Origin of the sequence: Gallibacterium melopsittaci (assembly GCF_042433085.1) — a bacterium.
GTDB lineage: Bacteria > Pseudomonadota > Gammaproteobacteria > Enterobacterales > Pasteurellaceae > Gallibacterium > Gallibacterium melopsittaci.
The window spans coordinates 57672-163455 of sequence record NZ_JBHLWA010000004.1; the positions used below are offsets into that span (position 1 = coordinate 57672).

Sequence of the window (105784 nt, forward strand, 5' to 3'; positions counted from 1 at the left end):
TTCGTCAATAGTAACTCAATAAAACAAATAAGGATTTTTGTAAAGTAACGCAAACTTAGCTTCATGAAGAGGGGGGGGGATTTATGTTAAATCAAATTTTCAAAGTCATTTTTAACCAATCTTTAGGCAGATTAGTCGTTGTTTCTGAACTCGCTAAAAATAAATGTAAAGTAAGCCAAACTAACTCAACTAATCCAAAACAAAGTCATAACAAACATCTCTTTAAATTAACTGCAATAGCCTTATTCTTGGTCGATTTGGTTAGTGTTCCGGCATGGGCACATGTGACGGATGTATCGGGTGATTATAGTGTCAATCAACCCACAAAGAGTATTAGCTTTCAAGACGAACGGGTAGCACCACCAACACTAACAGATCCTACGCCTGCATCTATTGAAGTGGGTACAAAAACCGTTAATGGTATTACAACCATCACCAAAAAGACAGATACTAGTGGTAATACTACTACCTACACAGTAATAGGTAAAAACAGTAGTGATACTATTGTTTCTGACAAAACAGTACAAGTAACAACCACCACACAAAATGAGGATACAAACACCACAACTACCACCACAACAGTAGTCACTACAGACAATACGGCCAATCCTAAAACTGTCACCACACAAACAATAAAGGTGACTAAAGACGCTAATAACAAAATCCTCGCTACCTCTACCACAGAGCGTCTAGACAAGCTAACGACTGCAGCTGATGATGCCACTACCACTACCCCTGTCAGCGAAACAACGGTAGAAAAAGCGCTAACCAATACTGGTGGCATCACCACTACCACCACAGAAAAAGAAGCAAAAACCACTACCAATAATAATGGCGCATCCACAACGGCACTTGCCACTACCCAAACCACGGTCGTCTCAGAAGAACAAGACACCAACGGCAACATCATCACGACGACCACCGTTACTGTACCCCCAGCGTCCAACACAGACCCCACTGTAACAACTGAAACACAGGTTGCCTCAGGACACTCGCGCACAGAGACCTCACAATCTGTGGAGATGGCGGATAACAGATCTACCACCACAACAACGACCACCTCCACTCCTGTTGTGGGCGCTACTTCCCCTGAAGTCGTCGAAGTAAAAGAAACGACCAGCACGAATAAAACTCGCACAGATACAGCACAATCTTTGGTAATGAAAAGTCTAACCACTGAAAAAACCACTGTAACTCGATCAACAAAGAGTGACACTAACAGCTATACCTCCCGCCTTTCTTACTCAGGTGATAAACTAGAGCTCTCTCTAGACAAAGGTTTAGAGCTAGGGGAATATGCCACAACAGGTGGACGTGATGTTGCTAGCCATAAGGAAGTCTACAACCCTATAATTTCACTCTCCAAATCTGGGTTACAGTTCTACGATCAAACTGTACAAGATCTCCCCTACACATCAGCAGGCTTATTATCTGCATCAGCTAATGGTGAAACACTCCAATGGAACGGTACAGGCGGATTGACATTAACAAGTGGTCGCAGTGGCAGTAGATCCACCCCACCGAGCGGCACATTATCCGTCGCTTATGCTTCAATCAGCAGACCTCCATCAGACCCATCAGGCGCTCCAAACAACACCGGATCAATCCTTTCTTGGAGCGACTTTACCGGCGGTATGGGCTTTTTGGGAAGTACTGCTACATCCGCTGCTACGCCATTTACCAAATACATGGGCGGTTCGTTAGCGACTGTTGGTGCGCCTTGGGCGAATACGCGGTCTACTATCCCGCGAACAACTAACAATCCAGATGGTATTGTTTCTCCCACCTATGGTTGGGGCGATAGTGACTATTATGTAGATATACCAAACACGCCGATGAGTACTATCGTCAATGCCAACGGTTTGCACTTGGGGTATGGTGATACGGAAAAAGCGACGGTTACGCTCATCAACCCGGCGGCCAGTTTGCGTAATGTGCTGTATAGGGTTACCATCAAAGGTAATAAATTTGATTCCTCTACTGAAGATAATAATGGTTACTACTCTTCTATCTTTGCCACTGCCGGCAATGGTGGTACCGGTACGGTAGGTGTTCCCAAAGACGGAAGTAATAATAAGAAAGGTCAGAACGGCGATATTTTCATAACTAGTGATGCATCTGTGAAAGGTTTGGGCTTGTTAGTCGGTAGCATGGCGGCAGGCAGTGAAACTAAAAACTGGAGGAGTTACGGCGGGTTTGGCATCGGTGTCTTTATGGGGCTGAATAACGGCTTGGTACCGCGCGAAATTTCTCAGCCTTCCATTTTTAAAGACCTTGGCACACCCATAAGTTCCGGTCCGGAAGCAGAGCGTGCCGGTGCTGTCGTGTATGGTGCGTATAACACCGTAAACGGCAACGGCGCTTTGGCGCTGGGTATGTTGAACCGTATTTACGGTAACGGTGGTATCGCCATCGGTAATGCTTCGCTCGCCGATGCGTATACGTCAGCCGGTCGTTTTGGTATCAGTATGGGCTTTAACGTCAAAGCCGGTGAATGGGCAAACCAACAAACGGTCATCGGTGCCAATATTCAAGCCGTAGGTACGGGCAATATTATTCTCGGTGGCGGGAATAATAAGTACTATGGATATAGTTCATATACCGGTTGGAAAGATGATCAGGTCGATACGATGACGGGTATCTATAGCAATGTAGGTAATGTCTTTACGGTTACTACCCCTGTCAAGTCTGGTAAGTCAGATGGTATAGAAACGTTAAATACAAGCGGTATGCGTTTTTGGGGGGACCGCAATATCGTGCTCGGTGCGCAAAACCGCACGGAAGGGTTTAACCCTAATGTAGGTGATACTAATAGTGGTTATACCGGTAGTTTTGGTACTGGTGGGTATAAGCGTATTGCAGATAACGCTGTTGTCGGCGCGAAAAACACGATTCGTGATTTGTCGTTCCGCAACACCGTTTCCGGCGCAGAGAACATTGTCACCAGCGGTAATGACAACATGATTCTTGGTTCGAGCAACGAGATTCAGGCAGCCTTGGGTGTGGATAGTAATAGTAATTACACCAACGGCACAGTAAACGCCTATAAACCGATTGAGGGCATAGTTAAAGCTGGTGAGAATAATAAAGGTGAACTCATTTATGAAGTTATCCATACTACAGAGACCGCTGAGAAAGCGAGAGCGAACTTAATCAGCCAGTTGTACAAAGTAGCAGTGAGTGGTGATAAACAGCAAAATAAAACCAATTTGCTGACTTCCGACCAAACCACTATCGTTGGTTCTAACAACAAAGTGCAGTACGGCACAAATAATAACTTCATCGCCGGCTCAAGCAACGTCGTTAACTTCAAAACAATCGGTAACTTCGTCGCTGGTGCGAATAACCAAGTCAGCTATCAAACATCTGGCTCTTTCATCTCTGGTAGTAACAATAAGATTGGGTATAACGTCACAGATCAGAATGGTACCGTAACGATTACAGATCCAACTCAGCTCAGTGCTAATGATATTGTTACTTTGTTTACCCCGGTTGATAACTATAAAAAGGATGCTGGCGGAAAAATCCTGAAGACAAAAACCCCCGAAGAAATAGCTGCCGAAGAAGCCGCTAGATATGTCACACAGGGCAACACCTTGATGGGCTCAAACATCACTATCGGTGTAGGGGCTCAGAACAACATGCTTCTCGGTAACAGAATCAACGTATTGAATGACGTCAAAGGCTCCTACGTATTGGGTTCTAACGTTGATGTAAAAGCCAACAACTCTGTATACTTCGGTTCGAAGTCGGTAGCCATACTTAATTCAACCACCGTGTCAGGAACTACCCTTGAGTCAGGCCAAAAAGTCGACGATTTGTCTCTAAAAGCGTTGAATGAGTACATCACTGCAGGTGAGATGGGTCAAACTTCCATCACGATTAACGGCAAGAAATACGACTTTGCTGGTCTCGGCGAAATTGGCGGTGGGGTAATCACTGTCGGCAGGATTGTAAACGAGGGCTCTGCAAGTAACCCTGATTACGTCTCCTATGGTCGTATTATCCAAAACGTCGCCCCAGGTCTAATCGGTGCGAAGTCCACCGATGCGGTAAACGGCTCACAACTCTATGCGATTCGTGACTCTATCGAAGCGACTGTGAACCAAATCGTCTCCGGTGAGCAGGGTCCTGTAGTCTATACCGATGCAGCGGGTAATAGGCTCATCAAGGAGAATAATGTACTATATCAATCAGCACTTGTTAATGGATATCGCCAAGCTGTGGATGGTTTATGGTATAAAGATGACGACTTTATAACGAACAGAGATGGCACTTATTCGCTCAGAAATGCTAAGAATCCTAATGGTAAAACACTCGCCACATTAGACTACTCTAAAGGCTATGTCAAAATTGGTGATTTATGGTATGAAGACAACCCAGAGGTTGTTAAATACGATAGAGATGGTGTGCCTAGTTTAGTTAATGAACAAACAGAAGGTTTATCAGAGGATAACTTAAAGTCAACGGTAAAAAGTTCTGTCTTCGACCCTGCCAATGCTGTGCTTTCTCTTGTCAATGCCGAAAAACAAGCCTCAGGAGATGCTACGGTTCAAAAAGCATCGACAAAAACCACAACGGTTTTACAAAACCTCACTGCTGCTTTAAAAGTAGATTCGGCAAGTTCTGACCCCGTAGCACGCCAAAACTCAGTAGCCACACTCATTGGTCTAAAAACAGACACAGATGAACGCAAGCTCACCCAAGCCGCTACAGTGAAAGACCTCCAAACCCTCGCCATAGCAGGTATGGATTTTGCGGGTAATGATGACAGTGCCAAAAACCTCGTCCATCGCAACCTCGGTGAAAAGCTCACCATCAAAGGCGATGCACCTGAAGCAGGCTTTGCAAGCGATTTTGCCAGCGCTCAGGGTAATATCCGTGTTGTCAAAGACACTACCACAGATGCAAACGGTCTTGTGATTCAGTTAGCGAAAAAACTCACTAACCTCACCAGCGCAACATTTACAGATGAGTCAAATAACACAACAACTATTAACAGTGCTGGTGTCACTATCACCCCAGCAGGTAATGATGCCAATCCTGTTAGCATCACCAACACTGGCATCAGCGCTGGCGGCAACAGCATCACCAATGTCGCTGATAACCCACAACAAGGCACTGATGCAGCAAACAAAAACTATGTAGATTCCAAAGTAGGTAATGCCAGCTGGTCTATCGCTTCACAAACAGGCTCTGCAACAACACCTACCTCAGAAGGTGCTGTCAATGCTGGTGATACTGTGAACTTCAAAGATGGCACAGGTAGCACAGTGAAAGTGGAAGCGAAAACAGAACAAAACAAGCCAGATGCCTTTACGGTCAGCTATGATGTCAATCAGTCTACTCTCAGTGTGAGCAACGGTGAGATTACTAATGATGCTACAGTGGGTACAACCACCTTTGCAACGGCAGAAAATGTGAAATCAACCATCACTACCGCCGTGACTGGCGCGAAAACCAAGGTTTCCCTGGACGAAACAGATGACAGTGGTATTCTTGAACTCGCCAAGACAGAATCTACGACGAATTTAAACGCCAATACCTATGCTCTTAAAGTCAATCAGACTAAGCTTGTAGACGCGTTAAGCGATGATTTCGCTGCGAAGTCGTTGGAATCAAACACTATTAAATTGACTGGCAATAACACTACCTCTACACATGCAGGTATAGCATTAAATAACGCAAATGGTATCTCTTTTGCAATTACAGGGGATGGTACGGATTTAAGCACCACAGCATCTGCTACAGGGGTAAGTATTGCACTTAACAAATCCACCGAGGTCAAAAAAGATGACAATCAGGTCATCACCTCTGATGCGGTGAATACAGCGATTACTAATTTAAATACGGTATACACTCCTCTCACTCGTGCGATTACCCTAACAGATAGTGCTAACAACAAAACCACTAGCCAAACCCTTGCGAATGATATTAACTTCACCCTTACTGGTGATACGGATGGCACAGGTTCTCAAGGTACCATTGAGACCACAGCTAATGGCACTTCTATCAAGATGAAGGTCAAAGCAGGCTCTATTGGTACAACACAACTTGATACAGATGTGAATACCGCTATCAGCAATGCAAATTCTGCAGTGCAATCCTTTACTGTTGGGGCAGGTAGTGAAACAGCTGGCATCACTGTGGATAAAACCAATAGCCGCTTTGACATCGTGGGTGACGCCAATATCACTACTGGCGTAAGCGGTCGCAATATTTCTGTGGTATTGAATAAGACCATTGATTTAACCAGTGAAGGCTCTATCACCGTGGGTGGCACTGTCATTACAGATAAGAGTGTCCAAGCAGGTGATAATACCTTTACCGATGACGGTTTAACCATTAAAGATGGTCCAAGTGTTACCACTACAGGCATTGATGCAGGCAACAAAGCCATCACTAATGTAGCGACCGTTTTAAGCAATAATGCTCTTGATAGCACTAAGAAAACCAATGCCATCAATGCAGGCGATGCTGAAACTTTGGTGAACAACAGCGCGTGGAATATTAAGCTCAACACGGGTACCGCAGGTGACAAAGACATAGGAACCGTGAATAACAAAGACTCAGTCGTCTTTAAAGATGGTACTGGTACTACCGCATCGGTAACTAAAGACGGCACTGACTCTGAGACTTATAGTGTAGTGTTTAATGTCAACAAAGGTACTATTGGTAAAACCACAGGTGGCGACTATGAAGTCACAACTGGCGACACTGCTAATTCCTTTGTGTCTTCTGGTGATCTAGTCACTGTATTAAATGAGCTTAAAACCTCTATTGCTACAACAGATGCTAAGACTTTTGGCCTAGCCCCTGCGACTGGCACCGCTGTGACAGCAAATCTAGGCAATACCATTAGCGTGATTGGTGCAGATACTAATATCACTACCCTTTCTGGTAACAGCGCATTAAAAATCAAGCTTAATTCTGCCGTTGTCCTAGGTGACGGTACAGCAAATGGTAGTTTAGAGGTCAAAAACGCTGGTACATCTGGCAGTATAGCAGGTGTCAAACTCGCTGGAGGTCAAATCACCTTTACCAGCAATGAAGGCGGCTCTGCTTATCAATCCCTTGTGCTTAAATCTATCCTAAACGGTGATAAGTTACTTGATAGCAAACAGAACAACGACCCTCGCCTCAGCTTTAATGGCAATCAGCTCGCTACTATGAAGGACGGCATGAGTTTTCATGGTGATATGAATAGCTCAGGTGCTAGTAATGGCGATGGCTCTGCATTCAACCTCGCCCTAAACAAGCAGTTAAAGCTTTATGGTAACTACAACGACACACTCACTAATTTAACAACAGGTAATATCGCTGTCGTATCCAATGGCTCAGATACACTTACCCTAAAATTAGCGAAGAATCTTCGTGATATGAATTCTATTGGGTTTGGTACTACAACCATTGGAAGTGGTTCAAGTCCTACTGTTTTGATGAAATTACAAGCTGCTCCAGCGAGTACTTCGTCACCTATCCTAAATCTTGTAGGAGCGAATAACACTGCAGTTCGTATCAATGGGGTGGCGACAGATACCTTGAAGTATGGATACAAACAACAAGGCCAGGATCAGGTTCAGTATTTTGACAAGACTCTCTCCCCTGAAGAGATTAAAACAGAATTTAGTGATCCTAATTTGGTATCATTCGTCGGTAAGAAATTCGCCACCAAAGCGGATGACGATGCGGCAAGTATCGGTGATTTGAAAGCTTACTCAGATGAAGCAACGCGCGTGATAGATGGCAATATCAACAATCTTCGTTATGGTCTACGAACTCGGAATGACACAAGTAGCTTTGACTATGCTTATAGCCCATTAGGTAGTACAGCTGGTGAAGGTAATACCATCCTCGTCACTGGTACGAATATTACCGCCAAAGCCTCAGGTAATGAGTCAAATCCTACACTAGATCTCAGTCTAAATAAAGATATTGTGCTAGGGGATAATAATGGTAACGGAGCCACTATCACCTTGAATGGCGATCAGGCGCATGAGCAAATTCTCTTAGATGCGAACAATAGCAAGATTGATATCAAAAATGGCGATAGGGAACGCATTACCTTAGATGGTGTTGATGGTACGATTAAATTTACAGACAAAGATGGCGCCACAACCAACAGTATCGGTCTAAGCAACGACAAGACTGCTGATCTTGAGGGCAATCAGACTAATCGTCTCACCACAGGGGATACACCTGTCGCCACCATGAAAGATGGTCTCAAGTTTGCTGGTAACAGTACTGATTCGGCAGACATCATCAAGCGCAAGCTTAATGAACAGCTCCAAGTCAAAGGCGGTATGATTGTTGACAAAACAAACATCGCAAAAGACACAACAGATGCAAACACCTATGTCGATGTAGATACATTAAGTAAGGCCCTAATCGTGAAGCTCGCACGTGATTTAACAGGCTTGCGTAGTGCGACATTTGAGACTATTAAAGACGATGGCACAGTGGACACTAGCAAACCACAAACCACCATTAATGGCGACGGCATCACCATCACTAAATCCGCTGCTGATACCAACAAATCTGTCAGCCTCACTGAGGAAGGTCTAGATAACGGTGGTAACACTATCAAAGGCATTACCAGCGTGATGAATGATACTACCACAGGTGGGGGGGGGGTCGAGTGGTACGCAAAATGGTAGCACTGATAGCGACAAACCAAATAGTGATGAGAACACCTTCCTGACTACCTTGCGTGGTTTCAATAGTAGTGATGCCACAGCAGGAGGTGGTGCTGAGAAACTTAATAGCGCAGCTACTGTAAGCGATTTACAAAAACTCGCAAACTCTCCCCTCTTCTTTAGTGCAGATAACTATGCCACTGGTACTGCAGACACTTATATTAAACGCCTGCTCGGTGAGCGTGTGGCGATAAAGACTGCTGAATTTGGCTGGGATGGCAGCACATTGGGCAATTACCCGGGCACTATAGGGGCGAACTCTTATAGTGGCACCAACCTCGCTGCTGTAGTAAGAAATGGCGAGATAGTATTAGGCTTTAAAGATCAGCCACTCTTTAATACCGTGGCTATCGGCACCACTGGCAGTGGTAATAGCATCACCATCAGCAAGGTCACTGGTACAAAACCTGAGGGCAGTAGTGACAATGCACCACCTGCTATCCAATTGGGTGATACAAATAACAACCCAGTTCAAGTCAAGAATATCGCCACACCAGCTGACGCTAACGATGCGGTGAATAAATCCTATGTGGATGGCAAGCTCAGCGATGCAGCATGGACGATTGGCGCTACGGTCAACAGCGCTACTGGTGTCACAACCCCTAGCACGTCTGTGAACAAAGGTGACGTGGTTAACTTCAACAATGGCACAGGTACCACCGCTGCTGTCTCTGTCACCACAGATAGTAAAGACACCTTTAGCGTGGCCTTTAATGTGAATGAGGCGAAGTTAAAGAAAGATGAAAAAACAGGTGCAATCGAAATCGACATAACGAATGGTAATCCAGATACTCATAGCTATGCCACTGCGCAAAATGTGGCTGATATGATTAACAATCTGGGTACGACTGTTAGCACATCAACTTTCGGTCTCAAAGCAGGCGATGGTAACACGGTCACCAATACACTTGGCAATACCGTAACCGTCAAAGGAGCAGATAGCAATATCTCTACCAAAGTTGTCAAGAAAACAGGGGATATGAAATCTGATGAACTCCAAATTGAGTTGAATAAAACATTAAATTTAGGTAATGACGGTAGCATCACCACTGGCGCCACCACAGTCGATAATTCTGGTGTTGCTGTGGGTAATAATGTCAAACTCGGCAATACTGGCTTAACCATCACCAATGGTCCTAGTGTAACCTCAACAGGCATTGATGCAGGCAGCAAAACCATCACTAATGTCGCCGCAGGTAGCCTAGAAAGCAGCTCTACACAAGCGGTAAATGGCGCTCAAATCGGTAATCTGGCAACCACTCTCGGCCTCACATTAGATACTGCGAAAACTGGCTTTACTACACCAAGTTTTACTGCCGTAACTGCTTCTGCTGATAGTGGTAAGACAGCCGCAGCACCGACCTCTTACAAAGGAGCGATTGATGACCTCACCAAGGCCGTTAATAAGGGACTCGTCTTCAAAGGCGAAAGTGCATCATCAGCAATCACCAAACAACTCGGTGAGACACTTGAGTTTAGTTCTGATGATAGTACTGACAAAGCTTGGAAAGGTAGCAATATCCAAGTCACTAGTACAACTGGTGGCAAGGTGAATATCAATCTCAAAGAGCTCAGTGCAATTAGTGATGAGAACAATGCAGATAACTCTGCGCTCACCACAGGAACTGTCGTCAAGAACTACGTAGAAAGCAAGCTCGCCGCTTCTGCCCAACAGTACCAAGGCGATAATAAAGAGTCAGGCAAACAAACTCTTGTCACCATCAAACGCACACCTAGTGACATCCTCGGTATCAAGGGTGGTGCTACAGGCAATTTAACAGACGGCAATATCGGTACAGTTGCTGATGCAGCCACTGGTGCAATTACCATTAAGCTCGCTGAGAAGGTGAATCTCGGTGCGAATGGTAGCCTCACTATCGATGGCTCTGTCTTAGACAATACGGGCCTCACAGCCACAAAAGTCATCGTCGGTGGCACAGGTGGTGTAGAAATCACCAAAGTTGAGGGTAATCAGGGCTCTGCTAATGTCGCACCGCCTGCTATCCAATTAGGTGCAACAGGTACACCTGTACAAGTGAAGAATATCGCTAACCCTGTCGATGATAATGATGCGGTAAATAAGAAATTCCTCACCGATCAAATCGCTGCTTCTGCTCAACAATACCAAGGCGATAACACTATCGGTGGAAATGGCGACGACAAGAATAACCTCGTCACTATCTCTCGCACACCAGCCAATCCTTTAGGTATCAAAGGTGGTGCGACAGATTACAGTGAGGAAAATAACCTTGCCGTTATTGCAGATAGTAAAGTAGGTACGCTAACTCTACGTTTAGCTAAAGCGCTCAAAGGACTCACTAGTGCCACCTATACCAAAGCAGCAACAACCTCTGACCCTGCCGTCACTACCGTGGTAGATGGTAGCGGTATTACCATCACACCTAACAAAGGTGTTGGCAATACTAAGCCTGACACGAATAAGACAGTCAGCCTCACTAAGGATGGCCTTAATAATGGTGACAACACTATTCAAAACGTGAAGAGCGTCTTGGATGGCAAGGAAGTTGCAGGTGGATCTACCGAGGATTCAAAAACAGTACCTAATGCCACTAATCCAAATACGTTCCTTACTACGTTGCGTGGATTTACCACTGAGAGTAACGCTGATAAGCTTAATAGTGGTGCAACCGTGGGAGATTTACAAAAACTTGCGAATTCTCCACTCTTCTTTAGCGCAGATAACTACGTCAACACGGAGAACAACACTTATGTAGCGAAAAAACTCGGTGAACGTTTATCTATTAATGCAGGTTCGTTTAATTACAATTCTAAAGATGTGACTGCTCACAGTGTAGGCTCAACCTCTTATAGTAATTCCAACCTCGCTGTGGTGGTAAATGATGGTAATTTACTCATCGGCTTTAAAGACCAACCACTCTTTAACACAATTGCAGTGGGTACTACTGGTACAGGAAACAGTGTGGTGATTCAGAAAGTCGATGGAAAAGCACCAGAGGGAGAAAAAAACACACCTCCTGCTATCCAATTGGGTGATACAAATAATAACCCAGTTCAAGTGAAGAACGTCGCCACACCTGCAGACGGTAACGATGCAGTGAACAAATCTTATGCGGATAAGCTCGCTGCAGCCGCAACCACCAAAGTGACTGGTGACGGCGCCTCTGTTGTCAGCTCAACAAAAGCAAACGATGGCTCAACAACTTACAATGTCCATGTCGACAAGGTTATCCAGTTCACAGATACCAGTGGTAATGCGCTTGTCGAGAAAGGCGGTAAGTTCTATGTGGCAAATAAGGACGGTCAAGTGCCTTTAACCGAGGAAGGTAAGCCAGACAGCAAGAAAGAGGTTGCTGCTAGCGATGTTCGCATCAAGCTGGTTAATCCTGTGACAGGAGCAGGTGCTGCTGCCCCTGTATTGGGTAATGTCGGTGCGGGTAGCGTGACAGAGGACTCTACCGATGCAATTAATGGCGGACAACTCTATAGTATCCAAAAAGATGTTTTAGGCTATACAGAAGAAACTAAAAACGGGAAAAAAACAGGCAACTTAGTTGCACCTACCTTTACCGCAGTAACAGCTGGTGGTACTGGCACTGATCCAAATACCGAAGCACCGACAACATTTGCTGGTGCGATTAATCAACTCACTACCGCAGCGAATAAAGGTCGTGTGTATGCAGGGGATGTATTGGTGAAAGACTCTGATGATACGGATACTGGCCGTAAGAACGAGTTTACTCGCCAGCTTGGTGAAACACTCAATATTAAGGGCGGTGTGACTGACGCAACTAAACTCAGTGATGATAATATCGGCGTAGTCTCAAATGGTAAAGACACCTTGACGGTGAAACTTGCCAAAGAGTTAACAGGTCTCACCAGTGCAGAGTTCACCGATGCTGATGGTAACACCTCTACAGTAGAAGGCGGTCAAACCACTTATACTTCTAAGGCTACGACAACTGCTGATGGTGCTACTAAACAAACCACCACAACAGTAGGCAAAGATGGTATCACCATCACCTCAACCACCACACCTAAAGAAGGCAGTGATAATGCCACTAAAACAACCGTTAGCCTTACTGAAGACGGCCTCAATAACGGTGGTAATGCCATTACAGGTGTGAAGAGTGCTGTTGAAGACATGAAAGTCACAGCACCTGACGGTACAGATGATAGTGAGAAAAACGGCGATAATTTGAAAAATCCGACTTTCGCACAACGTCTTGAAGCAGCAGCAAAAGATGACACTGCAAAAGGCAGTGCAGTGAATGTGGAAGACTTGTACAATGCCTCTCAAGAAGCGTCTAAAGCTGCAGCCGCTGCCAAGACTGTTGTGAAAGGCGCAGGTGCCGCCGTTGTTAGCAAAACCACAGGCGCTCAAGACCAAGATATTTACGAAGTGAAGGTTGAGCAAGCGGTGACTTATACAGATGCACAAGGTAACAAACTGGTCAAAGGCGCTGACGGCGAATGGTACAAAGAAGACGACCTTAAAGGTAAGGCGTATATTCCTAGTGCTGATCCTACCGAGAAAGGCACTTGGATGGAAGTGGGTGAGGATGGCTCATTAAAAACAACAACTGCCCCTACCAAAGCCACACCTGTATCGATGAAACTCGTCAATGCAGATGGTACAACCACAACCGCTACACAATTAGGCAATGTTGCCAGTGCGATTGGTGGTGTAACAGCTGACAAAGATGGCAACAACACCTTTATGGATAACTTGAAGAAAGTCGGTTCCAAAGGCGATGATGCGATTGATGCCAATAGCGCTGTAACCACCCAAGACCTCAAAAACTTGGCAGATACTGGCTTTAAACTCATGACTAGCGGTCAGGGTGAAAATCCAGCGCAAACCGTGAAGATGGGCGATACTATCAACGTGGTGAACGGTGCGAATACCAAGGTTTCTGCGATTACAAGTGCTAACGGTGTTCATACCTATAGCATCAATGTAGATGGATTGCCTATGGCATTTAAGGACGCTGAGGGTAACCCACTCGTGAAAGTCGGTGATAAGTTCTATAAAGCCTCTGATATTGGCACGGATGGTAAACTAAAAACCGATGCCGAACCAGCAACACCTGCTGCGGTGACTTTGTTGGATAAAGATGGCAGCGTTCCTGCTGATGGTCAAAAATTGGCGGGTATTCAGTCTTCTGTGAAGGATGTGACTGTATTAAACGACCCATCAAAACCTGGTAGTGGACCAAAAGCTAATGCAACTTTTGCGGATAAACTGGCTACAGCCGCCGCCGATGACAAGCTCAAAAACGCTGCCGTCAATGTCAGCGATTTGAACGAGGTCTCTAAACGTGCAGAAAAAGCTAATAAAGCTGCGGAGAATGCACAAGCAACAGCGAGCAAAGGCTTTAACGTCAAAGTCAGCGCAGATGGTGGTAACTCGAGTACAACTTTCTCTGGCACTGATGGCGACAATATCGCTCCGGGAGAATCGATTGAGTTTGTTGCTGGCAAGAATGTCACTCTTGATCAAAGCGAAGGCAAGATTAAGATTTCGACTAATGACCAAGCGATTGTGAACAATACCGTTCTACCTGTGGATTATGTGGTTGAAACTAAAGATGATAAAGGCAACGTGACCGCTCGTGAGAAAGTCTACAAAGGGGCTGATGGCTTCTTCTACAAAGACGCTATCCTTGCGCAAAATGTAGATAAAGATGGTAACTATATCAAAGATGGTGAGACTGTCTCTGCCCAAAACTCTCGCGTAGACATGAAGAACATCACCACCGCTGTCCAAAACCCTGATGGTACATTCACTAATGCGACTAAGCTTACCAATATAGCTGATGGTTTGATTACAGAAAACTCCACTGACGCAATTAATGGTAGTCAACTTTACAAACTCAAAGCAGAACTTGGGGCAACGGAAGAAATCACCAAAAACTTCCATACGGTTGAAATGAAGGAATTTACAACAACCATTGTTCGAGACGGAAAAGTCGAAAATATTACGGTTAAAGTCCCTGTTGATGAGAACGGTAAACCTTATCTCAAAACATACAATGTCCAAGGACAGCAAGAGTACATTACCAATAGTGTATATAGTGCTATCCACAATATGAATGAACAAGGTATTAAATACTTCCATACCAATGATGGACAAACACCTGTAGATCAGGCTGAAAATACCGAGGATTCCAGTGCAAATGCGAAATATGCTACTGCAGTAGGTTATCAAGCATCCGTTGAAAAAGGTGCAGATAATGCAATTGCCTTTGGTCAAAATAGTACCGTATTAAAAGACTCCACTAATGCTTTAGCCATTGGTTCTGGCGGTACTGTAATTGGTGATAATGCGATTAGTATTGGTACTGGTCATACTGTTGCTGGTGAAGCATCTGGTGCTATTGGTGACCCAACAGTAATTAATGCAAAATCAAGTTATTCTGTAGGTAATAACAATAGCATTGGTGATGCAGAACAAATGAAAGAAATTGCTGATTTAATTAAGCAACGGAAAGAATTGAAGCGTCCAGATATACCAAAACCAGATGCAACAGATGAAGAGCTAAAAATTTATCAAGAGAAGTTAGCAAACTATCTCAAAGATAAAGAAACGCTTACTAACAAAATTATTACATTGACTGAACAAGTCACAACCGAAGATGTAATGGTTATGGGTAATAATGTAAAAGTTGGTGGTAATGCAAATGGTGCTGTTGCGGTTGGTAGCAAGATTAATATCGCTGAAAATGCTACTAATGCGGTAGCAATGGGTACTTCTGCAAATGTGAAAGCTGCTAATGGCGTTGCATTAGGGGCAAACACTATTGTTGATGCGAAGAATGGTGTCGCTATTGGTTATAATGCAAAAGTAACTGCTGAAAATAGCGTAGCACTTGGTGCCAACGCACAAGCAACGCAAACCCTTGAACAATTACAAAAAGCGACTCCTTGGGGAGATCCTGCGTACGTTCGTGGTTATGGTAAAGAGGTTGTGGGTGAAGTTTCTGTAGGTAGTGTGAATGCAGAAACAGGAGAACAAGAAGTTCGCCGTATCACCAATGTTGCGGCTGGTTCTGCACCAACTGATGCAGTGAATGTTAGTCAAATTCAAAATTTAGGTCGTGATTTTACTAAACAAATCAATAACCTAAATAATCGTGTGAATAATCTTTCTCGCGATATTGATGGCGTAGCTGCAACTGCAGGTGCAATGGCAAGTTTACCGCAAGCCTATATACCAGGTAAGAGTCTTGTCGCTGTTGGTGCTGGTGCACATAAATCGCAACAAGCCATTGCGGTTGGTATCTCAAGAATTTCAGATAATGGCAAGATTATCTTGAAGTTAAATGCAGCACATAGTACTACTGGAGATTCAACTGTAGGTGTGGGTGCTGGATTCCAGTTCTAACTAAATTTCCTCCCTTTGCTCAAGTAAAGGGAGGAAATCCATACCAGCTGGGAGGGGTTACCCTCTCATTTTTTATTCTTGCAATAAATCCACTTTTCTTACTAAATCAGCTAAATTTTTTGCCTTCATTTTGTCCATAATATGTGAACGGTGGACTTCTACTGTGCGAACGGCAATATTCAATGTTTCGGCAATTTGTTTATTAATTTGTCCATCTAACACCAGAGTTAGCACTTCTTTCTCTTTTTCACTTAATTGTTGATAGCATTGTTCAATTTGATACTGCAGATAACGTTTCTCACTGCGAGCAATGGCATTATCTAGTGCAATTTTTAATTGATCCAGTGCTACTGGTTTTTGTAAAAAATCAACTGCACCTTCTTTTAATTCATTCACTGCCATTTGCACATCTGCAAAAGCAGTCATAATAATAACTTGTAGTAGGCTATTTTGTTGTTTCAATAGACGATGAACTTGACGACCATCTAAGTGCGGCATTTTCATATCCAATAGGACCACACCAGGCTCAAAAGGATTAATTTGTTCCAGAAATAATCTACTATCCGACCAGCTAATCACTTCATATCCTGCTTGTGTCAACATAAAGGTTGCTGCATCTAAAATTGTTGAATCATCATCCACCACATGAATTTTCATGGCTATTTCTCCAATGGTAATTCCAACACAACGACTGCCCATTTTTTATCTTGGCGATTATGAAGCTGAATATCGCCAGACATTGAATGCATCAAACGTTGGCAGAGGGTTAGTCCTAAACCTAATCCCTCTTTTTTTCGACTTCTAAATGGTACAAATGGAAAAGCTAACTCTTCTTCTGAAAAGCCAATACCATTATCAATTAAAGTAATCTGTAATTGTGTCTGTTGTTCAGTAACCTTAACAATTATTGTATCTGCTTGTGCCTGTAAAGCATTTAATAAACAGTTACAAATCACTTGTTCTAACATTGTTTTTTTCATTTTAACTTGCCATTTTTGATGACAAATTAATTTAATTTCTGCCTGTGAAGTGTAATGTTTTTTTATAAAATCAATCGCTTTCTCTAAATGTGGTTTTACTTCTAGTAATTGTATTTCTTCATCTTCTTTACCTTTCACCCAACCAGTTAGATTACGCATAATCTGCCGACTACGATCAATTTGCGTCTGAATTTTATCTAAAATTGCTAGTTCTGTTGTTGAGTCAGATCGTTGTTTTAGTTGATGTTTTAACCCTTCACTATACATACCAATCGCAGTCAATGGTTGGTTTATTTCATGAGCAATTCCAGCACTCATTTCGCCTAAAATACTTAAACGATCAGCTTTTATTAATTGTCGCTCATATAGTCGCATTTCGTGATGAGCTTGGGTCAATGCTTTACTTTTACGGTGTACTTGATAACTGATCCAAAGATAATTCAATAAAATAAATAACAATCCTGCCAATACTTGCCATTTATGCTGTGAAATCCAATAACGTACATCCGCCCATAAACTTTGTTGTTGAGGATGACGATATAGATTACGCAGAATGTTATCTGCTTGCTGATCAGAATAAGGGGGATTCCATTGAGGTAATGTTTCTGGAATAACATCACTAAGTAGGATTGTCATTAATTTTTTCACTAAACTATCAGGTACTTGTGGCATTGCCGCTAATGACCAATTTGGCAATAACATTGTACTAGACCAACAACCAATATCATTGGATTGTGCAGCAAGTATTCGAAAATCTTGCTGTTTAACCTTACCTTCCGCAGCTAAGTCCTCTAACATACAAACAGGTACTATCGCCCCATCCACTTTCCCTTGTTGTAGCCACAACACAGTATTGTCCGCAGGAAATCCGCTAAAACGGAAAAATATGTCTTCCCCTTCTTCTAAACCAGCTCGGTACAAGACGTTATAGCCTAATAAAAAACCACCAAAAGCATTTTGTCCAACTGCAGCTAAAGTTTTTCCTTTTAAATCCGTTAATTGATGAAATGGACTATTTGCTTTTACTAAAATTGCACTACCAACCTTACCGCTATCTGAATGTTTTTGGCGTGGTGATTGTAAGGTAGCTAACCAACGTACTGTGCTGTCATTTAAATAGAAAAATTGCGATTGATTGGTTAAGACAAAATCAACATTTTTTGCCTTATCTTTGGAGAGTTCATCAAGTTGTAAAGGGATTAATTGAAAATGTTGTTGTGGAACTTGTTGATTTAACCAGTCAATCCAAGGTTGCCAATGTTGGAAAACATAACTTTCTCCTCGTTGTGCTAACACCCCCACTTTCCATGTTTGTGCCATCACATTGGGAATTGCCATTAAGAACATCAAGCAATAGCCACAAAGTATGCCTAACTTGCGCAAAATTCCCTCCTATTTCTTTGACTCAGATCAATACCCATACTATTTATGTGGTAAACCACAATAGTTACCAAATTTTAGTTAAATAACAATACGCTAGAACAATAACATAAAACGATGATTGTGGGGAACATTATGGATAGTTGTAAACGAACAACACTCAAAACACTCACTGCACTGACTTTTGGTGCAAGTTTAGTACCACTGCAAAGTGTTGCTTTTCAGCCACCAAGACGAGGTGGCGATCAAAAACATCGCTATGCAATGATTATTGATTTACGCCGTTGTATTGGTTGTCAATCTTGTACCGTAAGTTGCAACATTGAGAACCAAACACCGATTGGTGAATTTCGCACTACTGTACGTCAATATGAAATTACGGATGGCAAGCAAACGGTAAATAATGTTTTATTACCTCGTTTGTGCAACCATTGTGATAATCCACCTTGTGTGCCAGTTTGCCCTGTTCAGGCAACTTATCAACAAAAAGATGGCATTGTCGTCATTGATAACGAACGCTGTGTTGGTTGTGCTTATTGTGTACAAGCGTGTCCTTATGATGCACGTTTCATTAATGAAGAAACTAAAACAGCAGATAAATGTACATTCTGTTCACATCGTTTAGAAGTAGGTCTATTACCAGCTTGTGTTGAAAGCTGCGTTGGTGGAGCAAGAATTATTGGTGATCTCGCCGACCCAAACAGTCAAATCAGAAAACTATTTGATAGTCATGTCAATGAACTCAAAGTATTAAAACCTGAGGCAGGTACTCAACCACACGTCTTCTACTTGGGTTTAGATGAAGCCTTTGTCAGTCGTGTTAACGGCCAACCTATGCTTTGGCAAGGAATGGAGGAAAAATTATGATCCGTGAAGTTTTAGTTGAACCGCAAGCTATTGCTTGGTTACCTTGGGCTGTTAGTTATTTCTTTTTTATCGGCATTGCATTATGTGCCATTTTAACAGCAATTTGCCTACATTTTTTTGTTAAGCCTTATAACATTCGAGCTGAATTAATCGCTTTATTGGTTGCATTAAGTTTTGCCATTGTGGCACCAATTGCATTAACTGCAGATCTCCACCAGCCTGGCCGAGTTTGGCATTTCTATGCTTATCTTGCAAATTGGTCTTGGATGGCTTGGGGTTCAATTTTCTTACCAATTTTTCTGCTAAGTTTGATTGGGTATGTACTCTTCTTAGTACGCCAACTTCCTGAACGAGCAACTCAAACATGGCTTTCTTGGATCTATCTTGGTAACGTAAATAACGTCGTATGGTGTCAAATTTTCCGTGTATTAACCATTATCAGCAGTATTTTGATCCTCCTTTATACCTCAATGGAAGTCTATAATGTTGCAGCTCGTCCTTTATGGAATCAACCTTGGTTAATCCCTTTAATTATTTTTAGTGCATTACCAAGTGCTTTAATGTTAATCCATTTCGCTATTCGTCTTGCAACTGGTGAAACAACATCTATCTTAATGAAGCCTTTAATGTTAGTTAGCCTAGTTTTATTAGCGGCAACGGTGTTTGCCATCGACTTCCACTCAAGTGCAACACATTATGATTTATCGCTTCTCTGGCAACATCGTCCTACTGTCAACATCACATTAGTTATTTGGGTTATCACATTAATACTTGCACTAATTAGTGGGCGTAATTTGATAATACAGCTATGTTTATTGATTGCCTCTCTTATTCTTACCGCTATGGTACGTTGGGTATTGCTACTTGAGGTACAAACCGTAGCGAAATATAACGCTTTAATAAATCCATACCATTTTAGTTGGGGCGTTGATGGCGCACTAGGTATGTTATCTGTCTTTGGTTTATGGGTCGCTGTGAGTGTGATCTTATGGCAAATTTTCACTTTTATTAATAAGGAGTACCATCATGGATAATAAACGTCGTAATTTAATTAAAGGTGGTTTAGTCGTTGGTGGTGCTGCAACCTTTGCCGCTGGTTATTCACCAAAAGTGAAAGAGATTGCCCATGGTGTGTTTAATGGCACCTCTGGCGAAAAAACACAACATCACTTACATGGTAATTCTCTTGCACCTGAATATCAGATAGCACAAGGGAAAGTGATCCCTAATTCAGAACAAATTGTTTGCAATACACAATGTATGGGATGCTGGACACTATGTGGTTTACGTGCAAGAGTCGATCTTAAACAAAATCGAGTCATTCGTATTAGTGGTAACCCTTATCATCCGCTTTCTGCTGATGAATACCTTAGTTATAACAGTTCGTTACAACAAGCAGAACTTAGTGTTGCAGGAGAATCTGGTTTAGAAAATCGTTCTACTGCTTGTGCACGTGGTGCCGCATTTATGGAAGGTGTTAATAGTCCTTATCGCCTTACCCAACCATTAAAACGTGTTGGAAAACGTGGGGAAGGGAAATGGAAAACCATCAGTTTTGAACAACTTATTGAGGAAGTCGTAAATGGTGGAGACCTCTTTGGTGAAGGTCATGTTGATGGATTAAAAGCCATTCGTGATTTATCTACTCCAGTTGATAAAGAAAATCCTGACTTTGGTCCAAAAGCTAATCAATTATTTGTTACTTTTGCTGGTCCAGAAGGTCGTCAACCATTACTGCAACGTTTTGCAAATGGTAGCTTTGGTACTATTAATTTCGCCTCTCATGGTTCTTATTGTGGTCTTTCATATCGTGCTGGATCTGGTGCAGTAATGAACGACCTTAATAACAATGCTCATGCAAAACCAGACTGGGATAATTGTGAATTTATCTTATTTATGGGAACATCACCTGCCCAATCAGGTAATCCATTTAAACGACAAGCACGTCAACTTGCGAAAAAACGTGCTGAGTCAGATTTTGATTATGTTGTCGTTTCCCCACGTTTAGAGTTAACTTCAACTCATGCGACACAAAATAATCGTTGGGTGCCTGTTTTACCAGGTGGTGACCTCGCTTTATCACTGGCTATGTTACGTTGGATTATTGAAAACGAACGTTATAACGCTGATTATCTTGCTTTACCAAGCCAATTTGCCATGGAACAAGCTGGTGCAGCAAGTTACTGCAATGCTACTCATTTGATTATTAGTGATGAGAAACACCCTCGTTTTGGGCAACCATTGGTTGAGCAAGATCTGTTTGATATTGCACCAAATCCAGATGATAAGGTCGTGGAAAATTACAATATCGTCAAAAATGTAGAAGATAATCAATTTGTTGCAGCAAAATCTTCTACAAAAGCCCAATTATGGGTAGATGAAACGATTACCTTAAAAGATGGTTCTACTGTTGCAGTTAAATCAGCGTTAACCTTACTAAAAGAATCTTGTTTAGAACATACCTTAGAAGAGTATGCGACTTTATCTGGTGTACCAGTCAATACCATTACTGCACTCGCTGACAAATTTACTTCTCATGGCCATAAAGCAGCAGCAATTACACATGGTGGCACTATGCAAAGTAATGGTTTCTATACCGCATGGGCTATCCTTTTGTTGAATGTTATGATCGGGAATATGAATAAGAAAGGCGGTATGAGTGTTGGTGGAGGCAAATTCAAAGATTTTGCACCTGGTCCTCGTTATAACCTTGCTTCTTTCCCAAATATGGTAAAACCAAAAGGAACTAACCTCGCTCGTAGTAAAAAAGCGTATGAAAACTCTAGCGAGTTTAAACGCCGTGCTGCACAAGGATCTCCTTATCCTGCACGCGCTGCATGGTATCCATTTGTTGGCGGTCAAATGTCAGAAATGATTACATCTGCTTTGCAGGGCTATCCGTATTCTTTAAAAGCGTGGATCAGCCATATGACCAATCCATTATATGGTATGACTGGTATCCACCATATCACAGAGGAAAAATTACGCGATCCTAAAGTGTTGCCACTCTTTATTGCAATCGATGCTTTTATGAATGAAACCACCGCATTAGCGGATTATATCGTGCCAGATACCCATAACTTTGAAAGTTGGGGATTTAGTACGCCTTGGGCAGGTGTTCCAACCAAAACTACAACTGCTCGTTGGCCAATTATACAATCCGCTAATGCTAAAAATGCTCAAGGTGAAACTATTTGTATGGAAACATTCATTATTCATATTGCTAAAGCAATGGGCTTACCAGGCTTTGGTGAAAATGCGATTAGTGATAACCAACAGCAAACTTATCCTTTAAATTGTAGTGAAGATTATTTCTTGCGGGCTGCTGCAAATGTTGCTTTTGATGGTAAACAGCCAGTAAATGATGCGACTCAAGAAGATCGCTTACTTTCTGGAGTAGAACGTATTATGCCGTTACTTAGCAAAACATTAAAAGAAGAAGAGGTCTTAAAAGCAGCCACTATCTTCTGTAAGGGAGGACGTTTTGCACCATACAATAGTGGCTGGGAAGATGACAATATGACAGGGAAATGGAAAGAGTGTTTGCAAATTTGGAATCCTACAGTAGCAAAAGCTCGCCATCATCATGATGGTAAACATTACCACGGTTGTCCAAAATATTTTGCACCACAATTTGCGGATAATAGTACAGTTGAAAGCCGTTATCCGAAAAAAGAGTGGCCATTTGAATTAATTTCTTTTAAATCTAATTTAATGAGTAGTATTACTGCACCATTACTACGTTTACATAGTATTAAACCAAGCGGTATTGTGGCAATGAATAGTCAAGATGCAACGAAATTTGGTTTTGCACATGGCGACTTAGTTGAATTAGCTACACCTGGTGGTAAAGCAAATGTACAAGTAATGGTACTTGATGGCGTCATACCAGGTACGATTGCAATCGAGCATGGCTATGGTCATAAACAATTAGGTGCGACTAGCTATGAAATTGATGGCAAAGTTATTGCTGGTAATAACATTATCAAACAAGGGGTAAATATTAATGATCTTGGATTATTGGATGATACCAAGGAAATTAAATCCCCTTGGTTGGATTGGGTTTGCGGTTCTGCGGTAAGACAAGGATTGCCTGCCAAATTACGCAAAATTTAGTTTCATACCCCCACATAAAATCAATAAGGTGCAAGGAAGCACCTTATTTTTTTGTTTACAAATTTTTCTGAAATTGGTCAACTTTTGAGAAATATCACAAATATAAAATAAAGTGATATGGCAATAATGATTTCATACTATAAATTATGTAATCTATTTAAAGATTAATTAAATTTTATCTTACATATCTATTTTTTGATACTACATACAGGAGAAGTGCTATGAACAAAATTTATAAAATAAAATGGAGCCAAACTACGCATTCTTGGGTTGTTTGTTCCGAACTTAGTTCAACAAAAGTAAAATCCTCTATGGGGGGGGATAATTGGCCACACTATCAACAAAGCAACTTATCGTAAAAAATTTTTCTATAAAACCTTTCTTGCATTAGCATTATTCAATTTTTCCTCCTTTAGTTTTGCCGAAACGTGTAAATTCAGTCCTAAGTATGGTGAATATATTTATTCTACAGGGTATTCTGAAAAAGCATGCGAAATTCCTGACACTACAGCAACCTACGATAGAACAAACAGCTTTACTTTCAGTAATGTAATACAAATTGGACCTAATTCTGTTGGACTAACTATCGGTAATCTTGATATCGGAGTTACATACTCACTCGGATATCATAATGGGTTTCCTCGCTTTCTTAACGCCATCTCCTTAGTTGATTACCAACCACACCAGAATTCAATATTTACCATTAATGCTAAAAATTTAAAATTTGATCTTACTCAAGATAAATTTTTCAACAGTTCAGACAGTTATAGTCCTGCACGACCATTATTCACCCATCTATATGGTATTCAACTCACTAACCTAATTAATCTTAAGGCGCAAGATGTAACGTTAAACTTAACTGGGAAACAAATTGCCTCTGCAACCTCTGAAGATGAGAACATAGTAGGTATTTTTGCAACAGATCGATTAAATGAGATTTTCAATACAGACCCTGTAAATAAACTTGTACGCAGTGGTAGAACAGTGATTGAAGTCAATAATCTGACGCAAACACAAACATTAACCGAGGATCCTTTAATCGTCACCGATCATACTCCTCAAAAGATGTTTAGGTTCCTAAGCCATAATGAAAACTATCGTCCCGCTTTTACAGGACTAAATGTTGGGATTAGAGCTTCACAAGCAAGACATTGGAATTATCCTGGTTATACCTATAATGGAGACTCAAATCCTTTTGCCAAATATATTGATGCACTAGACACAGGATTAGTTAAAGTTAATGGCAATCTTGATCTGCGTTTAATTGGGCAGCGTAATATTGGGATTTATGCTTCAGGAAGTACAAATCAAGACGCTTTAAAACCAACAATTTCAACATACGCTAACGATATTGCGGAAGTACTATTAAACGGTAAAACCAATCGGATTGTGTTACAAAACAAACCAATTGAGTTACCAGATAAACCAATTGAATTACCAATCAATAAAAAAGATCCGCTTTTATTGAAATTAGAGAACGATGAGATAAAACAAAACACCTCTCCTTGGTTTAAATTGGATAGCTATGGAGTGAAATTAGGCAAAGTAGCCGATATTCCAGAACATATTCTCTATCCTAATCAAGAAGAAGCAGAAATAAGCACAACAAACCGTAGAAAAAGAGTTGTAGGGCCTAGTAAATATACATCAACCAGTGGTACTGGCGCAGGGATTTTACGTTCTCAAGGTGAATTAATCATTGATACTACTGATATGCCTTATAGTAATGGAATTAAAATGGTACATAATTCCTTACTTGATGCTAGTGCTTCCAGCAGTTCAACAACGATTAAAACTAATGGTTATGCACTGCAAATTGGTGGCTTTGATGAAGTACTTGGTTTTTATAAACAAAATACTGAACAACCTAGCGCTGATTTTCTTGGTGATTACCGCTTTTCACCATTTTCTGATTACACACCTTATCCACAAAAGGATAGATTCATAATTGATGGTAATCCTGTAATTGCTATGAAACAAGCTCAAGCCGAATCACATAATTTGACAGCTAATTTTCATAATGCCATCTTTACTACAACAGGTACTAGCACTAATCCAATTATTGATTTTATTAATCAAAATAAAAATGATTCTTTCAATAATGACTATATCCAGAGTGAACCCCCTATTTTAGAATTGGAAGATAAAAAAAATGATCTAGCACTTCTAGAAAGCGATAACACACCTCTTACCGCCATTAAACGTTCCGATCTTATCTTTATCGATCAAGGGCAAAATAATGTTCAACTTAATTTCTCTGGTGATAAAACCGATCTCACCGCCAATAATAACGGCTACATTATTAATGTGAGTGGTAATTATACGACCGATCCTAATTCTTTCGGTCCAAATGTAGAAACGCTCTATATTCGTGATACGTCCCAAGATAACGAAAACGTGCTTTCTTTTATTGATCCAAGAGATTATCGATCATTTATGTTTGACAAGACTAGCGTTACCTTTACTGGAACAGATAAAGGTAGTATGACAGGATTGGTGTATAAAGGATCGGTTAAAACCTCTGAAGGACAAATCGCACTCAGTCCAGAAGAGGAACAACAACAAATTGCAGACTTACTTGCCAATATTGAGAACAAAAAAGCACAAATCCGTCAAAATATAGAAAATCCACCTTCTACTGAAACAGAGAATTTAATTGATAATGAAGAGGATGTTTTTGAAAAGCCTGAACGAAATCTACTTTATGATCCGTTTAATCCACAAACAGAATTAGCTCGTTTAGATCAGTTAAAGAACTTATTAAACAACGTTAAACTAAGATCTGCACCAACGCTAAATATCAATCTAAGTAATGGTTTTACTTGGAATTTAAAGAAAAACGATTCGGCTATCGATAATAATGTGGCTTATTTTGATACCTTAACGCTTTCCTCTGGTGCAATAGTCAATGTGGCTTATGCTGAACCTAGTAATAATCATTACATTTTGCGAGGTAATGTCATCAATCAAGGTGGAATTATCAATTTAGATAATCGTCCATATCGAGCAAGTTACAGTGATATCCTTACTATTGATGGTAATTATGAGGGCAGTAATAATGCAAGTTTGCGTATGAATACTCTTTGGAATGCGCCAGGTTCACCCGAAAATTCTCTTTCCGATCAGCTCATTATTACAGGTAGTGCCAAAGGTCAAACACAAATTATTCCAATGGCGAAAAATGATGATGAAAATGTGATTGATGGTAATGTGCAAGTGATAGCAAATAAATTACAAAACACGATACCTGTTGTGAAAGTAAATACAGCGAGCCCAGAAGTTGCTTTTGTGGGGACAGCGAAATCATCAGGTGTAAGCGAAATTCAATTAGCAAAACGTACTGTTGATAATGTGGATGAATATTATTGGACAGTATATGCTGAAGAACCACAAAAACCCGATCCAGAACCAAAACCTGACCCTAAACCCGATCCACAACCTAACCCAGAACCGAAACCAGACCCTAAACCTGATCCGAAACCTATTTATACACCATCAACTTCTGGATATGTAAATATGCCTCGTGTGAATTTAGAGCAAGGTTTCGATTCGATTAGCTCATTACACGAAAGACGCGGTGAAAACCAAATTATCGCTTGGGATAATTGCGTTGAATGCGCAAAAGCCAATGGACAAAGTTGGGGACGTATTTATGGAAAAAATCTGCATCAGAATGGTAAACAACGTTTAAATTCAGAAATGGATGTTTATGGCGTTCAACTTGGACACGATTTTAGTATAAGAAAAGGTGAAGATGACAGCCACCAACTCACGGGCATTTATGTAGCCTATAACCGTGCGAATACAGATTTCTTTGATTTATATCGATCTGAAAATGGTGTTATTAGCAATGATAAATTTGTCGGTAAAGGTAAAGCTGAAATGACCAGTTTAGGCATTACCAATACTTATTACGCTAAAAATGGTGGATATGTCGATCTTGTCGCTCAAGCTTCTTTGTTACATAACAGATATCAATTATCGAATGGTAATAAACTGGCTAGTCAAGATGGTTGGGGAGTTGCATTTTCATCTGAAGTAGGCTTACCATTTTTACTTAGTCAAAAAACAACTAACAACAATGGTTGGCTAATTGAACCTCAAGCACAATTGATCTATCAATATCTTGATTTAGAAAATATTAATGATGGTGAAAGAAAGGTAAATCAACATCAACAAGATAGTTTACGTGGTCGGGTAGGTATTCGCTTTGCTTATAATGGAGAAGATAAAAATCTAAATACACATACGCTCTATGCATTGGCCAATGTATGGCATGATTTCTTGCAACCAAATGCTGTTTCAATTGGAACAGATAAAGTGAAAGAAAAGTATGTTTCAACTTGGGCAGAAATTGGGCTAGGTGTTCAGATTCCTTTACTAAAAGATTGTTATTTCTATGGTGATGTGCGTTATGAACATTCTTTGAATAATTCAAAACGTTATGGCTATCGTGGTAATATTGGTATGAAATTTACTTGGAAATAATGTTTTAATCTAAATGAATAGGCAGTTAAAGTTAACTGCCTATTAAATAATTCTCCAATCGAATAGCCTGCATAAAACAACTTACTTTACATTCACCACAACCATTACAACGTTCAGCATCCACCATCAAAGATTCTGTTTCTTGAACAAAATGAATTGCTTGTGTTGGGCATCGTTGTTCACAAGTTGTACAAACTTGTTTTTGTTGTCGTATACAAGAAGATAAAAATTGTGGACGTAATTCTGTGTCTGCCTTAAAAGCAGGGTGTAGCGCGTGCGTTGGACAAACTTCCGCACAAGCCTTACAGAAATCACAAGCAGAATACTGTAAATCTAATACTGGATAATTTTTTTGTATTTCAATTAACCCATAAGGACATACTTTTACACACTCACCACATCCAGTACAAACAGACAAAAAAAGGCTCTCCTTTGCAGCAAAAGGAGGTCTATTTGCCCTTCTTTTTTCTTCAATATATTGTGACTGTGGAACAGTAAAAAGACTACGTAATAAACTGCGACGTGAAATTTGGTTATGCGCCAAATAAGCTGAATAATAACGTTCGTCTTTGTCCATACTTAGAAATATAGAGGTGCTTCAATTAAATCAAGTTGAAGTTCTTCTCGCCAATAAGCTAAGGTCTGTTGTGTTACTAAAGCTAATCCTCGATAGAAAGGCGATTCTTCTTGAGAAGCTAATAATTCTAAATAACGCCAAACCCAAGTAAAGAGATGTTCCGATAAATATTCTTTTAATACATCTGGTTTAGCATCTGCGATATAGGAAGCTAACATTAACATTAAACCAATATGATCTTCAGGAACATTTCCTTCAATTTGCGTTTTAAGCCCATTTCTTGTCATAAACTCACGCAACGCAATTAAGGAATTTCCATAAATTACTGCTTCAGGATCTAGATAAACAGATGCCCATGGTGGAGCTGGCATTGCATTAGGGCCAATAAATTGGCGTTGAAATTGTTCAGAAATATTTTCTGTCTGACGAAGAAGTTTTTTAATTTTATTTGAATCATTGATAAGAGGAGGAACCCAGTTAGTTTTCCAATTAATCTCATTGATTGCTTTAACTAATCCTGTTGCTTTCGGATGGCTTGGCTCAAAATAAAATAGTGCACCTAAAAAACTACCACTCATTGAGATCCAAGCTAAAAATCCATCCTGCTGTTGTTCCATATGTTCCTCCTCTCTATATCTATGATTAAACCGCCATACCAACAGTCATATGTAAACCGTAGAATAAGATTCTTCCTAATATTTCACTACCGAATACTAACACCACTGCTAAAAATAAGCCAGCTTGATTATTACTTTTGCATAATAAAATATTTGCTAATACAAGGCAAAATAATCGAATAATACTTACCCACACATAATCAGGGACGAGAGCAACAGCTTGTTGAACCGAACTATGAATAGCTGCTAAAGAGAAACTTTGATAAATCACGACTGCTACGGATGCAACTAAAGCCAACCCAAAAAGCCAACGTAATAAACACAAAGATTGCACTTGATGCAACAAAGCATACCCCAAAGCACAACCACCTAATACAACAGTTAAATAGAATTGCCACGAAGTAATAGCACTATTCCATGTTGGGACAGTATCAATATGATAAACATTATTCATCATATACATAAATAATGCACCACAAAGTACCATCACAACTAACCACAAACGTCCTAATGCGGTAGGCATTTTCCCTATAATAGCAATTAACCAATAAAGCCCTGCCACGATAAAGAATAATGCTCCGGAAGCAATTTCATTACTTAACATAGATTCACCGACACGATTTAAAGAATTAAAGGCGCGCATTGGTGAACCTAAATGTAAAATAGAAGCGATAAAACCTATGCCTAATAAAACTAATGGTAAAAACATTAATTTATAAAGGTAATTTTTATGTGTTTCTGACTCTTTGTGCGATAACACATAAGCAAATACCCATAGAGTTCCAACAGAAATTTGTGCTAATACTGTAAAAAAGACCAATGGTAATTCATGTAATCCCGCATTCATCTTACACCTCCCTTGGATTCGCTAGAAAACCTGTTGTATCGCCACTTGGACGAGCATTTTTATTTGGTTTTACCACTAAATTTGGTTTGGTAAATTCCGCTGGTGGTAAAGGTGCAATGGAAGCTTCCTCACCATATTTTTCTCGCAACTCTTTAATTGGTGCAAAATCTAAAGCACGTAATGGGCACGCCTCAACACAAATTGGTTTATGTCCTTCCTTAATACGTGAATAACAGCCATCACATTTTGTCATATGCCCTTTCTTCGCATCATATTGCGGTGCGTCATATGGACAAGCCATATGGCAATAACGGCAACCAATACAAATATCCTCATTAACAATGACAAAACCATCTTCATTTTTATGCATTGCACCTGTTGGACAAACTTTAGTACAGGCTGGATTTTCGCAATGGTTACAAGAGATAGATAAATAATAAGCAAATACATCTTGTTGGTATGTGCCATCTGGTTGTACTTGCCAATTACCGCCAGCATACTCATAAATACGACGGAAATTAACGTCAGTATCAAGATCTTTATAGTCTTTACAGGCTAATTCACAAGTTTTACAGCCTGTACAACGTTCTGAATCAAAATAAAATCCATATTGTTCCATAAATTACTCCTTAGGCTTTCTCAACTTGTACTAAATTAGAATGTTGTGGATTTCCTTTTGCCAATGGTGATGGTCTTTGTGTGGTCAACACATTGATACAACCAGCATGATCGACTCGATTACTATCTGGTGCATACCAAGCTCCTTCCCCTAAAGCCACTACTCCTGGAATAATTCTTGGCGTTACTTTGGCATTAATTTGGATTTCACCACGATCATTAAAAATACGAATTAAATCACCATTTTTAATTCCTCGTGCTTCAGCATCAATCGGATTGATCCAAACTTCTTGTGGATTAGCCGCTTTCAATACATCAACATTGCCATAAGTTGAGTGGGTACGAGCTTTATAATGGAAACCACTCAGTTGTAATGGATATTTTTCCATTAAAGGATCACCATAATGTTCAAAACTATCTACATGAATTGGTAATGGATGGATAACTTCATCTTTTGCTAATTTCCATGTTTTTGCAATTTCTGCTAAACGGCTAGAATAGATTTCTATTTTTCCTGATGGTGTTTCTAATGGATGCTTTTCTGGATCTTCTCGGAAATCTTTATATGCAACATAGAATCCTTTTGGATCCACCTTTTTATATATACCTTGTTTTCTGAACTCTTCAAAAGTTGGTAACTCTGGTAGATTTGCTCTTGATTGTTCATATAAATGACGAAGCCATTCTTCTTGAGTATGACCTTCGGTAAATTGTTGTGCTACACCCAATTTTTCGGCTAATGCACTCATCATGTCATAAATATTTTTACATTCAAAAGGTGGTTTTACTGCTTGGTCTGCAAAAATGACATAAGCCATATTAGAAACAAATGCATCTAAACAGAAATCCATTTGTTCTGAAGTTGTACAATCTGGAAGCAAAATATCACTATATTTTGCAGTTGGTGTCATATGATTATCTATAGTAACGATCATTTCGCATTTGGACTCATCCTGCAAAATATCGTGTGTACGATTAACTTGTGCATGCTGATTAATCAAACAATTACTCGCATAGTTCCAAATAAATTTTATTGGAGCAGACAATTTTTCTACACCACGAATACCATCCGTTGTTGCAGTCATTTCTGGTCCACGAACAATCGCATCAGTCCATAAAAACATTGGTATGCTTGCTTGAACTGGATTAGTAAGAGTTGGCATACGTACAAAAGGAATGCTATATGCACTTTCTCTTGCACCAGTATTACCACCATTAATACCAACATTTCCTGTTAAGATTGCAAGCATTGCAATAGCACGCGAAATCAATTCACCATTACTACGACGTTGTGGTCCCCAACCTTGAGAAATAAAAGCAGGTTTCGTACCAGCAATTTCTCTTGCTAATTTAATAATTCTCGCTGCTGGAATACCTGTAATTTTTGCCGCCCATTCTGGAGTTTTCGCTATGCCATCCTCTCCCTGACCTAAAATGTAGGCTTTGTAGTGTCCATTCTTTGGTGCAGATTCAGGTAAGGTTTTTTCATCATAACCAACACAATATTTATCTAAAAAGGCTTGATCAACGAGATCTTCTGTAATCATCACATAAGCCAAAGCAGAAACTAAAGCTGCATCGGTACCTGGTCGGATAGGAATCCATTCATCTTCTCGTCCAGCAGCGGTATCACAATAACGAGGATCAATTACAATAAGTTTAGCATTTGATTTCTTTCTTGCTTGTTCAATACAGTAAGTTAAACCACCACCGCTCATTCTTGTTTCAGCTGGATTATTTCCAAATAAAACAACTAACTTACTATTTTCAATATCAGCCATACCATTACCGTATGCCCAACCACCACCATAGGTATAATCTAATCCTACGGTTATTTGTGCTGTACTGTAATCACCATAATGATTTAAATAACCACCAATACAGTTCATCAAACGTGCTATTAATGTTGATCCAGGTGGCCAAGATTTTGTAATTGTTCCGCCTAATGTCCCTGTACCATAATTAAGATAAATTGATTCATTACCGTATTTTTCGATATTTTTTCTTAATGATTGTGCAATTTCTGTTAAAGCTTCATCCCAACTAATACGTTTAAATTTTCCTTCTCCACGTTTACCTACACGCTTCATCGGATATTTCAAACGATCAGGATTATAAATTCGACGACGCATTGAACGACCACGTAAACAAGCTCTTACTTGATGATCAACATTATAGGTTTCTGTACCTGTATTATCTGTTTCAACATAAGTAATTTGATCATTCTTTACATGCATTCTTAATGCACAACGACTACCACAGTTAACGGTACAAGCACTCCAAACAACTTTTTCTTCATTCGATTTAATATCTTTTGATTCTGCTGCTACTGTTTTAAAAGGAATGGTTAATTCTGCTGCAGCTAATGCAGCCGCAACACCAGAAGAGGCTTTAATAAAACTCCGTCTGTTCACAGTTGGATTAATAATTGATTTCTCCATATGTACTCCATTTATAATTAAAATAAACTTAATAAAATTAAGCCTATTCTCATACTTAAAACGGGGTAATTATATAGAGTTAGACGATAGGTAATAAAAAATATGTCTTACAAATATGATATAAATCAATACGTTATATTAATGAGAATTATTCTAAACTTGTTTATGAATTAAATTTATACAAAATGAATAATAAAAAACCAGTTATGCAAATACATAACTGGTTTATTCATTATTAAAAGTTAAAAATTAGCGTTTATTTTTCACCGCTTTTTCAGTAAGTTCATAAGCACGTAATTTCGCAAGCTCTCTCGATAATTTAGATGCCAGAAGCTCATAATTACCGTCTTTGTGTGCACTACGAATATTTTCTTCTGCACGGCGTTTCGCAGCAAGGATACGTTCTTTATCAAGATCCTCACCTCGAATCGCTGTATCAGCTAAAACAATCACATTTCCAGGTTGTACTTCAAGAAATCCACCAGACACATAAATAACGTCTTCTTTGCCATTTTGCATAATTTTTACAAAACCTGGCTTAATGGATGTTAACAATGGAGTATGCCCAGCAAGAATACCTAATTCCCCTTCGCTCCCTGTTACTTGAATACTTTCAACTACACCTGAAAATATTTTTTGTTCCGCACTTACAACAGTTAAATTAAAAGTTGCCATTATTTATCTCCTTAGCGAGTGATTTGCCTTAGGAGCAATTACATTTTCTTCGCTTTTTCTAATACTTCATCGATTGAACCAACCATATAGAACGCTTGTTCTGGAATATGGTCATATTCACCGCTTAAAATACCTTTAAAGCCACGAATTGTTTCTTTTAATGGCACATATTTACCTGGCGATCCAGTAAAGACTTCAGCAACGAAGAATGGTTGTGATAAGAAACGTTCGATCTTACGAGCACGTGCTACCACTAATTTATCTTCTTCTGAAAGTTCGTCCATACCAAGAATTGCAATAATATCTTTCAATTCTTTATAACGTTGTAAAATTGATTGCACACCACGAGCTACTTCATAGTGTTCTTGTCCAACAACTTGTGGATCTAATTGACGAGAAGTTGAATCTAATGGGTCAACCGCAGGATAAATCCCTAATGATGCAATTTGACGGCTTAATACGACTGTCGCATCCAAGTGAGCAAAGGTTGTTGCTGGAGATGGGTCAGTTAAGTCATCCGCAGGCACATATACTGCTTGGATAGAAGTGATAGAACCAGTCTTAGTTGAGGTAATACGTTCTTGAAGTACACCCATTTCTTCTGCTAGGGTTGGTTGATAACCTACCGCAGATGGCATACGACCAAGTAACGCAGATACTTCCGTACCCGCAAGGGTATAACGATAAATATTATCAACGAAGAAAAGGACATCACGACCTTCATCACGGAATTTTTCCGCCATAGTCAAACCAGTCAATGCAACACGTAAACGGTTACCTGGTGGCTCATTCATTTGACCATAAACTAATGATACTTTATCTAATACGTTAGATTCTTGCATTTCATGGTAGAAGTCATTCCCTTCACGAGTACGTTCACCTACCCCTGCAAATACAGAATAACCAGAGTGCTCAATTGCGATATTACGGATAAGTTCCATCATATTAACGGTTTTACCTACACCCGCACCACCGAATAGACCAACTTTACCCCCTTTCGCAAATGGGCAAACTAAGTCGATAACTTTGATACCTGTTTCTAATAATTCTGTACTATTTGATTGTTCTTCATAACTTGGTGCTGCACGGTGAATAGACCAACGCTCTTTTTCACCAATTGGACCTCTTTCATCAATAGGTTCACCAAGTACATTCATAATACGTCCTAAAGTTTCTGTTCCGACTGGTACAGAAATTGGATTACCTGTTGTTGTTACAGTTAATCCACGTTTTAATCCGTCTGAAGATCCCATTGCAATACAACGTACAACACCACCACCTAATTGTTGTTGTACTTCAAGTACAAGCCCAGTTTCAACGTTTAAGGCTTCATATACTTTTGGCACTGCATCTTGTGGAAACTCAACGTCAATGACGGCACCGATGATTTGTACAATTTTTCCAGTTGCCATTACCATTCCTCTAATCTACTTTAAATTGCAGCCGCACCAGCGACAATTTCATTTAATTCATTTGTGATGCTTGCTTGACGAGCTTTGTTATAGATAAGTTGTAACTCTTTAATTAAGTTACCAGCATTATCTGTAGCAGCTTTCATTGCCACCATTCTCGCCGCTTGCTCAGATGCTAAGTTTTCTACTGCTGCTTGATAAACTTGAGATTCAATATAACGAATCAATAAACTATCAAGTAATACTTTTGGCTCTGGTTCATAGATATAATCCCAAATACCACTTTGTAAACGATCGTTTTCCAATGATGGTAATGGAAGTAATCTTTCTAAGGTTGGTTTTTGTGACATCGTATTAATGAATTTATTAAATACGAGATAAACCTCATCAACCTCACCTTTTCGATAAGCCTCTACCATAGTATTTACAGTACCGATAAGTTCTTCTACTGATGGGGTATCGCCAATCCCTGATGTTTGAGAAACAACTTTTGCAACCCCCATTGATTGGAAGAAATTAACACCTTTAGCACCGATCAAACTTAGCTGAACACCGACACCCTTATCACTAAACGTTTTCATTTCATTCATAACGCGTTTAAATAAGTTGATATTTAAACCGCCACATAATCCACGATCCGTTGAAACAATAATGTAACCAACATTCTTTACTTCTCTTTCGACTAAGAAAGGGTGTTTATATCCAATGCTACCTTTTGATACATGGCTAATTACGTAACGTATTGTGTCAGAATACGGACGTGAAGAAGACATGCGTTCTTGCGTTTTACGCATTTTGGAGGCAGCAACCATTTCCATCGCCTTAGTAATTTTTTGTGTACTTTGTACACTGGCGATTTTGGTTCTTATCTCTTTCGCACCTGCCATTTCATCTCTCCGTTACGTCTTTGGTAATTACCATGCACCGTTTTGTTTAAATGAGTCTAAAATTGCCTTTAAGGTATCTTTTACAGCATCATCATAGTTACCAGTTTTTGTTAACTCTTGCATGAATTCACTGTAATTATTTTCTGCATATTCCAATAATGCAGCTTCAAAAGAACCGATACGGTTTAGCTCTACATCATCTAAATAGCCGAACTCAACTGCAAATAACACTAAAGACTGTTGAGCAACGGTCATCGGTGAATATTGTTTTTGTTTCAATAATTCAGTTACTTTTTGACCATGAGAAAGCTGTTTACGAGTTGCATCATCTAAGTCTGAGGCAAATTGTGCAAACGCAGCTAATTCACGATATTGAGCAAGGGCAGTACGAATACCACCTGACAATTTTTTCATTGCTTTAGTTTGTGCTGCACCACCTACCCGTGAAACAGAAATACCAGGGTTAACCGCAGGACGAATACCTGAGTTAAAGAGGTTTGTTTCAAGGAAGATCTGACCATCTGTAATTGAAATTACGTTAGTTGGTACGAATGCTGAAACGTCACCTGCTTGGGTTTCAATAATTGGTAATGCAGTTAATGAACCTGTTTTACCTTTTACTTCACCTTTGGTGAAACGTTCAACGAAATCCGCGTTTACACGTGCAGCACGTTCTAGTAAACGTGAATGTAAATAGAATACATCCCCTGGGAATGCTTCACGTCCAGGTGGACGACGTAATAATAATGAAATTTGACGGTAAGCTACTGCTTGTTTTGATAAATCATCATAAACAATTAATGCATCTTCACCACGATTACGGAAATATTCTCCCATTGCACAACCAGCATATGGCGCAAGATATTGTAATGCGGCTGATTCTGCTGCTGAAGCTACAACAACAATAGTATTCGCCAATGCACCGTGTTCTTCTAATTTACGCACTACGTTAGCAATAGTTGACGCTTTTTGTCCAATTGCAACATAGACACATTTAATTCCTGAATCACGTTGATTAATGATTGCATCAATAGCAAGTGCAGTTTTACCAGTTTGACGGTCACCGATAATTAACTCACGTTGACCACGACCAATTGGGATCATTGAGTCAACAGCTTTATATCCAGTTTGTACTGGTTGATCAACCGATTTACGATCGATTACACCTGGAGCAATTACTTCTACTGGTGAGAAACCATCATGTTCAATTTCACCTTTACCATCAATTGGTTGACCTAAAGTATTTACCACACGACCTAATAAACCACGACCAACTGGAACTTCTAAAATACGACCTGTACATTGAACTTCCATCCCTTCTGCTAAATCAGCATAAGGTCCCATTACTACCGCACCAACAGAATCTCTTTCTAAGTTTAATGCGATTGCATAACGGTTATCTGGTAATGCAATCATTTCACCTTGCATTACTTCAGTTAAACCATGAATACGGATAATTCCATCATTCACGGAAACGATTGTGCCAGTATTGCGTGCTTCGCTAACGACTTCAAACTGGGCAATACGTTTTTTAATCAGTTCACTAATTTCTGTAGAATTTAGTTGCATCTTTTTTTCCTCTTACAATTGCAACTCATTAGCTAAACGAGCAATTTGACCACGACTACTTCCATCAATGACAAACTCATCGGTACGAATAACTGCACCTGCAATTAATGTACTGTCCACATTGCAATTTAATTTAACTTTACGAGCAAGCCTTTTTTCCATTGCTGCAATAATGTCTTGTTGTTGCTTATCGCTTAATGGAAAAGCGGAGGTAACATTAACTTCTGTAGTTGATTGATAATCATCCACATACTCTTTAAATTGTGCAAAAACGGCTGGTAATACACTTAAACGCTTATTTTCAGCCATAATACGGATAAAATTCTCACCGTATTGATTTAACTGATCACCACAAATTTTAATGATCACATCGGCAATTTTTGTTGCTGATAAATCGCTGACTAATAAATTTTGCATTCTGTCATCAGTCACTACAGCTGCAGCAAAACCTAACATAGTTTGCCACTGCGCTAATTGATCATGTTCAATTGCAAAATCAAAAGCCGCTTTCGCATAAGGACGAGCTACTGTAGTAAATTCTGACATAGCTTACCTTCCTTATAACTCAGCTACTAATTTATCAATGATGTCATTATTAGCTGCTTCATCAATATTGCGAGCAACAATTTTTTCTGCACCAGCAACCGCTAATGAAGCTACTTTCACACGTAATTCTTCTTGAACACGTTTACGTTCTGCCTCAATTTGAGCATAACCTTGTTCAACAATTTTTGCTTTTAGCGCTTCGGCTTCAGTTTGAACTTCCGCTAAAATTTCATTACGGCGACGATTTGCAGCATCGATAATTGATTGAGCTTGCGTTTTTGCTGCATTGACTTCTTTTTCGATCAATGCTTTTGTATCCGCTTGTTCTTTTTTCGCTACTTCAGCAGCTGCTAACGCATTAGCAATTTGCGTTTGACGCTCTTCGATAGCTTTAATAATTGGTGGCCAAACATATTTCACGCAAAACCATACAAAGATGATAAAAGCTATTGTTTGTCCAATTAATGTTGCGTTGATATTCACAACGGACCTCCTATTGAAGTTGGTTGATTTACTCTACAACAGAGTAACCCGTTATGTATTAACCTAACAATGAAACGAATGGGTTTGCGAACGCAAAGTATAAACCGATACCTACTGCAATCATCGCAATCGCATCAAGTAAACCAGCAACAATAAACATTTTGGTCAATAAAGAGTTTGCTAACTCTGGTTGACGAGCTGCTGATTCTAAGTATTTACCCCCTAAGATACCGAAGCCAATAGCGGTACCTAAAGCAGCAAAAGCGAACATGATAGATGCAGCGATAATTGTTGCACTAATTACAGTTTCCATATTTTTCTCCAGTTTGGTTAAAGATAACAGCAAAAATGCTGAGGTTAAAAAAACAATTAATGTTCAGATTTATTGTAAGCGATACTTAAATAAACCACAGTTAACATCATGAATATGAATGCTTGTAATGTAACCACTAAAATGTGGAAAATTGCCCAGATAATTTGTAATGGAATACCCATTGTGGCAACAAACATATTCGCTGAATACATTACAGCAATCAAAATAAAGATTAATTCACCAGCATACATATTTCCGAAAAGACGTAGTGATAAAGACACTGGTTTAGAAAGTAATGTTACTGATTCGAGAATAAGGTTTACAGGAATTAAAGCCCAGTGATTAAATGGATGCATTGTGTATTCTTTAACAAATCCACCTACACCTTTAGATTTGATGGTATAGAAAATAATAAGAACAAATACACCTAATGCCATTGCAAAAGTCATATTCATATCAGTTGTTGGTACAGCTCTTAAATGAATATGATCATCACCAGATAGAATTGCAGCCAATTTAGGCAAATAGTCGACAGGCACTAAGTCAATCGTGTTCATTAAGAATACCCAAACAAAAATACTTAATGCTAATGGCGCAACCACATTGCGACTACCATGAAAGTTTTCGGTCACAATGCCATTAATCCATTCAACAAGAATTTCAACAGCAGCTTGTAATTTGGTTGGTTTGCCTGTGGTTACTTTTTGTGCCACACGATAGAACACATATAAAAATACCACACCACAAATAACAGAAAATAAAAGAGTATCGAAATGGAATGACCAAAAACCTTCACCTGCTTGTAAATTTCCAAGGTGGTGGTTTATATATTCCATAGAAGTAAGAGTTGAACCTTCTGCAGACATATTTATTCCTACTGATTTGGTTAAGATGCTAGTTATTTACATTGCTACTGTTTTCGCAAACTAAATAGCAATAGGTTATTCAATATGATTACACTAAAATAACCACCGAATAAGCCTAAAGGTGAGATTGTTTGATCTATAACAAACAACATCACAAAAAACAAAATTGTTATACAAAGTTTAAAAATTTCTGCTTGATATAACACTTTCACTTTATTTGCTTGAGGCACGTTCAATCCTCTAAAAAGCAAAAATCCAACAAACAATATTTGTGGAATAAAGCCAATTAGAGCACCAATAAGAAAAGCCCAAGCATAAATAGGTTGAAATGGATACAATCCAACAAAAATAATGGCAATTAAAACTGCCATTATTATGAATATCTTTTTATATAGCGTTTTAGTATGACTAAACCAGATTGACATATTTTAGATACTTACTACTAAATACAAGGGTTGCAGCCCTTCAAACCCTCTCAATTATACGGTGAGTTCTATTTTATGCAATCAATTTCATACTATAAAAGTGTTACAAAGTTAACATTTTTAAGAAAAATTTTAACTTTTTCCCTTTTATGTACTTTTTTGTTAAATTTTTGCTACAGATTTAAGACAAATTAGGTGACGTTCCCCGACTAGTTCAGGTACAGTTAATTTAATAACATCAACAATTTGAAAATCTTGATTTAACATTTTGACTTCATCTTCTTGATATTGTCCTTTTAAAGCATAAAAAATACCTTTTTTATGTGGTAAATGTTGACACCAATTTGTCATATCTTGTAGAGAAGCAAATGCTCGACTTAACACACCATCAAACTGTTGTTCTGGCTGATAATCCTCAACCCGACTTAGTATAGGCTCAACATTTGTTAGTCCTAATTCACGTACCGCATTACGGATAAAGCTAATTCTTTTGCCTAAACTATCTAATAAATAAAATTTTTTATCAGGATTAATGATCGCTAATGGTAATCCAGGTAATCCTGGACCTGTTCCCACATCAATAAAGCGTTCTCCCTTTAAATAAGGGCTAACCACTAAACTATCTAAAATATGTTTTACCAACATCTCTTGTGGATCACGTACTGAAGTCAGGTTATATGCCTTATTCCATTTATGTAAAAGCTCAACTAGCTTCACTAGTTGAGCTTTTTGCTGATCAGACAGAGAAATATTGGCTTGCACTAATAATTGCGTTAATTTGCCAAGTAACATCTTATTCTCCACGCTTAAGCATACCTTGCTTTTTCAAATAAACTAATAAAATTGAAATTGCCGCTGGTGTAATACCCGAAATACGCGAAGCCTGTCCAATAGATACAGGTCGATGTTGTTCTAATTTCGTTCTAACTTCATTTGATAATCCAATAACTGCAGAATAATCAAACTGTGCAGGAATTAAGGTATTCTCATGACGCTTATGACGTTCAATTTCCTCATTTTGATGTTCAATATAACCTTGATATTTAATGGAAATTTCAACTTGTTCAACAGCTTCTTTATCTTCCATTGCAGGTTGGAATGGCGTTAATTGACACAATTTGTCATAACTCATTTCTGGGCGACGTAATAGATCTTCACCACTAGCTTCACGCATTAAAGGTGAATTCAATGCCGCATTCACTTCTGCTAAATGTTCAGAACGAGGATGAATCCATATCTGTCTTAAACGTTGACGTTCTAATTCAATATTTTCTAATTTTTGATTAAAACGAGCCCAACGTGCATCATCAACCAAGCCTAATTTGCGTCCAATTTCTGTTAGACGAATATCAGCATTATCTTCACGCAGTAACAAACGATATTCTGCACGAGAAGTAAACACCCGGTAAGGTTCTTTTGTACCTAATGTACAAAGATCATCAACTAACACACCAATATAAGCCTGATCACGACGTGGATACCATGCTTCTTTATCTTGTACATGTAATCCAGCATTTAATCCAGCTAAGATCCCTTGTGCAGCAGCTTCTTCGTAACCTGTTGTTCCATTGATCTGTCCTGCAAAGAATAAACCATCGATCGATTTCGTTTCTAATGAAGGTTTAAGATCTCTCGGATCGAAATAATCATACTCAATCGCATAGCCTGGTTTGACGATCCTTGCCTTTTCTAATCCTTGCATTGAATTAACGATCCCCATTTGCACATCAAATGGCAAACTGGTTGAGATTCCATTTGGATAGATCTCATTACTTGTTAATCCTTCTGGTTCTAAGAAGATCTGATGACCGTTACGATCACCAAATCGCATTACTTTATCTTCGATCGATGGACAATAACGAGGTCCTACCCCTTCAATGATCCCTGTGTACATTGGGCTACGATCCAAATTAGATCGGATGAGCTCATGTGTCTGCAAATTAGTATGTGTAATATAGCAAGGCACTTGACGTGGATGTTCATCAACACTTCCCATATATGAAAATACAGGAAGAATTTCATCACCATGTTGTTGTTTTAACACAGAAAAATCAATAGTACGTGCATCTAATCGAGGTGGTGTTCCTGTTTTTAAACGTGCAACACGTAAATTAAGATCACGCAAGCGTTCAGCTAAACGAACAGAAGCAGGATCACCTGCACGACCACCTTCATAATTATCTAAACCGATATGAATCTTACCTGCTAAAAAGGTTCCAGCTGTTAATACTACTGCTTTAGCTCTAAACGTTAACCCCATTTTAGTCGTAACACCTGTTACATGACCATTTTCAATTAAAATATCAGTAACTTCTTGTTGGAAAAGATCTAAATTTGGTTGTTGCTCTAATGCAGTTCTCACTGCTTGGCGATATAAGACACGATCTGCTTGAGCACGAGTAGCTCGCACTGCAGGCCCTTTACTACTATTTAAAGTTCTAAATTGGATCCCTGCTTTATCTGTAGCATGTGCCATCAAACCACCTAAAGCATCGATCTCTTTAACTAAATGCCCTTTGCCAATTCCACCAATAGCAGGATTGCAAGACATTTGTCCTAGTGTATCTATATTATGTGTAATAAGTAATGTACGAAGACCCATTCTTGCTGGAGCTAATGCGGCTTCTGTACCCGCGTGTCCTCCTCCAACAACAATGACATCATAGTTATTTGGATAAAACATAAAAAACCTAAAAAATGAAAATTATAGAATGGTAAGAAAATTTTGCTATTTTAACTGAAAATTTAGGATCTGTTAAAAATTAATTTTTGTCATGATCTCAAGGAAGGATCACTATAAGTAATATAAGATCTTTATATAGAGATCTTTTTATTATTGTTATTATTAGATCGCAAGATCCTTGTGGAGAATAAGAAAAAAATAAGAGATCTTAAAGAGATAGGATCTTTTTTATTTTGTTAAGATCATCATAAACAATATGATCTTTCTTGTGGATAAACTTCTGAGTTATCCACAGATTAAAAAAGATCCAGATTTATATTCAAGAAAAAAACAGTTTTTATAACGGAAAATAAGCAAGTTATCCACAGATGATCTTGTTGTAAGTTTAATCAATTTTTAATTGATCTAACATAGTAGGTAACCAATTTTCTGCATCAGCATCGGGATCTTCAGTAGATAAAACATCAATTCTAAGAGAGTCACAAATACATTTAGCATTTAAATTTTGTAGATTTTGTTCAACACGATCTACCGCAAAGCAAAAAGTATCATAATCACTATTACCCAAACCAACGACAGCAAAACGTAAGTCAGACAGATCTGGTTGTGTTTCAGCAAGTTGTTCAAATAGAGGCTGTAAATTGTAAGGTAATTCACCTGCCTCATGAGTAGATGTAACAACTAACCAAATTTTATCCTCGATCACCTGATTTAATTCAGGTCCATGAAATATTTTTGTTGTAAAACCTTTTTGTTGTAAGCAATCATCAAGATGTTCAGCAACATATTCAGCACCACCAAGCGTACTGCCAGTAATAATACAAATTGAGGTCATGATAACTCCTTTATTTTTTAATAAGATACGTAAATCTTATGGTATAGGAAAAGAAAGTAAAAAAGAATTTTAGCAAATAAAAAAACGGCATCTTTAAATTAAAAATGCCGTTTTCTCCATTAAGAATAAAATTTAGTTTCTTGGGAGGTAAGTTGTTGGGTTGACAGATTTACCTTTATAACGAATTTCAAAGTGTAATTTCACACTATTGGTACCTGAACTACCCATTTTAGCAATTTGTTGTCCAGCTGTTACTTGTTGCTGGTCTTTTACAAGGATTGTTTCATTGTGAGCATAAGCACTGAGGTAATCATCATTATGTTTAATAATAATTAAGTTACCATAGCCTCTTAACGCATTACCAGCATATACAACTCTTCCTGGAGCTGCTGCATAAACAGCTTGACCACGAGATCCACCAATATCGATCCCTTTATTACCACCATCACTATTTGAGAATCCTTGGATCACATTTCCTTTAGTTGGCCAGATCCATGTGATATTACTGTTATTTGTCGCTGGTTCTGACATAACCGTTGTGGTATTTGACGGTGTTACAGTGGTGGTTGGTTGTGCTGTAACTGGAACAGTGTTTACAGAATTATTAGTTGTTGGAGGTACAGTACCTGCGGTAGATTTAATTGGCCCTACGATAGTGCCATCTGAACCATACGCTGTACCATTAGGACCTGGAGTGTAAGTTACTGCTGGTTGTTGTGGCTGTGCTGCAGGAGTTGAAGTTGCTGCAGTAGCTGGTGCTTGAGCCGTTGAGGCTGCATTACTATTGTTAACTTTTAATGTTTGGCCAACACTGAGTTTATATGGTTCTGGAATATTATTTAATGCAGCGAGTTCACGTACATCCATTCCTGAAATATAAGCGATCAAGAACATAGTATCGCCTTTACGAACGGTATAAGTTGAACCTTTGTAAAAACCTTTATCAATTTTGCTGTAATCAGGTGCATTAGTTTGCGGATTTCTTGGAATAGTAAAATCTTGTGATACAGCTTGTTGTTTTGCAGCAGGTGTTTGAACAGGAGTTGCTGCTGGTTTTGGTGTAGTTGTTGTTACTGGTGCAGGTTGCTGATATGTTGGTTGTGGCTGTGATTTTACTGGCTGTGGTGTTGTTTCAGCAGCTGGAGTCGGTGTTGTTGCCATCATATCAGTTGGCATCTGTTGTTGTTGAACTTGTGGCTCCCAAGTAGAGTTACTATCATTACCAACAGATTGCATAATGCCTGGCGTTAATGTTCCATCTGCATCTTCAACTGGTGCAGAATTATTATTACTACAACCCGCAAGGATCGCAGCAAGCACAGGGACAAGTAAAAAAGATTGTTTCATAAATATTCCTATTAAATGGTTATTTCAAGAGGAAGTAGGCACAGACTGTTAATACTACAACGGCCCAACCAATGATTTCAATATAATTGCGTAATTGTGCAGCAAAACGTTCCCCACCCCAAGCAGATAATTTAGCAACTAAAACAAAGCGAGCAGTACGAGAAACAAAAGCTGTAATAACAAAAGGAAGGAATGCCATATTCATTACGCCAGCACAAATCGTGAATACCTTATAAGGAATAGGCGAAAAACCAGCAACGAATACAACTAAAATACCCCAACGTTCAAACCAAGATACGGCGGTATCCCAATGTGATTGATAGCCAAGAGTAACAATATAATCTTTAATTAAATCGAAAGCATAATGTCCAATAGCATAACCAATCATTCCGCCAATAGTAGAAGCTAAACCGCAATAAAATGCATAATGTAATGCTTTGTTAGGTTTTGACATTGACATTGGAACTAACATTACATCGGGAGGAATTGGGAAAAAGATCGCTTCAATAAAGCTAACAAATAACAACCAATAAAATGCAAATTGGTGTTTTGACCATTTCATTGTTTTGTCATATAAACGACCAAACAAATTCATAGAGTATCTCCTTTAATTAAGGGCACGAATTTAACCTCCTCTATATTTTCGACTTTATATTTGTCTTTAATACGAGTAATACGTTGTAATATTTGGTAATTTTCATCACCAACAGGTAAAACCAAGCGACCTCCATCAGCTAATTGTTCTAATAAAGCAGTTGGAATTTGTGAAGGAGCAGCAGTAACAATAATTGCATCAAAAGGAGAATGTCCTTTTAAACCTTCCCAACCATCACCGTGTTTTAGGCGAATATTATGTAATTCTAGTTTTTTAAAACGGTGCATGGCTCGCCATTGTAATTTTTTGATTCTTTCAATACTAAAAACTTGTTGCACTAATTTTGCTAAAATAGCAGTTTGATAACCACTACCAGTACCAATTTCAAGTACTTTGTCCGTTGATTTTAATTCTAGTAAAGAGGTCATTTTAGCAACAACATAGGGTTGAGAAATCGTTTGTCCCTCACCAATTGGTAAAGGCATATCTTCATAACTATGTTTACTAAAAACCTCTTCAACAAAAAAAGGACGAGGAATTTCATAAATCGCTTTTAATACCGATTCATCAGTAATTCCTCTCTGGTAAAGATCTTTTACCAAACGTTGTTGTTCAACGGACATTGATTCTTATCCTAAGTTTAACCAATCTTCTACTGCTTTTAAGGAGTGGTGTGCAGTCATATCAGCTTGGATAGGCGTAATTGAAACATATCCATTCGCAACCGCATGGAAATCTGTTCCGTCACCAGCATGTTCTGGAAGGCTTGATAAACCTAGCCAATAAATGGACTCGCCTCGAGGATCGGTTTGTTTAATGATTTCGCCTTCGCTTGATCTGTATCCTAATGTGGTTACTTTAATGCCTTTCAGTTGATCGTAAGGAATATCTGGCACATTGATATTTAAGATCTCTCTTTTGGACAGAATGTTTGAATGAAGTTTTGGAATTAACTCACACACAATTTGTGCGGCTGTTTCATAATGTTGTCTGCCATCTAAAGATACTGCAATAGCAGGTAATCCAAGATGTCTTCCTTCAAAAGCAGCAGCGACAGTACCAGAATATAAAATGTCATCACCTAAATTCACACCAGCATTGATACCTGAAACAACAAGATCAATCTTGCCTGAAAGTAAATGATTCATTGCTAAATAAACACAATCAGCTGGTGTACCATTAACACAATAATCTCCATTATCTAATAATCTTGGACGTAATGGTTCAATTAATGTGAGAGAAGAAGAGGCTGCACTGCGGTTACGATCAGGAGCCACAACAATGACATTAGCGATTTTTCGTAGATATGTTGCTAAAGTTTGAATGCCTTCAGCATGAATTCCATCGTCATTACTTAATAAAATATTCATTATTTCAGCTCCTATTATTTCTGTAGATAGAAAAATTTATTGCTTAATGATTAAGGCAACCGCTTCACAAGCAATCCCTTCACCTCGACCAGTAAAACCAAGTTTTTCAGTTGTGGTTGCTTTAACATTGACCTGTTCAATATCACATTGTAGATCTTCTGCAATATTAGCTCGCATTTGGTCAATATAAGGACGCATTTTTGGTGCTTGTGCAATAATGGTTACATCAACATTACCTATTTTATAGCCTTTTTGTTGAATCTGACGAAAGGCTTCTATTAATAAATGGCGGCTATTTGCACCTTTATAAGCCATATCAGTATCAGGAAATAGTTTACCAATATCGCCTAACGCGGCTGCACCTAATAGTGCATCTGTTAAAGCATGCAATGCGACATCACCATCAGAATGAGCAAGTAAACTTTTTGGATAAGGAATTTTTACCCCACCAATAATCACAAAACCTGAACCTTCTTCAGTAAAAGCGTGAACGTCAAAACCATGTCCAATTCTTATCATTTTTGCCACTCTTTTTGTTGTTGAAGTAAATAAAATTCGGCTAAAGCTAAATCTTCTGGGCGAGTAATTTTGATATTATCGCTACGACCTGCAACTAATAGAGGATGTTTCCCTATTAATTCAAAAGCAGAAGCCTCATCTGTTACGGTAAATCCTTGATTTTTAGCCTGTATTAAAGCCTGTTTTAACGCAACTGCTGGAAAAAATTGTGGCGTTAACGCATGCCATAACAATGAACGATCTTCAGTTTTTTCTATTTCACTGGTAGTTACATAAGATTTTTTTATCGTATCCACCACTGGTTTTGCCAAAATAGCTCCTTGAGGATCGGTAATTGCTAATAGTTTGTCTAAATCTTGAGAGGTAATACAAGGTCTGGCAGCATCATGTACCATTACCCATACATCATTATCATCTATTTCATTTAACGCATTTAATACGGATTGATCTCGGGTTTCACCGCCAATAACCCATTGAATTTTTTTATGATTTTTCAATGGAAAATGAAGTAAATAGGGATCATCTTTTGCGATGGCGACAATAATTTTTTCAAAAATAGGGTAACTTAATAATTTTTCTAAAGTATGTTGTAGGATTGTTTTTCCCAATAAAGATAAATATTGCTTTGGGCGATCAGCTTGCATTCTTGAACCAATCCCAGCAGCAGGCACTATCGCAATAATATGGCGTGTTATGTTTGAAGTTAAAGTCGTATTCATTATTTTTCTGATTTTAAAATTCGGTAAAAGGTTTCGTTAGGTTTAACCATTTCATAATTACGTCTTGCTCGTTCTTCAACAGCCGAAAAACCTTCTTTTAAATCTTGTGTTTCTGCTTTTGCTTCTTGGTTTAATTGGCTTTGTTTTTCATTTTTTGCTTTTTGTTCAGCAATTTCTATTTGAGTTTGTTGATAGGTTTGGTAACCAGAATCACCAAACCAGAAGTTGTATAGAGCAATTAATAATAAACAAAATAAACTAATAACTAATAAACGCATGAAAAAGAATAATCTGAATAAATTTTAGTGGCACATAGTTTACCTTGAAATAGCGGAAAAGATAACAATCAAATTTAGCTATATAGTGATTATGTAGAATCAGAAAAGGAGTACAACTATTGTTTTCTTTCCTTTAAAACAGCCCTAAGGTAAGATAATTAGCTTGTTTAGAATTGAATTTTTGATTTTTTTGTTGCGAATTTATGAAACCGTTAAAGATTATTTTTGCTGGTACGCCAGATTTTGCCGCACAACATTTGCAAGCATTGTTATCTTCAGAACATCAAGTCGTTGCTGTTTATACTCAACCAGATAAACCAGCTGGTAGAGGGAAAAAATTACAACCAAGCCCAGTCAAACAATTAGCATTAACGCATAATTTACCCGTTTACCAGCCGAAATCTTTGCGGAAAGCAGAAGCTCAACAAGAATTACAACAAATTGAAGCCGATGTGATGGTAGTGGTAGCGTATGGGTTAATTTTACCGAAAGCCGTATTAGAAACACCTCGTTTAGGTTGTTTAAATGTTCATGGTTCTTTATTACCTCGTTGGCGTGGAGCAGCACCAATTCAACGTGCTATTTGGGCTGGAGATCAAGAAAGTGGTGTAACCATTATGCAAATGAATGAAGGTTTAGATACTGGAGATATGTTGTATAAAGTAGTTTGTTCGATAGATCCAATGGAAACTTCCGCATCATTGTATGAAAAATTAGCACAATTAGGCCCAACAGCCTTAATTGAAGTATTAGATAATTTGGAATCAGGTAAATATCCGCCAGAAGTACAACAAGATCAATTCAGTAATTATGCTGAGAAATTGAGCAAAGAAGAAGCGAAATTAGATTGGTCATTATCTGCAGAACAGCTAGAACGTTGTATTCGAGCGTTTAATCCATGGCCAATTAGTTGGTTTGAGGTAATAGATCATCAACAACAGAAACAAACACTGAAAGTTTATCAGGCTACTGTTTTACCTCATATAGATGCTGTACCTGGAACAATTTTGCAGGCAAATAAGCAAGGTATTCAAATTGCTACCAAACAAGGCGTGTTAAATTTAACTTTATTACAACCAGCAGGTAAGAAACCAATGTCGGCACAAGATTTATTAAATGGACGAAGTGATTGGTTTGTTGTTGGAAAAACAGTGAGCGAATAACAGATGAATCAGCAAAAGAAAAAAACATTGCGAGCTGTGATGGCGGAAGTGATTTTACAAGTATTGGATCAAGGTAAATCACTTTCAACATTATTACCCACTGCTCAACAACAAGTAAAAGCACAAGATGTTGCCTTATTACAAGAAGTCTGTTTTGGTGTTTGCCGTGTATTACCTCGTTTAGAGCAGATTATTGAAAAATTAGTAACAAAACCATTAAAAGGGAAAACCAGAATCGTACATTGCCTATTGTTGGTAGGCTTGTATCAACTGTTATATACGCGTATTCCTGCACACGCTGCAGTTGCAGAAGTGGTAAATGCGACCAGAGATGTTAAAGCTGATTCTTTTCGTGGGCTAGTCAATGGTGTAATGCGACGTTTTTTGCGTGAGCAAGAGGCGATTTTAGCGGTTGTTGATAAGCATTGGCAGACACTACATCCTGAATGGTTAGTTAATTTATTGAAAAAACATTATCCAGAACAATGGCGACAAATTGTGGATGAAAATAACCTAAAACCACCAATGTGGTTACGGGTAAATCAACAACATACAACACAAACTGCGTATCAAGCATTGTTAGCAGCACAACAAATAGAAAGTGAATGTTATTCACCAAATACGGCACTTTATTTGCACAAACCGATTAGCGTAGAACAGTTACCGCATTTTGCCGAGGGTTGGGTAAGTGTTCAGGATCGTCATGCACAATGGGCAGGAGAATTACTTGAGCCACAGAATGGACAATTAATTTTAGATGCGTGTGCAGCACCAGGTGGAAAAACAACACATATTTTAGAAATTGCCCCACAAGCAAAGGTGATGGCATTAGATGTTGAACAAAGTCGTTTAAAGCGTGTAGAGGAAAACTTACAACGATTAAATCAAAAAGCTGAGGTTATTTGTGGTGATGCTAGCCAACCAGATCAATGGTTAGCTTCAGGGGTAATGTTTGATCGAATTTTATTAGATGCACCTTGTTCAGCAACAGGTGTGATTCGTCGTCATCCTGATATTAAATGGTTGCGACAAGCAACAGATATCGCACAGTTGGTTGAATTACAACAAGCAATCTTGACAGCTTTGTGGCAACGATTAAAAACAAATGGCATTTTGTTATATGCAACTTGTTCAATTTTGCCAGAAGAGAATAGCCAACAAATAGAACGTTTTTTAGCAACACATTCAGATGCAAAATTAATGCCAATCCAATTAGATACGACAGGGATTGATACAGGTTTTGGTTATCAATGTGTTCCTGCACAGAAAAGTGGCGATGGTTTCTTTTACGCGAAACTATTTAAACAAAGTTAAGGGTAAAAATCGTGAAAATTATCATTTTAGGTGCTGGCCAAGTTGGTGGCACATTAGCTGAAAATCTCGTTAGTGAAGATAACGAAATTACCTTAGTTGATAGTGATGCTGATCGTTTAAATCAATTACAAGATAAACATGATTTGCGAGTTGTGCATGGTAATGCCTCTTCACCAAGAACATTGCGTGAAGCAGGTGCTACTGATGCAGATATGTTAGTTGCAGTGACAAGTTCAGATGAAGTAAATATGGTTGCTTGTCAGGTAGCTTATACTTTATTTAAGATTCCGACTAAAATTGCTCGTATTCGTAATTCTGAATATATTCGAGAAAAAGAGAAGCTATTTAAAAGTGATATTATTCCTATCGATCACATTATTTCACCAGAACAACTCGTGATTGAGGATATTGCTCGTTTAGTTAATTATCCTGGAACATTACAAGTTGCGAATTTTGCTGATGATTTAGTTAGTTTAGCGGTAGTAAAAGCCTATTATGGTGGACCATTAGTTGGTTATTCAATAGCGACATTGCAGGATCATTTGCCACATATTGATGCTCGAATTGTTTCTATTTGGCGACAAGATAAAGTTATTCGTCCTCAAGGTTCAACGATTATTGAAGCTGGTGATGAAGTGACGTTTATTTGTGCTAGCCAACATTTAAGAGCGGTAATGAGTGAGTTACAACGACTAGAAAAGAATTATCGCCGAATTATGATTGTGGGGGGTGGTAATGTTGGTTCTGGATTAGCAAAAACATTAGAAAATGATTACAGTGTTAAATTAGTGGAACGTAATCAAAAACGAGCCGAATTATTAGCAGAAAAACTCTCAAAAACAATCGTATTTTGTGCAGATGCTTCCGATCAGTCATTTTTATTTGAAGAACATATCGAAAATATTGATGCCTTTATTGCGTTAACCAGTGATGATGAAGCCAATATTATGGCGTCTCTATTAGCAAAACGCTTAGGGACAAAAAAAGCCTTTTCATTAATTCAACGTATTGCCTATTTACATTTGGTTCAGGGGGGAACAATCGATATTGCGATTTCACCTCAACAAGCCACCATTTCAGCATTATTAAGTTATGTGCGTAAAGGCGATATTGTGAATGTAGCTGTATTGCGTCGAGGTGTAGCAGAAGCAATAGAGATTATTGCCCATGGTAATGAGCAAACTTCACAAGTGATTGGACGACCATTAAATAAATTAAAATTACCACAGGGGGTAATTATTGGTGCTATTTGTCGTCAAGGAGAAGTGTTAATTGCAAAACATGATTTAACAATCCAAGAAGATGATCATGTAATTGTATTTTTACAAGATAAGAAAAATATTGCGGAAATTGAAAAATTATTCCAACCAAGTCCATTCTTTATTTAAGGTAGGAAGCCATTTATGTTTAATCGTCCGTTCATATTATATATTTTGGGTTCAGTGCTTTCTAAAATCGCATGGTTAATGCTTATCCCGTTAATTGTGACTTTTTTTCATAATGGTGAGGGATTAGTTGGATTTTTAATTTGTATTGGTATTACCCATTTTGTTTCCTTTATTTTGACTCGAAAAAAACCACAAGATATGCGGTTACGAGTAAAGGATATGCTATTACTAACCACTTTAATCTGGTTAATTAGTTGTGTGTTTAGTGCATTGCCTTTTATCGTCATTAGTGATTTTAGTTTTACAGATGCTTACTTTGAAACCGTATCAGGATTAACCACGACAGGATCGAGTATTATTGTCGATGTTAGTGACACTTCGCCTGCATTATTAATGTGGCGTTCGACTTTACAATGGATGGGTGGTTTGGGATTTATTGTTATGGCGGTAGCCATTTTACCGTTTTTAAATGTGGGTGGAATGACACTGTTCCGTACAGAATCATCTGATAAATCTGACAAAATTCTGCCGCAAGCACGAGATGTTGCAAAAAGTATTATCCAAATTTATCTCTTTTTAACGGTTGTTTGCCTCTTTGCTTATATGTGGTCAGAAATGGATTTCTTTGATGCCATTAATCATGCTTTTACTACTATCTCTACTGGTGGTTTTTCGACTCGCAGTGGTTCGATGGCAGAATTTAATAGTACTACACAATGGATTTGTACCTTATTTATGTTTTTGGGGTCTTTACCATTTTTATTAATGGTACAAGCTATTCACCGCAAGAATATTTTTGTGTTATTTCGTGATCAGCAATTAATGGGATTCTCATTATTTGTTTTAATTATTGGTTTATTTTCTGCTGCTTGGTTAAATTATGAGGGTGTATTTAATTGGCAAGATAGTCTGCGTTATGCGTTTTTTAATTTAGTCAATATTATGTCCACTTGTGGATTTAGTTTAGGTAATTTTGATACTTGGACAGCAACGACAACAATGGTATTTGCCGTTGCTTTTATTTTAGGTGGGTGTTCAGGATCAACGACTGGTGGAATTAAAATTTTCCGTTTTCAAATTATGTTCCAAGTATTAAAGCATCAAATATTACGTTTAATCCATCCAAATAGTATTTCGGCAGTGCATTACAATCGACATATTGTTTCAAGTGAAACTGTTTTCGGGATTGTTGGCTTTATTTTTAGTTATTTTGTCATTATAGCTATTTTGACGATCTTAATGGGAATGTCGGGAATGGATTTCCAAAGTGCATGGAGTTCTGCGGCAACAGCAATTGGCAACGTAGGACCAGGATTTGGTAATCAAGTAGGAGCTTCAGGGAATTTTTCAACGATTCCTACTATTTCTAAGTGGTTGATGATTTTAGGAATGTTATTAGGGCGTTTAGAAATTATGACAATTTTAGTTTTATTGTTTCCACATTTCTGGAAAAAGTAAGGTGTTAAAAAATTTTTTGTAAAAAAATTGTAAGATTCTAATAATAAAAATATAATTAGCGCCTCTTTTTTCAACAATAATATTTAGGAGAATTAAAAATGAGTTTTTTAAAAGAATTTCGTGAATTTGCAATGCGCGGTAATGTAGTTGATATGGCTGTCGGGGTTATTATCGGCGGAGCATTTGGTAAAATCGTAAGTTCATTAGTGGCAGATATTGCAATGCCTATTATTGGTTTATTAGTAGGTGGTGTGGACTTTAAAGATCTTAAAATTGTATTACGTGGTGCAGTAGGCGATATTCCAGCAGTAACATTAAACTATGGAATGTTTATTCAAACTGTATTTGATTTTATTATTATTGCGTTTGCAATTTTCGTAGCAATTAAAGCAATGAATAAATTAAAACGTGAAAAACCAGCTGAAGAACCAAAACCAGTTGAACCATCAGCAGAAGAAAAATTATTAACAGAAATTCGTGATTTATTAAAAAATAAATAATTAAGGATTTTATGCAAAATAATCAAACACCAACACAACCACAACCACAACCTAACTTTATCGCTAAAATCATTTTTGCGAGCCGTTGGGTACAATTACCAATTTATTTAGGCTTAATTATTGTCCAAATTGTTTATGCCTATAAATTTTTAAAATCATTATGGCATTTAGTTGTAAATCTTAATCAAATGGATGAAAACACTATTATGTTAGCAGTGTTAAATCTTATTGATGTTGTAATGATTGCGAATTTATTAGTGATGGTGTTAGTCGGTGGCTATGAAACTTTTGTCTCAAAATTAAATACGGATAATCACCCTGATCAGCCAGAATGGTTAGATCACGTTAATGCCTCAGTATTAAAAATTAAATTATCGATGGCGATTATTAGTATTTCATCTATTCATATGCTACAAACATTTATTAATGCAGGAAATTTACCTGAAAAACAAATTATGTGGCAATTATTCTTGCATTTGGGCTTTTTAGCTTCTGCGATAGCAGTTGCTTATACCGATAAAATTTTATATAGCACCACGCATAAAAGTCATTAAGAAGGAATATCCTCCATACTAATTTTTAGTTGGAGGATTTTTTATTTATAAATTGCATTTTCCTGTATTATATTTAGGTTCTTGGTAACCGCATTGAGCTGGTGGTAAGAATATATATCCTTTTTCAAGCATACAATCGTCAAACTCTTTGTAGAATTTACCATTTATAGTGTAATTTTCAGGATAATAACGAATTTGTTGATCCCCCATTTTCCCACCACAAGCAACAAAATCTTTCCATCTTTTAGCTGAATTAGTTTTTCCTAAAGTTTCAGGTTTTTGATAACCTGCGATAAGAGGGAATAATGTTCCTGTTTCTCCACATTGTGTAGCTACTGTTTCTATTAATGGCCTAAAACAACCACGATCATATATACATCCAGCTAGAATAAAAACACAAATAAGGATTAAAAATTTTTTCATATTTAATTACCTCCTAATTTAAATAAGGTTTCCACAAAATCTGATGACATAAGATCTGCCATTGCAAAAGGTGTTGCAACAGGAATTCCGATAGCGGTAGTAATATTACTTGAGATATCTTGTATAAAATTTTTTTCAGACGTATTACCTTGTTGATCATACCAACCCCAGATTTGCCCACCGAGTAAATCATGGGTTCCTGCATAGGATTCCACTAAATTATCCGAAATATCGCCAATGTTATAGATGAATAATGGCTTACCACTAAAATACCAACCACCATGAATAGATTGAAATCCACCTGTTGGACCATATAGATTTTTAGCATTTTTATTTTGATTTGGATCTATTGCATCTAGAATAGTAGTATTCTTATTTCCATCAAAAGTAACCGAACCATCACTATTTTGTGTACAAGTTCCCATTCCGCTATTACAGATAATATTTAGATCAATCCTTACCCCACCTAATTTAATGCCATCAAAATAACCACTATCGTAAGAATCATTGCGTAATATTTGACCTGTTTTAGCGTCAATAATCCCCTTAAATTTTCGTGAATTTGCTAAGGTCTCTTCACGCATTTTGGTGGCGGCAAGTTGTAATGTTCCTTGAGTGATAGCCAGATCTGGTGAACCAGAAACAAGACCAACAACCGTTTCAAGTAGGCGTTTTTGGTATTGTAATTTATAAATTTCTTTATAAAGTTCGGTCTTTTCCTCTTCTGTTTGGGCTTGCTTAATCTGTTTTCTTAATTCAGCTTGTTTAGGCAAAACATAGTTATCAATGGTCTTAAAGGCATTTTTGCGGAAATCTTGAGTAACTTTCACCTGAATATTTAACTCTTTTAAGACCTTTTCTTTATCAAAATGATTGACCAATGAACCATTATTTTTCTTTGCATTCTCTGTAGTGAGCGTAGTTTTTACATTTTCTTTTATTTGTTCAATGGATAAACCTGTTTTTTCTTGTTGTGTATCAGGATCATTAATAACAATATGATTGGTGCCAATTCCAGCTTTTGTTATTGCAGTTTGTGTTGATTTATCTGAGCCAATACCAACAGAAGTAGAACCTGTCAATGAACTCAGTCCTGTTGCTAATTTTCTTTGGTTAGCTTGTCCTTGTTCTGTATGACTGGCAGTGGTTTCATTACCTTGTGAGTCAATATATAAAGGCTGTTCTTGTTTATTGGTTGCTTGTTTATGACTTTGAGCTTGACCTTTTTCTGTCAGAGATGAGGCAAAGTTCATCGCAATAGATCCACCGATACCAAATGCAGAACCTTTATAGTTGCTGTGATTTTGGATATCTTCTGCATTGAGTGTTCCCGTTATAAATCGATTTTTACCTTGCTGTTCGGCAAGTTCAGTTGAGGTAACTAATCCACCTTGTAAATCGGTGTGTTGATGAACGTGAACATTAAAACCCTCATCATTTGCAAAAATCCCTGATTGCTGGTTAACACTGGCATAATCCGCATTAAGTTTAGACTGAGTATAGTTGCCAGAAAGGGAAGCACCATAACCTACTGTTGCTTGAGTGGAAGTTTGTTTGTGTTTACCTTGATAAGTGGTGGTATCTTGCAGGCTGGTAATCGTTAAATTATTTGCTTGAACGCTGACACCTTGACCAATAACTTGTCCGCCTTGAATCGTGAGATCTTTTCCTGAAATAAGGGTTGTTTGGCTATGTTGATTACCAATAAGACTATTTTCCCATATGGTTTCATCGCCATTTCCATAGCCTTTGCCACTATTTCCTCCAGCGGTAATACCAAAGGCAACACCATTACTACTATAATTAATGGCAACACCAGCATTCCAACCACTTGATTGGTTATGACTTTGTTCTTGATGCGTTTGCTGTTGCGCTTCGATTATTAAATCGCCTGTGGTAGCAAGCGTTGTTCCTTGTTGTCCTACAATCTCTGAACCTTTAACTACAATATGGGAAGTATCTTTATCTGCTGTCGTGTGAAGCATGACATTCCCTGTCGCATTGACTTTACTTGGGCGTGCTGTTGTCGTTTCCGTATGTACAGTTTGTTCATTTTTCTGCTTACCATAGCCTATGCTAATACCGATATTTTGTGTTAAACCTTGTATGCCTTGATTTGCAAGGGTGTCTGCAACATTACCTACAACATCAGCTGTATTCGCTAAATCAAATGCTGCATTGATTGCTGTTAGTGCATTAATTCGATTATCTTTTGCATCACCCACTTGTTTTACTGTTTTGATTGTTTGTTGAACTTGTTGTGCGGCTTGTACAACAGGAATATTCACGCCTAAAGTTAATCCACTTTGTTTAAATGAATGTTGATGATCTGTCGTTGCTTTATCTTCTACCGCAGTAATATCAATTTTCTTGGCTACAATCGTAACATCACCATTACCTACCGTGACTCGACTACCTTGTTGCCGATAATTTTCGTGGGCGATCAACTGGATATCTCCTTGTAATGATCCAATCTGACTACCTTGTGCTATTTGTTGGCGATTAGTAGTATCTGTTGCTTCTTTCCGAGTACCTAAGGTGATAGAGATTCCACTACTCATTACACCTGATTTCTTTTCTGCGTAAAAATCATGTTCTTTTCGGGTATTTTTCGCTGCAGTGATCTCAATGTCTTGAGCTTGTAAGTTCACATTTTTATCGGCAACAATCGTGCTGCCTGTGACACGGAGATCACCTTGTTCAGAAACAAGGGTAATCTGTTGTCCATCAAGTTGGCTTCCTTTCTGTTCTGTTGTTTCGTGAGTATGTTTTTTGAGCGTTGTGATTTTATTGAATAACCCAGAAGAAACCTCTTTTCGGCTTGAGTTTATCTGTTCTTGATGTTGACCTGTCGTCAATGTGATATCACCTTGTGAACCAATAAAAATATTACCTTGCGTACTTTGAATAGTCGCCTGACGTAATTCGGCTTGTTGTTTGCCAATAATCGTGATGTTCTCTTTTGCGGTAAGTGTACTCCCTTCCTCACCTTGTTGATCGAGGCGGTAATAGTTATTCGCATCGGCATGATAGTGTTCTTTATTACTCACCTGATGAGTGTTAATGGCTAATGCCTCGCCTGCTATGGCAGTGAGTGTACCTTGGCTAGCAATCTGAGCCGCTTTAATCGTGAGATTGCCATCACTATATAAAGCGAGTGTTCCATTTTTTCCAGTGACTTTTACTACACCTAATTGGTCTTGTGTTTGGTGAGCAAAGCGTCCTTGATCACTTTCACTTTGAGTTAATGTACTACTTACTTCAAGTTGTTTTCCTGCGGAAAGTAGTAGTCGTTCTACCGCTTCAATTCTGCCACCTAAATTCACAAGTTGTTGTTTTGCAGATAAATTAACACTTTGCCCAAGAATAACACCACGATTTTTTAGCTGTGTCGTGTCTAGTTGGGTAAGATCTCTTCCTGCAATGACACCACTATTTTCTAAATTGTCTGTCTGCCCAATAATGGTATTTGCCGAGATTAATCCCCCTTGTGTGGTAACATCACTATGTCGAGCGATGAGATAAACTTGTGGTACTAAGACGGTCAATTTTCGTCCATCGGCTAAACTCACTTCTTTATTAACAAACCAGATCATATCGGTGGTCAATTCTGACATCTGTTGTGCGGTTAAACCTACCCCAATGGAGAAGTTAAATTGTTTAGCATATTTCACGCCATTATCCATTAGGGCTTTATATTGCTCTAAATCGTTAGTATAACCAGGTAAATAACGTTGTCCTGTCAACTGGTTAATTTGTTCATTAATCAGACGTTGTTCATAAAAACCATCACCGAGGCGTTTTAACATATGTTGTGGATCTGCACGCAGTGCGTTAAACATATAATCGCCACCGATCCATTGGTTGCGATCAATAAATTTAGGATCGGTTTCTATCAAATAACCATGAGGAGCTTCTGGATTAATTTGGTATAAACTGGCGGTCGGTAATTGGATCGTGGTTAAGTGTGTTTTTACAAGTGGTAATGCGAGTGGACGCACAACTTCACCTGAGGTCACAATTTGGTTTTTTAACGCATTATCCATTTCTGGCGTGATCGCAATCTGCTGTGAATTCAATTTAGGCAAGGCTGTTTCTGTTAAATGATTGGTTATCTCTCCATCCGTAATAGCGATAGTGGATAAATGTACGTTTTTGACTGCGGTTGGCTGGGTAATTGTATTGCTGAGAACCGTTGTTTCTGTGCTATTTTCGACATAATCCCAAAGATCGAAAGTTTTTGTTTGCTGTTTTTCATCTTGATAAGCAACGGTATTGCTTTTTGTTGTTCGATAATAATCGATACATTTACCCAAAATCTTTTTCGCACAAGCTCTACCATTATAAAAAGAGGTCAGTTTCCCTTTATCGGTCGTAATGATCACACCTTGTGTCGCATGATTATCAATACTTGTACCTTGATGAAATTCAATACCTGTATGGGCAATCATTTTACTGTCGTAATTTTTGATATGGCTTTGGTAAACATTTATTTTGTCGCCACTTAAAATTTTCGCTTCAGCATAAGGTGAAGACAGTAACATAGACTCATTGATCGTGCGAATATAGTTGTACTCTCGCCAGGATTCACTCTCTCTGCCATCAGGTAAACGTAAGGCATATAAGTTTTCCACTTTCTTATTAAAACTGCCTTTATCATCCCGTTTGACTTTGGTTAACCCAGGGGTGTTTTTACTATAACGAGGTGCTTCATTGGCAAACCCATATTCAAAAATAGGCGTTCTTGATGTTTCTTGTATCTCCATTTTGACAAACTGATGTAAATTCTCGATGGAATTGACATTAAAAGTTATCTGACCAAGTGCCTCAATCACAGCGTTATGGTTTTGTACGATATTAGCTTGCCCAGTGGCGTGTTGTTGTGCATCTAGTGTTTTTCCAAAATGGATTGAACCTAAGCTAATAATAGTGCTGCCATAACGATTAAGTAAGCGATCAACACCGAAATCTAGGCGTGTTCTTGCACCAATGGTGGCAGCAGAATGATTTTCTTCTAGATTACTGAGATGGCTTGCTTGTAACGCTAAATGATCACCATAAATGCGTCCTGTGCCTATATTTGTGATAGTGTTACTCTTAATGGTTGTGGTACGACCATCAATTAAACCTCGGTTGGTTAAAGTGCGGCTAATGAGGTGTGTATTCTGTGCAGAAAGTTCTGCTGTTGGTTGGTTGATGATATTCGCTGCTGAAATCATCAGATGATGGTTAATATTTTGTGCCACATTATTGGTAAAGTTACCCGCTGTGGTTAAGGTGAGATTTTGTCCGACCACAAAGGCATTATTTAGCGTAAAATCATCTTGTAGTGTCAGCGTAAGATCTTTTCCTGCTTTTATATTACCTTCATCAATAAGGCGTTTAGCAGCCAACTGAATGGCATTATTTCCCTGAATTAGCCCCGCTTGATTATTCACCATAAGATTACCGCGATGTTGGAGCGTGATGCTATCTAATGCAAGTAACTCACCTTGCTGATTATCTAGCATATCGTTAGCGGTAATAGAAAGCGTATGCGTACTATAAATGCCACCTTGTTGGTTATTTAGTGCTTGGGCATTTAGGATGATATCTCTCCCTTGAATACCTTGTGTTGGAATGTAGCTGGTTGCTTTGGTGCCGTTATTATTCAGTGTCTGTGTTGTTAGAGTTAATAAGTCGCCTATGATGAGAGATTGATGATTCGGAAGAGCAGCATTATGAATTGTTTGTGCAGTAATATTTCCTTGGCTTTTCGCTTTGATTGTCCCTGTTTGATTTTGCAGGGTAGTGGCTGTTAAAACCATCGCCCCATCAGATTGGATAATCCCTTGTTGATTATGTATATCCGTTTGAATTGCCATCGTGAGGGCATTACCTGCATAGAGTTTACCTTGTTGGTTGGATAAACCAAATGTCGTTAAATTGACTTGATCGGCTGCATTGAGTAAGCCCTGTTGGTTATTTAAGGTAGTTTGTGTTGTGATGTTTAGGGCAGCATTAAGTGAGACCAATTTTCCAGCTTGGTTGTTTAGGGACTGAGTGTTAATTTGTCCCGTTTGAGCAAATAACATTTCCCCAACGGTATTTTGTAGATCTTCAGTGTGTAATGTTGCTGTATTAAAGGCAGTAATTCGCCCAGATTGATTATCGAAATGCTTTGTTTCTACTATTAGATCAGTGGCAATAATACCTTTAATAGGCTGTGTGAGGGTATTGCGATTATCTATTGTTTGTTGAGCATGAATATCGGCTGTTTTTGCAAGGAGAAGCCCTTGTTTATTGTCCAATATGTTTGTTTGTAAAGTGAGCGTTCCATTTTGTACGGCAAGCGTGCCTGCCGTATTGTTCAGTTCAGATTGATGGGTGTTAAGTGTAAGAACATCCCCTAAGCTGGCAATCGTCCCTTGTTGATTTTGAATGCCTTGTTGTACATCAATAAATACCTTTTGTTGTGCGAGTAGCGTGCTGTTTTGATTCGCAAATGTATCTGCCGTGAGAGAAAGTTGTTTAGCAACAATATTACTTTGTTGGTTTGATACTAATGTATTTGCGACAAGGCGAAGATCGTTGGCTGAAAGTAAGCCTGCTTGCTGGGATAAATCTGTTACCTTAAGATGAAGTTGATTGCTACTTTGCAATATACCGTTATGGTTGGTAAAGGTCGTGGCGGTGATTGCCCCTTGATCCTGAGAGAAAATATTGCCTTGATTATTGTTGATTTCCTTGCTCTTTATCGTTAGTGTGCTTTCCGCCAAAATCTTACCTTTTTCATTATTAAGCGTTTGACTATTCAGTGATAAATGCTGTTGTGATGAAATGCTGCCTTGTTGATTATTAATGGTATGAGTGTCAAGTTGTTGCTGACGATGACTTACTATCCGTCCTTGTTGGTTAAATAACTGACCTGATGTAATTGTTAAGGTATCTAATGCGATGATACCTTTTTCTGGTGTCGTGGTAAGTGTTTGTTGATTAGATAATCTTTGCCCTTGGGTATTGATAGTGATGCGTTGGTTAGATTGAATTAACCCTTTATCATTGATTAGTTCACCTGAAACAATGGAAAGTGACTGATGAGATAAGAGTGTCCCTGCTGTTGTATCCAGTTTACCTTTACCTATGTCTAAGTTTAACAGACCATTCGTTAATAAACGCCCTTGTCGATTATCTAATCCTTCCGCATTAATGAAAAAATCCCCTTGTGTTTTAAATGTTCCACCTTGATTGTATAGGGTATCAGCGACATCAAGACGAAAATCTTCCTTTCCTAGTTGTTCCCACACTGCGTGTTGGGTATTTAACGAATGTTGTGTTGTCGTTATCTTTTTTGCAGTCAAAGAACTTGCTTGGGTTGACAATAAACGTGGTGTGTTTAACGTTAAATCTTGTTGTGCAACAAAATTCGCTTGGTTCGCGTGAATGTTGCCTTGTGTGGCATTGATATTGATTGTGTATGCCTCTGTATGGCTGTGATCGAAATTGGTTGTTGTACTATTTACCTGAATTTTCCCTGAAGCAATATTTTTTCCCTGTAAACTCGTTTTACCTGTGGTCGTGATAAGGAGGGTTTTACCTTGTGCAGAATAAGGTTCAAGTGTGCGTTTTTCTTCTGTTGGTGATTCTTGAGTATCAGCACCTGCTACGATAAGGGAAGAGGTTGAGGCAGAAACTGTTGGGGCTTGATAAGTGATATTGCCTTTTGCAATAGATTCTCCATGTTGGCGAATATCTTGTTGAGCAACCTGATGGATATTGCCTTTTCGGGCAACAATGGAACCATCTTGCTGAATATCTGAGGCGGTGTGTAAAGTAATATCCTTTTGCAGATTGACAATCTTACCGTGATTTTCAATGCCATTTTTGGATGTTAGGTTGATAGCCATAGGAGCTAAGATTTTCCCTGTATTCACAATCCGTCCTTGACTATCTATTTTCACTTCACCCGCTGCTGCACCAATATGTCCTGCATTACGAACGCCTAAGCCATTTTCGGTACCAATCAGATGAATTTGATTGGCATACATTCCACCTAATTTGGCGACATCGACGGCATAACCAACAGGTTGGCTCGCTTCGCCAGCACGAATCACTTGGATAGTGTCATTGTTGGCAGAAACCTGATTTTGTCCCGTTGTTACCTTGAGATTATTCGCCCAAATACCCGCATTGACTTTGACTTCTTTCGCAATAATATCGGTGTAATCTTGACGGCTGCTATCGAATCCACGACCTGAAACGGTGACGGCACCTTTCTCAACACGATAACCTTTCACTTGCCCATTTTCAATTTGGACTTCGCCAGTGGTAAAGGTACTGCGTCCTGCATTAATAATGCCGCAACCTTCGCAATGAATCCCACTTGGATTGGCGATAATCACGTCTGCCTTACCGCCAGCGACTTTAATATAGCCTTTTAATTGACTTGGTTTAGTGGCATTGACCTCATTTAAAATGACTTTAGCTTCGCCACCGACTAAATACGGGTTTGCCTGTACCCAGCCACCTTGTTCTGTTTGGACATTTTTACGGCTGTTATTGAGAATCGCCCCTTTTGGTGCCACATCAAACTGTTGGTATTTGTTATGTGATAACCCTTTGTCATTTGGTGTTTGAATATTAACTTGTGGCAAGCCATTCGCCGTTTGTAAAACGATCGGTTGTTGGTTTTTCGGTGCAGTGCTATCAGCTAGGATTTGTAATTCGTCAGCTTGTGCAGAGGCAAGATAGAAAAAGCCTAACAGTGAATATAAGCCGACAGTTAAAGGTTTTAATCGCCAGTGAGGACGTTGACTAAGCGAAGTGGAATGACAATGTTGACCTTCATGTTTGGCTTTCCCTTCGCGCATTGCAATTTCAGAAACCACGACGAAACGTTGTAAGGTTTTACTAAAGATAATGCGATAAAGATGTTTATTCATAATTTATTCCCCAACGCTTCGCTTAGAATTGATAACTTAAGTTGAACCCAGTCGTGACGTGCGAGGTACGAAAACCCTCAGGTTTGTGTAGTGGTATGCCGACAAAATAGTCATAAGTAAGCCCCCATAAAGTGCCACGTAAACCAATCGCCCCACCCATTAAATTTTTACCCAGTAATTCCTTAGTATAGTTGCCACTGACATGACCACCGTCTAATGCGAGATAAAGCTCATGTCCTTTATTGGCGATATTCCAGCCTAATTCATTACGCCATACCCAACCTCGTTCACCAGTCAATGTAAGTTCACCATCAAACCCACGCACGGTATAACGCCCACCGATACTAAACATATCTTGTAAAATCAGTGGACTTTTATTCCATTGAGCTTGCCATGATGTGTTGAACTGGAAAGGCTGTTGTCCAAGCGTAAATGGCTGTTTAACACTCAAAGACGCGGTGATAATGGTTGGTCGAGATGTTCCTTCACCAAATTGTTCTTCTGGTGCAGGTAGAGAATGATAGGCACCCGTGCCCTGTTTATAATTGAAATTGATGTCTAAGGTCGCACTGCCGAAATACTCGCGGTGTGATAACCCCGCTGTCCATCCAGCCATACGGCGACGTTGAATGTCAATTTCTGCGTTATCTACAAAGTTATGGCTTTCTCGATGCCAAATGCCTACGTTGAGGGTAGTTTTTCTCGCATTGCTGCGATACAACACCCGTGAAAGACCAATATTGGTGGTTTCACTGCGTCCTGCATATTCATAATTAGTAAAGGCACCGAAAACGGTTTGATGATAACGATTTTGGGTAGAAGAGAAGTGTAATAACCACGCTTTCCAAGGAATAGCATAATATAAACTGGTGCTACGACTACCATGTCTGCCAGGATCATCACTGCCACGCGAGATACTTTGTGTGAATGAGCCATAGAAAATATCATTCAGTGAAAGGAGATTCTCAATGGATACAGTTGCCCCTGCTTGAAGACGACCAGTAGCTTTGCTACCACTATCATCTAAAGACAAGGCTAAGCGATAAGGAAAGGCTTGTTTAAAATCAATCTGTAAATCACTTTCACCTGGCAATGCTTGGGTATCTTCGGTGGGTACAATCTGAATGTTGGAATCCACATGCGGTGGACGTTTTAAATTTTCTAACCCTTGTTCAATGTCCCGAATATTCAATAAATCGCCTTGCCCTAATGGTAAGGCAAACCAAACTGTGCCTTTATGGGCTTTTAACGTTTCACTATGGTCACGTAACAGAATATGACGCACTTTGCCTGGTATCACGGTTAAGACTAAACGACCTTGGCGTAAATCTTGCGGTTGTGCTAAGACACGTGTAGTGACAAAGCCTTTTTCAATAATTGCATTTTGCACACGTTTAATGATTTCGCTAATACCTTGCCCACCTAAACAGTGCGGTAACGTGAAATCTTTAGGTGCATATACTGCCCGTAATGCCCAAGCAAAATCGGTGCGTAAATCCTTAGTAGTGAGAGTATCAATAGAGGTTTTATCTGGTGAAAATTCGGTTAAATAAATATGAGAAATAGGGAAACAAGGTGATTCTACTGGAAAGGCTTGTGGTGTTTCGCCTGTTGTCGTAACGTGAACCTCACGATGTTGCATAAAGGTTTGTTGACGAGCTTTTTGTTGTTCTTGCTGACGTTGTTGCTGTTGTACATCTCGTTGTTGATCTTGAATAGAAATAGCCCAAGCTGGAGTAGAGCTGATCATTGCACAAATGATTCCAAGGCGTATTGGTGGCAACATAAAACCCCACTTAGTTGATGAAATAGGAAGTGGGGTGATTGTAGAAAATGCGAGTTAGGAACGAAGCGTTGTTGAATTAAAATGTGAACTACATAGAAGAATTAAAAATATTATTTATGTTCTAGTTTGTTGACAAAGTCATCTTAATTTAATTTTTAGTTTATTTTTCACCTAAATTGATATTTAAGTTTCGCCCTAAAGGGCGACTTCCTTTTCTTTGTGCGTGCAAAGAAAAGGAAGCAAAAGACAAAAAGCCTTGCTTTTTGAGCGTTGCTTGCAGCGACCCGAAGGGTGAGCAAGTGAGCTGAGCGAACTTGCGAATAATGCACGCCCTAGCTCCTTGCTATTCCTCATTCCGTCAAGATTTTCCGAGCGGCAAAAAACTGATATTTTTCTGCGAAAAATTAGACATTTTTTGCCTGAAAATCTTTCCTACATTCGGGCAAGTCACAAGGGAACCTATTGAGCGTTTTTATAAAGATCTTTCTTAAAACTAGGTTTAAATACAGTCTGTGATAAATAATAATATTTATCTGTATATTCAAAAACAACTTAGCAATGTTTTAACCATTCTCGGCTTGCGAGTAACTGCCCAATATTCGGCATCACATTTTCCCAAAGTAAAAAAGCATGAGCAGCTTGAGCAACTAACATCCCTAACCCATCGCTACATGCTGGAATGGCTAATTGACGGCAATGTTGAAGGAAAGGTGTTTCTCCGTTTGGAGTGTATTGCATATCGTAAGCACGTTGGCATTGTTGTAAAACAACATCAGAAACGGGGGCAACTTGTCCGTGTAAGCCGCTGGAAGTCGCATTAATCACTACATCAAATGATTGTTGTGGAATCTCGTCTAATGTGGTGGCTTGAATCTCACCATATGCGGAAAACTTTGTTGCTAAGGCTTGAGCTTTTTCTAAAGTGCGGTTCGCAAGGGTTATTTTTTGTTTTGCTTGCAATAATGGATATAACACTCCCTTTGTCGCTCCGCCTGCACCAAGCAATAAAATGTGCTGATTTGGTGCTAACCAACCGAGTCGTTGTAAATCTGTTACTAAACCTGCTCCATCGGTATTGTCTGCATAAAGAGAACCATCTTCTAGACGTTTTAAAGTATTGCACGCTTGTGCTAATTGACAGCGTTCACTATGTTGATCAGCAAGTTGAAATGCACGTTCTTTAAATGGTGCAGTAATATTACAGCCATTGGCACCTTGTTGAAAAAATTGTGTTAATTGTTGCTCAAAGTCGTTTAAATCACCTAATTTAGCCACATAAGTCAGTTGTTTGCTTGTTTGTTGAGCAAAAAGTTGATGAATTAAGGGGGATTTACTTTGTGCAATAGGATTTCCCCAAACAGCATAATGATGTTGTTGCATAACTCTATTTATCCTTGTCTAACAATTTGATTAGTAAAGAGATCTCTTATTTCAGAGGGATTTTTTGCCTTACCTACTTCAGCTTGTAATACAGGAAAATTTTTACCAAATTGGGTAAGAACTTCCTGATAATGGCGGCAAGGAGGTTGACCAGTTAAATTTGCACTCGTTGAGGTGATTGGCATATTTGCTTGTTGGCAAAGTGCAACCACTGCAGGATGTTGGCACAAGCGAACAGCGATACTATTAAATTTTCCAGTTAATAATGGTGAAACCGTTGTCTGTACTGGCACAATCCAAGTAGTCGGTCTTGCATAGACTTGTTGGATACGTTGTAAGTGTTCAGGAGATAATTGGTCAAACGCAATAATCTGCTGAAAAAAATCTAAAGTAGGTGCAATTAAAATTAAGCCTTTTTCTACTGGGCGTTGTTTTAGATCTAATAATTTTTGTATCGCTTGATCATTAAAAGGATTACACCCTAAACCAAAAACGGCTTCGGTGGGATAGGCAATGACATCACCTTGTAATAGAGAGGTGACAATATTTTCTAAGTTATTCATTTGATTCATAAAAAATATGTTTACAACTTTTATTTAAACATTGATAACTAATTTGTTGATCGGTCACTTTTTTTTGATAAACCAATGGGAAATGGCATTGTGGACACGCTTTTTCAACTGGTTGTTGGGCAACATTAAAGCGACAATGTGGATAATGATCGCAAGCAAAAAAAACTTTACCTTTTGCACCACGTTTAGCCGTTAATTTTCCTTGCCGACAAGCAGGACAAGTTACGGGGTGGTAATCATGCTTCTCTGGTTCGTTATTCACAATAAAATGGCATTGCGGATAGTTACTACAACCAATGAACATCCCAAATTGTCCACGCCGTAAAACCAAAGAGTGGTTACATTCAGGACAATGTTCAGGTAGGACTTTAAGAATTTCGCCAAGCGTTTGTGAATGTAGTGGCTTGAGATAATCACATACAGGATATTGACTACAACCTAGAAACAGCCCTTTTTTCCCTCGTTTTAACTGTAAAAAATGCCCACATTGCGGGCATTTTTCAACGGATTTTTGTGCTGTAAAAAGAGTATCACGCATAAATTAGTCTTCATCATCAAAAAATTCGCCGTCTTCACCATATTCATCTTCATCATCGTCAGGATCTTCAAAATAGGTTCCCCAACCATCATAAGTCCCTTGATGTTTTTTAATTAAAGGGAGTAATTCCGTTTGTTGGGCATCAATTAATTCGGCTTTTAATTCAATTTCACTAATAATATCAAAACAATAGACTTCAACACCATCTTCCGTTTCTAACTCTTCTGCTTCAGATACTTCATAGCCAAGTTTAAAGGCATCAAGAGCAATTTTTTCCAGCTTATCGAAATCATGATGAGAAATATGGTGTTCAATAATATATAACGCATCAGGATCACTGCCATCATTTAAAAGCTGATCAATAATTTCTCTGGTTTCTTGCTGTAGAGCGGTAAGTGCTGACATAGTTAAAGCCTCATCTTGCGTGATAAAAACTGTATTCTAGAGTCTAATCCCTTGATTCACAAGCAAGCAGATCAAAATAACCACGTTTTTTCATTGAAGATAAGCATTTCTTTATGTACCGCTCGTAAGCCCTTAATTGAACGTACAACAAACCAAATAAAGGTGAAGAGTAATACAAAATAACCGATAAAAATCAAAGAAAGAACAACCCCAATCGCACTATATAACAAACCAATCCAGAAAGTTCTAATTTGATAAGTAAAATGGCTTTCAAGGTATGAACTACGAGCATCATCACGGAAAATATAGGCAATGATAATGCCGATAATACTTAATGAGCCACCAAAAAATACAGAAACAATATAAAGCCAATAAGTAATCATTGCCCATTTTTTCGTGTTTTCAAGTTGAGAAGTTGCAGGTTCCATATCATTTTCCTTTTCAATTTGCCGATGAAAATTTTCTCTACTATAGAACGAAAAAAGGCAAAGATCACATAAAAAATCTGGATTGATCAAGAATTAAAAACGAGCTTTCAACAGAACTTCAACGACTATAACAAACGCATAACACGGAAATTGAGCTAGATCAGATAATGGTTAAATACCCCAAAAAGATAAACTTCAAATAGATATAATTTTATTAGTTAAAATAATTTTTAATTTTTGGAGAAATCATTATGAATAAGACAACTGAAGTTGCTGTCAGTCCAGCTCAAGCAGAAGTGGATCAACTTGTTGCCAACGGTTTAGTGGCGTTAGAAGAGTTTCGTCAACTTAACCAACAACAAGTGGATTATATTGTAGCTAAGGCTTCTGTTGCTGCACTTGATCAACATGGTGTGTTGGCAATGCACGCTTATGAAGAAACAGGTCGTGGCGTATTTGAAGATAAAGCGACCAAAAACTTATTTGCGTGTGAATATGTCGTCAATAATATGCGTCATTTAAAAACAGTGGGCGTAATTAAAGAAGATGATGTAACTGGCATTACTGAAATTGCCGATCCAGTAGGAGTAGTTTGCGGTATTACCCCAACAACCAACCCAACATCAACCACCATTTTTAAATCATTGATTGCCTTAAAAACACGTAACCCAATCGTATTTGCCTTCCACCCTTCCGCACAACAAAGTTCTGCACATGCTGCTCGTGTGGTTTATGAAGCCGCAGTACAAGCAGGTGCACCAAAAAATTGTATCCAATGGATTGAACACCCATCTATGGAAGGTACACAAGCATTAATGAAACATCCAGGTATTGCAACGATTCTTGCGACTGGCGGAAATGCGATGGTTGAAGCTGCTTATTCTTGTGGTAAACCAGCGTTAGGTGTTGGGGCAGGTAATGTACCAGCATATGTGGAAAAAAGTGCAAATTTAAAACAAGCTGTACACGATATCGTGATGTCCAAATCATTCGATAACGGTATGATTTGTGCCAGTGAACAAGCGGCTATCGTAGATAAAGAAATCTATGAAGATTTCATCAAAGAGATGCAGTCTTATGGCGTGTATTTAGTCAATAAGAAAGAGAAAGCGTTACTTGAAGAATATATCTTTGGTGCAAAAGCAAATAGCACCAACTGTGCTTCGGCAAAATTAAATGCTGCAGTGGTGGGTAAACCAGCAGCATGGATTGCTGAACAAGCTGGTTTTAGTGTACCTGCTAATACCAATATTCTTCTTGCAGAATGTAAAGAAGTTGGCGTAAAAGAGCCTCTTACTCGTGAAAAATTATCACCAGTATTGGCATTATTAAAAGCAGAAAGTGTTGAAGATGGCTTAAATAAAGCAGAACAAATGGTGGAATTCCACGGTTTAGGACACTCTGCGGCAATTCATACTTCTGATGCGGAATTAGCAAAAACCTTTGGTGAGCGAGTCAAAGCAATTCGTGTGATTTGGAATTCACCTTCAACATTTGGTGGTATTGGTGATGTGTATAACTCTTTCCTACCATCCTTAACTTTAGGTTGTGGTTCTTACGGTAAAAACTCCGTTGGTAACAATGTTAGTGCGGTGAATTTATTAAATATCAAACGAGTTGGCAGACGGAGAAATAATATGCAATGGTTCAAAGTGCCTTCAAAAATCTATTTTGAACGTGATTCAATTCAATATCTACAATCAATGAAAGGCGTTGAACGTGTTGTGATTGTAACAGACCGTGTGATGGTGGATTTAGGGTTTGTTGAGAAAATTGCAAAACAACTCACTATGCGTGGCGATCATGTTACTTACCAATTATTTGCTGACGTTGAACCAGATCCAAGTATTGCGACAGTTCGCCGTGGGGTTGAATTATTGCGTAACTTCCAACCAGATACCATTATCGCCTTAGGTGGTGGTTCTGCGATGGATGCTGCGAAAGTAATGTGGTTATTCTATGAACAACCAGAAGTAGATTTCCGCGATCTTGTACAAAAATTTATGGATATTCGTAAACGTGCATTTAAATTCCCACAATTAGGCCGTAAAGCGAAATTTATTGGTATCCCAACAACCTCTGGTACAGGTTCAGAAGTGACCCCATTTGCGGTAATTAGTGAAGGAGATAAAAAATATCCTATCGCTGACTACTCATTAACCCCAACGATTGCGATTGTTGACCCAGCATTAACGATGACTGTACCAGCACATGTGGCAGCAGATTCTGGCTATGATGTGTTAGTTCATGCAACTGAAGCCTATGTGTCAACTTTAGCTAATGACTTTACCGATGGTTTAGCATTACAAGCGATTAAATTGGTATTTGAATTCTTAGAACGTTCTGTGAAGAACGGAGCAAGTGATCCAGAAGCAAGAGAGAGAATGCACAATGCATCAACGATTGCAGGGATGGCATTTGCAAATGCGTTCTTGGGTATGACGCACTCATTAGCACATAAAGTTGGTGGTCGTTTCCATACACCACACGGTAGAACCAATGCAATTTTAATGCCATATGTGATTCGTTATAACGGTACTCGCCCAACCAAAACAGCGACTTGGCCGAAATACAATTACTATAAAGCAGATATTAAATATCAAGAAATTGCTAGAATGCTTGGTTTGCCATGCTCAACCCCAGAAGAAGCGGTACAAGCCTATGCACAAGCGTGTAAAGAATTGGGACAACGCATTGGTATTAAGATGTCTTTCAAAGAACAAGGTATTAATGAACAAGAGTTTATGGAAGCTCGCCGTGATTTAGCATTGCTTGCCTTTGAAGATCAATGTTCACCAGCGAACCCACGTTTACCAATGGTTGAAGATATGATGGAAATCTTAACCAAAGCGTATTACGGTGAATAAAAACTATAAATATAATAAGATAATCCTCCCCATTGATCCCCGCATACAGCGGGGATTTTTTCGTTTGTATAATCTAACATTGCGAGGTATTAATGTTTATTAATAAAATGACAACTATTCCTCCGCAAAGAACAAGAGATGCTATGAAAAAATATTCTGTATTAACTCGTGTAGCTAAGTACTTAATTGGCATTATTTTATTAGCTAGTTGTTGTATTGCTTTAGTATTTTCAATTTTAGTAAGTAGTCAAAATGATGCTGAAGCAATTAATTTGGCTGGTTCATTACGCATGCAATCATATCGCTTAATTTATCAAATGGAGCATAATCCTAATTCACTAGCCCATAATATTGATCAATATAACCAAACTTTGGATTCAGATATTCTTGAACAAATTCAAACTAGCTTTTTTGTCCCAGATAGTGTTAAAGCGGCTTATCAGGAGGTTTTAAATAATTGGCAGGTAATGGAGGAGTATGTTAGGGAAAATCGAGTCGAAAAATACCAACAACAAGTAGATAAATATGTGCAAAAAGTTGATCAATTTGTAGTGGTGTTACAACATTTTTCAGAACGGAAAATTATCTTAGCAATACTCACGAGTATTTTCTCAATTATTACAATTTTAGGTATTGGATTTTACTTGATTAGTTTTATGAAACGAGAAGTGATGGATCCAGTAGAAAAGTTAGTGCAAGCTAGTACACAAGTCCAATCTGGTCATTTTAAACATATTCAACTTGATACGAATAAACCAAATGAGCTAGGGACTTTATCAGAAACTTTTACCACGATGTCAAATGAGTTACAGAAATTGTATTGGTTTCTTGAAGATAAAGTTCGAGAAAAAACACAAAAATTGAGTCAATTAAATCGAACTTTATCGATGCTCTTTCATACATCACAAAAAATTACCCATACCGACTTGGATTACCATAAATTAACGGAAGTATTAGCAGATATTCGTGTCAGTGAACATCTACGTTATATTGAATTAGTTGTGTATGGTGCAGAACATCTGGATCTTTCTGTGGGTAAAATCGAAGAAAATTACCCTTGGCAACAACAAAAAATTTCAGTACATGGGCAAGAATTATCTTGTTTACGCTGGCAGGCAGGGTTGCCTTGTCCTGATTTACGTTTAATGCAGAGTTTGGCACAAATGCTTGGTCGTGCGATTTATTTTATTCAAACGCAACGTCAACAACAGCAGTTAGTCTTAATGGAAGAACGGTCTATTATTGCAAGGGAGTTGCACGACTCATTAGCCCAAGTATTAGCATTTTTACAAATTCAACTCACATTATTAAAACATACCTTAAAAAATAGTGATCCTGCTGCACGGGAGAAAAGTTTTAAAATTATTGCGGATTTTGAACAAGCTTTAAATGATGGTTATGTTCAGTTGCGTGAGTTGCTTTCCACATTCCGCTTAACCATTCAAGAGGCTAATTTGAAAGTGGCGTTAGAACAGGTCATTGAATCATTACAGAATCAGACCGAAGCACAAATTACTTTAGAATGTTCGTTACCATCGCAAATTTTTACTGCACAACAGTTAGTTCATGCTTTGCAAGTGATTCGAGAGGCTTTATTGAATGCGATTAAACACTCACAAGCCACATTAATTGAAGTAATTGCCCATACTAACCAAGATGGTGAAAATGAAATTATTATTGCCGATAATGGTATTGGTATTCCGTCATTAGAAGAACCAGAAGGGCATTATGGTTTAAATATTATGCAGGAACGAACCGCACAGTTAAACGCAAAATTACAGATTCAATTACGCCCAAAAGGTGGCACGGAAGTGAAAATTTTATTATCTGATCCGTTTATGGGTAAGGAAAGAGTGTAAAGTTGTCGGATACAAAGTATCCGACATTTTTTATCTTTATAATTTCACTTCCCAAAAATCTACTGCAGCATTGGTAACAGGTTTAACAATACCTGTACGAATCGCAAAATCCCCAATTCCTTCATTGTGTTGGCGATTTTTAGCCCAATCCCCAATCCAACCATCAAGAATTTGTAGAATTTCTGCTTCTTCGATATTTTCTTTGAATAAACGAGGAATACGACTACCTTCACGATTACCGCCGATATAAAGGTTATAGCGACCAATGGCACGACCCACTAACCCAATTTCAGCTAGCATTGCACGTCCGCAACCATTAGGACAACCGGTAACACGCAACACAATTCCCTCTTGAGAAATACCATGTTTTGCCATTAACAAATCCACTTTATCAATAAATTGTGGTAGAAAACGTTCTGCTTCGGCCATTGCTAATGGACAGGTTGGTAAGGCAACACATGACATACTTTGTTGACGTAAAGGTGTCACGCTATCATCAATCAACTTATATTCACGAGCCAGTTTCTCAATTTTGGCTTTATCTTTTGCTGCAACACCAGCAACAATCAAGTTTTGGTTCGCAGTTAAACGAAAATCCCCTTTATGAATTTTGGCAATTTCACGCAAACCACTTTTTAATGGACGATCTGGGTAATCAAGTAAACGTCCATTTTCAATAAAGAGTGTGAGATGCCATTTTTTGTCTTCTCCTTTTACCCAACCAATACGATCGCCTCGTTCGGTAAAGTGATAAGGACGAATTGGTTTTAACTGGATTCCAGTACGTTTTTCGACTTCTGCTTTAAATAGATCTAACCCAACACGTTCTAAGGTATAACGTAATTTTGCATTTTTACGGTCACTGCGATTACCCCAATCACGTTGGGTAGTAACAACAGCTTCAGCACACAGTAAAACCTCATCTAAAGTGACAAAGCCTAATTCTTTTGCAACATTTGGATAGGTGTTGTGGTTGGTAAAATCCATTGATAAACCACCACCAATTAAGACATTAAATCCAATTAGTTCGCCTTGTTCTGCAATCGCAATAAAGTTGAGATCATTCGCATGTAAATCAACATCATTTAATGGTGGTACTACAACAGTTGTTTTAAATTTACGGGGTAAATAGGCTTTTCCTAGAATAGGTTCAACTGGATCATTGGATTCTTTTAATAACGGTTTAGTGGTTTCACTTTCAAACACTTTTTCACCGTCTAGCCAGACATCGGCATACGCTGTTGTGCGTGGTAATAAATGTTCAGAAATTTTCTTTGCCCATTCATAGGCTTGTTGATGTAATTCGCTTTCTACTGGGTTAGGAGTACAGAGTACATTCCGATTAACATCGCCAGCTGTGGCAATCGAATCTAAACCGAGTTGATGTAGCCATTGATGCATTGGTTTAATATCACGTTTTAATACGCCGTGAAATTGAAATGTTTGGCGGTTAGTTAGACGAATGCTGCCATAGTAAGTATGTTCGCTGGCAAATTGATCAATGCCAAGCCACTGTTTTGGAGTAATAATTCCGCCAGGCAAACGGCAACGTAACATCACATTTTTATTCGGTTCGAGTTTTTGTGCCTGACGTTCTGCACGAATATCACGATCATCTTGTTCATACATGCCATGGAAACGGATTAATTGGAAGTTGTCTTTATTGAATCCGCCAGTTAACTGCTCATTTAGATCTTCGGCAATCGTCCCGTGCAAATAGTTACTTTCGCTTTTTAAACGTTCATTATCGGCTAAGGGAAATTTTTTCCATTCGGTTGCTTTATCACTCATTTGTTCACTCCTGTTTTAATAGACATCACGCTGATAACGTTTTTGTTCTCTTAATTCAGCTAGATAATCTTCTGCTTGTTCTATATCTAATTGACCTTGTTGGCTAATGACATCAAGTAAGGCTTTTTCCACATCTTTTGCCATTTTATTGGCATCCCCACACACATAGATGTAAGCCCCAGCTTGTAACCATTGCCAAATTTCACTTGCTTGTTCACGAATGCGGTCTTGTACATAAATTTTTTGTTGTTGATCCCGTGACCAAGCAAAATGATAACGATGTAATAAGCCTTCTTTAGCAAAGGTTTGCCATTCTTGTTGATAAAGGAAATCTTCAGTAAAGGTTTGATTACCAAAGAATAACCAGTTTTTACCACTCGCTTCTTCTAAGGCACGTTGTTGCATAAATGCACGGAATGGTGCAATACCTGTTCCAGCACCAATCATAATAATGTCGGCTTGACTATTTGTTGGTAAGCGGAAATGAGGGTTACTTTCCACAAAGACTTTCACTTCTCCATCTTCTGGTAAACGTTCGCCTAAGAAGCCAGAAGCACCACCAGTATAGGTTTGGTCGTTATATTGATAACGAACGACACCAACGGTTAAATGAACCTCTTCGCCGACCTCATCTTGTGCTGAGGCAATGGAATATAGACGTGGCGTTAATGGACGCAGTAATTCTACGAGTTGTTCGGCCGTTAATTGGGTTGGATAAGTTTGCAATACGCCAACTAATGGGGTTTGTTGTACATATTGTTGTAACTGTTGCCGATCTTGAACTAATGCTTGTAATTCAGGTTGTGGGTTAATTGCCGCATAGTTTTGCACAAATTTTGCTGTATTTTGCGTGAGTTCAAATTGTTCTGTTAAGGCGGTGCGTAAACTGATTTGTTGCTGATGCAGGGTAATCGGTTCTTCGCCAGTTAAACCGACAGTTTGCAATATTTCATCAACTAATTGGTTATCATTGGTGAACCATACTCCTAAGGCATCACCAACTTGATAGCGTAAACCTGAACCCGATAAATCAATTTCGATATGTTCTACATCTTTGTTTGAGTGACGACCTGTAATTTTTTGGCGGACACTTAATGTTGCTGGAAAAGGATTTTCTCGGTGATATTGATTAGTGGCTGTTGGTACAGCTTGGGCAACGGTTGTTGCTGTTACTGTATGTGAACCACTATTATGTTGTGCTAAATATTGTGCGAGTTGTTCAATCCACTGTGTTGCAGTTGTCTGAAAATCTAAATCACATTCACCTAATGGTTGTAAACGTGTTGCACCTAATTCGGCGAAGCGTTGATCAAAATCTTTTCCTGCTTGGCAGAAATTAGGATAAGAACTATCCCCTAAGCCTAATACGGCAAATTCGACTCCAGTAAGGGAAGGGGCTTTTTTGCCAAATAAAAAGCGATGTAAATTTAAGGCTTCTTCAGGTGGCTCACCATCGCCTTGTGTAGAAGTCACTAATAGTAGAATCTGCTCTTGAGCCAGTTGTTTGGTTTTATATTCACTGGCACTAATGAGCTTCACTTGTTGTGTTGTACTAAGTTTTGCTTGTAACTGTTCTGCAATTTTACGTGCATTACCGGTTTGGGAAGCAGAAATAATGGTAATTGATCGAGCAGTGGATACTGAGCTGTCATTCACATTCTCTACTTGTGGAATCTGTTCTACGGCGGTTTGCTCCGCCGTTTTCCCCCAACAATAACCTGAAAGCCAGGCAAGTTGTAATGGTGTTAATTCTGTTAATTTCTCTGCAAGTTCGGCGGAGATGGGTAATTTTACTTGATTTTGCATACTACTTTCTCATTATGCTGCCGATAAAATCATACCTGCTGCTACAGTATGATAAGTGGCTTCATCAATCAGAATAAATGCACCTGTTCCAATGTTTTGTTGATAAGTGGTAGCACAAATTGGCTTTTGTAAACTGATTTGTACTTGCCCTAAGTCATTTAATTGGAATGTATCGGCAGAGTGTTGTTTACTTAAGGTTTTCACATCAAGTAAATGATCAATATGTTTGATACGAGCAAACACATTTTGGGTGGTATGTTTTAATAGATACTTACGCGCTGTATTTAGAGGACGTTGATCAAACCAGCAAAGTGTTGCTGTGATATGTTGTTGGGATTGAATTGGATTATTTGCTGCGACAAAGGTATCTCCGCGAGAAATATCAATATCATCAGTTAAGCAGAGGGTAACTTGTTCACCTGCATTCGCTTGTTGTACTTTACCTGCTACAGAATAAATCTCACGAATAGTTGAAGTATAACCAGCGGGTTCAATTCTAATTTGATCGCCTACTGTAATGCTGCCTGCTTCGATTCGTCCTTGATAACCACGAAAATCATCTTGTTTATCACTATCTAAACGGAGAACTAATTGCACAGGAAAATGGAATTGCTCTTTTGCTAAAGAGATATTTTTCTGATTTGGTAAGGACTCTAATAGGCTTAGCAATGGTTCACCTTGATACCATGGCATTTTGTCGCTGTGGTAAACAATATTATCGCCATTCAATGCAGAAATGGGTACAAATTGTACTGAAGCCAAACCAAGTTGTGTGGCTAGGTGACGATAAGATTCACAAATTGCCGCAAATTTTGTCTGATCAAAATCGAGTAAATCCATTTTATTCACAGCTACGATAATTTGTGGGCAAGCTAATTGCTGCAAGATAGCCGAATGGCGTTTAGTTTGTGGTAAAAGCTGAACAGGTTGCTGACTAAAGTCTAATTGACTTGCATCAACTAACACCACAGCAGCATCGGCAGTAGAGGCACCCGTTACCATATTGCGTGTATATTGTTCGTGCCCTGGTGTATCGGCAATAATGAATTTACGTTTTGCCGTAGCGAAATAACGATAAGCCACATCAATGGTAATGCCTTGTTCTCGTTCTGCTGCCAAACCATCAGTTAAAATCGAAAAATCAATGCCAGTTGCACTATTTTTGGCACGATCTAGATGTTGTAGTTGATCGCTTAATAACGCTTTGCTGTCATATAATAAACGACCGATTAAGGTGCTTTTCCCATCATCAACACTACCAGCAGTAATAAAGCGTAACGGGGCATTTTGATTAATATTCATCTCACATTCCTTTTTTATTGTTATTAATTAGAAGTAACCTTGTTTTTTACGTTGTTCCATTGCCGCTTCGCTGACTTGATCATCTAAACGAGTCGCACTACGTTCAGAAATATCAACAACGGCCGTTTCTGCAATGATGGCTTGTGGGGTGGCAGCAGTACTTGCAACTGGGCAGGTACAGCTAATATCACCTACCGTACGGAAACGTACTGATAACACTTCGCTCTCTTCATTAGCTGCTTTTGGTGTTAAATACGTTACTGGGACGAGTAAGCCTTTACGGCGAACAACTTCACGAGGATGGGCATAATAGATACTTGGTAATTCAAGATTTTCTCGAGCGATATATTGCCAAATATCCAATTCAGTCCAGTTAGAAATTGGGAAGACACGCATATTTTCGCCTTGGTGCATTTTGGCGTTGTATAGTGACCAAAGTTCAGGGCGTTGTGCTTTAGGATCCCACTGACCAAATTCATCACGGAATGAGAAAATCCGTTCTTTGGCACGGGCTTTTTCTTCATCACGTCTTGCACCACCCATCAAGGCATCAAAACCATGTTTTTCAATCGTTTCTAATAAGGTAACAGCTTGGGCTGCATTGCGTGAATCTGTTTCTTTGCGTAATACGACAGTACCATTGGCGATAGATTCTTCCACAGAACCAACGACTAGCCGAGCATTCAATTTTTCTACTTGTTGGTCACGGAAATCGATCACCTCTGGGTAATTATGCCCAGTATCAATATGAACAAGAGGAAAGGGTAATGGTGAATTACGTCCTTCTAATTGGAAGGCTTTACGAGCTAGAGCCAATAATACAACAGAATCTTTTCCACCAGAGAAAAGTAAAGCTGGATTACGGCATTCTGCGACCACTTCACGAATAATATAAATAGATTCTGCTTCTAACCAATCTAAATGGTTATTCTCTAATAAATGTTGTTGCATATTCACTCCTATGATTGATGTAAACCGCATTCTTTGCTTGCTTGATTTTCCCACCACCAACGACCAGCACGGATCGTTTCACCTTGTTTCACTGGGCGAGTGCAAGGTTCACAACCAATACTTGGGTATCCTTGTTGATAAAGTGCATTAAACGGTAAGTTAAACTGTAAAACGTAAGTCCAAACATCTTGTTCAGACCAATCGAAAATTGGATTGTATTTGGCGATTTGACGAGCGTGATCCCACTCAGAAAATTCGAGTGATTGACGAGTAATAGATTGTGACTGGCGTTGTCCAGTTAACCAAGCATCAGCATCTTGTAGAGCCTGATTTAATGGCTCAACTTTACGGATATAGCAACACTGTTTGCGTGCGGTCACACTATCGTAAAAACCATTTTCACCATATTGTTGAATATAGTTGGCAACTTGCTGTTGCGTAGGTTGATAACGTATCACTGGTAAATTTGGATAGACTTGTGTTAATGAAGTCAAAAATGCCAATGTTTCCTGATTTAAACGACCAGTATCGAGAGTAAAAATAGTAACATTCGCATTAAGTTTGCTCAGTACATCCATAATCACCATATCTTCTACGGCTAAACTATGGGCAAATTTGACCTGTTGATGTTGGGTCGTAATTTGTTGTAAACGTTGTTGTAATACGTCAATTTTATCTGCCAATGCAGGTTGATGTGCTTGAGTAAGTTGTGGAATTTGCCAAAGTGCAGGGCGTTGTAAACTCATTTCCTTGTTCCTTATGATGACGTTAAGCAACTTGTTGTTGAAATGTGTTTGGTGCCGAATAAATAGCGGGTTGTCCAAACCATTGTAATTGTTGTTGTAAAGTAACCACTTCTCCGATCACCAATAAAGCTGGTTTCTCTGTTTGTTCAGCAAGGTCGATTAGATTAGTTAAAGTGCCAATTTGAACTTGCTGTTGAACTAAGGTACCTTGGCTAATGACGGCAACGGGTGTGGTCGGATGACGGCCATGTGCTAAGAGTTGTGTTTGAATTTCACTGGCTTTAATCGTGCCCATATAGACAACTAAAGTTGTATTGGCTTGTGCCAAACTTTTCCAAGCTAGTGCATTACCATTCGCTTGGCGATGACCAGTAATAAAGATGACGCTTTGTGCATAGTCACGGTGTGTCAAAGGAATACCAGCATAAGCGGTAGCACCAACAGCTGCAGTGACACCAGGCACAACACTAAAAGGAATATTTTCTTGTTGTAGAGCTTGTAATTCTTCGCCACCACGTCCGAATACAAAAGGATCACCGCCTTTCAGACGAACAACACGTTTTCCTTGTTTTGCATAATTGATTAATAAATTATTGATTTGTGTTTGGCTAATACTTGGTTTGCCAGCACGTTTACCAACAAGAATACGATCCGCATCACGGCGAATAAGCGATAGGATTTGTTCTGAAATCAATGCATCGTATAACACAATATCGGCTTGTTGAATTGCTTGCAAACCTTTTAAGGTTAGTAGTCCAGCATCACCAGGGCCAGCTCCCACTAAAGTGACCTCACCTAATGGTGTTGGGCGTTGTTGAAGTTGCTCAGCAATAAATTGTTCTGCTTGTTCTATCTGTTGATTCTGAGTTAAGCGTTGAAATTGGCTGTGATTAAACAATGTTTCCCAAAAATAACGGCGTTGTTTTAGTTGACTAAGGGTAGCTTTCACTTTACCACGCCAACGACCAGCAATTTCTGCCATAGTGGAGAGATGCTGTGGCAATAACGCTTCCAATTTCTCGCGCAATAAACGAGTTAAAACAGGAGCAGTACCAGCACTAGAAATAGCAATTTGTACTGGGCTACGGTCAATAATGGATGGAAAAATAAATGAACAATGTGTTTGATCATCTACGGTATTTACCAAGCGATTTTGTTGTTGTGCTAATTGGTAAACCTGTTGATTTAACGCTGTATCATTAGTAGCGACAACAACTAAGCTAGCCGCTTCTAGTTGATCTGCAGAGAATTGTTTGCTCAACCAGTTAATTTGACCTGCTTGCCATAGTGCGTGTAGTGATGAACAGAGTTGTTCTGCTACGACTTGGATTTTTGCGTGTGCTTGCCGTAGTAAATCAATTTTGCGTTTTGCAATATGACCGCCACCTACGACTAATACATTTTTGTCTTTTAAATCAATAAAAATTGGTAGATATTGCATTGTCACTCCCTCTCTCAATGCGTTTTTATTTTTTTATACGGCAAAATTAATATGACGAAAAATAGTAAAAAATTATCTGTTATAACTTTTTATGATATAGCGTGCGGTATAACTTAAGGCGTTGAACGCAAATAGAGTTGATCAAATTGCCCACCATCAGAAAAATAACGTTGATTGATTTGTTGCCATGAACCAAATTGTTGATTGACATCGAATAGGTTAATTGCTGGAAATTTAGTCTGATATTGAGCAAAAATGGCAGAAACATTTGGACGAAAACCACTCTTGGCAGCAATATGTTGTGCAGGTTCTTGCCATAAAGATTGAATAAAACGTTGGGCTAATTGTTGTGTATGGTGACGTTCGCTATTTTGCTTCACTTCTGCTACTAAAACGGGAACATTGGCACTGATACTTGGATAAACCAAAGTAAATTTCTCGTTCCCGATCGTAGATTGTGCCAAGAGAGTGGCTTCATTCTCTGCGGTAATTAACACATCACCAATCGCTCGCTGGCTAAAAGTAATACTAGCGGCTCTTGCACCTGTATCAAATACAGGGATATTTTTTAAGAATTTCTGGATAAATTGGTTGATTTGGTGCTGATCTTTGAGCTGTTTTTCCGCATAACCGAGAGCAGACAAGTAAGCATAACGACCATTTCCAGATGTTTTTGGGTTAGCAAACACCACTTTCACATCTGGACGCGTTAAATCTTGCCAATCATGAATATTTTTAGGATTTCCCTCGCGTACTAAGAACACCATCACGGTATGAAAAGGGGTTGCTTGATCGGGATATTGTTGTTTCCAGTCGGCTGCTACTAAGCCCTTGTTGACTAAACCATCAATGTCATTCTGTTGATTGAGCGTCACAACATCTGCAGGTAAGCCATTTTGTACGGCAATCGCTTGTTTACTTGCACTGGCATAAGATTGAGCAATCGTTGGCTTAACTTGATACTGCTGTTGGTATTCTGCTTGAAAAACAGGTAAATATTGTTTGTAGTAATCACGGATTACATCATAACCTGCCAACATTAACGTGTCGTTGGCGGAGGCAAAAACAGTAATACCACTAAATAAAAAGCTATAAAAAATAGATCTGAACTGCATACTTCATTTCCTTGAATAATCAGAGGCTGAATAGGATGAAGTTATACGAGAAATGCCAACCAACGAAAAATAGTAAAAAATTATAATTTATAGCGATTTACACTAAATCTATTTTGTACACTTTGATAGAACAGGTAGGGTAAAGATTACGCCCAAATGACCATTACAGCTGAAATCATTACCAAAATTAAACCAATGTGGTCTGCCTTGTTTAATTTCTCACTAAACCAGAATAAAGAAATCAAGATACTGAAAAAGATTTCAATTTGACCTAATGTTTTAACAATTGCTACTGATTGCATACTCATTGCACTAAACCAACCTAATGAAGCGAGAAAACTACATAAGCTAACAGTTGCAGTAAGCCGTTTACGTTGCCACATTGCTCGTAGTGTTTGTGGTTTCAAAATGGCTAATACCAGTAACATCAATATACATTGAAAACTAATAATACTGCATAATACCCAAGCAGCACGATGTAAAAAAGGTAACATATCGAGTTGTAAACTTGCTTGGCGAACTAATAACGAGGTAATCGCAAAACAGAGACCACTACCTATGCCAATAAATAAGGTTGTGTAAGATAACTGGATATTTTTACCGCCTTTACTTAATAAAAAAACGGCAATAGCACCAATAAAAACACCAATCCAGCCCCAAACCGATAAGTAATCTTGTAAAAACATTACGCCAATCAAAGCCGCTAAAATGGCCTCACTTTTTGCTAAGCCTACACCAACGGCATAATTTTTTTGTTTAAATAACGCCACCATTAATGCGGTAGCAATAATTTGACTGAGTCCCGCAATAACAATATCGATTAGATATTGATTAGAGAAATGTACGGGCTGTGACGGTGACTGAGCAAAATATAATATGCCCAAATAAGCTATTGCTAATGGTACTGCACAAATAAAGCGAGCAAGCGTCACTCCATAGACATCGACAGTAGTACTTAATTGTTTCTGAAAAGCATTACGCCACGCCTGCATAAAGGCAGCTAATAGAGTGAAGAAAATCCAAAACATATTAATTGACAACAAATTTATTGGTTGATGGGATTTGATAGTCTATACCCTTAGTCGTTGTTCACCAAGAAGGTTTAGTCAGGAGAGGAATGGGTAAAATAGATTTGATATACCACTAAAGCTCTTTCTATTTCTGAGCAACAAATTCTACTTATTGCCAAATCGCATATTAATTAATTTTTTATTCTTTGCTAATCATTTTGTGCTAGTCCATATTGATTTTACGGATAGTTATTCAATTCGATTTTAATAAAAGTGGACGTTAGCAAGTTATGAACATTCTTAATTCACCGCCAGTATTGGCAGGCTTTAAAACCAGCTTTACGGTAAGTCTATTTTGGATTGGCAGTATGATTGTATTACCGTTGGTTATGTTATTAACGACTGTATTGCAATTAGAATGGCATACTTTTTGGCAAATTATTGTGAATGATCGCGTCTTATCCTCAATTATGCTGTCCTTTAAAACGGCATTTTTCGCTACGTTAATAAATCTTTTCTTTGGCACTTTAATTGCTTGGGTATTAGTACGTTATCAATTTCCTGGAAAAGCGTTGCTTAATGCCTTAATTGATTTACCTTTTGCTTTGCCAACGGCAGTCGCTGGAATTGTATTAGCGACACTGTATGCACCGAATGGTTTGATTGGTCAATTCTTTGCACAAATTGGATTACAGATAGCCTTTACCCAGTTAGGCATTGTTGTAGCGTTAGTATTTGTCAGTTTCCCATTCATTGTTCGTGCGATTCAACCTGTATTAGCGAATCAAGAGGCTGCATTGGAAGAAGCCGCACATATTCTAGGTGCAACACGTTGGCAGACTTTTAGCAAAGTTCTTTTACCAACACTTTATCCTGCTATGGTAAGTGGTGCAGGGATGGGGTTTGCACGTTCACTTGGTGAATATGGTTCAGTTATTTTTATTGCTGGTAATGTGCCATTGGTGTCTGAAATTGCACCATTAATGATTATGTCCAAGTTAGATATTTATGATGTTCAAGGGGCAGCTGCAGTGGCATTTGTGATGTTAGTGTTTTCATTTTTAGTATTGCTGTTATTCAATGCAGTACAAAATTATTTAAACCGTCATTTTGTCAGCAAGTAGGGAGAGTTATATGCAGTACTCATTTCAATGGCAACGTTACCTTTGTATTTCAATCAGTTTATTTTTTCTGTTAGTAGTATTGATTATTCCGCTTTGTACTATTTTTTATTCAGGTTTGCAGGCTGGTTGGCAAGTATTTCTTGAGTCGTTACAGCAGGTTGAAGCACGTAATGCCATTTTATTAAGCCTGACTGTGATTGCGATTGTATTACCGATCAACTTATTTTTTGGTTTGATGATGGCTTGGTTATTAGCTAATTTTGATTTTAAAGGTAAAGCTTTATTAAGCTCGTTGATTGATTTACCTTTAGCGATTTCTCCTGTGGTAGCTGGTTTGATGTTTGTCTTATTATTTGGAGTGCATGGACTGTTTGGTGGGTGGTTAGCAGCACATAATATTGAAGTGATTTTTGCATTACCAAGTATCATTTTAACGACCTTATTTGTGACATTTCCATTGGTAGTGAAATCACTGTTACCAACATTAAAAACTTTAGGGAATCAAGAAGAGCAAGCTGGATTAACGTTAGGTGCTTCAGGTTGGACTATTTTTTTTCGTATCACCTTACCAAAGATTAAATGGGCGTTGTTATATGGCGTAGTCTTAGCCAATGCAAGAGCTTTAGGGGAGTTTGGGGCAGTGAGTGTTGTTTCTGGCAATATTCGTAATTTAACCAATACTATTCCACTACATATTGAGATTCTTTATAACGAGTACCAATTTACTGCCGCTTTTGCTTGTGCCTCATTATTAGCCGCAATGGCAATTTTTACCTTACTGGCTCAGCATGGCATCGCCTATTGGCAAAAACATAAAACCACAACAGTAGCTCAAGGATAGAGGTTGCTATGACAATTCATATTGAAAATCTAAATAAGAAATTCGGTCAATTTACCGCTTTATCACAGATTAATTTAGACTTTCCACAAGGTGAGTTTACGGCACTATTAGGGCCAAGTGGTTGCGGTAAAACGACCTTATTACGCATTATTGCTGGATTAGATTTTGCAGATAGTGGAAATATCTGTTTTTCAGGACGAGAAGTTAGTCACCTCAGTGCAAAAGAACGCAAGGTTGGCTTTGTTTTTCAACACTATGCGTTATTTCGTCATTTAACTATTTTTGAGAATGTGGCGTTTGGTTTGCGCATTCAGCCAAGAAAACAACGCTTATCTGAGGCAGAAATTGAGCAACGTGTAATGGAGTTATTACATCTTGTTCAATTAGAAAAATTTGCACAAAGTTATCCTGATCGTTTATCTGGTGGACAACGGCAACGTGTAGCGTTAGCTCGTGCATTGGCGATTAAGCCTGAAGTCTTATTATTAGATGAACCTTTTTCAGCATTAGATGCACAAGTGCGTAAAACATTACGTCGCTGGTTAGTACAGTTACAAAAAGAATTGAATATCACCAGTATTTTTGTGACGCATGATCAAGATGAGGCTTTAGAGGTAGCGGATCGCATTGTGGTGATGAATCAAGGCAAAGTAGAACAAGTCGGACAACCGAGTAATATTTATCATGCACCACAAAGCCAGTTTGTGAATGCTTTCGTTGGTGATAGTAATGTTTTTCATGGGGTATTAGATGATGAAAGCTTTATTGTAGGGGAATTTGCACATCGCTTAACTAAACCAACTGCCGTAGCTCAATCAGGTAATACAGTGGCCTATGTACGCCCGTATGAATTAACGATTACGCGCCAAGCAGAAAATGCTTTAGCGAAAGGAGAAATAGTACACATCTATTCCATTGGATTTTTGGCTCGGATTGAGATAGTGAGTCCACAAAGTGAACAACCGATAGAAGTATTGTTAACAAAAGATAAATTATATGCAGAACAATTTAAGGTGGGTGAAACCGTCTTTTTAATTCCTGATAATTTGAGTCTATTCCAGAATATGAATATTTAGAACAGATAAAAACGGCTCAATCTTCACTGTACTGAGCCGTTACACAATAGTTTAAAACGAATTAATTGTTTTTGTTTGCTCGCTCTACTTGTTTCTTATATTTTTCTAATTTTTCTTTAATTCGGTTACGTTTTAATGGAGATAAGTAATCGACAAAGACTTTACCATTCAAATGATCAATTTCATGTTGAATACAAATGGCTAATAAACCATCGGCTTCTAAGGTAAATTTTTCGCCTTGGCGATTTAATGCTGTGACAGTAACCTTTTCTTTTCTTGGTACTAAACCACGAAATCCTGGTACGGATAAACAACCCTCTTCAATTCCTGCTTCACCACAACTTTCAATAATTTCTGGATTAATTAACACTAATTGATTGGTTTTATCACTTTCAAGATCAATGGTAATGATACGTTGATGACGATTAACTTGAGTTGCTGCCAAACCAATACCTTCTTGCTGGTACATAGTTTCAAACATATTATCAATGAACTCACGAATTTCATCATCGACAGTTTCGACTGGTTTTGCGATTGTTCTTAAGCGTTCGTCAGGGAAACATAACACTTCTAAAATAGCCATTTTTTCTCCTCTTTTTCAAAATCACGCATTTTACTGATTTTTGTCTGAATTAATAGGGTAATTTTGTTTGATTTATCTTCACTTTTCGATCTTGTTCACGTTTCTAGGTAAATTGAAAGCGATTAATCTTTTATCACGATACAGTGACGCAATTTGTTGCAAATATCTGTTTTCTATTTATGCAAACTTTATTGACACTGTTACGTTTAATACTATTACCGCAATTTGGTGTGAATCGAGTTCACCAGTTGTTAGAACAAATATCTATCGAAAACTTATTACAATATGATGCCAAACAGCTACATCATATTGGTTGGACAACTGCACAAATCAAGGCGTGGTTTGCATCAAGTTCTGTTATGCTCGAACAGCTCATAGAATGGCATCACAACGAGAACCAGCAGATTATCACGTTTTTAGATCCCGAATATCCATTATTACTCAAACAGATTCATTCACCCCCACCGATTTTGTTTGTTAAAGGTAACATCAATTCGCTTTCGACTCCACAAATCGCTCTCGTAGGCAGTCGCTATTGTTCTGCGTATGGTGAGTATTGTGCAGAAACAATAAGTGCTGGTTTGGTCCAAGCGGGATTAACAATTACTAGCGGTTTAGCTTTAGGAATAGATGGCATTTGTCATCAAGCAGCGGTTACTCATCAAGGACAAACCGTAGCTGTATTAGGTTGTGGCTTAGCAACAATCTATCCATCACGGCATAAGAAATTAGCACAGCAGATTCTGGCACAAGGTGGGGCATTAATTTCAGAACATTTACCCGATATTCCTCCGATTGCAGGTAATTTTCCCCGTCGAAATCGCATTATTAGTGGATTATCTTTTGGTACAGTCGTTGTAGAGGCTTCAATCAAAAGTGGTTCATTAATTACAGCTCGTTATGCTTTAGAGCAAAATCGAGAGGTATTTGCTGTACCTGGTGCATTAACGAATCCCTTAACCGAAGGGTGTCATCAGTTAATTAAACAAGGTGCTTGGCTAGTGGAACGTGCCGAAGATATTTTAGACGTTATCGCACCGCAAATTAATACGATAATGCCATTTGATTTCCATTCTAAGAAATCCTCTCCAGCAACAAAACCCCAGATCGCTATTCAGCCAGAGATTCCTACACAACATCAAGCCTTATATCAACAGTTGGATCATTCCATGATTAAGTCGATAGATGAATTAGCAACAGCATTACAAATACCAGTGGAACAGCTACTCACCGATATTTTAGAGTTAGAAATGTTAGGTGTCATTCAAGCCACGCAAGGTGGCTATGTCAAATGTTAGTTATTATGGAAAATTTCTTTGAAGAAGAAGTTCTTATAAATTGATTTATCTCAAGGAATTTTACTAAAGAAAGGAATATACCTCATAACAGGTACTGACTTAACTGGTAGTTACTTTAGAATACTTGGCGAATAAGTAATCTTTAACCAATACTTGCACGAAGTATGCAAAATCTAGATTTATCCCGTCGAAAATTTCTTTCAGGAAAGTTTCGTGAAGCAGCGACAGTAGATGCTTCACGGGCAATTTTGCCGCCTTGGGCAGACGTAGATATTTTTTGGGAAAAATGCACACAATGCGGCGATTGTATTCAACAGTGTGAAACGCAAGTATTAATCAAAGGTGAACGCGGTTATCCAGAAGTTTGTTTCGCACAAGCAGAATGTACTTTTTGTGGAAAATGTGCCGAAATTTGTCAGCAACCGATCTTTAAACCAATAACCAGTGAAGCGTGGCAGCATAAAATAGCGATAAATAATGCTTGTTTAACGCAGCGGCAAGTGGAGTGTCGGAGTTGTCAGGATAATTGTCAATGGCGAGCGATTTCTTTTAAACCAATGCTTGGACAGGTCGCTCAACCGCAACTCAATCTTGAGTTGTGTAATGGTTGTGGGGCGTGTGTAGCCGCTTGCCCAGTACAAGCAATTTCAATGTTAATCACTCAAACAGCATGATGACAGATCAAATTACGATGGAAAATGCCGAAGAATGGCATGTTTGCGGAGTGGTTGTTCAAGGACGACCAGAAAAACTGACGCAAATTTCAGAGAAGTTACTGGAAGTTCCACATACGGAAATACATGGTTCAGATCCAGTTTTAGGGAAGTTGGTTGTGGTTATGCAGTCTCATAACCAACGGATTTTGTTAGAAAATATGGAAAATGCACGCAATATTGATGGCGTTATCAATGTTTCATTGGTGTATCACCAGCAAGACTTAGCAGACTGATTTTTTTGTGGGGAGATGAAGATGAATTTAAGTCGACGCGATTTTATGAAAGCTAATGCTGCTACTGCAGCAGCGGCAGCTATCGGGATGACAATTCCAATCAAAAATGTTGAAGCTGCAGATACTTCAATTAAATGGGAAAAAGGAGTTTGTCGTTTCTGTGGTACAGGTTGTGGGGTATTAGTTGGTACACAAGATGGCCGAGTAGTAGCCTCTCAAGGTGACCCAGATGCAGAAGTAAACCGTGGTTTAAACTGTATTAAAGGGTATTTCTTACCGAAAATTATGTATGGTAAAGACCGTCTTACTCAGCCGATGTTACGGATGAAAGATGGTAAGTATGACAAAAACGGTGATTTCCAACCAGTAAGTTGGGAAGTAGCGTTCAGTACGATGGCAGAAAAATTTAAAGCGGCTATGGCGAAGAATGGTAAAAATGCCGTAGGGTGTTTTACATCTGGTCAATCTACCATTTGGGAAGGCTATGCGTTGAATAAATTATTCAAAGCAGGTTTACGTTCTAATAACGTGGATCCTAACGCTCGTCACTGTATGGCATCTGCAGCAGTTGCTTTTGCTCGTACTTTCGGTATTGATGAACCAATGGGCTGTTACAACGATATTGAACATGCGGATGTGATGGTACTTTGGGGTTCAAATATGGCAGAAATGCACCCAATTTTATGGTCGCGTATTTCTGATCGTCGTTTATCTCACCCAGACTGTAAGATTGCCGTACTTTCTACGTTTGAACATCGTAGTTTTGAACTGGCAGACTATGGTTTAATTTTCAAACCGCAATCTGATTTAGCGATTTTAAATTATATTGCTAACTACATTATTCAAAACAATGCCGTTAACCAAGATTTCGTTAATAAACATACTGTATTCAAAAAAGCAGATACTGATATTGGTTATGGTTTACGCCCGACTCATGAGCTTGAAAAAGCAGCGAAGAATGCGGGCAGCGGTAAGATGACCGATTGTACATTTGAAGAATATAAAGCCTTAGTGGCGGAATATACTTTAGATAAAGCACACGAAATCAGTGGTGTCGATAAAAACTTATTGGAAGAGTTAGCGAAGATTTACGCGGATCCAAATAAGAAAGTTGTGTCATTCTGGACCATGGGCTTTAACCAACATACTCGTGGCGTGTGGGTGAACCAATTAATGTATAACGTTCACTTATTAACAGGTAAGATTTCACAACCTGGTTGTGGTCCATTCTCGTTAACAGGTCAACCATCTGCTTGTGGTACCGCGCGTGAAGTAGGTACATTCGCACACCGTTTACCAGCTGATTTAGTGGTAACCAATCCAAAACATCGTGAAACAGCAGAAAAAATCTGGAAAATTCCAGCAGGTATTATTTCAGATAAAATTGGTTTACATGCGATTGCTCAAGACCGAGCATTAAAAGATCGTAAGCTCAATGTGTTATGGGTAATGTGTAATAACAATATGCAAGCTGGTCCGAATATTAACCAAGAACGTTTACCTGGTTGGCGTGATCCTGAAAACTTCATTATTGTTTCTGATCCATATCCAACATTAAGTGCGGTATCTGCTGACTTAATGCTACCGACTGCAATGTGGGTAGAAAAAGAGGGGGCTTATGGTAATGCAGAACGTCGTACCCAATTCTGGCATCAAATGGTGAAAGCACCAGGTGAAGCAAAATCTGACTTATGGCAATTAGTTGAATTCTCTAAATACTTCAAAACTGATGAAGTATGGCCAGCCGATATTTTAGATAAAAACCCAGAATATAAAGGTAAAACTTTATACGAAGTGTTATTCACCAACGGTCAAGTGAATAAATATCCATTAAGTGATATTGGCGATCATCCAAATGATGAGTCAGAACATTTTGGTTATTACATTCATAAAGGACTATTTGAAGAGTATGCGACTTTTGGTCGTGGACATGGACACGATCTGGCTGATTTCGATATGTACCATAAAGCACGCGGTTTACGTTGGCCTGTGGTAGATGGTAAAGAAACCTTATGGCGTTATCGTGAAGGTTATGACCCATATGTGAAAGCAGGTGAAGATATTAGCTTCTATGGTCAACCAACTAAACGTGCTGTAATTTTAGCTGCACCATATGAACCACCTGCAGAAGCACCAGATCAAGAATTTGATTTATGGTTATCAACAGGTCGTGTGCTTGAACATTGGCATACAGGTACGATGACACGTCGTGTACCTGAATTACACCGTTCATTCCCGAACAATGTGTTGTGGATGCACCCATTAGATGCGAAAGATCGTGGCTTACGTCATGGTGATAAAGCAATTATTGCTTCTCGTCGCGGACAAATGGAAACTGTTATCGATACTCGTGGACGTAACAAACCGCCTAGAGGTTTGGTATTTACCACTTTCTTCGATGCAGGACAGTTGGCAAATATGTTAACACTGGATGCAACGGATCCAATTTCTAAAGAAACAGACTTTAAGAAATGTGCCGTTAAGGTAACTAAAATTTAAGCAAAGGTAACTGTGCTTGAGAGAAATATGCTCAAGCACAGATTTTCATAAACGTACCAATACAGAATACGAGCAAGATGGAACGCAATACACGAAATGACAATACCTCACGTGAATCAGGCTTTACGCCTGAACGTCGTCGTTTCTTAAAAGATGCAACTCGTACGGCAGGTGGCTTGGCGGGACTAGGCATTTTGCTCAGTTTGCCACAAAAGCAAAGTTTAGCTCGTGAGGGTGTGGCATTACGTCCACCTTTTGCATTGGAGCATGAACAAGCCTTTGCCGATGCGTGTATCCGTTGTGGTCAATGTGTACAGGCTTGTCCTTATGATATGTTGTATTTGGCTTCGTGGATATCGCCATTGCAAGCAGGGACGCCTTATTTTGTCGCACGCAAAAAGCCTTGTGAAATGTGTGAAGACATTCCTTGTGCAAAAGCCTGCCCAAGTGGAGCGTTAGATGCGAATGCAGAGGATATTAACCAAGCTCGTATGGGGTTAGCCGTATTATTGGATCATGAAACCTGTTTAAACTGGCAAGGTTTACGTTGTGATGTCTGTTATCGTGTTTGCCCATTGATAGATAAAGCGATTACGTTAGAGAATCAACACAATGAACGTACAGGTAAACACGCTTTAATGATTCCAACAGTACATTCTGAGGCTTGTACAGGTTGTGGTAAATGTGAAGAAGCCTGTGTATTGGAAGAGGCTGCAATTAAAGTATTACCGCTTGAATTGGCAAAAGGTATGTTAGGTAAACATTACCGTTTTGGCTGGCAGGAAAAAGCGAAAGCAGGAAAATCGCTACTGTCAGAAGAAACTATTAGCTTACCTGTGCGGATGCCGGAGGTGAAATAATGGCGAATGCACCTAAAGTTGCAGGACGTGAAGCGAGAGAAAAACTTGGTTGGTGGTATGCGAATCGCTTTTTATTTTGGCGGCGTTTATCACAACTAGCTGTGTTAGCGATGTTTCTGTCTGGACCAATATTTGGTGTTTGGATTTTACGGGGCAATTATAGTGGTAGTTTATTATTAGATACCATACCGTTAAGTGATCCATTAATTACCGCCGAAAGTTTGGTTACTGGGCATCTTCCAAGTGTTACGACTTTGCTTGGTGCGGGCATTATTATTGCCTTTTATGCGTTGGTCGGTAGTAAGGTATTTTGTGGCTGGTGTTGCCCGTTAAATGTGGTCACTGATAGTGCAGCGTGGTTACGCCGTAAACTCGGTTTACGCCAAACGGCAAAACTTCCTCGTTCATTACGCTATTGGTTATTGCTGGTTATTTTGATCGGTAGTGCTGCAAGTGGAACGTTATTATGGGAATGGATTAATCCTGTTGCTACCTTAGGTCGAGAATTGATCTTTGGTTTTGGTGCAGGACTTTGGTTAATTTTAGCAATTTTCTTATTTGATCTGTTTATTGTTGAGCATGGCTGGTGTGGGCATCTTTGTCCAATTGGTGCAACGCATGGTGTTATTGGGGCGAAAGGTATTTTTCGCATCAAAGTGATTGATCGAGCACGTTGTGATAATTGTATGGATTGTTATAACGTTTGCCCTGAAGCACAAGTATTGCGTGCACCCTTACATGGTAAAAAAGACGAGAGCCTGCTCGTACTATCAAAAGATTGTATCAGCTGTGGACGTTGTGTTGATGTCTGTGCTGAAAAAGTATTTAAATTTTCAACAAGATTTGATCATTCTGGGGAGTGAGAAAGATGGTAAAGAATAGAACTGTTTGGACAATGGCGGCTGCCTTATTTGCAAGTATTATGGCAACCTCTGTAATGGCTGCAACGGAAGCAAATCCAAATAATGAAGGATTAGCAAAAGAAGGTGTAAAACTAGAACATGCAGCAGAAAATATTGCACCTAGTGCATTTAATGTACCAAAAGAAGGTGGTCAACAAGCATTAAATTATGTGAATCAACCACCATTGATTCCACATAGTGTGACAGGTATGCAAGTTACAAAGAATGTTAACCAATGCTTGAATTGTCATAGTGCAGAAAATGCACGTGTAACAGGTGCGACTCGTATTAGCCCAACCCACTTTATGGATCGTGATGGCAAGATTAGTGCGAATGCTTCACCTCGCCGTTATTTCTGTTTGCAATGTCATGTACCACAAACAGATGCAAAAGCGATTGTGCCAAATGAATTCAAACCATTGCCAGGTTATGGCCAATAAACTAAGGGAGAAACGTGATGACCACAGAAAAACCAAAAAAATCTGGTTTGTTTGGCTTAATCAAGCGTTTTTGGACTTGGTTTAGAAGCCCAAGCAAAATTGCTGTTGGAACACTGATTGTTGTGGCTTTTATTGCTGGGATTGTGTCCTGGGTAGGATTTAACTATGGTTTAGAACAAACTAATACAGAAGAATTCTGTGCAAGTTGCCATAGTAATGATGTTTATCCTGAATATTTGCACACAGCCCATTATCAAAACCGTAGCGGTGTGAGTGCAAGTTGTCCAGATTGCCATGTACCACATGAATTTATTCCAAAAATGGTGCGTAAAATTAAAGCCGCTCGAGAAGTATATGCTTACTATATGGGCTATACCGATACTTTAGAGAAATTTAATGCTCGCCGTTTACATATGGCAGAACGTGAATGGGAACGTATGAAGGCGAATAATTCACAAGAGTGTCGTAACTGTCATAAATTTGATCGTATGGATTTCTCACAACAAAAAACGGTGGCAGCAAAAATGCACGAATTGGCAATCAAAGAGAACAAAACTTGTATCGATTGTCATAAAGGTATTGCACACCAACTTCCAGATATGACAGGTCTTCCACCAACATTTAGTAATGCGAAACCTGAACAATCTGAAAGCAAATAAATTATTCAGTCAGACAAAAAATGCGGTGTTTTAGCACCGCATTTTCTTAAAATTTAGTATTTATATACTACCATATTAACATTAAAACGGCATATCATCATCAAATGCAATATCTGGGTTTGCTGCTGGAGCGGTTGGTTGAGGAGCTGGTTTTGCAGCAGCAGGTTGAGCATTAAATTGTGGTGCTTGTTGGAAATTATTTGCTGGTGCAAATTGGTTTTGTTGTCCCATATCTGCACCCATTCTGTCGTTACGGCTATCTAGCATTTGCATTGTATCTGCATGAATTTCAGTGGAGTAACGATCTTGCCCATTTTGATCTTGCCATTTACGGGTACGGATTTTGCCTTCAATATAAACTTTTGAACCTTTGTGTAAATATTGACCTGCGACTTCTGCTAAACGGCGGAATAAAACAATACGATGCCATTCAGTAATTTCACGCCACTCTCCAGATTGTTTATCTTGCCAGCGATCACTGGTCGCAACACTAATATTGGCAACAGCATCACCGTTAGCGAATGTTCTTAATTCAGGCTCATTACCTAAATTACCAACAATAATGACTTTATTAACTCCTGCCATAAATTTTACCTCTTTTCTTTTGGTTAAAAACTTAAAACGTCGGCTATCTTACCGTAAATCCCTAGTGAAAAAAATAAAATATACTGGATATTTGCACAGTTTTTTTGATTTTGCGATAATCATCGAGTTTTTCAAATTTTTTATCGCAGTATATGGACAATATCGAAATTAGGGGCGCAAGAACCCATAATCTAAAGAATATTAATCTGACTATTCCTCGTAATAAATTAGTGGTGATTACTGGCTTATCTGGTTCTGGTAAATCGTCATTAGCCTTTGATACTTTATATGCGGAAGGGCAACGTCGGTATGTAGAGTCGCTCTCTGCTTATGCTCGTCAGTTTTTATCTTTGATGGAAAAACCTGATGTTGATCATATTGAAGGTTTGTCGCCAGCAATCTCGATTGAACAGAAATCAACTTCACACAATCCACGTTCAACGGTTGGGACAATTACGGAAATCTATGATTATCTCCGTTTGTTATTTGCACGTGTTGGTGAGCCACGTTGTCCAACACATGGCACACCATTAACCGCGCAAACCATTAGCCAAATTGTTGATCAGGTGTTGGCGTTGCCAGAAGGTAATCGCATGATGTTGCTTGCCCCAGTTGTAAAAGGGCGCAAGGGTGAACATACCAAATTGTTAGATAGTATTGCCGCACAAGGCTATATCCGTGCCAGAATTGACGGGGAAATTTGTGATTTATCAGATCCACCAAAACTAGAGTTACAGAAAAAACATACCATTGAAGTTGTTGTGGATCGTTTTAAGGTTCGTGCCGATTTAGCACCGCGTTTAGCCGAATCACTAGAAACTGCATTAGAGTTATCTGGCGGTATTGTGGTGGTTGCGAATATGGATGATAGTAGTGCAGAAGAGTTAGTCTTTTCGGCAAATTTTGCTTGTCCGCATTGTGGTTATTCTGTCCCTGAGCTTGAACCAAGAATGTTCTCATTCAATAATCCAGCGGGTGCGTGCCCAACGTGTGATGGATTAGGAATTCAGCAATATTTTGATGAAAAGCGGGTGGTACAAAATCCAAGTTTATCTTTAGCAGGTGGGGCAATTCGTGGTTGGGATCGCCGTAATTTTTATTATTATCAAATGCTTACCTCATTAGCTCGTCATTATCATTTTGATATTGAAAGTCCATTTGAAGAATTACCACGCAAGATCCAAGAATTAGTATTAAACGGTTCGGGACGAGAAGAAATTGAGTTTCAATATGTAAATGACCGTGGTGATGTAGTGGTACGTCATCATCCATTTGAAGGCGTATTGAATAATATGGCTCGCCGTTATAAAGAAACAGAATCAATGTCTGTGCGAGATGAGTTGGCGAAATATATTAGTGATCGTCCTTGCCAAGATTGTCACGGTTCACGCTTAAAAGAAGAAGCTCGCCATGTTTTCATCGGTGAAACAACTTTACCGCAAATCTCAGAAATGAGTATTGGCGAAGCATTACATTATTTTGAGCAATTACAATTCGATGGGCAGAAAGCCAAAATTGCCGAAAAAATCTTGAAAGAAATTAAAGAACGTTTGCAATTTCTAGTGAATGTTGGCTTGGAATATCTTTCACTTTCTCGTTCTGCGGAAACGTTGTCTGGTGGTGAAGCCCAGCGGATTCGTTTAGCTAGCCAAATTGGTGCTGGCTTAGTGGGCGTGATGTATGTGTTAGATGAACCCTCTATTGGCTTACATCAACGTGATAATGAGCGTTTATTGAATACCTTGTTACATTTGCGGAATTTAGGTAATACCGTGATTGTTGTGGAACATGACGAAGATGCCATTTTAACTGCCGATCATATTATTGATATTGGGCCAGGAGCTGGTGTGCATGGTGGTTCAGTGGTTTCACAAGGCACAGCACAACAAATTATGCAGGATCCGAATTCGTTAACGGGGCGTTTCTTATCAGGTAAAGAAAAAATTGAAATTCCTGCACAAAGAACAGCAATGGATCCAGAGCGTGTATTGAAATTATTTGGGGCAACTGGCAATAACTTAAAATCAGTGAATTTAGAGATTCCTGTTGGCTTATTTACTTGTATTACGGGGGTATCAGGTTCAGGAAAATCTACCTTAATCAATGATACGTTATTCCCTATAGCACAAAATGCGTTGAATCGTGCGGAAAATCAACAGCACGCACCTTTTGAACGGATTGAAGGCTTAGAATTTTTTGATAAAGTTATCGATATTGACCAAAGCCCAATCGGGAGAACGCCTCGTTCTAACCCAGCAACCTATACTGGCGTATTTACGCCAATTCGTGAGTTATTTGCAGGAGTGCCTGAAGCTCGAGCAAGAGGTTATAACCCAGGTAGATTTAGTTTTAATGTGCGTGGTGGACGTTGTGAAGCCTGTCAGGGTGATGGAGTAATTAAGGTTGAAATGCACTTCTTACCAGATATTTATGTACCTTGTGATCACTGTAAAGGTAAACGCTATAACCGTGAAACATTGGAAATTCGTTATAAAGGAAAAACTATCCATCAAGTACTGGAAATGACAGTAGAAGAGGCCCGAGAGTTTTTTGATGCGATTCCAATGATATCACGTAAATTGCAAACATTGATTGATGTTGGATTATCTTATATTCGCTTAGGTCAAGCCTCTACAACCCTATCAGGCGGTGAAGCACAGCGTGTTAAATTAGCGGCCGAACTGTCAAAACGAGATACAGGTAAGACGTTATATATCCTTGATGAGCCAACGACGGGATTACATTTTGCGGATATTAAACAATTACTTGAAGTTTTACATCGTTTGCGTGATCAAGGGAATACGATTGTCGTGATTGAGCATAATCTTGATGTTATCAAAACAGCTGACTGGATTGTCGATCTAGGCCCAGAAGGAGGCAGCGGTGGCGGACAAATTATCGCAACAGGTACGCCTGAACAGGTCGCAGAGATTGAGGGATCACATACTGCTAGATTCTTAAAGCCAATGTTGGCAAGGAAGTAATTTAGGCAAGTTTCTTGTTTACTTGAAGTAAGGAAGAAACTTGCTTTTGTTTAATTAGCAGTAGCTTACTATTTTTACTTGTGTTCTAATAAACACCCTAACAACATTCGTATTAAGGTTTAATCTTATGTTTAGCGGTTTAGTCGTCGGGATACTTTTCGGCTTTTTATTACAACGTGGACAATTCTGTTTTGTTTCTGGTTTTAGAAACCTTCTTTGGCAAAAGAATTTTGCTTTTCTGAGTGCATTATTTATTGCTATCACACTTCAATCTATCGGTTTATTTACGTTAGATGAGCTCCAATTAATTACTATTCCTATTACACAGTTACCTTTATTAGCAACTTTACTAGGTGGTTTTATTTTTGGTTTTGGAATGGTTGTTGCGAATTGTTGTGCGACAGGGAGTTGGTTTCGAAGTGCGGAAGGTAAATTAAGCAGTGTAATTGTATTAATTACCTTTATGTTGACAATGGCGGCAGGTCAAACAGGTGTGTTAAAAGATAGTTTAAATCAATTCTTACAGTCGCCATTAGAATTAGATAATTTTTATTTAACATTAGGTATCTCACCTTGGTATTTAGTTGGGGTACTTATCTGCATAACCTGTTTTTTGTGTTATTACAGTGCTACTCATCAATCGAATAAATCAAGTTCTTCTTCCTCCACATTACTTCATTGGCGTTTATTTTCCACTCACTTACCTCTATGGTTCACGGCGATTTTAATTGGGATTTTAGGTGTTATAGCGTGGTGGTTAAGTGCTCAAACAGGGCGTAATTATGGCTTTGGTATTGCCGTTCCATCAGCCAATATTTTGCAATATATCGTGACTGGTCAACAACGCTATTTAAACTGGGGAAGCTGTTTTGTACTGGGTATTCTGATCGGTTCATTTATCTCTGCGAAGAGCAGTGGCGAATTTAATTGGCGACCATTATCGGGCTATGATTTTATTCGACGGGTGATTGGTGGATTTTTGATGGGAATCGGAGCAACGTTAGCAGGTGGTTGTACGGTAACGAATGCATTAGTTGCTACTGCCTATTTTTCGTGGCAAGGCTGGTTAGCCATGATAATGATGATCCTTGGCTGTTGGTCTGCCACTTACTTTTTTAAACCTACACAATCTCAACATTAAGGAATTTATGATGAAATTATCTACTTTAGCCATTGCATTAGCTATTAGTGTGAGTGTACTTGGCTGTGATGATCGTACGGTAGCAAAAACTATTGATACAGAAGAACTTTTAAAGAATTTGGATAATCCAGAATATGTTATTGTGGATACACGCAATGATAGCTTATATAACGGCTTTAAAGATAAAAATGCCTTGCGTGGTGGACATATTAAAGGAGCAATCCAATTCAGTACAACCTGGTTGGACTATCTATCATCAGAGAAGTTTGAGCAATTTGCTGCGGAAAAAGGCATTACGAAAGATAAAACAATCGTGTTATATGATAGTAATCCAGATAATTTAGAACGTGTTAGTGCAGAATTCACAGCACGAGGCTATAAAGTAAGAACTTTTTCCGATTTTGTTAATTATGCCAATGTAGAAAGTTATCCATTAGAAGCACTACCCAATTTCCAATACAGTGTATCGCCTGAATGGGTAAATGCTGTAATGAAAGGTGAAAAGCCAGAAACCTATCAGAATGATCAATATATGATATTTGAAGTTTCTTGGGGACCTTTAGCAAATGCGAAAGCCTATACTCAACATATTGTTGGTGCTTATCATTTTGATACAGACTGGATTGAAAATGATCCTGTTTGGAATTTATCTGATCCCAAAGTGATAGAACAGAATTTAATAAAAAATGGGATTAATAAGGATAAAACGATTATTTTATATTCAGATAATCAGTTAGCCGCTTATCGTGTTTTTTGGGCTTTAAAATGGGCTGGTGTTCAAGATGTGCGAGTATTAAATGGTAACTTAGCAACTTGGATGGATGCAGGTTTTCCAACAGAAACGCAAGTAAATATTCCAACACCAGTGTCGGCGTTTGGTGTAACTATTCCAGTGCATCCTGAAATTGATATTGCCCTGCCAGAACAAGCCTTAGCAGAACAACAACAAGGTTTAAAACTTATCAGTAATCGTTCTTGGGATGAATATATTGGTAAAATGAGTGGTTATGACTATATACCAGGTAAAGGAGAACCTAAAGGTGCGATTTGGGGATTTGCCGGAACAGATTCATCGAATATGGCGGATTATTATGATCCAGATGGTACTTTACGAAATCCATTGGAGATTTTTGCGTTATGGAAAGCGCAAGGAATTCAATCTTCTGATAAAGTTGCATTTTATTGTGGAACAGGTTGGCGAGCTGGTGTTTCGTGGTTTATGACACAACTAGCTGGTTGGAAAGATGCGAAGGTATATGATGGTGGTTGGAATGCTTGGCAAATGGATTCAAAATTCCCAATTCAGAAAGGAGCACCAAATAATATGGGCAAACCTAATGCACATAATGATTTTGGTAAAATTATGAAGAAAGGGAATTCTTGTAAAAGTTAAAAAATGCGGCGAGTGCCGCATTTTTTATTGAATCTTCTTATAACCACCCTTTCCGTTTAAAGTAAAGGAATGGGAATAGGGCAGCTAGTACCATTAATCCTAATGCAAATGGATAGCCAAATTTCCACGTTAACTCAGGCATATTGGCGAAGTTCATACCGTAGGTCGAAGATACCAATGTTGGTGGTAAAAAAATCAATGAAGCCACTGAGAAAATCTTCATAATACGGTTCTGCTCGATATTCATAAAACCCATTGCTGCTTGCATCAAGAAGTTCACTTTTTGGAACAATGATTCATTATGGGGTTGTAATGATTCAATATCGCGTAATACTTCTCTAGCTTGTTCTAACTGGCTAGTTGGCAAACGTGTTTTACGCACTAAAAAACTTAATGCACGTTGGGTATCCATCAAACATAAGCGGACTTTAGAACTCACATCTTCTTGTTCGGTCAATGTTGCTAATGCTTGATCAAAGGCTTCACCTTGTTTCCCTTCTAAGATAATTCGACTTAATTTTTCTAAATCTGCATAAACTGTTTCGATCACATCCGCTAATTGCTCAATTTTGGTTTCAAAGAGATCAAGCAATAGTTCATAGGCATTACATTCCAAGAGTTTTTGGGTACGAGAACGCATCCGATATAAGCGGAATGCAGGTAATTCACGATCTCGTAATGAAAATAAACGACCATCTCTTAATGTGAACGCAACAGTAGCAATATCGGCATAATCATCTTCATCTTCGCAATAGAAGAAAGAGTGTAAATGAAGTCCATCTTCATCTTCAAAGAAACGTGCAGACGCTTCGATGTCTTCTAATTCAAGGTAGGAAGCTAAACTTTGTCCTAATCCTTCTTGTAACATTTCTCGTTCTTCAACAGTCGGTTCTAAGAGATCGATCCAAATTGCATCATTCAATGCTTCACTATTTTCGTCAATACGCACTAAGCGTGCGTCATCTAAAGCAAAAGCTCCGATCATGTTCGTACTCCCTAGGTTGGGTGAACAACGCAATGAACAAAATAAAAAAGATTCTAGTTTAAATATGGAAAGTAGAGATACTTACCGACTTTTCGCCGATAAGCATAGGCTATGAGGGCGAAAAGATTAGCTGAAAAAATAAAACCAGTATCGACTGTGACTGTCCAAAGTGTTTGTCCTCATAGAAAAAATATCGGGCGGAATGTTACTCTTGTCAGGCAGGATAGTCAAGTTCCACCACAGGGTGAAACTTGACTTTTAGGATTAATTTTTCTTTTCAAAATCATTGATGTGCTTGTTCGCTGAAATCCATGCAGCAGCATAGCCAATAGCGGAACAAATAATGATCATAAAGAGAATTTCTGGGATCGCTAAACCGTGTAATTCAAATTTAAGAGCAAAGATATTAGCAACATAACTTACCGCGGTTGAAAAGTAACCGATTAAGAGAAAACTAAATAATGTTGCTAAAACACTACCTAATACGCCGTAAATAATGCCAGTGCAGAGGAATGGGCGTAAGATAAAATTATTCGTTGCACCAAGTAACTTCATTACTTCAATGTTGGCACGACTACTATATACATCGGAACGTACACTATTACCAATGACTAAAAAGACAGCGAGGCTCATTAAAATACTGCAAATAATGGCAATCTGTGCAATGAGATAAGATACCGCACCCAGTTTTTCCATCCAATCATCATCTAAACGGACTTCCTGTACACCTTTAATTTTGCTTAATGCGGTCCGTAATGACATAAGTTCATTGGTATTTTGATATTCTTTAGTAGGTTTAATCATCACGACAGCAGGTAAAGGATTATCATCCAATAAAGAGAGTTCCTCACCAAATCCTGACCATTGACGAAAATCTTCTAGGCTTTTTTGGCGGGAAATATAATTTAGTGATGCAACACCTTCTTGTGCACGTAATTTTTCTACAACATCAGTAGTATCTTGTTCACTAAGATTCTTATTCAGATAAACGGCTAATTCAGATTCTGGATAAAAATTGTCCACTGCATATTGCACATTTTTCCATAACAGATATGTAGTAACAGGGACTGTTAATGAAACAGCAATAACTAATACAGTGAGTAAAGTGCCTAATTTTCTTTTATATAATTCACGTATCACCATTTGGAAAACGATTTTAAGTTGTAGCCAAAGTGGCGCATTCACATGACGTTGACTCATAATAATCCTATTAACGAATAAATTGTTTCAAATGTCCTTGTTCAAGCACGATTGTTGGTTTTGGGTTTTGCGAAATGATATTGATATCGTGAGTGGCAATAATCACCGTTACGCCCATTTGATTTAATTGCTCAAAAAGTCGGAAAATATCTAATGATAACTCTTTATCTAAATTGCCTGTTGGCTCATCTGCTAATAAAAGTTGTGGTTTATTAACAATCGCTCGAGCAATATCAATACGTTGTTGTTCACCACCAGAAAGCTGTTGTGGATAATAATCTGCTCGATGAAATAATCCTACTCGATCGAGTGCTGCAGATGCACGGCGTTTAACTTCGGAAGGGTGCATACCATTAATAACCAGTGGCAAACCGACATTGTCTAGGACAGTATAGCTGGTTAGTAAACGGTAATCTTGATGAACCATACCAATTTGACGGCGTAGATAAGGCATTTCTGACGTAGAAAGACGAGTAATATCATGTCCGTTGAACCAAATATTTCCCCCATTAGCACGTTCAATGCCTAAAATAAGTTTGAGTAAGGTACTTTTACCCGCTCCTGAATGCCCTGTAATATAAGTCATACTACCTGCAGGCAAATGAAAATTTAATCCTTGTAATGCGGGTTTTGTTCCACCGCTATAAACTTTACTTACATCGGAAAATCGAATCATAGTTTTTCCTTAAATCTCTTTATCTGATACAAACAGCGCTTCGATAAATTCTTCACTCTTGAATGGACGTAAATCATCAATTTTTTCACCTACTCCAATGTAGCGAATTGGTACATTGAATTGATCAGCTAAGGCAAAAATCACCCCGCCTTTTGCGGTACCATCTAATTTTGTTAGCGTAATGCCTGTAATTCCGACCGCCTCGTTAAACAGTTTCATCTGACTAATTGCATTTTGTCCTGTTCCCGCATCAAGGGTAAGCATAATTTCATGTGGTGCAGTTTCATCATATTTCTTCATTACACGCACAATTTTGCGTAATTCGTCCATAAGATTATTTTTATTTTGTAATCGACCAGCGGTATCAGCAATGAGGATATCGATTCCTTTTGCGGTAGCAGATTGCATTGCATCATAGAGAACTGAGGCAGAATCAGCACCAGTGGCTTGAGCAATAACAGGAATATGATTGCGTTCACCCCAAACTTGTAACTGTTCAACAGCGGCTGCTCGGAAGGTATCGCCTGCTGCCAACATCACAGATTTTCCTTGTTGTTGGAATTGTTTGGCTAATTTACCAATGGTGGTGGTTTTACCCACGCCATTTACCCCAACCATTAAAATCACAAATGGTTTTTTGTCAGTAAGGATTAATGGTTGCTCATTTGGTTTTAAAATTGCTCCTAATTCCACTTTTAATTGTTGGTAAAGTAATTCAGCATCTTTTAACTGTTTGCGTGTCGCATGTTCGGTTAAGTTGTTAATAATTTTACTAGTTGTAGGAACGCCTACATCAGCAATTAATAACTGTTCTTCCAACTCTTCAAATAAGTCATCATCAATTTTTTTGCCAGTAAAGAAGTTGAGAAAACCTGCTCCAATATTCTGTTTCGTTTTGACTAAACCTTGCACTAAACGACTAAAGAAGCCTTGTTTAGTTGGTTTTTCTTGTGTTTCCATTTTAGCAGGCTCAGGCTCAGGCTCAGGCTCAGGCTCAGGCTCAGGCTCAGGCTCAGGCTCAGGCTCAGGCTCAGGCTCAGGCTCATCTTGTATTGGCGTTGTAACCTGTTCTTGATTATTTTCAAGATTTGATGTTGTTAATATTTCTTCAGATTGTTCCAATGATTCTTGTGTTTCTGAAATAGACTCAACAACAGGTATTTCTGTTGTTGCTATTGTTGTATCGGCTTTTTCTTCTGATTCTGTGACTGGGGTAGAAGTGATCTTCTGTGAGTCATTGGTTGTTTGATCTGCTGGTTTGTTACGTCCAAATAATGAAGCCCAAAATCCTTTTTTCTGTTTATTTTCTGACATAGATTAAAATACCAAGTTAAATCACTAAAAATTAACGCAAAA

Annotated in this window: 77 protein-coding genes; 29 read left to right on the forward strand and 48 right to left on the reverse strand. The window is 38.7% G+C overall.

The features are described 5' to 3' along the window. Positions 1 to 83: 83 nt before the first annotated feature. Positions 84 to 8657: an ESPR-type extended signal peptide-containing protein gene (locus ACFFHT_RS01035; RefSeq protein WP_382372637.1), complete on the forward strand. Its 8574-nt coding sequence runs from the start codon at positions 84 to 86 to the stop codon at positions 8655 to 8657. Further along, positions 8608 to 16062 (forward strand): YadA-like family protein, encoded by a 7455-nt coding sequence (locus ACFFHT_RS01040; RefSeq protein WP_382372639.1) that lies wholly within the window; start codon positions 8608 to 8610, stop codon positions 16060 to 16062. Before ACFFHT_RS01035 ends, ACFFHT_RS01040 begins: the two co-directional genes overlap by 50 nt. Before the next feature lie 72 nt (positions 16063 to 16134). On the opposite strand, the gene ACFFHT_RS01045 is transcribed toward ACFFHT_RS01040, so the two are convergent. After that, on the reverse strand, positions 16135 to 16719 hold the full coding sequence (locus ACFFHT_RS01045) for a response regulator transcription factor (protein WP_382372641.1): 585 nt from the start codon (positions 16717 to 16719) through the stop codon (positions 16135 to 16137). A gap of 2 nt (positions 16720 to 16721) precedes the next feature. Next, positions 16722 to 18425, reverse strand: a complete 1704-nt coding sequence (locus tag ACFFHT_RS01050; protein ID WP_382372643.1) for a sensor histidine kinase — start codon at positions 18423 to 18425, stop codon at positions 16722 to 16724. A gap of 132 nt (positions 18426 to 18557) precedes the next feature. On the opposite strand from ACFFHT_RS01050, the gene ttrB reads away from it, so the two are divergent. The 5 genes from ttrB to ACFFHT_RS01075 all read left to right on the forward strand — a co-directional run bounded on the left by ttrB (position 18558) and on the right by ACFFHT_RS01075 (position 27893). Then, positions 18558 to 19289 (forward strand): tetrathionate reductase subunit TtrB, encoded by a 732-nt coding sequence (gene ttrB / locus ACFFHT_RS01055; protein WP_382372645.1) that lies wholly within the window; start codon positions 18558 to 18560, stop codon positions 19287 to 19289. Further along, positions 19286 to 20323: an NrfD/PsrC family molybdoenzyme membrane anchor subunit gene (gene nrfD, locus ACFFHT_RS01060; protein ID WP_382372647.1), complete on the forward strand. Its 1038-nt coding sequence runs from the start codon at positions 19286 to 19288 to the stop codon at positions 20321 to 20323. The genes ttrB and nrfD overlap by 4 nt, the downstream gene beginning before the upstream one ends. After that, positions 20316 to 23405, forward strand: coding sequence for a tetrathionate reductase subunit A (locus ACFFHT_RS01065; RefSeq protein ID WP_382372648.1), 3090 nt, complete (start codon positions 20316 to 20318; stop codon positions 23403 to 23405). The genes nrfD and ACFFHT_RS01065 overlap by 8 nt, the downstream gene beginning before the upstream one ends. A gap of 221 nt (positions 23406 to 23626) precedes the next feature. Further along, positions 23627 to 23764: an ESPR domain-containing protein gene (locus ACFFHT_RS01070; RefSeq protein WP_382372650.1), complete on the forward strand. Its 138-nt coding sequence runs from the start codon at positions 23627 to 23629 to the stop codon at positions 23762 to 23764. A 625-nt stretch (positions 23765 to 24389) separates the two neighbouring features. After that, positions 24390 to 27893, forward strand: a complete 3504-nt coding sequence (locus tag ACFFHT_RS01075; protein WP_382372652.1) for an autotransporter family protein — start codon at positions 24390 to 24392, stop codon at positions 27891 to 27893. Between the two features lie 31 nt (positions 27894 to 27924). On the opposite strand, the gene napF (ACFFHT_RS01080) is transcribed toward ACFFHT_RS01075, so the two are convergent. From napF (ACFFHT_RS01080) to ftsB, 24 genes are all read right to left on the reverse strand, one after another. Beyond that, entirely contained in the window at positions 27925 to 28470 is a 546-nt protein-coding gene (gene napF / locus ACFFHT_RS01080) for a ferredoxin-type protein NapF (RefSeq protein WP_382372654.1), read from the reverse strand. A 2-nt stretch (positions 28471 to 28472) separates the two neighbouring features. After that, positions 28473 to 29087 (reverse strand): Tat proofreading chaperone DmsD, encoded by a 615-nt coding sequence (dmsD, locus tag ACFFHT_RS01085; RefSeq protein WP_382372656.1) that lies wholly within the window; start codon positions 29085 to 29087, stop codon positions 28473 to 28475. Positions 29088 to 29112: 25 nt separating this feature from the next. Then, entirely contained in the window at positions 29113 to 29934 is an 822-nt protein-coding gene (locus ACFFHT_RS01090) for a DmsC/YnfH family molybdoenzyme membrane anchor subunit (RefSeq protein ID WP_382372658.1), read from the reverse strand. A 1-nt stretch (position 29935) separates the two neighbouring features. Further along, on the reverse strand, positions 29936 to 30553 hold the full coding sequence (locus ACFFHT_RS01095) for a DMSO/selenate family reductase complex B subunit (RefSeq protein ID WP_382372660.1): 618 nt from the start codon (positions 30551 to 30553) through the stop codon (positions 29936 to 29938). A gap of 10 nt (positions 30554 to 30563) precedes the next feature. Continuing rightward, positions 30564 to 32993 carry a DMSO/selenate family reductase complex A subunit gene (locus tag ACFFHT_RS01100; RefSeq protein WP_382372662.1) on the reverse strand — a complete coding sequence of 810 codons (2430 nt, stop codon included), beginning with the start codon at positions 32991 to 32993 and terminating at the stop codon, positions 30564 to 30566. A gap of 249 nt (positions 32994 to 33242) precedes the next feature. Continuing rightward, positions 33243 to 33668 (reverse strand): F0F1 ATP synthase subunit epsilon, encoded by a 426-nt coding sequence (locus ACFFHT_RS01105; RefSeq protein WP_382372664.1) that lies wholly within the window; start codon positions 33666 to 33668, stop codon positions 33243 to 33245. A gap of 38 nt (positions 33669 to 33706) precedes the next feature. Beyond that, positions 33707 to 35080 (reverse strand): F0F1 ATP synthase subunit beta, encoded by a 1374-nt coding sequence (atpD, locus tag ACFFHT_RS01110; protein ID WP_382369073.1) that lies wholly within the window; start codon positions 35078 to 35080, stop codon positions 33707 to 33709. Between the two features lie 20 nt (positions 35081 to 35100). After that, a complete protein-coding gene (gene atpG / locus ACFFHT_RS01115) occupies positions 35101 to 35967 on the reverse strand; it encodes a F0F1 ATP synthase subunit gamma (protein ID WP_382372666.1) in 867 nt (288 codons plus the stop codon). 27 nt (positions 35968 to 35994) lie between these two features. Then, a complete protein-coding gene (gene atpA / locus ACFFHT_RS01120) occupies positions 35995 to 37536 on the reverse strand; it encodes a F0F1 ATP synthase subunit alpha (RefSeq protein WP_382372667.1) in 1542 nt (513 codons plus the stop codon). Between the two features lie 12 nt (positions 37537 to 37548). Continuing rightward, positions 37549 to 38082: a F0F1 ATP synthase subunit delta gene (atpH, locus tag ACFFHT_RS01125; protein WP_382372669.1), complete on the reverse strand. Its 534-nt coding sequence runs from the start codon at positions 38080 to 38082 to the stop codon at positions 37549 to 37551. A gap of 12 nt (positions 38083 to 38094) precedes the next feature. Beyond that, positions 38095 to 38565, reverse strand: a complete 471-nt coding sequence (gene atpF / locus ACFFHT_RS01130; protein WP_382372671.1) for a F0F1 ATP synthase subunit B — start codon at positions 38563 to 38565, stop codon at positions 38095 to 38097. A 58-nt stretch (positions 38566 to 38623) separates the two neighbouring features. After that, positions 38624 to 38878: a F0F1 ATP synthase subunit C gene (atpE, locus tag ACFFHT_RS01135; protein WP_013746002.1), complete on the reverse strand. Its 255-nt coding sequence runs from the start codon at positions 38876 to 38878 to the stop codon at positions 38624 to 38626. Positions 38879 to 38934: 56 nt separating this feature from the next. Continuing rightward, the gene (gene atpB, locus ACFFHT_RS01140) at positions 38935 to 39744 is read right to left on the reverse strand and encodes a F0F1 ATP synthase subunit A (RefSeq protein WP_382372673.1); all 810 of its coding nucleotides are present in this window, start codon (positions 39742 to 39744) and stop codon (positions 38935 to 38937) included. A gap of 44 nt (positions 39745 to 39788) precedes the next feature. After that, a complete protein-coding gene (locus tag ACFFHT_RS01145; protein WP_382372675.1) occupies positions 39789 to 40169 on the reverse strand; it encodes an ATP synthase subunit I in 381 nt (126 codons plus the stop codon). 162 nt (positions 40170 to 40331) lie between these two features. Further along, positions 40332 to 40961, reverse strand: a complete 630-nt coding sequence (rsmG, locus tag ACFFHT_RS01150; protein WP_382372677.1) for a 16S rRNA (guanine(527)-N(7))-methyltransferase RsmG — start codon at positions 40959 to 40961, stop codon at positions 40332 to 40334. Position 40962: 1 nt separating this feature from the next. Beyond that, the gene (mnmG, locus tag ACFFHT_RS01155) at positions 40963 to 42852 is read right to left on the reverse strand and encodes a tRNA uridine-5-carboxymethylaminomethyl(34) synthesis enzyme MnmG (protein WP_382372679.1); all 1890 of its coding nucleotides are present in this window, start codon (positions 42850 to 42852) and stop codon (positions 40963 to 40965) included. Positions 42853 to 43237: 385 nt separating this feature from the next. Next, positions 43238 to 43687, reverse strand: a complete 450-nt coding sequence (gene mioC, locus ACFFHT_RS01160; RefSeq protein ID WP_382372681.1) for an FMN-binding protein MioC — start codon at positions 43685 to 43687, stop codon at positions 43238 to 43240. Between the two features lie 132 nt (positions 43688 to 43819). Next, complete coding sequence (gene nlpD, locus ACFFHT_RS01165) at positions 43820 to 45034, reverse strand: murein hydrolase activator NlpD (protein WP_382372683.1); 1215 nt, start codon at positions 45032 to 45034, stop codon at positions 43820 to 43822. A gap of 19 nt (positions 45035 to 45053) precedes the next feature. Beyond that, positions 45054 to 45629, reverse strand: a complete 576-nt coding sequence (locus ACFFHT_RS01170) for a YqaA family protein (protein WP_382372685.1) — start codon at positions 45627 to 45629, stop codon at positions 45054 to 45056. Then, positions 45626 to 46252, reverse strand: coding sequence for a protein-L-isoaspartate(D-aspartate) O-methyltransferase (locus ACFFHT_RS01175; RefSeq protein ID WP_382372687.1), 627 nt, complete (start codon positions 46250 to 46252; stop codon positions 45626 to 45628). The genes ACFFHT_RS01170 and ACFFHT_RS01175 overlap by 4 nt, the downstream gene beginning before the upstream one ends. 6 nt (positions 46253 to 46258) lie before the next feature. After that, entirely contained in the window at positions 46259 to 46999 is a 741-nt protein-coding gene (gene surE, locus ACFFHT_RS01180) for a 5'/3'-nucleotidase SurE (RefSeq protein ID WP_382372689.1), read from the reverse strand. Positions 47000 to 47035: 36 nt separating this feature from the next. Beyond that, positions 47036 to 47518: a 2-C-methyl-D-erythritol 2,4-cyclodiphosphate synthase gene (gene ispF, locus ACFFHT_RS01185; RefSeq protein WP_382372691.1), complete on the reverse strand. Its 483-nt coding sequence runs from the start codon at positions 47516 to 47518 to the stop codon at positions 47036 to 47038. After that, positions 47515 to 48213 (reverse strand): 2-C-methyl-D-erythritol 4-phosphate cytidylyltransferase, encoded by a 699-nt coding sequence (gene ispD, locus ACFFHT_RS01190; RefSeq protein WP_382372774.1) that lies wholly within the window; start codon positions 48211 to 48213, stop codon positions 47515 to 47517. Before ispD ends, ispF begins: the two co-directional genes overlap by 4 nt. Positions 48214 to 48236: 23 nt before the next feature. Next, entirely contained in the window at positions 48237 to 48515 is a 279-nt protein-coding gene (ftsB, locus tag ACFFHT_RS01195) for a cell division protein FtsB (protein WP_382372693.1), read from the reverse strand. Positions 48516 to 48718: 203 nt separating this feature from the next. Between ftsB and fmt the strand changes: the two genes are divergently transcribed. The 6 genes from fmt to ACFFHT_RS01225 all read left to right on the forward strand — a co-directional run bounded on the left by fmt (position 48719) and on the right by ACFFHT_RS01225 (position 54892). Then, on the forward strand, positions 48719 to 49678 hold the full coding sequence (gene fmt / locus ACFFHT_RS01200; RefSeq protein WP_382372695.1) for a methionyl-tRNA formyltransferase: 960 nt from the start codon (positions 48719 to 48721) through the stop codon (positions 49676 to 49678). Positions 49679 to 49681: 3 nt separating this feature from the next. Continuing rightward, positions 49682 to 50992: a 16S rRNA (cytosine(967)-C(5))-methyltransferase RsmB gene (gene rsmB, locus ACFFHT_RS01205; RefSeq protein WP_382372697.1), complete on the forward strand. Its 1311-nt coding sequence runs from the start codon at positions 49682 to 49684 to the stop codon at positions 50990 to 50992. An 11-nt stretch (positions 50993 to 51003) separates the two neighbouring features. Then, complete coding sequence (gene trkA / locus ACFFHT_RS01210) at positions 51004 to 52380, forward strand: Trk system potassium transporter TrkA (protein ID WP_382372699.1); 1377 nt, start codon at positions 51004 to 51006, stop codon at positions 52378 to 52380. Positions 52381 to 52395: 15 nt separating this feature from the next. Beyond that, on the forward strand, positions 52396 to 53838 hold the full coding sequence (locus ACFFHT_RS01215; RefSeq protein ID WP_382372701.1) for a TrkH family potassium uptake protein: 1443 nt from the start codon (positions 52396 to 52398) through the stop codon (positions 53836 to 53838). 98 nt (positions 53839 to 53936) lie between these two features. Continuing rightward, on the forward strand, positions 53937 to 54338 hold the full coding sequence (gene mscL / locus ACFFHT_RS01220; protein WP_382372703.1) for a large-conductance mechanosensitive channel protein MscL: 402 nt from the start codon (positions 53937 to 53939) through the stop codon (positions 54336 to 54338). Between the two features lie 11 nt (positions 54339 to 54349). Then, positions 54350 to 54892 carry a TIGR00645 family protein gene (locus ACFFHT_RS01225; RefSeq protein WP_382372705.1) on the forward strand — a complete coding sequence of 181 codons (543 nt, stop codon included), beginning with the start codon at positions 54350 to 54352 and terminating at the stop codon, positions 54890 to 54892. Between the two features lie 45 nt (positions 54893 to 54937). Here the strand turns inward: ACFFHT_RS01225 and ACFFHT_RS01230 are convergent, their stop codons facing one another. The 8 genes from ACFFHT_RS01230 to ACFFHT_RS01265 all read right to left on the reverse strand — a co-directional run bounded on the left by ACFFHT_RS01230 (position 54938) and on the right by ACFFHT_RS01265 (position 69345). After that, positions 54938 to 55315: a hypothetical protein gene (locus ACFFHT_RS01230; protein WP_382372706.1), complete on the reverse strand. Its 378-nt coding sequence runs from the start codon at positions 55313 to 55315 to the stop codon at positions 54938 to 54940. A gap of 2 nt (positions 55316 to 55317) precedes the next feature. Beyond that, positions 55318 to 64236 (reverse strand): two-partner secretion domain-containing protein, encoded by an 8919-nt coding sequence (locus ACFFHT_RS01235; protein WP_382372707.1) that lies wholly within the window; start codon positions 64234 to 64236, stop codon positions 55318 to 55320. A 22-nt stretch (positions 64237 to 64258) separates the two neighbouring features. Then, positions 64259 to 66022, reverse strand: coding sequence for a ShlB/FhaC/HecB family hemolysin secretion/activation protein (locus tag ACFFHT_RS01240; protein ID WP_382372708.1), 1764 nt, complete (start codon positions 66020 to 66022; stop codon positions 64259 to 64261). Between the two features lie 552 nt (positions 66023 to 66574). Then, a complete protein-coding gene (gene aroE / locus ACFFHT_RS01245) occupies positions 66575 to 67402 on the reverse strand; it encodes a shikimate dehydrogenase (RefSeq protein ID WP_382372709.1) in 828 nt (275 codons plus the stop codon). An 8-nt stretch (positions 67403 to 67410) separates the two neighbouring features. Beyond that, positions 67411 to 67974: an L-threonylcarbamoyladenylate synthase type 1 TsaC gene (tsaC, locus tag ACFFHT_RS01250; RefSeq protein ID WP_382372710.1), complete on the reverse strand. Its 564-nt coding sequence runs from the start codon at positions 67972 to 67974 to the stop codon at positions 67411 to 67413. Further along, positions 67958 to 68512: a DNA topoisomerase family protein gene (locus ACFFHT_RS01255; RefSeq protein ID WP_382372711.1), complete on the reverse strand. Its 555-nt coding sequence runs from the start codon at positions 68510 to 68512 to the stop codon at positions 67958 to 67960. Before ACFFHT_RS01255 ends, tsaC begins: the two co-directional genes overlap by 17 nt. A 3-nt stretch (positions 68513 to 68515) precedes the next feature. Next, positions 68516 to 68917, reverse strand: a complete 402-nt coding sequence (gene rraB / locus ACFFHT_RS01260; RefSeq protein WP_382372712.1) for a ribonuclease E inhibitor RraB — start codon at positions 68915 to 68917, stop codon at positions 68516 to 68518. Positions 68918 to 68988: 71 nt separating this feature from the next. Next, positions 68989 to 69345, reverse strand: a complete 357-nt coding sequence (locus ACFFHT_RS01265) for a DUF4870 family protein (protein ID WP_382372713.1) — start codon at positions 69343 to 69345, stop codon at positions 68989 to 68991. Between the two features lie 251 nt (positions 69346 to 69596). Here ACFFHT_RS01265 and adhE point away from each other — a divergent pair, with 251 nt between their 5' ends. Together adhE and narQ are read left to right on the forward strand one after the other, a co-directional pair. Next, positions 69597 to 72212 carry a bifunctional acetaldehyde-CoA/alcohol dehydrogenase gene (gene adhE, locus ACFFHT_RS01270; RefSeq protein ID WP_382372714.1) on the forward strand — a complete coding sequence of 872 codons (2616 nt, stop codon included), beginning with the start codon at positions 69597 to 69599 and terminating at the stop codon, positions 72210 to 72212. 92 nt (positions 72213 to 72304) lie between these two features. Next, positions 72305 to 74071, forward strand: a complete 1767-nt coding sequence (gene narQ / locus ACFFHT_RS01275; RefSeq protein WP_382372715.1) for a nitrate/nitrite two-component system sensor histidine kinase NarQ — start codon at positions 72305 to 72307, stop codon at positions 74069 to 74071. 36 nt (positions 74072 to 74107) lie between these two features. On the opposite strand, the gene cysI is transcribed toward narQ, so the two are convergent. The 8 genes from cysI to ACFFHT_RS01315 all read right to left on the reverse strand — a co-directional run bounded on the left by cysI (position 74108) and on the right by ACFFHT_RS01315 (position 84251). Continuing rightward, entirely contained in the window at positions 74108 to 75862 is a 1755-nt protein-coding gene (gene cysI / locus ACFFHT_RS01280) for an assimilatory sulfite reductase (NADPH) hemoprotein subunit (protein WP_382372716.1), read from the reverse strand. Between the two features lie 15 nt (positions 75863 to 75877). Further along, entirely contained in the window at positions 75878 to 77668 is a 1791-nt protein-coding gene (locus ACFFHT_RS01285) for an assimilatory sulfite reductase (NADPH) flavoprotein subunit (RefSeq protein ID WP_382372718.1), read from the reverse strand. A gap of 12 nt (positions 77669 to 77680) precedes the next feature. Beyond that, entirely contained in the window at positions 77681 to 78970 is a 1290-nt protein-coding gene (locus ACFFHT_RS01290) for a sulfate adenylyltransferase subunit 1 (protein ID WP_382372720.1), read from the reverse strand. Positions 78971 to 78997: 27 nt separating this feature from the next. After that, positions 78998 to 79921, reverse strand: a complete 924-nt coding sequence (cysD, locus tag ACFFHT_RS01295; protein WP_382372722.1) for a sulfate adenylyltransferase subunit CysD — start codon at positions 79919 to 79921, stop codon at positions 78998 to 79000. An 8-nt stretch (positions 79922 to 79929) separates the two neighbouring features. After that, on the reverse strand, positions 79930 to 80667 hold the full coding sequence (locus tag ACFFHT_RS01300) for a phosphoadenylyl-sulfate reductase (RefSeq protein WP_382372724.1): 738 nt from the start codon (positions 80665 to 80667) through the stop codon (positions 79930 to 79932). A 22-nt stretch (positions 80668 to 80689) separates the two neighbouring features. Beyond that, complete coding sequence (gene cysG, locus ACFFHT_RS01305; RefSeq protein WP_382372726.1) at positions 80690 to 82108, reverse strand: siroheme synthase CysG; 1419 nt, start codon at positions 82106 to 82108, stop codon at positions 80690 to 80692. Positions 82109 to 82221: 113 nt separating this feature from the next. Further along, the gene (locus tag ACFFHT_RS01310; RefSeq protein WP_382372728.1) at positions 82222 to 83223 is read right to left on the reverse strand and encodes a sulfate ABC transporter substrate-binding protein; all 1002 of its coding nucleotides are present in this window, start codon (positions 83221 to 83223) and stop codon (positions 82222 to 82224) included. A 146-nt stretch (positions 83224 to 83369) separates the two neighbouring features. Further along, the gene (locus tag ACFFHT_RS01315; protein ID WP_382372730.1) at positions 83370 to 84251 is read right to left on the reverse strand and encodes a DMT family transporter; all 882 of its coding nucleotides are present in this window, start codon (positions 84249 to 84251) and stop codon (positions 83370 to 83372) included. 272 nt (positions 84252 to 84523) lie between these two features. On the opposite strand from ACFFHT_RS01315, the gene cysT reads away from it, so the two are divergent. Genes cysT through ACFFHT_RS01330 form a run of 3 tightly spaced genes read left to right on the forward strand, consistent with a single transcriptional unit; the run spans position 84524 to position 87274 of the window. After that, positions 84524 to 85357, forward strand: coding sequence for a sulfate ABC transporter permease subunit CysT (gene cysT, locus ACFFHT_RS01320; protein WP_382372732.1), 834 nt, complete (start codon positions 84524 to 84526; stop codon positions 85355 to 85357). 10 nt (positions 85358 to 85367) lie between these two features. Further along, positions 85368 to 86198 (forward strand): sulfate ABC transporter permease subunit CysW, encoded by an 831-nt coding sequence (gene cysW / locus ACFFHT_RS01325; protein WP_382372734.1) that lies wholly within the window; start codon positions 85368 to 85370, stop codon positions 86196 to 86198. Positions 86199 to 86206: 8 nt separating this feature from the next. After that, positions 86207 to 87274 (forward strand): sulfate/molybdate ABC transporter ATP-binding protein, encoded by a 1068-nt coding sequence (locus ACFFHT_RS01330; RefSeq protein WP_382372736.1) that lies wholly within the window; start codon positions 86207 to 86209, stop codon positions 87272 to 87274. A gap of 61 nt (positions 87275 to 87335) precedes the next feature. Here ACFFHT_RS01330 and def read toward each other — a convergent pair whose 3' ends face one another. Further along, entirely contained in the window at positions 87336 to 87857 is a 522-nt protein-coding gene (gene def, locus ACFFHT_RS01335; RefSeq protein WP_382372738.1) for a peptide deformylase, read from the reverse strand. A 179-nt stretch (positions 87858 to 88036) separates the two neighbouring features. On the opposite strand from def, the gene dprA reads away from it, so the two are divergent. The 8 genes from dprA to ACFFHT_RS01375 all read left to right on the forward strand — a co-directional run bounded on the left by dprA (position 88037) and on the right by ACFFHT_RS01375 (position 95464). Continuing rightward, a complete protein-coding gene (gene dprA, locus ACFFHT_RS01340; RefSeq protein ID WP_382372776.1) occupies positions 88037 to 89155 on the forward strand; it encodes a DNA-processing protein DprA in 1119 nt (372 codons plus the stop codon). 164 nt (positions 89156 to 89319) lie between these two features. After that, positions 89320 to 89829, forward strand: a complete 510-nt coding sequence (napF, locus tag ACFFHT_RS01345; protein ID WP_382372740.1) for a ferredoxin-type protein NapF — start codon at positions 89320 to 89322, stop codon at positions 89827 to 89829. Further along, positions 89826 to 90104, forward strand: a complete 279-nt coding sequence (locus tag ACFFHT_RS01350) for a chaperone NapD (protein WP_382372742.1) — start codon at positions 89826 to 89828, stop codon at positions 90102 to 90104. The genes napF (ACFFHT_RS01345) and ACFFHT_RS01350 overlap by 4 nt, the downstream gene beginning before the upstream one ends. 21 nt (positions 90105 to 90125) lie before the next feature. Further along, positions 90126 to 92603, forward strand: coding sequence for a nitrate reductase catalytic subunit NapA (gene napA, locus ACFFHT_RS01355; RefSeq protein WP_382372744.1), 2478 nt, complete (start codon positions 90126 to 90128; stop codon positions 92601 to 92603). A 77-nt stretch (positions 92604 to 92680) separates the two neighbouring features. Next, complete coding sequence (gene napG / locus ACFFHT_RS01360) at positions 92681 to 93463, forward strand: ferredoxin-type protein NapG (RefSeq protein ID WP_382372746.1); 783 nt, start codon at positions 92681 to 92683, stop codon at positions 93461 to 93463. Further along, positions 93463 to 94326: a quinol dehydrogenase ferredoxin subunit NapH gene (napH, locus tag ACFFHT_RS01365; RefSeq protein ID WP_382372748.1), complete on the forward strand. Its 864-nt coding sequence runs from the start codon at positions 93463 to 93465 to the stop codon at positions 94324 to 94326. Before napG ends, napH begins: the two co-directional genes overlap by 1 nt. 5 nt (positions 94327 to 94331) lie before the next feature. Continuing rightward, complete coding sequence (locus tag ACFFHT_RS01370; protein ID WP_382372750.1) at positions 94332 to 94805, forward strand: nitrate reductase cytochrome c-type subunit; 474 nt, start codon at positions 94332 to 94334, stop codon at positions 94803 to 94805. A 17-nt stretch (positions 94806 to 94822) separates the two neighbouring features. Next, positions 94823 to 95464, forward strand: coding sequence for a cytochrome c3 family protein (locus tag ACFFHT_RS01375; protein WP_382372752.1), 642 nt, complete (start codon positions 94823 to 94825; stop codon positions 95462 to 95464). Positions 95465 to 95545: 81 nt separating this feature from the next. Here the strand turns inward: ACFFHT_RS01375 and ssb are convergent, their stop codons facing one another. Further along, on the reverse strand, positions 95546 to 96049 hold the full coding sequence (gene ssb, locus ACFFHT_RS01380; protein ID WP_382372754.1) for a single-stranded DNA-binding protein: 504 nt from the start codon (positions 96047 to 96049) through the stop codon (positions 95546 to 95548). A 152-nt stretch (positions 96050 to 96201) separates the two neighbouring features. Here ssb and uvrA point away from each other — a divergent pair, with 152 nt between their 5' ends. The 3 genes from uvrA (at position 96202) to ACFFHT_RS01395 (ending at position 101567) form a co-directional block, all read left to right on the forward strand. Beyond that, the gene (uvrA, locus tag ACFFHT_RS01385) at positions 96202 to 99033 is read left to right on the forward strand and encodes an excinuclease ABC subunit UvrA (protein ID WP_382372756.1); all 2832 of its coding nucleotides are present in this window, start codon (positions 96202 to 96204) and stop codon (positions 99031 to 99033) included. 127 nt (positions 99034 to 99160) lie between these two features. Beyond that, entirely contained in the window at positions 99161 to 100174 is a 1014-nt protein-coding gene (locus ACFFHT_RS01390; protein WP_382372758.1) for a YeeE/YedE family protein, read from the forward strand. Between the two features lie 10 nt (positions 100175 to 100184). Next, positions 100185 to 101567: a rhodanese-like domain-containing protein gene (locus ACFFHT_RS01395; protein ID WP_382372778.1), complete on the forward strand. Its 1383-nt coding sequence runs from the start codon at positions 100185 to 100187 to the stop codon at positions 101565 to 101567. A gap of 37 nt (positions 101568 to 101604) precedes the next feature. On the opposite strand, the gene corA is transcribed toward ACFFHT_RS01395, so the two are convergent. The 4 genes from corA to ftsY all read right to left on the reverse strand — a co-directional run bounded on the left by corA (position 101605) and on the right by ftsY (position 105742). Further along, positions 101605 to 102552 (reverse strand): magnesium/cobalt transporter CorA, encoded by a 948-nt coding sequence (corA, locus tag ACFFHT_RS01400; RefSeq protein WP_382372760.1) that lies wholly within the window; start codon positions 102550 to 102552, stop codon positions 101605 to 101607. Between the two features lie 264 nt (positions 102553 to 102816). Further along, positions 102817 to 103752, reverse strand: coding sequence for a permease-like cell division protein FtsX (ftsX, locus tag ACFFHT_RS01405; RefSeq protein WP_382372762.1), 936 nt, complete (start codon positions 103750 to 103752; stop codon positions 102817 to 102819). A gap of 10 nt (positions 103753 to 103762) precedes the next feature. Next, on the reverse strand, positions 103763 to 104428 hold the full coding sequence (gene ftsE, locus ACFFHT_RS01410; RefSeq protein ID WP_382372764.1) for a cell division ATP-binding protein FtsE: 666 nt from the start codon (positions 104426 to 104428) through the stop codon (positions 103763 to 103765). A 9-nt stretch (positions 104429 to 104437) separates the two neighbouring features. Further along, positions 104438 to 105742: a signal recognition particle-docking protein FtsY gene (gene ftsY / locus ACFFHT_RS01415; RefSeq protein ID WP_382372766.1), complete on the reverse strand. Its 1305-nt coding sequence runs from the start codon at positions 105740 to 105742 to the stop codon at positions 104438 to 104440. Between the last annotated feature and the right edge of the window lie 42 nt (positions 105743 to 105784).

What these genes read in the sequence shown, in the direction of transcription:
- surE (WP_382372689.1), bottom strand. Translation starts at nt 46,999, where the DNA reads ATGAATATTTTATTAAGTAATGACGATGGAATTCATGCTGAAGGCATT.
- ACFFHT_RS01290 (WP_382372720.1), bottom strand. Translation starts at nt 78,970, where the DNA reads ATGAATATTAATCAAAATGCCCCGTTACGCTTTATTACTGCTGGTAGT.
- napA (WP_382372744.1), top strand. Translation starts at nt 90,126, where the DNA reads ATGAATTTAAGTCGACGCGATTTTATGAAAGCTAATGCTGCTACTGCA.
- ACFFHT_RS01090 (WP_382372658.1), bottom strand. Translation starts at nt 29,934, where the DNA reads ATGAATGCGGGATTACATGAATTACCATTGGTCTTTTTTACAGTATTA.
- ACFFHT_RS01065 (WP_382372648.1), top strand. Translation starts at nt 20,316, where the DNA reads ATGGATAATAAACGTCGTAATTTAATTAAAGGTGGTTTAGTCGTTGGT.
- ACFFHT_RS01315 (WP_382372730.1), bottom strand. Translation starts at nt 84,251, where the DNA reads ATGTTTTGGATTTTCTTCACTCTATTAGCTGCCTTTATGCAGGCGTGG.
- cysG (WP_382372726.1), bottom strand. Translation starts at nt 82,108, where the DNA reads ATGCAATATCTACCAATTTTTATTGATTTAAAAGACAAAAATGTATTA.
- ACFFHT_RS01240 (WP_382372708.1), bottom strand. Translation starts at nt 66,022, where the DNA reads ATGTTGCCACCAATACGCCTTGGAATCATTTGTGCAATGATCAGCTCT.
- ACFFHT_RS01095 (WP_382372660.1), bottom strand. Translation starts at nt 30,553, where the DNA reads ATGGAACAATATGGATTTTATTTTGATTCAGAACGTTGTACAGGCTGT.
- ACFFHT_RS01175 (WP_382372687.1), bottom strand. Translation starts at nt 46,252, where the DNA reads ATGTCCGTTGAACAACAACGTTTGGTAAAAGATCTTTACCAGAGAGGA.
- ispF (WP_382372691.1), bottom strand. Translation starts at nt 47,518, where the DNA reads ATGATAAGAATTGGACATGGTTTTGACGTTCACGCTTTTACTGAAGAA.
- ACFFHT_RS01350 (WP_382372742.1), top strand. Translation starts at nt 89,826, where the DNA reads ATGATGACAGATCAAATTACGATGGAAAATGCCGAAGAATGGCATGTT.
- ACFFHT_RS01265 (WP_382372713.1), bottom strand. Translation starts at nt 69,345, where the DNA reads ATGGAACCTGCAACTTCTCAACTTGAAAACACGAAAAAATGGGCAATG.
- ACFFHT_RS01105 (WP_382372664.1), bottom strand. Translation starts at nt 33,668, where the DNA reads ATGGCAACTTTTAATTTAACTGTTGTAAGTGCGGAACAAAAAATATTT.
- atpD (WP_382369073.1), bottom strand. Translation starts at nt 35,080, where the DNA reads ATGGCAACTGGAAAAATTGTACAAATCATCGGTGCCGTCATTGACGTT.
- nlpD (WP_382372683.1), bottom strand. Translation starts at nt 45,034, where the DNA reads ATGAAACAATCTTTTTTACTTGTCCCTGTGCTTGCTGCGATCCTTGCG.
- ACFFHT_RS01285 (WP_382372718.1), bottom strand. Translation starts at nt 77,668, where the DNA reads ATGCAAAATCAAGTAAAATTACCCATCTCCGCCGAACTTGCAGAGAAA.
- uvrA (WP_382372756.1), top strand. Translation starts at nt 96,202, where the DNA reads ATGGACAATATCGAAATTAGGGGCGCAAGAACCCATAATCTAAAGAAT.
- adhE (WP_382372714.1), top strand. Translation starts at nt 69,597, where the DNA reads ATGAATAAGACAACTGAAGTTGCTGTCAGTCCAGCTCAAGCAGAAGTG.
- ssb (WP_382372754.1), bottom strand. Translation starts at nt 96,049, where the DNA reads ATGGCAGGAGTTAATAAAGTCATTATTGTTGGTAATTTAGGTAATGAG.
- fmt (WP_382372695.1), top strand. Translation starts at nt 48,719, where the DNA reads ATGAAACCGTTAAAGATTATTTTTGCTGGTACGCCAGATTTTGCCGCA.
- aroE (WP_382372709.1), bottom strand. Translation starts at nt 67,402, where the DNA reads ATGCAACAACATCATTATGCTGTTTGGGGAAATCCTATTGCACAAAGT.
- cysT (WP_382372732.1), top strand. Translation starts at nt 84,524, where the DNA reads ATGAACATTCTTAATTCACCGCCAGTATTGGCAGGCTTTAAAACCAGC.
- atpA (WP_382372667.1), bottom strand. Translation starts at nt 37,536, where the DNA reads ATGCAACTAAATTCTACAGAAATTAGTGAACTGATTAAAAAACGTATT.
- napH (WP_382372748.1), top strand. Translation starts at nt 93,463, where the DNA reads ATGGCGAATGCACCTAAAGTTGCAGGACGTGAAGCGAGAGAAAAACTT.
- ACFFHT_RS01070 (WP_382372650.1), top strand. Translation starts at nt 23,627, where the DNA reads ATGAACAAAATTTATAAAATAAAATGGAGCCAAACTACGCATTCTTGG.
- mioC (WP_382372681.1), bottom strand. Translation starts at nt 43,687, where the DNA reads ATGACCTCAATTTGTATTATTACTGGCAGTACGCTTGGTGGTGCTGAA.
- cysD (WP_382372722.1), bottom strand. Translation starts at nt 79,921, where the DNA reads ATGCAACAACATTTATTAGAGAATAACCATTTAGATTGGTTAGAAGCA.
- ACFFHT_RS01035 (WP_382372637.1), top strand. Translation starts at nt 84, where the DNA reads ATGTTAAATCAAATTTTCAAAGTCATTTTTAACCAATCTTTAGGCAGA.
- napF (WP_382372740.1), top strand. Translation starts at nt 89,320, where the DNA reads ATGCAAAATCTAGATTTATCCCGTCGAAAATTTCTTTCAGGAAAGTTT.
- ttrB (WP_382372645.1), top strand. Translation starts at nt 18,558, where the DNA reads ATGGATAGTTGTAAACGAACAACACTCAAAACACTCACTGCACTGACT.
- ftsY (WP_382372766.1), bottom strand. Translation starts at nt 105,742, where the DNA reads ATGTCAGAAAATAAACAGAAAAAAGGATTTTGGGCTTCATTATTTGGA.
- def (WP_382372738.1), bottom strand. Translation starts at nt 87,857, where the DNA reads ATGGCTATTTTAGAAGTGTTATGTTTCCCTGACGAACGCTTAAGAACA.
- ACFFHT_RS01330 (WP_382372736.1), top strand. Translation starts at nt 86,207, where the DNA reads ATGACAATTCATATTGAAAATCTAAATAAGAAATTCGGTCAATTTACC.
- ACFFHT_RS01235 (WP_382372707.1), bottom strand. Translation starts at nt 64,236, where the DNA reads ATGAATAAACATCTTTATCGCATTATCTTTAGTAAAACCTTACAACGT.
- atpH (WP_382372669.1), bottom strand. Translation starts at nt 38,082, where the DNA reads ATGTCAGAATTTACTACAGTAGCTCGTCCTTATGCGAAAGCGGCTTTT.
- atpG (WP_382372666.1), bottom strand. Translation starts at nt 35,967, where the DNA reads ATGGCAGGTGCGAAAGAGATAAGAACCAAAATCGCCAGTGTACAAAGT.
- ACFFHT_RS01215 (WP_382372701.1), top strand. Translation starts at nt 52,396, where the DNA reads ATGTTTAATCGTCCGTTCATATTATATATTTTGGGTTCAGTGCTTTCT.
- rraB (WP_382372712.1), bottom strand. Translation starts at nt 68,917, where the DNA reads ATGTCAGCACTTACCGCTCTACAGCAAGAAACCAGAGAAATTATTGAT.
- mscL (WP_382372703.1), top strand. Translation starts at nt 53,937, where the DNA reads ATGAGTTTTTTAAAAGAATTTCGTGAATTTGCAATGCGCGGTAATGTA.
- ftsE (WP_382372764.1), bottom strand. Translation starts at nt 104,428, where the DNA reads ATGATTCGATTTTCCGATGTAAGTAAAGTTTATAGCGGTGGAACAAAA.
- nrfD (WP_382372647.1), top strand. Translation starts at nt 19,286, where the DNA reads ATGATCCGTGAAGTTTTAGTTGAACCGCAAGCTATTGCTTGGTTACCT.
- ACFFHT_RS01310 (WP_382372728.1), bottom strand. Translation starts at nt 83,223, where the DNA reads ATGCAGTTCAGATCTATTTTTTATAGCTTTTTATTTAGTGGTATTACT.
- ACFFHT_RS01300 (WP_382372724.1), bottom strand. Translation starts at nt 80,667, where the DNA reads ATGAGTTTACAACGCCCTGCACTTTGGCAAATTCCACAACTTACTCAA.
- corA (WP_382372760.1), bottom strand. Translation starts at nt 102,552, where the DNA reads ATGATCGGAGCTTTTGCTTTAGATGACGCACGCTTAGTGCGTATTGAC.
- rsmG (WP_382372677.1), bottom strand. Translation starts at nt 40,961, where the DNA reads ATGTTACTTGGCAAATTAACGCAATTATTAGTGCAAGCCAATATTTCT.
- ACFFHT_RS01255 (WP_382372711.1), bottom strand. Translation starts at nt 68,512, where the DNA reads ATGCGTGATACTCTTTTTACAGCACAAAAATCCGTTGAAAAATGCCCG.
- mnmG (WP_382372679.1), bottom strand. Translation starts at nt 42,852, where the DNA reads ATGTTTTATCCAAATAACTATGATGTCATTGTTGTTGGAGGAGGACAC.
- ACFFHT_RS01045 (WP_382372641.1), bottom strand. Translation starts at nt 16,719, where the DNA reads ATGAAAATTCATGTGGTGGATGATGATTCAACAATTTTAGATGCAGCA.
- ftsX (WP_382372762.1), bottom strand. Translation starts at nt 103,752, where the DNA reads ATGAGTCAACGTCATGTGAATGCGCCACTTTGGCTACAACTTAAAATC.
- napF (WP_382372654.1), bottom strand. Translation starts at nt 28,470, where the DNA reads ATGGACAAAGACGAACGTTATTATTCAGCTTATTTGGCGCATAACCAA.
- ACFFHT_RS01100 (WP_382372662.1), bottom strand. Translation starts at nt 32,993, where the DNA reads ATGGAGAAATCAATTATTAATCCAACTGTGAACAGACGGAGTTTTATT.
- napG (WP_382372746.1), top strand. Translation starts at nt 92,681, where the DNA reads ATGGAACGCAATACACGAAATGACAATACCTCACGTGAATCAGGCTTT.
- cysW (WP_382372734.1), top strand. Translation starts at nt 85,368, where the DNA reads ATGCAGTACTCATTTCAATGGCAACGTTACCTTTGTATTTCAATCAGT.
- dprA (WP_382372776.1), top strand. Translation starts at nt 88,037, where the DNA reads ATGCAAACTTTATTGACACTGTTACGTTTAATACTATTACCGCAATTT.
- dmsD (WP_382372656.1), bottom strand. Translation starts at nt 29,087, where the DNA reads ATGGAACAACAGCAGGATGGATTTTTAGCTTGGATCTCAATGAGTGGT.
- ACFFHT_RS01230 (WP_382372706.1), bottom strand. Translation starts at nt 55,315, where the DNA reads ATGAAAAAATTTTTAATCCTTATTTGTGTTTTTATTCTAGCTGGATGT.
- ACFFHT_RS01375 (WP_382372752.1), top strand. Translation starts at nt 94,823, where the DNA reads ATGACCACAGAAAAACCAAAAAAATCTGGTTTGTTTGGCTTAATCAAG.
- ftsB (WP_382372693.1), bottom strand. Translation starts at nt 48,515, where the DNA reads ATGCGTTTATTAGTTATTAGTTTATTTTGTTTATTATTAATTGCTCTA.
- ACFFHT_RS01395 (WP_382372778.1), top strand. Translation starts at nt 100,185, where the DNA reads ATGAAATTATCTACTTTAGCCATTGCATTAGCTATTAGTGTGAGTGTA.
- ACFFHT_RS01370 (WP_382372750.1), top strand. Translation starts at nt 94,332, where the DNA reads ATGGTAAAGAATAGAACTGTTTGGACAATGGCGGCTGCCTTATTTGCA.
- ACFFHT_RS01390 (WP_382372758.1), top strand. Translation starts at nt 99,161, where the DNA reads ATGTTTAGCGGTTTAGTCGTCGGGATACTTTTCGGCTTTTTATTACAA.
- cysI (WP_382372716.1), bottom strand. Translation starts at nt 75,862, where the DNA reads ATGAGTGATAAAGCAACCGAATGGAAAAAATTTCCCTTAGCCGATAAT.
- ACFFHT_RS01145 (WP_382372675.1), bottom strand. Translation starts at nt 40,169, where the DNA reads ATGTCAATCTGGTTTAGTCATACTAAAACGCTATATAAAAAGATATTC.
- rsmB (WP_382372697.1), top strand. Translation starts at nt 49,682, where the DNA reads ATGAATCAGCAAAAGAAAAAAACATTGCGAGCTGTGATGGCGGAAGTG.
- atpE (WP_013746002.1), bottom strand. Translation starts at nt 38,878, where the DNA reads ATGGAAACTGTAATTAGTGCAACAATTATCGCTGCATCTATCATGTTC.
- tsaC (WP_382372710.1), bottom strand. Translation starts at nt 67,974, where the DNA reads ATGAATCAAATGAATAACTTAGAAAATATTGTCACCTCTCTATTACAA.
- ACFFHT_RS01225 (WP_382372705.1), top strand. Translation starts at nt 54,350, where the DNA reads ATGCAAAATAATCAAACACCAACACAACCACAACCACAACCTAACTTT.
- atpB (WP_382372673.1), bottom strand. Translation starts at nt 39,744, where the DNA reads ATGTCTGCAGAAGGTTCAACTCTTACTTCTATGGAATATATAAACCAC.
- narQ (WP_382372715.1), top strand. Translation starts at nt 72,305, where the DNA reads ATGTTTATTAATAAAATGACAACTATTCCTCCGCAAAGAACAAGAGAT.
- ACFFHT_RS01170 (WP_382372685.1), bottom strand. Translation starts at nt 45,629, where the DNA reads ATGAATTTGTTTGGTCGTTTATATGACAAAACAATGAAATGGTCAAAA.
- ACFFHT_RS01040 (WP_382372639.1), top strand. Translation starts at nt 8,608, where the DNA reads ATGATACTACCACAGGTGGGGGGGGGGTCGAGTGGTACGCAAAATGGT.